Origin of the sequence: Streptomyces kronopolitis, from assembly GCF_050953795.1 — a bacterium.
Lineage (GTDB): Bacteria > Actinomycetota > Actinomycetes > Streptomycetales > Streptomycetaceae > Streptomyces > Streptomyces kronopolitis_A.
In genome coordinates, this window is sequence record NZ_CP191850.1 from 4792629 (window position 1) to 4902329 (window position 109701).

At 72.6% G+C, this 109701-nt stretch carries 109 protein-coding genes, 1 tRNA gene, 1 pseudogene and 1 riboswitch (2 of these 112 running past the window's edge); of the genes and pseudogenes, 57 read left to right on the top strand and 54 right to left on the bottom strand.

The features are described from left to right. Together tgmC and ACQP17_RS21240 are read left to right on the top strand one after the other, a co-directional pair. Positions 1–339, top strand: a pseudogene (gene tgmC, locus ACQP17_RS21235) (ATP-grasp peptide maturase system methyltransferase) (it extends 833 nt beyond the left edge of the window). 108 nt (positions 340–447) lie between these two features. Further along, complete coding sequence (locus ACQP17_RS21240; protein ID WP_433857690.1) at positions 448–774, top strand: histone-like nucleoid-structuring protein Lsr2; 327 nt, start codon at positions 448–450, stop codon at positions 772–774. Positions 775–1086: 312 nt separating this feature from the next. Here ACQP17_RS21240 and ACQP17_RS21245 read toward each other — a convergent pair whose 3' ends face one another. Further along, on the bottom strand, positions 1087–2094 hold the full coding sequence (locus ACQP17_RS21245; protein WP_433857691.1) for an aldo/keto reductase: 1008 nt from the start codon (positions 2092–2094) through the stop codon (positions 1087–1089). 208 nt (positions 2095–2302) lie between these two features. Between ACQP17_RS21245 and ACQP17_RS21250 the strand changes: the two genes are divergently transcribed. Then, positions 2303–3193: a helix-turn-helix domain-containing protein gene (locus ACQP17_RS21250; protein WP_433857692.1), complete on the top strand. Its 891-nt coding sequence runs from the start codon at positions 2303–2305 to the stop codon at positions 3191–3193. Positions 3194–3277: 84 nt separating this feature from the next. Here the strand turns inward: ACQP17_RS21250 and ACQP17_RS21255 are convergent, their stop codons facing one another. Further along, a complete protein-coding gene (locus ACQP17_RS21255) occupies positions 3278–4111 on the bottom strand; it encodes a class I SAM-dependent methyltransferase (protein ID WP_433857693.1) in 834 nt (277 codons plus the stop codon). A 234-nt stretch (positions 4112–4345) separates the two neighbouring features. Between ACQP17_RS21255 and mshA the strand changes: the two genes are divergently transcribed. From mshA to ACQP17_RS21280, 5 genes are all read left to right on the top strand, one after another. Beyond that, the gene (mshA, locus tag ACQP17_RS21260; protein ID WP_433857694.1) at positions 4346–5716 is read left to right on the top strand and encodes a D-inositol-3-phosphate glycosyltransferase; all 1371 of its coding nucleotides are present in this window, start codon (positions 4346–4348) and stop codon (positions 5714–5716) included. Beyond that, complete coding sequence (locus ACQP17_RS21265; RefSeq protein ID WP_433857695.1) at positions 5709–6212, top strand: YbjN domain-containing protein; 504 nt, start codon at positions 5709–5711, stop codon at positions 6210–6212. Before mshA ends, ACQP17_RS21265 begins: the two co-directional genes overlap by 8 nt. A 255-nt stretch (positions 6213–6467) precedes the next feature. Next, positions 6468–6758, top strand: coding sequence for a hypothetical protein (locus ACQP17_RS21270; protein ID WP_433857696.1), 291 nt, complete (start codon positions 6468–6470; stop codon positions 6756–6758). A 155-nt stretch (positions 6759–6913) separates the two neighbouring features. Continuing rightward, complete coding sequence (locus tag ACQP17_RS21275) at positions 6914–7675, top strand: phosphoglyceromutase (RefSeq protein WP_433857697.1); 762 nt, start codon at positions 6914–6916, stop codon at positions 7673–7675. A 179-nt stretch (positions 7676–7854) separates the two neighbouring features. Beyond that, on the top strand, positions 7855–8103 hold the full coding sequence (locus tag ACQP17_RS21280; RefSeq protein WP_433857698.1) for an SCO4226 family nickel-binding protein: 249 nt from the start codon (positions 7855–7857) through the stop codon (positions 8101–8103). Positions 8104–8235: 132 nt separating this feature from the next. Here the strand turns inward: ACQP17_RS21280 and ACQP17_RS21285 are convergent, their stop codons facing one another. Both ACQP17_RS21285 and phoU read right to left on the bottom strand, forming a co-directional pair. Beyond that, positions 8236–8394: a hypothetical protein gene (locus ACQP17_RS21285; RefSeq protein WP_364879533.1), complete on the bottom strand. Its 159-nt coding sequence runs from the start codon at positions 8392–8394 to the stop codon at positions 8236–8238. 135 nt (positions 8395–8529) lie between these two features. Continuing rightward, positions 8530–9210, bottom strand: a complete 681-nt coding sequence (gene phoU / locus ACQP17_RS21290; protein WP_364879369.1) for a phosphate signaling complex protein PhoU — start codon at positions 9208–9210, stop codon at positions 8530–8532. Positions 9211–9739: 529 nt separating this feature from the next. Here phoU and ACQP17_RS21295 point away from each other — a divergent pair. Both ACQP17_RS21295 and ACQP17_RS21300 read left to right on the top strand, forming a co-directional pair. Then, positions 9740–11062 (top strand): sensor histidine kinase, encoded by a 1323-nt coding sequence (locus ACQP17_RS21295; RefSeq protein WP_433857699.1) that lies wholly within the window; start codon positions 9740–9742, stop codon positions 11060–11062. Further along, positions 11059–11739 carry a response regulator transcription factor gene (locus tag ACQP17_RS21300; protein WP_006603892.1) on the top strand — a complete coding sequence of 227 codons (681 nt, stop codon included), beginning with the start codon at positions 11059–11061 and terminating at the stop codon, positions 11737–11739. Before ACQP17_RS21295 ends, ACQP17_RS21300 begins: the two co-directional genes overlap by 4 nt. A gap of 112 nt (positions 11740–11851) precedes the next feature. Here ACQP17_RS21300 and ACQP17_RS21305 read toward each other — a convergent pair whose 3' ends face one another. Beyond that, a complete protein-coding gene (locus ACQP17_RS21305; RefSeq protein ID WP_433857700.1) occupies positions 11852–12496 on the bottom strand; it encodes a DUF461 domain-containing protein in 645 nt (214 codons plus the stop codon). A gap of 850 nt (positions 12497–13346) precedes the next feature. Here ACQP17_RS21305 and ACQP17_RS21310 point away from each other — a divergent pair. From ACQP17_RS21310 to ACQP17_RS21340, 7 genes are all read left to right on the top strand, one after another. Further along, on the top strand, positions 13347–13829 hold the full coding sequence (locus tag ACQP17_RS21310; RefSeq protein ID WP_003953493.1) for a CarD family transcriptional regulator: 483 nt from the start codon (positions 13347–13349) through the stop codon (positions 13827–13829). A 442-nt stretch (positions 13830–14271) separates the two neighbouring features. Then, positions 14272–15018 (top strand): 2-C-methyl-D-erythritol 4-phosphate cytidylyltransferase, encoded by a 747-nt coding sequence (ispD, locus tag ACQP17_RS21315; RefSeq protein WP_364879363.1) that lies wholly within the window; start codon positions 14272–14274, stop codon positions 15016–15018. Then, the gene (gene ispF, locus ACQP17_RS21320) at positions 15005–15529 is read left to right on the top strand and encodes a 2-C-methyl-D-erythritol 2,4-cyclodiphosphate synthase (protein WP_433857701.1); all 525 of its coding nucleotides are present in this window, start codon (positions 15005–15007) and stop codon (positions 15527–15529) included. Before ispD ends, ispF begins: the two co-directional genes overlap by 14 nt. Before the next feature lie 137 nt (positions 15530–15666). Beyond that, on the top strand, positions 15667–16071 hold the full coding sequence (locus tag ACQP17_RS21325) for a PPOX class F420-dependent oxidoreductase (RefSeq protein ID WP_433857702.1): 405 nt from the start codon (positions 15667–15669) through the stop codon (positions 16069–16071). Positions 16072–16196: 125 nt separating this feature from the next. Next, positions 16197–17588: a cysteine--tRNA ligase gene (gene cysS / locus ACQP17_RS21330; protein ID WP_433857703.1), complete on the top strand. Its 1392-nt coding sequence runs from the start codon at positions 16197–16199 to the stop codon at positions 17586–17588. Between the two features lie 128 nt (positions 17589–17716). Next, on the top strand, positions 17717–18673 hold the full coding sequence (rlmB, locus tag ACQP17_RS21335) for a 23S rRNA (guanosine(2251)-2'-O)-methyltransferase RlmB (protein WP_433857704.1): 957 nt from the start codon (positions 17717–17719) through the stop codon (positions 18671–18673). A 156-nt stretch (positions 18674–18829) separates the two neighbouring features. Next, positions 18830–20449 (top strand): DoxX family membrane protein, encoded by a 1620-nt coding sequence (locus ACQP17_RS21340; RefSeq protein WP_433857705.1) that lies wholly within the window; start codon positions 18830–18832, stop codon positions 20447–20449. A gap of 378 nt (positions 20450–20827) precedes the next feature. Here ACQP17_RS21340 and ACQP17_RS21345 read toward each other — a convergent pair whose 3' ends face one another. The 3 genes from ACQP17_RS21345 to ACQP17_RS21355 all read right to left on the bottom strand — a co-directional run bounded on the left by ACQP17_RS21345 (position 20828) and on the right by ACQP17_RS21355 (position 23354). Beyond that, positions 20828–21556, bottom strand: coding sequence for a nucleotidyltransferase family protein (locus ACQP17_RS21345; protein ID WP_364879353.1), 729 nt, complete (start codon positions 21554–21556; stop codon positions 20828–20830). A gap of 30 nt (positions 21557–21586) precedes the next feature. Next, positions 21587–22000, bottom strand: coding sequence for a hypothetical protein (locus ACQP17_RS21350; protein WP_364879351.1), 414 nt, complete (start codon positions 21998–22000; stop codon positions 21587–21589). A gap of 217 nt (positions 22001–22217) precedes the next feature. Further along, the gene (locus ACQP17_RS21355; protein WP_433857706.1) at positions 22218–23354 is read right to left on the bottom strand and encodes an ABC transporter ATP-binding protein; all 1137 of its coding nucleotides are present in this window, start codon (positions 23352–23354) and stop codon (positions 22218–22220) included. A 178-nt stretch (positions 23355–23532) separates the two neighbouring features. Here ACQP17_RS21355 and ACQP17_RS21360 point away from each other — a divergent pair. Further along, positions 23533–23606, top strand: a tRNA-Thr gene (locus ACQP17_RS21360). A gap of 510 nt (positions 23607–24116) precedes the next feature. Here the strand turns inward: ACQP17_RS21360 and ACQP17_RS21365 are convergent. Then, the gene (locus tag ACQP17_RS21365) at positions 24117–24989 is read right to left on the bottom strand and encodes a nuclease-related domain-containing protein (RefSeq protein ID WP_433857707.1); all 873 of its coding nucleotides are present in this window, start codon (positions 24987–24989) and stop codon (positions 24117–24119) included. Positions 24990–25113: 124 nt separating this feature from the next. Here ACQP17_RS21365 and ACQP17_RS21370 point away from each other — a divergent pair, with 124 nt between their 5' ends. Both ACQP17_RS21370 and ACQP17_RS21375 read left to right on the top strand, forming a co-directional pair. Continuing rightward, positions 25114–26217 (top strand): M24 family metallopeptidase, encoded by a 1104-nt coding sequence (locus ACQP17_RS21370; RefSeq protein WP_433859962.1) that lies wholly within the window; start codon positions 25114–25116, stop codon positions 26215–26217. A gap of 176 nt (positions 26218–26393) precedes the next feature. Continuing rightward, positions 26394–27062, top strand: a complete 669-nt coding sequence (locus ACQP17_RS21375) for a pentapeptide repeat-containing protein (RefSeq protein WP_433857708.1) — start codon at positions 26394–26396, stop codon at positions 27060–27062. A gap of 44 nt (positions 27063–27106) precedes the next feature. On the opposite strand, the gene ACQP17_RS21380 is transcribed toward ACQP17_RS21375, so the two are convergent. After that, positions 27107–27604, bottom strand: coding sequence for a hypothetical protein (locus ACQP17_RS21380; protein WP_433857709.1), 498 nt, complete (start codon positions 27602–27604; stop codon positions 27107–27109). A 126-nt stretch (positions 27605–27730) separates the two neighbouring features. After that, positions 27731–28498, bottom strand: coding sequence for a type I methionyl aminopeptidase (gene map / locus ACQP17_RS21385; protein WP_433857710.1), 768 nt, complete (start codon positions 28496–28498; stop codon positions 27731–27733). Positions 28499–28586: 88 nt separating this feature from the next. Between map and ACQP17_RS21390 the strand changes: the two genes are divergently transcribed. Then, positions 28587–28859, top strand: a complete 273-nt coding sequence (locus ACQP17_RS21390; RefSeq protein WP_433857711.1) for a helix-turn-helix domain-containing protein — start codon at positions 28587–28589, stop codon at positions 28857–28859. Positions 28860–28972: 113 nt separating this feature from the next. Here ACQP17_RS21390 and ACQP17_RS21395 read toward each other — a convergent pair whose 3' ends face one another. Beyond that, positions 28973–29548: a TerD family protein gene (locus ACQP17_RS21395; protein ID WP_364879333.1), complete on the bottom strand. Its 576-nt coding sequence runs from the start codon at positions 29546–29548 to the stop codon at positions 28973–28975. 203 nt (positions 29549–29751) lie between these two features. On the opposite strand from ACQP17_RS21395, the gene arfB reads away from it, so the two are divergent. Next, the gene (arfB, locus tag ACQP17_RS21400; protein ID WP_189101219.1) at positions 29752–30180 is read left to right on the top strand and encodes an alternative ribosome rescue aminoacyl-tRNA hydrolase ArfB; all 429 of its coding nucleotides are present in this window, start codon (positions 29752–29754) and stop codon (positions 30178–30180) included. Between the two features lie 38 nt (positions 30181–30218). Here the strand turns inward: arfB and ACQP17_RS21405 are convergent, their stop codons facing one another. Next, on the bottom strand, positions 30219–30833 hold the full coding sequence (locus tag ACQP17_RS21405; RefSeq protein ID WP_433857712.1) for a flavin reductase family protein: 615 nt from the start codon (positions 30831–30833) through the stop codon (positions 30219–30221). Between the two features lie 312 nt (positions 30834–31145). Between ACQP17_RS21405 and cdgB the strand changes: the two genes are divergently transcribed. From cdgB to ACQP17_RS21420, 3 genes are all read left to right on the top strand, one after another. Continuing rightward, positions 31146–32813: a diguanylate cyclase CdgB gene (cdgB, locus tag ACQP17_RS21410; RefSeq protein ID WP_433857713.1), complete on the top strand. Its 1668-nt coding sequence runs from the start codon at positions 31146–31148 to the stop codon at positions 32811–32813. Positions 32814–33083: 270 nt separating this feature from the next. Further along, complete coding sequence (locus ACQP17_RS21415; protein ID WP_433857714.1) at positions 33084–34001, top strand: carbohydrate-binding protein; 918 nt, start codon at positions 33084–33086, stop codon at positions 33999–34001. Between the two features lie 122 nt (positions 34002–34123). Then, positions 34124–34459 carry a peptidase inhibitor family I36 protein gene (locus tag ACQP17_RS21420; protein ID WP_433857715.1) on the top strand — a complete coding sequence of 112 codons (336 nt, stop codon included), beginning with the start codon at positions 34124–34126 and terminating at the stop codon, positions 34457–34459. Positions 34460–34507: 48 nt separating this feature from the next. On the opposite strand, the gene ACQP17_RS21425 is transcribed toward ACQP17_RS21420, so the two are convergent. The 3 genes from ACQP17_RS21425 to ACQP17_RS21435 all read right to left on the bottom strand — a co-directional run bounded on the left by ACQP17_RS21425 (position 34508) and on the right by ACQP17_RS21435 (position 37814). Continuing rightward, positions 34508–35434, bottom strand: a complete 927-nt coding sequence (locus ACQP17_RS21425) for a 1-phosphofructokinase family hexose kinase (protein ID WP_433857716.1) — start codon at positions 35432–35434, stop codon at positions 34508–34510. A gap of 194 nt (positions 35435–35628) precedes the next feature. Continuing rightward, complete coding sequence (nagA, locus tag ACQP17_RS21430) at positions 35629–36849, bottom strand: N-acetylglucosamine-6-phosphate deacetylase (protein ID WP_364879321.1); 1221 nt, start codon at positions 36847–36849, stop codon at positions 35629–35631. Further along, positions 36849–37814: an ROK family protein gene (locus ACQP17_RS21435; RefSeq protein ID WP_433857717.1), complete on the bottom strand. Its 966-nt coding sequence runs from the start codon at positions 37812–37814 to the stop codon at positions 36849–36851. Before ACQP17_RS21435 ends, nagA begins: the two co-directional genes overlap by 1 nt. A gap of 227 nt (positions 37815–38041) precedes the next feature. Between ACQP17_RS21435 and ACQP17_RS21440 the strand changes: the two genes are divergently transcribed. The 3 genes from ACQP17_RS21440 to otsB all read left to right on the top strand — a co-directional run bounded on the left by ACQP17_RS21440 (position 38042) and on the right by otsB (position 40696). After that, positions 38042–39307 carry an extracellular solute-binding protein gene (locus ACQP17_RS21440; protein ID WP_433857718.1) on the top strand — a complete coding sequence of 422 codons (1266 nt, stop codon included), beginning with the start codon at positions 38042–38044 and terminating at the stop codon, positions 39305–39307. Between the two features lie 85 nt (positions 39308–39392). Next, entirely contained in the window at positions 39393–39695 is a 303-nt protein-coding gene (locus ACQP17_RS21445) for a DUF3263 domain-containing protein (protein ID WP_433859963.1), read from the top strand. Between the two features lie 83 nt (positions 39696–39778). Further along, on the top strand, positions 39779–40696 hold the full coding sequence (gene otsB, locus ACQP17_RS21450; RefSeq protein ID WP_433857719.1) for a trehalose-phosphatase: 918 nt from the start codon (positions 39779–39781) through the stop codon (positions 40694–40696). A gap of 43 nt (positions 40697–40739) precedes the next feature. Here the strand turns inward: otsB and ACQP17_RS21455 are convergent, their stop codons facing one another. From ACQP17_RS21455 to ACQP17_RS21465, 3 genes are all read right to left on the bottom strand, one after another. Beyond that, positions 40740–41798 (bottom strand): cytochrome c oxidase assembly protein, encoded by a 1059-nt coding sequence (locus ACQP17_RS21455; RefSeq protein WP_433859964.1) that lies wholly within the window; start codon positions 41796–41798, stop codon positions 40740–40742. Positions 41799–41894: 96 nt separating this feature from the next. Further along, complete coding sequence (locus ACQP17_RS21460; protein ID WP_433857720.1) at positions 41895–43439, bottom strand: alpha,alpha-trehalose-phosphate synthase (UDP-forming); 1545 nt, start codon at positions 43437–43439, stop codon at positions 41895–41897. A 63-nt stretch (positions 43440–43502) separates the two neighbouring features. After that, the gene (locus tag ACQP17_RS21465) at positions 43503–44465 is read right to left on the bottom strand and encodes a glucosyl-3-phosphoglycerate synthase (RefSeq protein ID WP_433857721.1); all 963 of its coding nucleotides are present in this window, start codon (positions 44463–44465) and stop codon (positions 43503–43505) included. Positions 44466–44634: 169 nt separating this feature from the next. Continuing rightward, positions 44635–44797: riboswitch (SAM riboswitch) on the top strand. A 17-nt stretch (positions 44798–44814) separates the two neighbouring features. On the opposite strand from ACQP17_RS21465, the gene thrC reads away from it, so the two are divergent. The 5 genes from thrC to ACQP17_RS21490 all read left to right on the top strand — a co-directional run bounded on the left by thrC (position 44815) and on the right by ACQP17_RS21490 (position 49346). Beyond that, positions 44815–46098 (top strand): threonine synthase, encoded by a 1284-nt coding sequence (gene thrC, locus ACQP17_RS21470; protein ID WP_433857722.1) that lies wholly within the window; start codon positions 44815–44817, stop codon positions 46096–46098. Positions 46099–46174: 76 nt separating this feature from the next. Beyond that, positions 46175–46453, top strand: a complete 279-nt coding sequence (locus ACQP17_RS21475; RefSeq protein WP_189101192.1) for a MoaD/ThiS family protein — start codon at positions 46175–46177, stop codon at positions 46451–46453. Positions 46454–46876: 423 nt separating this feature from the next. Then, positions 46877–47080 (top strand): cold-shock protein, encoded by a 204-nt coding sequence (locus tag ACQP17_RS21480; protein ID WP_003986833.1) that lies wholly within the window; start codon positions 46877–46879, stop codon positions 47078–47080. Between the two features lie 323 nt (positions 47081–47403). Continuing rightward, positions 47404–49029: a chaperonin GroEL gene (groL, locus tag ACQP17_RS21485; protein ID WP_006603858.1), complete on the top strand. Its 1626-nt coding sequence runs from the start codon at positions 47404–47406 to the stop codon at positions 49027–49029. A gap of 167 nt (positions 49030–49196) precedes the next feature. Then, complete coding sequence (locus ACQP17_RS21490; protein ID WP_433857723.1) at positions 49197–49346, top strand: hypothetical protein; 150 nt, start codon at positions 49197–49199, stop codon at positions 49344–49346. A gap of 2 nt (positions 49347–49348) precedes the next feature. Here ACQP17_RS21490 and ACQP17_RS21495 read toward each other — a convergent pair whose 3' ends face one another. The 4 genes from ACQP17_RS21495 to ACQP17_RS21510 form a co-directional block, all read right to left on the bottom strand. Continuing rightward, positions 49349–49645, bottom strand: a complete 297-nt coding sequence (locus tag ACQP17_RS21495; protein ID WP_433857724.1) for a hypothetical protein — start codon at positions 49643–49645, stop codon at positions 49349–49351. A gap of 22 nt (positions 49646–49667) precedes the next feature. Beyond that, positions 49668–50771, bottom strand: coding sequence for a hypothetical protein (locus ACQP17_RS21500; RefSeq protein ID WP_433857725.1), 1104 nt, complete (start codon positions 50769–50771; stop codon positions 49668–49670). A 259-nt stretch (positions 50772–51030) separates the two neighbouring features. After that, the gene (locus ACQP17_RS21505) at positions 51031–51357 is read right to left on the bottom strand and encodes a DUF397 domain-containing protein (protein ID WP_433857726.1); all 327 of its coding nucleotides are present in this window, start codon (positions 51355–51357) and stop codon (positions 51031–51033) included. Further along, entirely contained in the window at positions 51341–52180 is an 840-nt protein-coding gene (locus tag ACQP17_RS21510; RefSeq protein WP_433857727.1) for a helix-turn-helix domain-containing protein, read from the bottom strand. The genes ACQP17_RS21505 and ACQP17_RS21510 overlap by 17 nt, the downstream gene beginning before the upstream one ends. A 120-nt stretch (positions 52181–52300) precedes the next feature. On the opposite strand from ACQP17_RS21510, the gene ACQP17_RS21515 reads away from it, so the two are divergent. Both ACQP17_RS21515 and ACQP17_RS21520 read left to right on the top strand, forming a co-directional pair. Then, entirely contained in the window at positions 52301–52552 is a 252-nt protein-coding gene (locus ACQP17_RS21515; RefSeq protein ID WP_433857728.1) for a hypothetical protein, read from the top strand. Next, a complete protein-coding gene (locus ACQP17_RS21520; protein WP_433857729.1) occupies positions 52552–52758 on the top strand; it encodes a hypothetical protein in 207 nt (68 codons plus the stop codon). The genes ACQP17_RS21515 and ACQP17_RS21520 overlap by 1 nt, the downstream gene beginning before the upstream one ends. Here ACQP17_RS21520 and ACQP17_RS21525 read toward each other — a convergent pair. From ACQP17_RS21525 to ACQP17_RS21535, 3 genes are all read right to left on the bottom strand, one after another. Next, the gene (locus ACQP17_RS21525) at positions 52724–54493 is read right to left on the bottom strand and encodes a PTS transporter subunit EIIC (protein ID WP_433857730.1); all 1770 of its coding nucleotides are present in this window, start codon (positions 54491–54493) and stop codon (positions 52724–52726) included. The two genes, ACQP17_RS21520 and ACQP17_RS21525, sit on opposite strands and share 35 nt — an antisense overlap. A gap of 83 nt (positions 54494–54576) precedes the next feature. Next, positions 54577–55515, bottom strand: a complete 939-nt coding sequence (gene murQ, locus ACQP17_RS21530; RefSeq protein WP_433857731.1) for an N-acetylmuramic acid 6-phosphate etherase — start codon at positions 55513–55515, stop codon at positions 54577–54579. 87 nt (positions 55516–55602) lie between these two features. Beyond that, entirely contained in the window at positions 55603–56544 is a 942-nt protein-coding gene (locus ACQP17_RS21535; RefSeq protein WP_433857732.1) for a MurR/RpiR family transcriptional regulator, read from the bottom strand. Between the two features lie 128 nt (positions 56545–56672). Between ACQP17_RS21535 and ACQP17_RS21540 the strand changes: the two genes are divergently transcribed. The 3 genes from ACQP17_RS21540 to ACQP17_RS21550 all read left to right on the top strand — a co-directional run bounded on the left by ACQP17_RS21540 (position 56673) and on the right by ACQP17_RS21550 (position 58110). After that, complete coding sequence (locus ACQP17_RS21540; protein ID WP_364879282.1) at positions 56673–57035, top strand: hypothetical protein; 363 nt, start codon at positions 56673–56675, stop codon at positions 57033–57035. A 51-nt stretch (positions 57036–57086) separates the two neighbouring features. Further along, positions 57087–57362 carry a DUF4031 domain-containing protein gene (locus ACQP17_RS21545; RefSeq protein WP_433857733.1) on the top strand — a complete coding sequence of 92 codons (276 nt, stop codon included), beginning with the start codon at positions 57087–57089 and terminating at the stop codon, positions 57360–57362. Positions 57363–57567: 205 nt separating this feature from the next. After that, positions 57568–58110: a pyridoxamine 5'-phosphate oxidase family protein gene (locus ACQP17_RS21550; RefSeq protein ID WP_433857734.1), complete on the top strand. Its 543-nt coding sequence runs from the start codon at positions 57568–57570 to the stop codon at positions 58108–58110. 119 nt (positions 58111–58229) lie between these two features. Here the strand turns inward: ACQP17_RS21550 and ACQP17_RS21555 are convergent, their stop codons facing one another. Together ACQP17_RS21555 and ACQP17_RS21560 are read right to left on the bottom strand one after the other, a co-directional pair. Further along, a complete protein-coding gene (locus ACQP17_RS21555) occupies positions 58230–59552 on the bottom strand; it encodes a Cmx/CmrA family chloramphenicol efflux MFS transporter (RefSeq protein WP_433857735.1) in 1323 nt (440 codons plus the stop codon). Positions 59553–59602: 50 nt separating this feature from the next. Next, complete coding sequence (locus ACQP17_RS21560; protein ID WP_433857736.1) at positions 59603–60286, bottom strand: HD domain-containing protein; 684 nt, start codon at positions 60284–60286, stop codon at positions 59603–59605. Positions 60287–60509: 223 nt separating this feature from the next. Here ACQP17_RS21560 and ACQP17_RS21565 point away from each other — a divergent pair, with 223 nt between their 5' ends. After that, a complete protein-coding gene (locus ACQP17_RS21565; protein WP_433857737.1) occupies positions 60510–61226 on the top strand; it encodes a copper homeostasis protein CutC in 717 nt (238 codons plus the stop codon). A 79-nt stretch (positions 61227–61305) separates the two neighbouring features. After that, entirely contained in the window at positions 61306–62328 is a 1023-nt protein-coding gene (locus ACQP17_RS21570) for a hypothetical protein (protein ID WP_433857738.1), read from the top strand. 78 nt (positions 62329–62406) lie between these two features. Here ACQP17_RS21570 and ACQP17_RS21575 read toward each other — a convergent pair whose 3' ends face one another. Further along, entirely contained in the window at positions 62407–64563 is a 2157-nt protein-coding gene (locus tag ACQP17_RS21575) for a HelD family protein (RefSeq protein ID WP_433857739.1), read from the bottom strand. Positions 64564–64933: 370 nt separating this feature from the next. Here ACQP17_RS21575 and ACQP17_RS21580 point away from each other — a divergent pair, with 370 nt between their 5' ends. Together ACQP17_RS21580 and ACQP17_RS21585 are read left to right on the top strand one after the other, a co-directional pair. Further along, positions 64934–65140, top strand: coding sequence for a hypothetical protein (locus tag ACQP17_RS21580; RefSeq protein WP_433857740.1), 207 nt, complete (start codon positions 64934–64936; stop codon positions 65138–65140). 334 nt (positions 65141–65474) lie between these two features. Continuing rightward, the gene (locus ACQP17_RS21585; protein ID WP_433859965.1) at positions 65475–66671 is read left to right on the top strand and encodes a glycosyltransferase 87 family protein; all 1197 of its coding nucleotides are present in this window, start codon (positions 65475–65477) and stop codon (positions 66669–66671) included. 52 nt (positions 66672–66723) lie between these two features. On the opposite strand, the gene ACQP17_RS21590 is transcribed toward ACQP17_RS21585, so the two are convergent. Together ACQP17_RS21590 and ACQP17_RS21595 are read right to left on the bottom strand one after the other, a co-directional pair. Next, the gene (locus ACQP17_RS21590; RefSeq protein WP_433857741.1) at positions 66724–68376 is read right to left on the bottom strand and encodes a DNA repair helicase XPB; all 1653 of its coding nucleotides are present in this window, start codon (positions 68374–68376) and stop codon (positions 66724–66726) included. A 176-nt stretch (positions 68377–68552) separates the two neighbouring features. Then, entirely contained in the window at positions 68553–71072 is a 2520-nt protein-coding gene (locus tag ACQP17_RS21595; protein ID WP_433857742.1) for a helicase-associated domain-containing protein, read from the bottom strand. A gap of 176 nt (positions 71073–71248) precedes the next feature. Here ACQP17_RS21595 and ACQP17_RS21600 point away from each other — a divergent pair, with 176 nt between their 5' ends. Together ACQP17_RS21600 and ACQP17_RS21605 are read left to right on the top strand one after the other, a co-directional pair. Further along, entirely contained in the window at positions 71249–72442 is a 1194-nt protein-coding gene (locus ACQP17_RS21600) for a hypothetical protein (protein ID WP_433857743.1), read from the top strand. Between the two features lie 97 nt (positions 72443–72539). Beyond that, positions 72540–73205 carry an HAD family hydrolase gene (locus tag ACQP17_RS21605; protein WP_433857744.1) on the top strand — a complete coding sequence of 222 codons (666 nt, stop codon included), beginning with the start codon at positions 72540–72542 and terminating at the stop codon, positions 73203–73205. On the opposite strand, the gene ACQP17_RS21610 is transcribed toward ACQP17_RS21605, so the two are convergent. Beyond that, entirely contained in the window at positions 73142–73420 is a 279-nt protein-coding gene (locus ACQP17_RS21610) for a hypothetical protein (RefSeq protein ID WP_433857745.1), read from the bottom strand. The two genes, ACQP17_RS21605 and ACQP17_RS21610, sit on opposite strands and share 64 nt — an antisense overlap. A 180-nt stretch (positions 73421–73600) precedes the next feature. Here ACQP17_RS21610 and ACQP17_RS21615 point away from each other — a divergent pair, with 180 nt between their 5' ends. Then, positions 73601–73984 carry a cold-shock protein gene (locus ACQP17_RS21615; protein WP_382863287.1) on the top strand — a complete coding sequence of 128 codons (384 nt, stop codon included), beginning with the start codon at positions 73601–73603 and terminating at the stop codon, positions 73982–73984. Positions 73985–74021: 37 nt separating this feature from the next. Here the strand turns inward: ACQP17_RS21615 and ACQP17_RS21620 are convergent, their stop codons facing one another. From ACQP17_RS21620 to ACQP17_RS21635, 4 genes are all read right to left on the bottom strand, one after another. After that, entirely contained in the window at positions 74022–74873 is an 852-nt protein-coding gene (locus ACQP17_RS21620; protein ID WP_433857746.1) for a 1,4-dihydroxy-6-naphthoate synthase, read from the bottom strand. 10 nt (positions 74874–74883) lie between these two features. Then, positions 74884–75645: a futalosine hydrolase gene (locus ACQP17_RS21625; RefSeq protein WP_433859966.1), complete on the bottom strand. Its 762-nt coding sequence runs from the start codon at positions 75643–75645 to the stop codon at positions 74884–74886. A gap of 16 nt (positions 75646–75661) precedes the next feature. Beyond that, positions 75662–76165, bottom strand: a complete 504-nt coding sequence (locus tag ACQP17_RS21630) for a hypothetical protein (protein ID WP_433857747.1) — start codon at positions 76163–76165, stop codon at positions 75662–75664. Positions 76166–76234: 69 nt separating this feature from the next. Continuing rightward, on the bottom strand, positions 76235–77665 hold the full coding sequence (locus ACQP17_RS21635; RefSeq protein WP_433859967.1) for an MFS transporter: 1431 nt from the start codon (positions 77663–77665) through the stop codon (positions 76235–76237). A 395-nt stretch (positions 77666–78060) separates the two neighbouring features. Between ACQP17_RS21635 and ACQP17_RS21640 the strand changes: the two genes are divergently transcribed. Together ACQP17_RS21640 and ACQP17_RS21645 are read left to right on the top strand one after the other, a co-directional pair. Further along, complete coding sequence (locus tag ACQP17_RS21640; protein ID WP_433857748.1) at positions 78061–78966, top strand: DUF3027 domain-containing protein; 906 nt, start codon at positions 78061–78063, stop codon at positions 78964–78966. Positions 78967–79528: 562 nt separating this feature from the next. Next, positions 79529–82789: a sacsin N-terminal ATP-binding-like domain-containing protein gene (locus ACQP17_RS21645; protein ID WP_433857749.1), complete on the top strand. Its 3261-nt coding sequence runs from the start codon at positions 79529–79531 to the stop codon at positions 82787–82789. Positions 82790–83159: 370 nt separating this feature from the next. Here ACQP17_RS21645 and ACQP17_RS21650 read toward each other — a convergent pair whose 3' ends face one another. The 6 genes from ACQP17_RS21650 to ACQP17_RS21675 all read right to left on the bottom strand — a co-directional run bounded on the left by ACQP17_RS21650 (position 83160) and on the right by ACQP17_RS21675 (position 87815). Then, positions 83160–83498, bottom strand: a complete 339-nt coding sequence (locus tag ACQP17_RS21650) for a VOC family protein (RefSeq protein WP_433857750.1) — start codon at positions 83496–83498, stop codon at positions 83160–83162. 136 nt (positions 83499–83634) lie between these two features. Further along, positions 83635–84399, bottom strand: a complete 765-nt coding sequence (locus ACQP17_RS21655) for a MerR family transcriptional regulator (protein ID WP_433857751.1) — start codon at positions 84397–84399, stop codon at positions 83635–83637. Between the two features lie 111 nt (positions 84400–84510). Further along, entirely contained in the window at positions 84511–84699 is a 189-nt protein-coding gene (locus ACQP17_RS21660; protein WP_433857752.1) for a hypothetical protein, read from the bottom strand. Positions 84700–84777: 78 nt separating this feature from the next. After that, positions 84778–84993 (bottom strand): hypothetical protein, encoded by a 216-nt coding sequence (locus tag ACQP17_RS21665; protein ID WP_433857753.1) that lies wholly within the window; start codon positions 84991–84993, stop codon positions 84778–84780. A gap of 59 nt (positions 84994–85052) precedes the next feature. After that, entirely contained in the window at positions 85053–87467 is a 2415-nt protein-coding gene (locus tag ACQP17_RS21670; protein WP_433857754.1) for an HAD-IC family P-type ATPase, read from the bottom strand. Between the two features lie 84 nt (positions 87468–87551). Beyond that, the gene (locus ACQP17_RS21675; RefSeq protein ID WP_189102826.1) at positions 87552–87815 is read right to left on the bottom strand and encodes a DUF2530 domain-containing protein; all 264 of its coding nucleotides are present in this window, start codon (positions 87813–87815) and stop codon (positions 87552–87554) included. A 292-nt stretch (positions 87816–88107) separates the two neighbouring features. Between ACQP17_RS21675 and ACQP17_RS21680 the strand changes: the two genes are divergently transcribed. Beyond that, positions 88108–89580, top strand: a complete 1473-nt coding sequence (locus ACQP17_RS21680) for an NCS2 family permease (RefSeq protein WP_433857755.1) — start codon at positions 88108–88110, stop codon at positions 89578–89580. Here the strand turns inward: ACQP17_RS21680 and ACQP17_RS21685 are convergent, their stop codons facing one another. Then, positions 89581–89760 (bottom strand): ribbon-helix-helix protein, CopG family, encoded by a 180-nt coding sequence (locus tag ACQP17_RS21685; RefSeq protein WP_189102823.1) that lies wholly within the window; start codon positions 89758–89760, stop codon positions 89581–89583. Positions 89761–89884: 124 nt separating this feature from the next. Between ACQP17_RS21685 and ACQP17_RS21690 the strand changes: the two genes are divergently transcribed. The 3 genes from ACQP17_RS21690 (at position 89885) to thpR (ending at position 92523) form a co-directional block, all read left to right on the top strand. Beyond that, positions 89885–90349, top strand: a complete 465-nt coding sequence (locus ACQP17_RS21690; RefSeq protein WP_006603817.1) for a MarR family winged helix-turn-helix transcriptional regulator — start codon at positions 89885–89887, stop codon at positions 90347–90349. A 30-nt stretch (positions 90350–90379) separates the two neighbouring features. Continuing rightward, on the top strand, positions 90380–91810 hold the full coding sequence (locus ACQP17_RS21695; protein WP_433857756.1) for an MFS transporter: 1431 nt from the start codon (positions 90380–90382) through the stop codon (positions 91808–91810). A 143-nt stretch (positions 91811–91953) separates the two neighbouring features. After that, entirely contained in the window at positions 91954–92523 is a 570-nt protein-coding gene (thpR, locus tag ACQP17_RS21700; protein WP_433857757.1) for an RNA 2',3'-cyclic phosphodiesterase, read from the top strand. Between the two features lie 272 nt (positions 92524–92795). Here thpR and ACQP17_RS21705 read toward each other — a convergent pair whose 3' ends face one another. Beyond that, a complete protein-coding gene (locus tag ACQP17_RS21705; RefSeq protein WP_433857758.1) occupies positions 92796–93794 on the bottom strand; it encodes an aldo/keto reductase in 999 nt (332 codons plus the stop codon). 208 nt (positions 93795–94002) lie between these two features. On the opposite strand from ACQP17_RS21705, the gene ACQP17_RS21710 reads away from it, so the two are divergent. Then, on the top strand, positions 94003–94590 hold the full coding sequence (locus tag ACQP17_RS21710) for a TetR/AcrR family transcriptional regulator (RefSeq protein ID WP_433857759.1): 588 nt from the start codon (positions 94003–94005) through the stop codon (positions 94588–94590). 41 nt (positions 94591–94631) lie between these two features. Here ACQP17_RS21710 and ACQP17_RS21715 read toward each other — a convergent pair whose 3' ends face one another. Beyond that, positions 94632–95333 carry a GDSL-type esterase/lipase family protein gene (locus ACQP17_RS21715; RefSeq protein WP_433859968.1) on the bottom strand — a complete coding sequence of 234 codons (702 nt, stop codon included), beginning with the start codon at positions 95331–95333 and terminating at the stop codon, positions 94632–94634. Positions 95334–95464: 131 nt separating this feature from the next. On the opposite strand from ACQP17_RS21715, the gene ACQP17_RS21720 reads away from it, so the two are divergent. Beyond that, positions 95465–96469, top strand: coding sequence for a hypothetical protein (locus tag ACQP17_RS21720; RefSeq protein ID WP_433857760.1), 1005 nt, complete (start codon positions 95465–95467; stop codon positions 96467–96469). A gap of 113 nt (positions 96470–96582) precedes the next feature. On the opposite strand, the gene ACQP17_RS21725 is transcribed toward ACQP17_RS21720, so the two are convergent. After that, a complete protein-coding gene (locus tag ACQP17_RS21725) occupies positions 96583–97416 on the bottom strand; it encodes a hypothetical protein (RefSeq protein WP_433857761.1) in 834 nt (277 codons plus the stop codon). A 567-nt stretch (positions 97417–97983) separates the two neighbouring features. On the opposite strand from ACQP17_RS21725, the gene ACQP17_RS21730 reads away from it, so the two are divergent. Then, positions 97984–98379, top strand: coding sequence for a peptidase inhibitor family I36 protein (locus ACQP17_RS21730; protein WP_433857762.1), 396 nt, complete (start codon positions 97984–97986; stop codon positions 98377–98379). A gap of 66 nt (positions 98380–98445) precedes the next feature. Here ACQP17_RS21730 and ACQP17_RS21735 read toward each other — a convergent pair whose 3' ends face one another. Together ACQP17_RS21735 and serC are read right to left on the bottom strand one after the other, a co-directional pair. Continuing rightward, the gene (locus ACQP17_RS21735; RefSeq protein WP_364884671.1) at positions 98446–98865 is read right to left on the bottom strand and encodes a PPOX class F420-dependent oxidoreductase; all 420 of its coding nucleotides are present in this window, start codon (positions 98863–98865) and stop codon (positions 98446–98448) included. A gap of 223 nt (positions 98866–99088) precedes the next feature. Continuing rightward, positions 99089–100207 (bottom strand): phosphoserine transaminase, encoded by a 1119-nt coding sequence (serC, locus tag ACQP17_RS21740; RefSeq protein ID WP_433857763.1) that lies wholly within the window; start codon positions 100205–100207, stop codon positions 99089–99091. A gap of 485 nt (positions 100208–100692) precedes the next feature. Here serC and ACQP17_RS21745 point away from each other — a divergent pair, with 485 nt between their 5' ends. Continuing rightward, positions 100693–101040, top strand: a complete 348-nt coding sequence (locus ACQP17_RS21745; RefSeq protein WP_433857764.1) for a hypothetical protein — start codon at positions 100693–100695, stop codon at positions 101038–101040. Positions 101041–101056: 16 nt separating this feature from the next. Beyond that, positions 101057–103963, top strand: a complete 2907-nt coding sequence (locus ACQP17_RS21750; RefSeq protein ID WP_433857765.1) for an FAD-binding and (Fe-S)-binding domain-containing protein — start codon at positions 101057–101059, stop codon at positions 103961–103963. Positions 103964–104149: 186 nt separating this feature from the next. On the opposite strand, the gene ACQP17_RS21755 is transcribed toward ACQP17_RS21750, so the two are convergent. The 4 genes from ACQP17_RS21755 to ACQP17_RS21770 all read right to left on the bottom strand — a co-directional run bounded on the left by ACQP17_RS21755 (position 104150) and on the right by ACQP17_RS21770 (position 107121). Beyond that, complete coding sequence (locus tag ACQP17_RS21755) at positions 104150–104818, bottom strand: Scr1 family TA system antitoxin-like transcriptional regulator (RefSeq protein WP_433857766.1); 669 nt, start codon at positions 104816–104818, stop codon at positions 104150–104152. An 83-nt stretch (positions 104819–104901) separates the two neighbouring features. Then, a complete protein-coding gene (locus ACQP17_RS21760) occupies positions 104902–105441 on the bottom strand; it encodes a DUF6879 family protein (RefSeq protein ID WP_433857767.1) in 540 nt (179 codons plus the stop codon). A gap of 59 nt (positions 105442–105500) precedes the next feature. Next, on the bottom strand, positions 105501–106352 hold the full coding sequence (locus ACQP17_RS21765; RefSeq protein WP_433857768.1) for a helix-turn-helix domain-containing protein: 852 nt from the start codon (positions 106350–106352) through the stop codon (positions 105501–105503). Between the two features lie 10 nt (positions 106353–106362). Beyond that, on the bottom strand, positions 106363–107121 hold the full coding sequence (locus tag ACQP17_RS21770) for a DUF6879 family protein (RefSeq protein ID WP_433859969.1): 759 nt from the start codon (positions 107119–107121) through the stop codon (positions 106363–106365). A gap of 821 nt (positions 107122–107942) precedes the next feature. Here ACQP17_RS21770 and ACQP17_RS21775 point away from each other — a divergent pair. Further along, positions 107943–108374 (top strand): hypothetical protein, encoded by a 432-nt coding sequence (locus tag ACQP17_RS21775; RefSeq protein WP_433857769.1) that lies wholly within the window; start codon positions 107943–107945, stop codon positions 108372–108374. A gap of 75 nt (positions 108375–108449) precedes the next feature. Here the strand turns inward: ACQP17_RS21775 and ACQP17_RS21780 are convergent, their stop codons facing one another. Further along, positions 108450–109142: a hypothetical protein gene (locus tag ACQP17_RS21780; RefSeq protein WP_433857770.1), complete on the bottom strand. Its 693-nt coding sequence runs from the start codon at positions 109140–109142 to the stop codon at positions 108450–108452. A gap of 160 nt (positions 109143–109302) precedes the next feature. Continuing rightward, a protein-coding gene (locus ACQP17_RS21785; RefSeq protein ID WP_433857771.1) for a TetR/AcrR family transcriptional regulator crosses the window boundary here: on the bottom strand, positions 109303–109701 show its 3' portion. The gene runs 261 nt beyond the window's last position; only the last 399 of its 660 coding nucleotides appear in the window; its start codon lies beyond the right edge, outside the window; its stop codon occupies positions 109303–109305.

A 109701-nucleotide genomic window follows, 5' to 3' on the forward strand; every position in this document is an offset into this window, starting at 1 on the left:
CCCACCCTGCTGGAGGAGTGGATGCCCGCCTTTCTCACCCAACTCGTCGCGCCGGGCTCCCAGTTCGTCCGCGCGGCGACACGCGAAGGCGCCCCGCTCCGGTACGTCTTCGATCCGGGACGTGAATCCTTTGCCGAGTTCACCGCGGCCGGCGACGCCTGGACGGTCCGCCAGGGCGGCCCCGTGGCGTTGTGGGACGGCATCGAACGGACGCTGGCCACGTGGCAGGACGCGGGAAGCCCCGACATCTCCGCCGTCCGGCTCCATATCACCGACCGGTTCCACACGTACTGGGTCGAGGACCATCCGCTGCTCATCTGGCAACACCCTCTCGCCTGAGCGAGGGACGCCAATGCGCAAGGCCCGCAATATTCTGCCCGCGCAGCCGTCACCGGCCCGTCGGATCCGTGATGCGGTGATTTCGTGCAAGGGACGTAAAATCGCGTCATGGCACAGAAAGTAATCACCATCTACGCGGATGATCTCACGGGTGAAGAGACCGCCGAGGTCACCACCCACACCTTGTCTCTTGACGGCGTCACTTACGAGCTCGACCTGGGCCCGGACAGCTACGACAAGCTGCTGGAGGCCGTCGCGCCGTTCACGCGGGTGGGGCGCCGGACGCGGAAGTCCAGAAAGTCGCGGCAGCAGGCCACGGGCGGCGAGGACACCGCCGCCATCAGGGCGTGGGCGAAGTCGGAGGGGTACGAGATCAGCGAGCGCGGCCGGGTGCCCGCCTCCATTCGTGAGGCCTACGGGAAGGCCAAGAAATAGCCGGTAAAGCCGGAATGGCCGCCGGGACCCCCGTGGACGGGGGCCCCGGCGGACGTCTGTGGAAGGGTGCCGGCCGCTTCCCGGAAAAGGCGACGGTTCGGGCCGCGTTTGGGGAGGGGCGGGCGGGTCCGCGGGCGCGGCGGATTCGGGTCCGGTAATCACGTGGTATTTCGCCGGGACGGGGGTCCGGGGTGACCGTCGAATTAATGGGGACTATCGCGAAGCCGTCTTTCTCCGGGCGGGCAGGGAAGGCCGGCGGGGGCCCCGCCCGGGGGAGTGCGGTCCGGCCCCGCACCGCGTCCGTCGGGCCCCTCACCGCCTCCGCAGCGACGCGTCCCCGACGGCCGGCGGCGTGTAGTAGTTGTCGGCGCGGTTGAGGTCGGTGCCGGGCGGGACGATGGCGTCGATCCGGTCGAGGAGGTCCGCGTCGAGGGTGACGTCCGCGCCCGCCAGCATGCCGTCGAGCTGATCGAGGGTGCGCGGGCCGATGATCACGGACGTCACCGCGGGGTGGCTGCGCACGAACGCGGTCGCCAGGTGCGGCAGCGGCAGGCCCGCCTCGTCCGCGACCGCCGACAGCGCGCGCACCGCCTCCGCCTTCCGGGCGTTCTCCGGTACCGAGAGGTCGAACTTCCGGGTCTCCATCCCGGCCCGTGAACTCGCCGACAGCTCACGGCCGGACAGCCACCCGGCGCTGAGCGGACCCCAGGTCAGCACGCCGATGCCGTAGCGCTGCGCGGTCGGCAGCACCGCGTTCTCCACCCCGCGCGCCAGCATCGAGTACGGCGGCTGCTCGGTGCGGAAGCGCTGGTGGCCGCGGCGCTCGGCGGTCCACTGGGCCTCCACGAGCTGCTCGGCGGGGAACGTCGAGGTGCCGATCGCCCGTACCTTGCCGGACCGTACGAGGTCGGAGAGGGCGGACAGGGTCTCGTCGATGTCGGTGGCCGGGTCGGCCCGGTGCACCTGGTAGAGGTCGAGGTGGTCGGTGCCCAGCCGGCGCAGGCTGTCCTCCACCGCGCGGACGATCCAGCGCCGGGAGCTGCCGCCGTGGTTGGCGTCCGGACCCATCGGGTTGAAGAACTTGGTGGCCAGGACGACGTCGTCGCGGCGGCCCTGGAGCGCCTTGCCGACGATCTCCTCGGACTCGCCCGCGGCGTACACGTCCGCGGTGTCGACGAAGTTGATCCCGGCGTCCAGCGCGCGGTGCACCAGCCGCACGCACTCGTCGTGGTCGGTGTTGCCCCAGGCCCCGAGCATCATCGCGCCGAGCGCGTACTCGCTGACCGAGATGCCGGTGCCGCCGAGGATCCTGCGCCGCATGAGCCGCTCCTTGTGCCGGGTCGAAGGGGTCGCTCGGGGGCGCGCGCCGGGGCGGGCCGTCCCACGGCGTGCGCGGACCGGGCCGTCTCCGGGGCGCCCCCGAGGTGTGTGAGCACCACCTTGCGGTGCGTGCACGGAGCGGGCCAGGCCCGTCCGGACCCGGGTCCGGCGGAACCACCCGACCGGCCGCGCGACGCATACTGGACCGATGCTGTACGCGGAAATCGAGATCGGCTCGTTCCTCAAGGCGCGCCGCGCGGCGCTCGACCCGGCCGAGCTGGGCCTGCCCGACGGGGTGAACCGGCGCCGGGTGCGCGGGCTGCGGCGCGAGGAGGTCGCCCAGGTCGCCGGCATCAGCGTCGACTACTACACCCGGATCGAGCAGGGCCGCGCGCACGCCATCTCGGACTCGGTGCTGGACGCCATCGCCCGGGCGCTGCGGCTGACCGGCGGCGAGGTGACGTATCTGCGCAACGTGGCCCTGCCTCGGCGTCCGGGCACCGACGACCCCGGCCCCGCCGGCTCCGGGCAGGGCGTGCGCCCGGAGATCCAGCAGCTGCTGGACGCGATGGACACCACCGTCCCGGCCATGGTCGTCGGCCGCGGCCTGGACATCCTGGCCTGGAACGCGCTCGGCGGTGCCTTCGCCTTCGACCTGGCGGCCCTCGCCCCGGACCGGCGGAACACCGCGCTGCTGGTCTTCCTCGACCCGGTGGCGCGCGCCCTGCACCCGGACTGGGAGGCGAAGGCCCTGGAGGTGGTCGGCAATCTGCGGGCCGACAGCGGCCGGCACCCCGACGACCCGCGGATCTGCGCCGTGGTCAATGAACTCCTCGACCACAGCGCGGACTTCCGCCGGCTGTGGGAGACGCAGACGGTGTACGAGTGCCTGCGCGGCACCAAGCGCGTCCTGCATCCGCACGTCGGCGAGCTGCTGATCACCTTCGAGAGCTTCCGGCTGAGCACCGACCCCGACCAGGCCCTGGTGACGTACACCGCCCCGCGCGGATCGCGGACGGAGCAGCGGCTGCGGGAGCTGGGGGCGCGGGTGGCGGGGGAGCGGCGGACCGCGGCCACCGCGGGGGCGGACACCCTCTGAGGCACTCCCTGGGTCACGCCCCGGGGCACCCCCGTAGGTCGCGCCCGGGGCACCCCTGGGTCACGCTCCGGGAAAACGGCCGGCTCAGCCCCTGGGGGCCAGGGCCTCCCACCGCACCGTGACCTCCCCCTGGCGGCGGCGCCGGGGGTCACCGGCCAGCGGCCAGTCCGTGGCCAGCGCCTGGACGGCGGCGCGCCACCGCTGGCGTGCGCCGAGCGTGCCCAGCGGGGCCGCCGCGGCCCAGGCGCGGTCGAAGTCCCGGAGGAAGGAGTGCACCGCCTCGCCCGGGACATTGCGGTGGATCAGCGCCTTCGGCAGGCGTTCGGCCAGGTCGGAGGGGGTCCGCAGGGAGCCGAGCCGGGCCGCGAAGGTGACCGTGCGCGGCCCCTCGGGGCCCAGCGCCACCCATACGTGCCGCCGGCCGATCTCGTCACAGGTGCCCTCGACCAGCAGTCCGCCGGGCGCCAGCCGGGCGCACAGCCGCTGCCACACGGCCGCCACCTCGTCCTCGTCGTACTGCCGCAGCACGTTCGCCGCCCGGATGAGCACGGGCGCCCGGCCCCGCGGGCCGGGCAGCGGCACCTCGAAGCCGCCGTGGACGAAGTCCAGCCCGGGCCGCTCGCAGTACCGGGCGGCCTCGACCCGCGCCGGGTCGATCTCGACGCCGACGACCCGGGCGTCCGGCCGGACCGTGCGCAACCGCCCGAGCAGCTCGACCGCGGTCCAGGGCGCGGCGCCGTAGCCCAGGTCGACCGCCACGGGGTCGGCTGCGCGGCGCAGCACGGCAGCGTGTTCGGCCGCTATCCAGCGGTCCATGCGGCGCAGCCGGTTGGGGTTGGTGGTCCCGCGGGTGGCGTTTCCGACGGGTCGGGACGGTGCGGGCGCCGTGGCGGCGGAGACGGAGGGGCGGCGGGCCATGCCGTCGAGAGTATGGGGTGGCGGGGTGCCGCCCGCCCGCCGAGGTACCGGGGCCCGTCCGCCGAAGCCCCCCGGCCCCTCCGCCCGGCGGCTCCCCGGCGTCCTCCCGCTGCACACTTGGTCACGCTTTGGCAAAGTGCCGCCGGAGCGCCCGGGACGGGAAGGGATGGCCCGGGTCCGTTGTTGGACGGGGTCGGAGGCGCGCCGCCCGTCCCGCCTAGGAGGTAGCTCGACGTGAGCCCATACGTGTCCCGGCTCCGTGGCCGTCCCCATGGCCAGTTCGCCGGCCAGCCGCGGCTGCGCCTGCCGGGAGGGACCCGCCGCCCGCGCCGGGTGGCGATGCTCAGCGTCCACACCTCACCGCTGCACCAGCCCGGGACCGGCGACGCCGGCGGCATGAACGTCTACATCGTCGAGCTGGCCAGGAAGCTCGCCTCGATCAACATCGAGGTGGAGATCTTCACCCGCGCCACCACCGCCACCCTCCCGCCCACCGTCGAACTCGCCCCCGGCGTCCTCGTACGGCACGTGGACGCCGGCCCGTACGAGGGCCTGGCCAAGGAGGAGCTGCCCGCGCAGCTGTGTGCCTTCACCCACGGCGTGATGCAGGCCTGGGCCGGCCACCGCCCCGGCCACTACGACCTGGTCCACTCCCACTACTGGCTGTCCGGCCATGTCGGCTGGCTGGCCGCGGAGCGCTGGGGCGCCCCGCTGGTGCACGCCATGCACACCATGGCCAAGGTCAAGAACGCCGCGCTCGCCGCCGGTGACACCCCCGAACCGGCCGCGCGGGTCATCGGCGAGACGCAGATCGTGCGCGCCGCGGACCGGCTGATAGCCAACACCGCCGAGGAGTCCGACGAGCTGGTGCGGCACTACGAGGCCGAGCCCGGCAAGGTCGCGGTGGTCCACCCCGGCGTCAATCTCGACCGCTTCCGGCCCACCGGAGGCGCGGTCGCCGAGAGCCGGGCCGCCGCCCGGGCCCGCCTCGGCCTGCCGCAGGACGCGGTCATCCCGCTCTTCGCCGGCCGCATACAGCCGCTGAAGGCCCCCGACATCCTGCTGCGCGCGGTCGCCGCCCTGGTCGACGAGGACCCCTCGCTGCGCTCCCGGCTGGTGGTGCCCGTCGTCGGCGGCCCCAGCGGCAGCGGGCTGGCCAAGCCCGAGGGCCTGCAGAAGCTGGCCGCCCGGCTCGGCGTCGCCGATCTCGTGCAGTTCCGCCCGCCGGTCGGCCAGGAACAGCTCGCCGACTGGTACCGCGCCGCGTCCGTGCTGGTCATGCCGTCGTACAGCGAGTCCTTCGGCCTGGTGGCCATCGAGGCCCAGGCGTGCGGCACCCCGGTGGTCGCGGCCTCGGTCGGCGGCCTGCCGGTGGCCGTGCGCGACGGCGTCAGCGGCTTCCTCGTCGCCGGCCACGACCCCGCCGACTACGCCCGCACCCTGAGCCGATTCCTCGCGGACCCCGAGCTGCCCGCCCGCATGGGCACCGACGCCGCCCGCCATGCCCGGTCCTTCGGCTGGGACACGGCCGCCGCGGCGACCGCGGAGGTGTACACCGCCGCGATGCAGGAGCGACGCCGTCACCTACGATCACCGCATGGCTGATGACGCGCGCGTGGTGATCGAGGCGGCCCTGGACGACGCCGGCCTGGAATGGGAGAGCCCCACCGGCGGCACCTATGTCGTCACCCTCCCCGGCACCCGCAAGCTGTCCACGACCTGCTCGCTCATCGTCGGCAAGCACTCGCTCTCCCTCAACGCCTTCGTCGTCCGCCACCCCGACGAGAACCACGCCGCCGTCCACCGCTGGCTGCTGGAGCGCAACACCCGCCTGTACGGCGTCAGTTACGCCATCGACAAGCTCGGCGACATCTACCTCGTCGGCAAGCTCCCGCTGGCCGCGGTCACCCCCGACGCACTCGACCGCCTCCTGGGCACCGTCCTGGAGAACGCCGACGGCAGCTTCAACACCCTGCTCGAAATGGGCTTCGCCACCGCCATCCGCAAGGAATACGACTGGCGTGTCTCCCGCGGCGAATCCACCCGCAATCTGGACGCGTTCGCGCACCTGACCCGGGGACGCACACAGCCGGAGAGCTGAACGCGACGTACGGGCGGGCTCTTCGCCGCCCCGGCGTACGCCCCACGCACGGCCCAAACCTCATCCCGGCGCGCCGTTGGGCCTGATGGGTCAAATACGGGCGCACTCCACCCGGAAAGCTCAGCCCTCCGCTCGTGTGGCACGTGCCCGCGGGAGGAAACGTGGCATAAAGGCTGACTGTGGGTCATATCACTACTGTGATGCAGATGGCCGACGATGTGTCTCCCTTCGCAGTAGGCAGAAAGGAACTCTCCTATGCGCACTGCCCGTACCTTGTTCGCCTCAGCCGTGATCACCGCGGTGTTCGCGGTCACCGCTCCCACCGCACTCGCCTCGTCCGCGGCCGAGGGCCGTGACCTGGACGGTGGATACTCGGCGTCGAGCTACCGTCACGACGAGCACCGGAGAGGCGATGACGACCACCGCTGGGGTCGCCACCACCACAAGTGCCGGCACCACCACCACCGTCGCCACCACCACCGTCACTACCGTCCGATCGGTGGCATCCACACCGGCGGCGGAGCGATGGCGCACTCCTTCCGCTGAACCGACTCCCACCGCCTCGTGACCGACTGAGGCGATGAGCCGCGCGGTACGCCGCCGGGGCCCGGCAAAGGGTCCCGGCGGCGTTTCCGTTGCCGGAAAGCCCAGGTCCTGGACCCCCGCAGGGCCCCCGACGGGATTCGATTACGCTCGACGCCATGGCCGACGCACCGTACAAGCTGATCCTCCTCCGCCACGGCGAGAGCGAGTGGAACGCGAAGAACCTGTTCACCGGCTGGGTGGACGTCAACCTCAACGAGAAGGGCGAGAAGGAGGCAGTCCGCGGCGGAGAGCTGCTCAAGGACGCCGGCCTGCTCCCCGACGTGGTGCACACCTCGCTCCAGAAGCGCGCCATCCGCACCGCGCAGCTGTCCCTGGAGGCCGCCGACCGTCACTGGATCCCGGTCCACCGCAGCTGGCGCCTGAACGAGCGCCACTACGGCGCGCTCCAGGGCAAGGACAAGGCGCAGACCCTGGCCGAGTTCGGCGAGGAGCAGTTCATGCTCTGGCGCCGCTCGTACGACACGCCGCCGCCGGCGCTCGACCGTGACGCCGAGTACTCCCAGTTCTCCGACCCGCGCTACGCCGGCCTCCCGCCCGAGCTGCGCCCGCAGACGGAGTGCCTCAAGGACGTCGTCGTCCGCATGCTCCCGTACTGGTTCGACGGCATCGTCCCCGACCTCCGCGCCGGCAAGACGGTCCTCGTCGCCGCCCACGGCAACAGCCTGCGCGCCCTGGTCAAGCACCTCGACGGCATCTCCGACGAGGACATCGCCGGCCTGAACATCCCCACCGGCATCCCGCTCGCCTACGAGCTGGACGCCGACTTCCGCCCGGTCACCCCCGGCGGCACCTACCTCGACCCGGACGCCGCCAAGGCCGCCATCGAGGCAGTGAAGAACCAGGGCAAGAAGAAGTAGCCCGCCCCGCACCGCGTCACCCGAGCCCCCCATCGGTGGTCTTCCCGCTGGTGGGGGGCTCGGTGCTGGGCGGGGCGGGGTGGCTGTCGGGGGTGGCTGTTGCCGTGACCCGGCGTGCCGTGGCGTGCGGGGGCAGCATGGAAGGGGGGCACATGTCCGCAATCTGGAGGATGAGACAGATGCCCAAGTTCATGGACATCCACCGCGGTATGGAGGGCCTCACGGCCGAGCAGCTGACGGCGGCGCACCAGGCCGACCTCGCCATCGAGTCCCAGGAAGGCGTGCACTTCGAGCACGCCTGGGCCGATCCCGACTCCGGCGACGTCTTCTGCCTGTCGGACGCCCCCTCGGCGGACGCCGTCCAGCGCGTCCACGAGCGCGCCGGCCACAAGGCCGACGAGATCCATCCGGTGCCGCTCAGCCTGTGAAGAGGACCGACCGCTGCGACCGGTGAGCCCCGGCCGCCCCCGGGGCGGCACCACCACGGCGACGGCAAAAGCGGCGGCCCCGACCGGAGGATCAACCGGTCGGGGCCGCCGTCGCACTGTGCCGTCGGGTCGCTAGCAGCTGCCGCCGCACTGGCACGGGCCGCCCGACTGGCAGCCGCAGCTGCAGCCGGGGCCGCAGCCGCAGGCGCCGAGCAGCGGGAGCCGCGGGCGCTCGACGGCCGCCGGGGCGCCGTGGGGCACGGGGTTGGGGGAGTCCGCCATGGGTGCCATGCATTGCCTCCTAGGGGTCACCTGGTGCCCATTGCATGCCCGGGTGACCAGGCGCGTCAACGGCGCGTGGAGGCACACGTCCACCGCGCACGCCGGGGCGGGAAGCGGACCCGTTCCCTTCGCCCGCCGCCGCGGTCAGGCGCCCTCCACCGCCGCCGCCGACGAGGCGATCTCATCGGCGTGCTCGCCGGTCACGAGGTAGACGACGCGCTTGGCTACGGAGACCGCGTGGTCCGCGAAGCGCTCGTAGTAGCGGCCCAGCAGGGTCACGTCCACGGCCGTCTCGATGCCGTGCTGCCAGCGGTCGTCCATCAGGTGCTGGAAGAGGGTGCGGTGCAGCATGTCCATCGCGTCGTCGTCCTGCTCCAGCTGCAGCGCGAGGTCGACGTCCTTGGTGATGATGACCTCGGCAGCCTTGGCCATCAGGCGCTGCGCCAGCTGCCCCATCTCCAGGATGGTGGCGTGCAGGTCGCGCGGGACGGCCGTCTCCGGGAAGCGCAGCCGGGCCAGCTTGGCCACGTGCTGGGCCAGGTCGCCCGAGCGCTCCAGGTCGGCGCTCATCCGCAGCGAGGTGACGACGATCCGCAGGTCGGTGGCGACCGGCTGCTGCCGCGCCAGCAGGGCGATCGCCCGCGCCTCCAGATCCCGCTGGAGGTCGTCGACCTTCTCGTCGGCGGCGATGACGTTCTCGGCCAGCTTGAGGTCCGCGTCGAGAATCGCCGTGGTGGCGCGCCCGATCGCGGAGCCGACGAGCCGGGCCATCTCGACCAGGCCCTCGCCGATCGAATCAAGCTCCTCGTGGTACGCGTCCCGCATCTGTGACCTTCTCTCGGATCGAGTGGTGGTGTGGGAGGTGGACGGGTACGGATGAACCTCTGCCCACGCTCTCACGGTCTGTGCCCGCGCGAGCCGCATCCCAGAAGCCGATGCTCCACGGAGCGCCCGCTCCGCCGTCCCGGTGCGGCCGGTGGGGCCGTCGCGCCGCGGTCACTCCGGGTGTCCGGGCGCGCGGCGGTGCGGAAGGGATCCGGCACCCGCACCCTTACCCTGCGGGCGCCGCGCGACCTGCGGTGCCACCGGGAGTGAACCGGCACCGACGTGAAGGTGAATTCTGGGCGACGTATCCCCGGCCGCCGGGCCGGCCGCCCGGTTCACCTGGCCACACTCCGTCGGGGCGGGGCTCGCGTGCCGTATCCCCAAGGGACACCCGGCCGGCAGCCGCCCGCCCGACCACGGCCCCCGGAGTGAACCGGCGCGGACGCCACGGTGAACTCTGGGCGACGGGTGTCCGGGCAGCGCCCCGCACCCCTGGGGAAGTGTCCGACCCGGCGCATAACCTGGAGTCATGAACGTGGACGCGGCCGTCGCCGCAGTGGCAGCGATCGCCGGACTGTGCACCGGCGTCTTCGCCATGCTGGCGTTCCGCTGGAGCGAACGCGACCAGGCCAAACCCACCCGCACCTCCCTGCACACGGACGCCGTGCTGCCGCCCGGGGTCGACACCGTGCTGTCGGTGCTCCGCTCCTCCGCGGTGGTGCTCGACGAGGCCGACGCCGTCGTCAAGGCCAGCTCCGCCGCCTACGCCCTCGGGCTGGTCCGCGGCGGCAAGCTCGCCGTCGAGCCGATGATGCAGATGGCCCGCGACACCCGCAGGGACGGCGAGATACGCCAGGTCGAGCTGGATCTGCCGCGCCGCGGCACCGGCCGCGGCGAGGCGCTCGCGGTCTCCGCCAGAGTCGCCCCGCTCGGCTCCCGGCTGGTCCTGCTGCTGGTCGAGGACCTCACGGAGGCCCGCCGCATAGAAGCGGTCCGCCGCGACTTCGTCGCCAACGTCAGCCATGAGCTCAAGACGCCCGTCGGCGCGCTCTCGCTGCTCTCCGAGGCCGTGATGGACGCCAGCGACGACCCCGAGGCCGTCGAGCGCTTCGCCGGCCGGATGCAGAACGAGGCCACCCGCCTGACCAACCTCGTCCAGGAGCTCATCGACCTCTCCCGGGTGCAGAACGACGACCCGCTGGAGGACGCCGAGCCGGTCCGGGTCGACGAGCTGGTCGCCGAGGCGATCGACCGCTGCCGCCAGCAGGCCGGCGCCAAGCAGATCACCATGGCCACCTCGATCGGCGGTCCCGACGGATCCGCCGCCCGCGCCGGCGGCGGACGGCCCGGGGGCGCCACCGACGGGCTGAGCATCTGGGGCAACCGCGGCCAGCTCGCGGCGGCCCTCGGCAACCTCGTCGAGAACGCCGTCAACTACTCCCCGGCGCGCACCCGCGTCGGGATCGCCGGACGGCGGGTCTCCGCCCCCGGCGGCGACCTGATCGAGATCGCGGTGACCGACCAGGGCATCGGGATATCCGAGAGGGACCGGGACCGCATCTTCGAGCGGTTCTACCGCGTGGACCCGGCGCGCTCGCGCGCCACCGGCGGCACCGGCCTCGGTCTCGCCATCGTCAAGCATGTGGCCGCCTCGCACGGCGGGGAGGTCACGGTGTGGAGCGCTGAGGGACAAGGCTCGACCTTCACCCTCCGTCTCCCGGAAGCCGGGGCCGGCCGCGACCGCGACCGCCCCGCCGACCTCTCCGCGGAGGGCCTCGACGACGAGGACCGCCCGTACGAGACCTTCAACGATCCACTCCCTGCTCACCCAGCCCCGGAGGTCCTTCCGTGACCCGAGTGCTTGTCGTCGAGGACGAGGAATCGTTCAGCGACGCACTGTCCTACATGCTCCGCAAGGAGGGCTTCGAGGTCGCCATCGCGGCCACGGGCCCCGACGGACTGGACGAATTCGAGCGCAACGGCGCCGACCTCGTCCTGCTCGACCTGATGCTGCCGGGCCTGCCCGGCACCGAAGTGTGCCGCCAGCTGCGCGGCCGCTCCAACGTCCCGGTGATCATGGTGACCGCCAAGGACAGCGAGATCGACAAGGTCGTCGGTCTGGAGATAGGGGCCGACGACTACGTCACCAAGCCCTTCTCCTCCCGCGAACTCGTCGCCCGCATCCGCGCCGTGCTGCGCCGCCGCGGGGAGCCGGAGGAGGTCACCCCGCAGGCCCTGGAGGCCGGCCCGGTCCGGATGGACGTGGACCGCCATGTCGTCACGGTCTCCGGCGGCAAGGTCGACCTGCCGCTCAAGGAGTTCGACCTCCTGGAGATGCTGCTGCGCAACGCCGGCCGGGTGCTGACCCGTATGCAGCTCATCGACCGGGTCTGGGGCGCCGACTACGTGGGCGACACCAAGACCCTGGACGTGCACGTCAAGCGGCTGCGCGCCAAGATCGAGCCCGACCCGGGCGCACCGCGCTACCTCGTCACGGTCCGCGGCCTGGGCTACAAGTTCGAGCCGTAAAACGGCCTGAGCGGCCCGTGCGCCGGCCGCCCGGCGCACGGGCCGCCGCATACGCCAGGGGCGCCCCTCCGGTCCGGAGGGGCGCCCCTGGCGTCGTGCTGTGCAGGCGGTGTCAGTGACCGCTGCCCGCGGACTGCGAGGGCTTGCCGGACCCGGACGCGCCGGGCTCACCCGACGGCTTGCCCGACGCCGAGGGCTTGCCGGAGCCCGACGGGGACGGCGTACCGGACGGCTGCGGCAGCTGGGAGGGCCCGTAACCCGCGAAGTAGCTCTTCGCCGGGACGACATAGGCGTTGATCTTGACCTTGCCGGTGGAGCTCAGGGTGAACGTCAGCGGCTGGGCGTTCCCGTCCTTGACGGCCTCCCGGCCGCTGGCCAGGACGGCCGAGGCGTCGCCCTTGCCGCCGAGCACGATGGAGCCGCCGGCGGGCACGGTGACCGGGCCCTTGCCGGAACCGCCCGGCGAGAGCTTGGCCGACTGGCCGGTGCCGTCGACGGAGATCGCGGTCAGCTTCTGGTCCGTGGCACCGGTGTTGAACACCGTCGCGGAAATCGCGGCCGGACCCTTGGCGTTCACGTCCGGCTGCGTGATGACCGTCGCGTTCTGGATCTTGATGTCGCCGACGGAGGTCGCGGCGTTGTCCGGCTTGACCTCCAGCGTCTGGGCGTCGTTCCCGGCCCCGCACGCGGACAGCGTGGCGATCGAGAGCGAAAGGACGGTGGCGGCGAGGACGCCGCGTCGAAGGCTGCGGCTCACGGCGGCGGCATCTCCTTGACGAGCTACGGCGGCCGAACTTCGTGCCCGGTCGCGGATGGACGGCTGGGGCGGCACTGCGTACGCGTCATGGAGACGGGTGCGTAAAGCCGCCCTAAGGGTGTGTCAGCGCCGCTAGGTTACCGAGCCGTCCTCACGCCGCCGCACCCGACCCGCCCCCAGCGCGATCAGCGGCCCGCCGGCGCCGCCCGCGTCCGGTTTCCGCCCCCGGGATCCCGGGCGTATCGCCGGGCGTTGGCGGAAAGCCGACCACCGCATGCCGCCGCGGAACGGGACGCAGAACGGGCTCCGCGCAAAACACCCGTGCAACGGCACGCGCAACGGGCCGCGGAACGGCACGCCGAGGGCGCACGCGTCGGCGTAGGGATCCGGCCGCACCCCGAGAACGCACACCGAGAACGTGGCCGAAATTTCGACAAGCGGCCGTTCGGGTGGCGGCCCTCAGGTTCCCCGGCGAAAAGCAGTATTCGCAGGGAATGTGAAGGCCTCGCGGAATTGATCACACTCTTCGGCCGCCGCGTGGTGATCAATTCGAGAATCGCCCAGGAGAGGTCTCCGAGCAGCCGAACGGAGTAGCGGAACTCGCTCATGTGGATCTGCGCAAAACGGGACGTTCAGCCCCTCGAACGGTGCCCTCCCGTCGTGTGACGGACGTGTTTCGAGTCACCCGTGCAGCCCCTCCGACCTGCGAATACCTCTCTTCAGAGGCCCCTCGCAGCACGTTCCGGTTACTGTTGTCAAGCCCCGAGATATGCCCTGACCTGCGAAAACGCCATTCAGAACGGCCCGTTCCCGTGTTAGCATGGATAGCCACGGAAGGGGTACCTGTCACATGACGTTCAAGGTTGGCGACACCGTGGTCTATCCCCATCACGGGGCCGCGCTGATCGAGGCCATCGAAACTCGCCAGATCAAAGGCGTGGACAAGACCTACTTGGTGCTGAAGGTCGCCCAGGGCGACTTGACTGTTCGTGTGCCAGCGGACAATGCGGAGTTCGTCGGCGTACGCGACGTGGTTGGTCAGGACGGGCTGGACCGGGTCTTCGAGGTGCTCCGCGCACCGTATGCCGAAGAGCCGACGAACTGGTCCCGTCGCTACAAGGCAAATCTCGAGAAACTCGCTTCCGGCGATGTGATCAAGGTTGCCGAAGTGGTGCGCGACCTGTGGCGGCGTGAGCGTGAGCGCGGGCTTTCCGCCGGTGAGAAGCGCATGCTCGCGAAGGCACGCCAGATTCTGGTGAGCGAACTCGCTCTCGCGGAAAACACCAACGAGGACAAGGCCGAGGCCCTGCTCGACGAGGTGCTCGCGTCCTGACGACGCCGTGTGCCTGACGACGCTGTGTGTGGGTCAAGCGTGTGAGGTTCCTGCATGCGTGGGTCACGCGTCCGCCGGCGAAGTGGCCGACGCAGCGACGACATAGCAATGCCGACGTAGTAATGCCGCGGTGCCCGAGTAACGACCGCTTCCCCAGCGGGGTGGTCTGTTGCCGGGCGCTGCGGCATATCTGCTGTTGTCCGGTGAATCGGCGGTTCATGAACGCACTCACGAACCTCGCCGAGGACCGCCGACTCACTGTGGCGTGCCGGGCCCGGGCAGCTGTCTCGACCGTGTCACGGAAGGGTCCGATCGAGGCGTCGCGCCCGGCACTCCCCCGCGCTCCAGGAGCCGGGGGCACGCTCAGGCCATACCCACCCCGCCCGAGGAAACAAACCTGTCTGCGTCAATTCCGGGCTCGCCCCGGACTCCGGAGTCATCGATGTCAGATCCTTCCCGTCCGGTCCGCACCGCCGCGGTGATTCCCGCCGCCGGCCGCGGTGTCCGGCTCGGTCCCGGCACCCCCAAGGCGCTGCGCACCCTGGGCGGCACCCCCATGCTGGTGCACGCCGTGCGCGCGATGGCCGCCTCCCGTGCCGTCTCGCTCATCGTGGTGGTCGCCCCGCCCGACGGCGCCACCGAGGTCGGCCGCCTGCTGCACGAGCATCCGCTCGCCGAGCGCACCGACCTCGTGGTCGTCCCCGGCGGACAGACCCGCCAGGAATCCGTCCAGCTCGGTCTGGCGGCGCTCCCGGACACCATCGAGGTCGTGCTGGTGCACGACGCCGCGCGGCCGCTGGTGCCGGCCGAGACGGTCGACGCGGTGGTCGCCGCCGTACGGGCCGGTGCGCCCGCCGTCGTCCCCGCGCTGCCGCTGGCGGACACCGTCAAGCAGGTCGAGCCGCAGCCGGCGGGCACGCCCGAGCCCGTCGTCGGCACCCCGGAGCGGGCCCTGCTGCGGGCCGTGCAGACCCCGCAGGGCTTCGACCTCGCGACCCTGCGCAAGGCGCACGACACCGTCGTCGAGGGCGAGGGTGCCACGGACGACGCCGGGCTGGTCGAACGGCTCGGCTCGCCGGTCGTGGTCGTCCCCGGCCACGAGGAGGCGTTCAAGGTGACCCGGCCGCTGGACCTGGTCCTGGCCGAGGCCGTACTCGCCCGCAGGAGGGCCACCGATGGCTATGTCTGAGCAGAGCGCGACCCACCCCGCCCCCGTGCTGCCCCTCGTCGGCGTCGGCACGGACGTGCACGCCTTCGAGCAGGGGCGTGAGCTGTGGTGTGCCGGGCTGCTGTGGGACGCCGCGGAGAGCGACGGATACGGCCTGGCCGGCCACAGCGACGGTGACGTGGTCGCGCACGCCGCCTGTGACGCGCTGTTCTCGGCGGCCGGCGTCGGCGACCTGGGCGCCCACTTCGGCACCGGCCGCCCCGAGTGGTCCGGTGCCTCGGGGGTGACGCTGCTGGCCGAGGCCGCGCGGATCGTCCGGGCCGAGGGCTTCACCATCGGCAATGTCGCGGTGCAGGTCATCGGCGTGCGCCCGAAGGTCGGCAAGCGGCGGGACGAGGCGCAAAAGGCGCTCTCGGCGGCCGCCGGGGCGCCGGTCTCGGTCTCCGGGACGACCTCGGACGGGCTGGGGCTGACCGGCCGCGCCGAGGGCCTGGCCGCGATCGCCACGGCGCTGGTCTTCCGTACGGCCTGACGGCCCGGCGCGGCGCGAGGCGTGTGGCGGCGCCCGGAATTCCCCCGGATGGCGCGGGAATTCCGGGCGCCGCACGGCTGTTGGGGGAGGATCGGAGTGTTCGTGCCCACCGGAAGCGCCCGCAGGAAGGACCCCTCGTGACCGCCACCCTGTCCGACGACCTCAAGCAGCTCCTGGACTCCCCGGTCTTCGTGACCGTGGCCACGATCCAGCCCGACGGCAGTCCGCAGGTCTCCCCGGTCTGGGTGAAGCGGGACGGCGACGACCTGCTGTTCTCGACCACCCTCGGCCGCCGCAAGGAGGCCAACCTCCGGCGCGACCCCCGCGTCTCGGTCGTCATCCAGCCCTTCGACGCGCCGTACACCTACGCCGAGGTGCGCGGCGCCGCCTCGCTCAGCACCGAGGGCGGCCAGGACCTGATCGACGAGCTGTCGCGGAAGTACACCGGCAAGCCGTACGCGGACTTCAACCCCGCCTCGTCCGGTGACGCCCCGCGGGTCGTCGTCCGGGTCACCCCGCGCAAGGTGGTCGGCAGCATCTGACGGCGGCGCCGGTCCCGCCGCGCCGTGCCCGGATACTTCCGGCGAATCGGACGGCTGTCGCCGATCCCTTCCCCCGTGGCCCCGTGGGTCGCGGGGCACTGCCTCGTTCCGACTACCCTGGTTCCGTGACGATTCGCCTGTACGACACCAGCGCCCGGCAGATTCGCGACTTCACCCCGCTCGTGCCGGGCTGTGTCTCGATCTACCTGTGTGGTGCCACCGTGCAGGCCGCCCCGCACATCGGGCACATCAGGTCGGGCCTGAACTTCGACATCATGCGCCGCTGGTTCGCCTACCGCGGCTACGACGTGACGTTCGTGCGCAACATCACGGACATCGACGACAAGATCATCAAGAAGTCGGCCGAGCAGGGCCGCCCGTGGTGGGCGGTCGGCTACGAGAACGAGGTCGCCTTCAACGCGGCCTACGACGCCCTCGGCTGCCTGCGCCCGACCTACGAGCCACGCGCCACCGGCCACATCCCCGAGATGATCGAGATGATGCGCGGCCTGATCGAGCGGGGCCACGCCTACGCCGCCGACGGCAACGTTTACTTCGACGTGAAGTCCTTCCCGGGGTATCTCCAGCTCTCCAACCAGGAGTTGGACGACCTCCGCCAGCCGTCCGGCGAGGGCGAGACCGGCAAGCGGGACCCGCGCGACTTCGCGATGTGGAAGGCGGCCAAGGAGGGCGAGCCCAGCTGGGAGACCCCCTGGGGCCGCGGCCGTCCCGGCTGGCACCTGGAGTGCTCGGCGATGGCCCACAAGTACCTGGGCGAAGCCTTCGACATCCACGGCGGCGGCATCGACCTGATCTTCCCGCACCACGAGAACGAGATCGCCCAGGCCAAGGGCTTCGGCGACGACTTCGCCGCGTACTGGACCCACAACGCGTGGGTGACCATGAGCGGCGAGAAGATGTCCAAGTCGCTGGGCAACTCCCTGCTGGTCTCGGAGATGGCCAAGCGCTGGCGCCCGATCGTGCTGCGCTACTACCTGGGCACCCCGCACTACCGCTCGATGATCGAGTACAGCGAGGACGCGCTGCGCGAGGCCGAGTCCGCGTTCGCGCGGATCGAGGGATTCGTCCAGCGGGTCGTCGAGAAGGCCGGCCCCGTCGAGCCGGCGGCCGAGGTGCCGCAGGCCTTCGCCGAGGCGATGGACGACGACCTGGGCGTCCCGCAGGCGCTGGCGATCGTGCACACCACCGTCCGGCAGGGCAATTCCGCGCTGACCGCCGACGACAAGGAATCGGCGGTGGCCCGGCTGGCCGAGCTGCGCGCGATGCTCGGGGTGCTCGGCCTGGACCCGCTCGACGAGAGCTGGTCCGGCGGCGCGGACCGCGGCACGGACCTGCACGGCGTGGTCGACTCCCTGGTCCGCCTCGTCCTCGAACAGCGCCAGGCCGCCCGCTCCCGCAAGGACTACGCGACCGCCGACGCCATCCGCGACCAGCTCCAGCAGTCCGGACTCGCCATCGAGGACACCCCCTCCGGCCCCCGGTGGTCGCTGTCCTGACCCCCCTCCCGCCCTTCGCAGGCCACCCGGATTCGACCGTCCCGGTGGCCTCGGGCGACACTCATTCCATACGTACGTACCCACTCCACGTCGAGAGACGTCGAGAGCAGTGAAGAAACAGGTGACCCATGGCCGGCAACAGCCAGCGCAGGAACCGCCGCACGTCCAACAAGAAGGGCGCGCAGGTCGGCAGCGGCGGCAAGCGGCGCCGGAGCCTGGAGGGCAAGGGCCCGACCCCGCCCGCCTCCGCTCGTAAGGGACACGTCAAGAACCGCGTCGCCAACGCCCAGGCGAAGCAGGCCGCGGCGCGCCGCCCGGCGCCGCGCCGCGGTGGCGCCAAGGGCACCGCGGAGCTGGTCGTCGGCCGTAACCCGGTCTTCGAGGCGCTGCGCGACGGTGTGCCCGCGACCAACCTCTACGTCCAGCAGTTCATCGACAGCGACGAGCGGGTGCGCGCCGCACTCCAGCTCGCCTCCGAGCGCGGCGACATCAACCTGATGGAAGCGCCGCGCCCCGAGCTGGACCGGATGACCAACGGCCTCAACCACCAGGGCCTGGTCCTCCAGGTCCCGCCGTACGACTACGCGCACCCCGAGGACCTGGCCGCCGCCGCCTTCGACGACGGCGACGACCCGCTGATCGTCGCGCTCGACGGCGTCACCGACCCGCGCAACCTCGGTGCGGTCGTCCGCTCCGTGTGTGCCTTCGGCGGCCACGGCGTGGTCGTGCCGGAGCGCCGGGCGGCCGGTATGACGGCCGGTGCCTGGAAGACCTCGGCGGGCACCGCGGCCCGCACGCCGGTCGCCCGCGCCACCAACCTGACCCGGACCCTGGAGTCGTACCAGAAGGCCGGTCTGACGGTCGTCGGTCTGGCCGCGGACGGCGAGCTGGAGCTCCAGGACGTCGCGGCGCTGGACGGCCCCGTGGTCATCGTGGTCGGCAGCGAGGGCAAGGGCCTGTCGCGGCTGGTCGGCGAGACCTGTGACGTCCGGGTGCGGATCCCGATGCCGGGCGGCGCGGAGTCGCTGAACGCCGGTGTCGCGGCCGGTGTCGTCCTGTGGGAAGCGGCGCGCCGCCGCGGCTGAGTCGTGGTGCCCCGGGGTGGACGGTCCGTACCGGCACCCACCCTGGGGCAAGGCCTGACCCACGGTAGGTCTTTGCGGTATGTCGTGATCTTTTGACGGGTCTCGGACAGATCGACCCGGTCAAGGCAGTGTCTTAAGCGCGGGTCACTCGGTTAGATGAGCGTGGACACCAGAACACCCCGCACGCCTACGGGGGGACGCTCGCCGGGTTTCGATGACGAGCCGGGCCTGAGCTCGGTCAAGGTGCCGTGCGACCCCGCGCAGGTCATCGTCAACCACGCCAGTTTCCGCGTACAGCTCGCCGAGCCCGTGGCGCGCCACGCCGTGGACCCCGCGCGCATTCCCGCCCTCGGCAGCCAGGCCGCCGGAGCCCGACGCCGGGCACCCGTCGTGTGGAGCGGCCGCACCGCACCGGGCGGCACCGCCGGCGGCACCAGCCAGCTCCTGCACGCGGTGCGCGACGCGGGCATCGGCCTCGACGGCGGCCGGGCCGAGGACGTCGGCACGACCCAGGTCCTGCCCCGGATCCGCCTCGGCGACGGCGCCCCCGCCCAGACCGTGATCGGCCAGCGCGGCCCCGCCGACTCCGACTCCCTGCTGCGCGGCGTACGCCCCGTGGGCAGCGCATACGACAGCGACCACCCCCACCGGAACCCTCCCTACCGCGGTCGGTTCGACGACGGCTACGACGACGACCGCTTCGAGGCACCGGACGGCTACGACCCCGGCGCCAAGCGGCGCGGCGCCGAGTCCGTGCGGCACGCGTACTACCCGGGCCGCCGGATGAACCTCGGCGTCGTCCTGCTCCCGCTGCGGATCTTCCTCGGCCTGATCTCCGTCTACGCCGGCATGGGCAAGCTCTGCGACCCCGTCTACTTCGACGGCGGCGAGCGGGGCTCGATGGTCAAGTGGCTCCAGGCGCTCGACCCCTGGGCGCTGGCCGTGCCGCTGCGTGACTTCGCCGTCTCGCACCCGGTCGGCGCCGGTCTGACCGTCGCCTTCCTCCAGGTCGTCGTCGGCGTCCTGACCATCTGCGGGCTGTGGCAGCGCGTTGCCGCGTCCATCGGCGCCCTGCTGTCCGCGGCGCTGCTGATGACCGTCAGCTGGCGCACCATCCCCGCCTACGACGCCCCGCACATCATCTACCTCGCCGCCTGGAGCCCGTTGATCATCGCGGGCGCCCCGGTCTACTCCATGGACGGCCGGCTGGCCGGCGAGGCGTGGCGGCGGCTCGGCCCGCGCGTCGAGGTCGCCGACCTGCGGCGCCGGGTGCTGCGCCGCGGCGCCATGATGACCGCGATGGTGGCCGGGCTGACCCTGCTCATCGGCTCGCTGCTGGGCGGCGCCGTGCGGTCCGCCACGGTGGCGACCGTCCCGCGGCCCGGCGAGCCCGCGATCAACAACCTGCCCGGCTCCCCGCTGCCCCGCCCCAAGCACACCGCCCGGCCCGGCAAGCGGCACCCCGGCAGCGCGGTCCCGCGCCCCGGCACCCCGTCCGCGGACGCCTCGCGCAAGGCCCACAAGCCCGGCACCCCGTCCGCCTCGGCGCCCGGCACCGGCCGGTCGGCGGGCAGCACCAGCGGCCTCTCCCAGCAGCCGGGGGCGACCACCAGCGCGCCACAGCAGACCGTCCCCACCCGCCGCGCCCCGGCACCGAGCCGGGTGCCGACCAGCGCGGGCGGCACCGGCGGCGGCACCACCGGCACCGGCAGCTCCGGAAGCGGCTCCGGAGGCGAGTCCAGCCGCGGCGACACCCTCGGCGGCCTCCTGGGCTGACCGGCCGCCACCCCGCTCCAGCCCCCGCCCCCGATCGTCCCGCCCGCCCCGTACGGCCCGAATCCACCGGCCGGCACGGGGGGCGGGGTGGTCGGGGACGGGCGTGTGTGGGGGACGGGCACGTACGGGGGAGGGGACGGCTGCACGGGCCAGGGGGCGCGACGGGGCGGGACCCGTACGGGGGCGTGGGGACGGGGGAGCGGGCGCGAGAACGGCCGGGGCGCGGCTGCGGACGGGTGTGAGGGCGGACCACCGTTAGCCACCGGGCGCCGTTATCGGGCGGCGGCCGCGCTCAGCCGCCTCCGTGGCCTTCTGCGGCCCTCACGGCTCAACGGGGCGGGGAGCCGGGGCGGCCTCCACGGGCCGCCCCGGCGCCTCTCAACGCCCCTGCGCGCTCAGCTCCTTGGCGGCCTCGGTGAGGTCCTTGGCGGTGTCGATCGCGCGCCAGTAGGCGCCCTGCGGGAGCGGGAAACCGGCCAGCCGGCGTTCGCGGGCGAGGCGCGGGAAGGTGGTGCGCTCGTGGTCGCCGCGGGTGGGGAGCAGGTCGGTGAAGGCGGCGGAGAAGACGTACACGCCGGCGTTGATGAGATACGGCGACGGCGGCGACTCGATGAAGTCCAGGACGTGCCCGAACGCGTCGGTCTCCACGGCGCCCCACGGGATGTGGGGGCGGGCTAGCGCGAGGGTGGCCTCGGCGTCGCGCTCGTGGTGGAAGGCGGCCATCTCACGGAGCGGGAAGCGGGTCCAGATGTCGCCGTTGGTGGCGTACCAGGGCTCGTCCGGGCGGGGCAGCGAGCCGGCCGCGTACTTGAGCCCGCCGCCGCGGCCCAGGGGCTCGGTCTCGACAACGGTCGTGACGCGCACGGGAAGCCGGGCGTCGGCCAGCCAGTCCTGGAGGACGCCGGCGAGGTGCCCGCAGGAGATGACCACGTCCGTGACGCCTTCCTCGGCCAGCCAGTTCAGCTGGTGGCCGATGATCGGGGTCCCGGTACCGGGAATCTCGACCATCGGCTTGGGGCGGTCGTCGGTGTACGGGCGGAGACGTGAGCCCTGGCCGCCGGCCAGGACCACGGCCTGCGTGGGCTGCGGATGCTGGGCACCTGTCATGGTGCGCACCCTATGCGGTGCGCGAGGGGGTCACTGGGCGGCGGCGACGCCGGTGGCGAAGGAGGTGTCGCAGACCGGGCGGGAGAAGGCCTGGGCACGGTGCGCGGCGCCGTACTTGGCGACCGCGGCACGGCCGAGGTCACGGGCGATCGACGCGCAGTGCTTGGCCAGCGAGGGCCGCTTGGTGGTCGCCTCCTGGAGGTGGGTCAGGGCGGTGCCCGGATCCTTCTCCTGGAGCTCGACCAGCAGGCGCTGGCGCAGGGCTTCCTCGGGGGCGAGGTGCGCGGCCTTGGCGGCGCTTCCGGTGGACGCGGTCAGCACCTGTGAGTCGGTGGCCGTCGTGGCCCAGGGGACGCGGGTGACCGCGAGGGTCCCGGACAGCACGAGGACGACGGGGAGGACCAGGGCGAGAGTTCTGCCGATGCGGCGGGCTGCGGAGTTCACGGTCGAGATGGTAGCGAGGAGTGATGATTTGGCGACATTTGGTCACCGGATCGAGGGACGCAATGGCCCGTCAGTGCGGTACGGGTGTTGACGAACTGGTAGGAAAACCTCGGTTATGTCCGCATAGCGGCATGTCGCGCAGTCGGGCAGCACAGCGGCGGCGGTACCGAGTTCCTCCCCGGACCGCCGCCGCTCTCATCCGCTTCCCGATCCGTGCTCAGTCGGTGAGGCGCTCCCCGGACGACGTCGAGAAGACATGCGTCTCGCCGGGGCGCGGCACGACGTGCAGCCGGGCGCCCTTGTCCGGGACCTGGCGGCCGTTGACCCGTACGACCAGGTCCTTGACCTCGCCGCCGACCTCCGCGGCGCCGTACACGTAGCCGTCGGCGCCGAGTTCCTCGACGACGTTGACCGTGACGGGGAGGCCCGCCGGCGCGTCCGCGGTCTCCTTGGACAGCGACTTCGCGGCGTCGCCGTTCTGCTCGACGATGTCGAAGTGCTCGGGGCGCACGCCGACCGTCACCGTGCGGTCGCCCTTGTCGGCGGCCGCGGCCAGCGCCTCGCGGTTGACCGGCACGACGCTGTTGCCGAACTTCACGCCGCCGTCGGTGATCGGCACCTCGACCAGGTTCATCGCGGGCGACCCGATGAAGCCCGCCACGAACAGGTTCGCCGGCCGGTCGTACATGTTCCGCGGCGAATCGACCTGTTGCAGCAGACCGTCCTTGAGCACCGCGACCCGGTCGCCCATCGTCATGGCCTCGACCTGGTCGTGCGTGACGTACACCGTGGTGATGCCGAGCCGGCGCTGCAGCCCGGCGATCTGCGTACGGGTCTGCACCCGCAGCTTGGCGTCCAGGTTGGACAGCGGCTCGTCCATCAGGAAGACCTGCGGCTCACGGACGATCGCCCGGCCCATCGCGACGCGCTGCCGCTGACCGCCGGACAGCGCCTTGGGCTTGCGCCCCAGGTACTCGGTCAGGTCCAGGATCTTGGCCGCGTCCTCGACCTTCTGCCGGATCTCGGCCTTCGGCACCCCGGCGATCTTGAGCGCGAAGCCCATGTTGTCCGCCACCGTCATGTGCGGATAGAGCGCGTAGTTCTGGAACACCATGGCGATGTCCCGGTCCTTGGGCGGAAGGTGGGTGACATCGCGGTCCCCGATGCGGATGGCGCCTCCGTCGACGTCCTCCAGCCCCGCGAGCATCCGCAGAGAGGTGGACTTGCCGCATCCGGAGGGGCCGACCAGGACCAGAAACTCGCCGTCCTCGATGGCGATGTCCAGTTTGTCGACGGCGGGCTTGTCGGTACCCGGATAGATACGGGTTGCCTGGTCGTACGTGACCGTAGCCATGGTGATAAATCCCTTCACCGGCAGGAACGTGCCGGACGATCCGAGTAAAAGGAGTGGTGTAGTCCACTGATATGGACTCTCCGTGACGTTACCCGCGCCCGCTCCCCCTGTCAGTAGGCCTGCAGTCACGAATCGGGGAACGGACATCCGTCGACCCTGGGTACACTGCAACACGCACGCCTCCTTAGCTCAGCTGGCCAGAGCACCGCTCTTGTAAAGCGAAGGTCGTCGGTTCGAATCCGACAGGGGGCTCTTAGCTTGAGCAGGGAGGAAGCCCTGGGCCGGTGGTGGCCTGGGGCTTCTGACGTTCGCGGGTGACATCTGCGGCGATGCCTGTCGGGATCAGTACCGATTGAGCGGCCGTTTCAGGGGCTGGTTGCAGGAAGCCCGGAGTGGTTTCGCCCCGGCCCCGATCGGCTGCCTGCCTGCTGTCGCGATGTGGCCCAGCCGTGCAGCGGGGGGCGGAGTGGCGACACAGTGGGTGGGCTTGGAGGGGCGGTCTCGACGATCGAAGCTCACATCGGGGTGGACAGCGGGTCGTCGACCCGGCCGACTGGTGGAGACGCTTTGGCGGCACGCTGCGCACGTGAGGTGTGCTGCCGATGACAACTACGCACGTCGCACCCCTGCTTGAGCAGCGCGCGGGCGGTGGCGCGCGGTGGGCATCCAGAGCGGGCCAGTGGTGTGGGTCAGCGTAGGTGGGTGCCTCCGGCGGCGGCCGCTGGTTCGAGCGTGTCAGGGCGCCGGCAGTCTCATGTGTGGTCAGGATCCATCGGGCGTGGTCAGCCAGGTGTTTCCCGCTCTGGCGGCGGTGTGGATGCGTTGGATGTCGGAGGGGGTGAGGACGGGGGAGAGGGTGGAGAGGGCGTGGGCTGCGTGGGAGCCGTCTATCAGGTGGACGGAGGGGGTGGTGGTGCGGACGGTCAGGGTGGTGGCGCCGACCACGGCCAGTACGGGGTGGACGTCGACGGGGAAGCCGCAGGTGTGGGTGAGGAGGCGGGCGGCTCTGCGTGCTTCGAAGAGGCTGTTGCGGACGTAGGGGGTCGAGTGGCCGTTGACCATGGCGGTGTGGTCGCCGAGCCAGATTCTGCTGCCCTTGTGGTGCTTGGTGTTGATGGTGAAGACGCCGGGTGGGCCGATGGCCACGTGGTCGATGTCGGCGCCGCTCGGGAGTTCCACCGAGTGCAGGACGAACCAGCCGTCGCGGCGGAGCCGGTTCAGGCTCTGGCCCGCGATGCGCTCGCCCCGGAGGCCGGTTACCCAGGGGCGTAATGCGGCGTCGAGGCCGAACCATCGTTTGAGCGTGCGGAGGAGGGGGCTCGGTTCGAGCTCGTCGATCCGGCGCCGTAGTGAGGCTCCCGGTTTGTTCGCGGCCAGGTCCTGGCTCGGCGGCGGTGCGGTGGCCGGTGGGGGAGCGGGGCGGCTCGGTGGCTCCGTGGTGGGGGTGACGTCCGGATCGGAGGTCAGGAACGGGGCCAGGGCGGACAGGGCTTCGACGCGGTAGCTCTCGTCCAGGATGTTGATCTTGCCGGTTCTGCAGTCGTACCAGGCCACCGCGGCCGAATCCGCCGCGCGGTTCACGTAGACGCGGTCGTGTCCGTAGCGGCGCCACCGCTCCGTGCGTAAGTCCCCCACACCGCTCCCGCCCGTTGGTTCAACTCGCCTCCAGGGGAGCACAGTCGGTGCGGGGCGACAAGACGGCCCGGTCGGTGGGCCGGTGGGGGTGGGGCGGCGTAGGTTCGGCGGCATGGCGACTTCGATGACGTGTGAGGACTACGAGCGGCGGATGGAGCGGGCGGGTCGGGCCGCCGCCGACGCCGGGCTGGCCGGGCTGATCGTGACGCCGGGGCCGGATCTGACATGGCTGTGCGGCTACCGGCCGACGGCGGTCACCGAGCGGCTCACCGCGCTGGTGATCGAGCCGGGGCGGCGCTCGCGGCTGCTGGTGCCCGTATTGGAGCAGCCGGACGCGGAGCGTTCCACGGGAGCGGGGGCGCTGGAGGTGTCCGGGTGGGCCGATGGTGCGGACCCGTATGCCGAGGTGGCCAAGTGGGTGCACCCGCAGAGGCGTTACGGGGTGTCCGACTCGACGTGGGCGATGCATCTGCTGGGGTTCCAGCGGTCGCTGCCGGGCAGCGCGTACGCGGCGCTGTCGGAGGGGCTGCCGATGCTGCGGGCGGTCAAGGACGCCCATGAGGTGGCGCGGCTGGCCGCGGCCGGGGCCGCCGCGGACGCGACGTACGAGGAGATCGTGCGGCTGCCCTTCGGCGGGCGGCGGGAGTGCGACGTGGCGGCGGATCTGGCGCGGCTGCTGCGCGAGCACGGGCACAGCCAGGTGGACTTCACGATCGTCGGTTCGGGCCCGAACGGCGCCAATCCGCACCACGAGGCCGGCGAGCGGGTCATCGAGGAGGGCGACATGGTCGTGCTCGACTTCGGTGGCCTCAAGGACGGGTACGGCTCGGACACGACGCGGACGGTGCACGTCGGGCAGCCGGGTGCCGAGGAGCGCAAGGTGCACGACATCGTGCGGGAGGCGCAGCAGGCGGCGTTCGAGGCGGTGCGGCCGGGCGTCGCGTGCCAGGACGTCGACCGGGTGGCCCGGAAGGTGATCAAGGCGGCGGGGTACGGCGAGTACTTCATCCACCGGACCGGCCACGGCATCGGGGTGACCACCCACGAGCCGCCGTATCTGGTCGAGGGCGAGCATCTGACGCTGGTGCCCGGGATGTGCTTCTCGATCGAGCCGGGGATCTATCTGCCGGGGCGGTTCGGCGTGCGGATCGAGGACATCGTGACGTGCACCGAGTCGGGCGGGCGGCGGTTGAACGAGACGGGGCGGGAGCTGGCCGTCGTGCGCTAGGGGTGGCAGGGAGGGGAGTCTCCGGGGCCGGCCCTTCGGCGGTCGGCGTCGGGGGTTCGGGGGCTGCGTCGCAGGTCGGAGGGTGTTGTCAGTGGGGTGGTTCACGATGGGTCGTGCAGGTGGCGGAGGTCGTGGGCCGGCGAGGGCGGCGCGGCGGGACGGAAGGCGGTGAGCGCGTGGCAGGGCGCGACAAGGGAACGGTGCGGGCGGTGCGGCGTCCGGAGGTGCGGCTGCCGGAGCTGACCGCGTATGACGGCCGGGAGCTGGAGCCGGAGGGGGATTACGACGGACTGGAGTTCGCGGACGCCGACTGGGGCGGGCAGTCGGCGCGCGGTGCCCGGTTCATGGACTGCGCGATCAGGAGGTGCACGCTCGACGAGGCGGGGCTGAGCCGGGCGCGGTTCATCGACAGCGTGCTGAGCGGGGTGCGGGGAGTGGGTACGGATCTGTCCCAGGCCTCGCTGCGCGATGTGGAGGTGTCGGATCCCCGGCTGGGCGGGACGCAACTGCACGGCGCGGTGCTGGAGCGGGTGGTGGTGCGCGGCGGGAAGATCGACTTCCCGAATCTGCGCAGGGCCAAGCTGAAGGATGTCGCCTTCGAGGGGTGCGTGCTCATCGAGGCGGACTTCGCGGGGGCGCAGCTGGAGCGGGTGACGTTCGACGACTGCACCCTGGCGGGGGTGGACTTCTCCGAGGCGCGGATGAAGGACGTCGATCTGCGGGGTGCGGGCACGGTGGACATCGCGCGGGGCATTGACCGGCTGGCGGGCGCGGTGATCAGCGCGGCTCAACTGCTCGACCTCGCCCCGGCGTTCGCCGCACAGATAGGGGTCCGGGTGGAGTGAGGGGCTGACGGGGGAGGGGTGGCTATGGGGGGTGCACGTGGTGGTCAGACGCGGGGGAAGCGCGCCTGGAGGTCCCAGATGGCGGGGTTGTCGCCGAGGCCGTCGTGCATATCGGTGAGGTCGGCGATCAGGTCGTGCAGGAAGTCGCGGGCCTCGCGGCGCAGCGCGGAGTGGTTGAAGGTGAGCGGGGCCTCGTCGGCCGTCATCCAGTCGGCGTCGACGTCCACCCAGCCGAAGCGGCGCTCGAAGAAGATCCGGTCGGCGGATTCGGTGAAGTCCAGCTCGGCGTGGATCGGGCGGGCGGAGCGGTTGCCGCGGGGGTCGGTGTCGAGCTGTTCGACGATGTCGCACAGTGCCCAGGCGAAGTCGAGCACGGGCACCCAGCCCCAGGCGGTGGACAGCTCGCGGTCCGTCTTGGTGTCGGCAAGGTAGACGTCGCCGCAGAAGAGGTCGTGGCGCAGTGTGCGCACGTCCGCGGTCCGGTAGTCCGTCTGCGGCGGGTCCGGGAAGCGGCGGGAGAGGGAGTAGCCGACGTCGATCACGTGCTGATGGTGTCACGCCGGTGTGGCGGGTCACCGGGCGCGTCGGCTGTCGCGGGCGGCCGCCTCAGCCGATGACGGGAGAGCCTGCCGTTGGCGCGCTTGCCCCCCGCACACGCTCCCCCACCCCTACGCCCCCGTAAGCACCCGCGGCCCCTCCTCCGTCACGGCCACCGTGTGTTCGAAGTGGGCGGCGCGGGAGGTGTCCGTGGTGCGCAGGGTCCAGCCGTCGTCGTCGGCGTAGTAGGTGTCCTTGCCGCCGGCGAGGAACATCGGCTCGATGGCCAGGACCAGACCGGGGCGGAGGACGAGGCCGCGGCCCGGGCGGCCCTCGTTGGGGACCCCGGGGTCCTCGTGCATGCGGCGGCCGATGCCGTGTCCGCCGAAGTCCTCGGGGATGCCGTAGCCGGCGGCGCGTCCGACGGTGCCGACCGCGTGGGCGATGTCGCCGATCCGGGCGCCGGCGACGGCTGCCGCGATGCCCGCCTCCAGGGCCTGCCGGGTGGTGTCCATGAGCCGCTGGTCCTCGGGGCGGGCGGTGCCGACCGTGAAGCTGAGGGCCGCGTCGCCGGCCCAGCCGTCCAGGAGGGCGCCGCAGTCGACGCTCACCAGATCGCCGTCGCGCAGCCGGGAGCCGTCCGGGATGCCGTGCACGATCGCGTCGTTGACGGAGACGCACAGGACGCCGGGGAACGGGGTGGGGGCGAAGGACGGGCGGTAGCCGAGGAACGGTGAGTCGGCGCCGGCCTCGTGCAGGACCGCGTGGGCGACCTCGTCGAGGTCCAGCAGGCGCACGCCCGGCGCTGCCGCCGCGCGCACCGCCGCCAGCGCGTCGGCCACCACCCGGCCGGCCGCCCGCATCGCATCGATCTGGGCATCCGTCTTGAGTTCCACCATGCCTGTGACCTCCCGAGAACGCCGGTCGTGCTGCCGACAGGCGTTATTTCTTTACCGGTATTTCTTTACCGGTATTAGTATCACGGGCATGGTGCGGACTCCACTGACTCCCTGGGAACGTGAACGCGGCGAGCGGCTCGGTGCGCTGCTGCGTGCGGCGCGCGGCGGGCGCAGCATGGTCGACGTCGCCGCGGCGGCGGGGCTGTCCGCCGAGACGCTGCGGAAGATCGAGACCGGGCGGGCGCCGACACCGGCGTTCTTCACGGTGGCCGCGCTGGCCGGGACGCTGGGGCTGTCCCTGGACGAGGTGGCGACGCTGGCCACCCCGACCCCGGGGGAGGCGGCGGACGCGGTCGCCTGACGCGGCGGCGCGCGGCCGCCCGGCCGCGACCCCCGGAAACGCGCCGAGGGCCGGCTCCCCCAGGGGAACCGACCCTCCGATGCGCGCCGTGCGCCGGAAATCAGGCGGATGGCTCAGACGTTGACGCCGAAGTCCTGCGCGATGCCGACGAGGCCCGAGGCGTAACCCTGGCCCACGGCGCGGAACTTCCACTCGGCGCCGTTGCGGTAGAGCTCGCCGAAGACCATGGCGGTCTCGGTGGCGGCGTCCTCGCTGAGGTCGTAGCGGGCGACCTCGGCGCCGCCGGCCTGGTTGATGATGCGGATGAAGGCGTTGCGCACCTGGCCGAAGTTCTGACTGCGGTTCTCGGCGTCGTAGATGGAGACCGGGAAGACGATCTTGTCGATGTCGGCCGGCAGCGCCGCGAGGTTGATGTTGATCTGCTCGTCGTCGCCCTCGCCCTGGCCGGTGACGTTGTCACCGGTGTGCACGATCGACTGGTCCGGCGTGGCCTTGTTGTTGAAGAAGACGAAGTGCTGGTCCGAGTAGACCTTGCCGCTGCCGTTGACCGCGATGGCGCTCGCGTCGAGGTCGAAGTCCGTGCCGGTGGTGGTGCGGACGTCCCAGCCGAGGCCGACCGTGACGGCGGTCAGGCCCGGTGCCTCCTTGGTGAGGGAGACGTTGCCGCCCTTGGACAGGCTTACAGCCATGGGATGTCCCTTTCCTTGTCGACTCGTCGAAGCGTCGGGCTCCGTACTGCGCACGAAGCTACCGTCACCCACCACAACGCCATCAGGGGACCGGGAGGTTCCAGGTCTCTTTACTTTCTTTGCCGAATCCTGCGGGTGAATGTGGCGCGATGGACCGGGAAAAGCGGGTGACGGGTTCCGCGGCGCGCGGGATCATAGGACGCATGTCCGGGCCCTATGTCATCCGCGGTTCGGTCGCCCTTCCGGAGGCCGAGCTCGTCTGGCGCTTCTCGCGGTCCTCCGGCCCGGGCGGCCAGCACGTCAACACCAGCGACAGCCAGGTCGAGCTGCGCTTCGACCTCCACAGGACGCAGGCGCTGCCGCCGGTGTGGAAGGAGCGCGCCCTGGAGCGGCTGGCGGGCCGACTCGTCGACGGCGTGCTGTCCGTGCGCGCCTCGGAGCACCGCTCCCAATGGCGTAACCGCGAGACCGCCGCCGTGCGGCTGGCCGCGCTGCTCGCCGAGGCCACCGCGCCGCCGCCCAAGCCGCGCCGTAAGTCACGGATCCCGCGGGGCATCAACGAGCGCCGGCTGCGCGAGAAGAAGCAGCGCGGCGACACCAAGCGCGGCCGCTCGGGCCGCGACTGGACCTGACCGCCCGGCCCCGTCCCGCGGCGTTCGCCCCCGGTGCCTCACCCCAACTGGCGGTACTTCCCCCGGAAGTACGTCAGCGGCCCGTCGTCCTCGCTCGACACCGAACTCGCCAGGACGCGGGCGATGACGAGGGTGTGGTCGCCGGCCACGACTCGCTGCTCGGTGCGGCACTCCAGGGTCGCCAGCGCGCCCCCGATGAGCGGAGCGCCGGACGCTTCGCCCCGTATGAAGGGGATGTCGTTGAAGAGGAGTCTGTCGCTGATGCGGCCCTTCATCGCGAATCGTCCCGCAATCTGTCGCTGATGCCCCGACAGCACCGAAACGGCCCACAACGGCTGGAGCTCCAGCAGGTCGTCCATCCGTGAATCGTTGCGAACGCTCACCATCACCAGGGGCGGGGCGAGGGAGACGGACAGGAACGCGGAGGCGGTCATGCCCACGTCCTCGCCCTGCGGTCCGTCGTCCGGGTCATGGGCGGTGATCAGCACCACGCCGGCGGCGAGGCGGGACAGGGCGGCTCGGAACTCGTCGTCACTCACCCCCACAGAATGCGGGATCGGGGCGTCTCCCGGCACGGACGCGAGGGTGACGGTCGGGGCGGACGGGGCGGCGGGCCCGGTGGCCGTCGCATCGGCTGGGGTTTTCGTGAACACGCCATGAACGCTAACTTCGGTCGACCCCGGTGCGCATCGGGCCCCCGGACCACTCGCGTCCTAGGTCTGACGGCGGAATCCCGGAACGCTCGGAATTTGCGTTCAGGAAGTGTAGAAAGGGTGAAGGCGCGCTTCTGTTGCGGGTGATGTGGAAGATCGCCAACCGTCCCTCGCGGTTTGTGACTTGAGTCACAGCAGCCGCTAATTGTTGACCCTGTGTACCGAGTGAACAGCTCACTGTGATTCAGTGAGCGTGGAATCGGACGACAAGAATCGTGGAGTTTGCTGTCGAGGTCTCGGGGAGAGCGAACGATGGAGACCGAGTCGGAGCCATACGTCCGCCTTGCGACCCTGCGGCAGCTTCATCAAGTGGTCGCGGAGCTGAATACCGCACGTAGCCTTGCGGACACCCTGCAGACGGTCGCCGACGGCGCGATCACCGGACTCGGCTTCGAGCTGGCCGCGGTCAATCTCGTCCGTCCCGACGGCGATCTCGTGGTCGCCGCGGTCGCCGGCAGCGCGGGCGCCGAGGCGCTGATGGCCGGACGGGTCGGCTCCCGGGCGGCCTGGGACCGCCGGCTGTCCATGGGCGAGCGCTGGGGCGACCTCATCTTCATCCCGCACACCGAGGGCTGGGTGCTCGACGACGACGACGTACCCCAGTGGCACACGGCCGGGCCCGCGCCCCGCTTCCCCGACGAGTGGCACTCCATGGACCGCCTCCTGGCGCCCATGTACACCGCGGCCAACGGCGGTGGCGAGCTGCTCGGGGTGATCTCCGTCGACCGGCCGCGCAACGGCCGGCGCCCCGGCCCCTGGGGGCAGGAAGCCCTCCAGATGTACGCCTTCCAGTCCGCGATCGCGATCAGCAACGCCCGGCTGCGGGCGAACATGCAGCGCGCCCTGGTCCGGCTGGAGCGCGAGCAGCAGGCGCTGCGGGCCAGCGAGGAGAGCTTCCGGCAGGCGTTCGAGTACGCGCCGAGCGGGATGGCGGTCGCCGAAATGGGCGGTGACCAGCACGGACGGCTGCTGCGCACCAATGACGCGCTGTGCCGGCTGCTGGGTCGTCCGGCATCCGGGATGCGCCGCTACTCCTTCTCCGACCTCGTCCACCCCGAGGACATCGGCACCCTGCTGCGCACCTCCGCCGAGGGCGGCCGCGCCGAGCTGCGGCTGGCCCGCCGCGACGGCACGTATGTCTGGGTCTCGCTGCGCAACTCCGTCGTCGCCGACACCGCCGACGGTCCCCGGTTCCTGCTCACCCACGTCGAGGACATCGAGGAACGCAAGCGGCACGAGCTGCAGCTCGCCCACCGCGCCAGCCACGATTCGCTGACCGGGCTGCCCAACAGCGCCGAGCTGCGGGCCCGCCTCGGCGCCCGGCTGTGCTCGCTGCCGCCGGCGTCGATGGCGGACGCCTACGCCTCCTCGGGCGGCCTGGGCATCGATCCGCACGGCTTCCGGGTGGACGGCAAGGAGCCGTTCGAGGGCATCGACGGCTTCGAGGGCAACGCTCCGGCGCCGTTCGACCACCATGTGCATCTCGTCGCCCCCGCGGACGGGCCGGCCGACGACGGCTCCAAGGGGCTCGCGGTCCTCTTCTGCGACCTCGACGGCTTCAAATCGATCAACGACCGCTTCGGGCACAACACCGGCGACGCCGTGTTGATAGAGGTCGCCCGGCGGCTGACCAGCGGCGTCCGCGACGGCGACACGGTCGCCCGGCTCGGCGGCGACGAGTTCGTGGTGCTCGCCGACGGCCTCGGCACGGCCGACGCCCAGGACCTCGCGGTACGGCTGCGCAACGCGATCATCCCGCCGATCCGGGTGGAGGGCCGGGCGGTGCGGGTGGGCGCCAGCTTCGGCATCGGCTGGGCGAGCTGCGGGATGACGGCCGAGGAAGTGCTGGAGTCGGCCGACCAGCGGATGTACGTGGAAAAGCGGTCCCGCTCGAAGGCGAACCGGCGCGCCGCGGGCTGAGCGGCGCCCGTCGCGGGGCCCGCAGCGCGCCGCCGGTGCACGGTGCCGCGTATCTCACACCCGCCGTGCCATGGCCCCCGTACCAGCAGTTCACCGATCCGTAGCGATCTTGTGGCCCGCCGGGCTCGGTGTGCGGGCGTGTCGACGGGGTAGGCTGCGCCGATGCGGCGCGGCGCCGCCGGGGCCCGAAAGACAGTTCGCGCAGAAGATGCCTGCGAACGCGTAGAGACGCGTGACAGACGCGCACAGATCGCTTGGGAGTGACACGGAATGACGGCCGGCAACAACGGCGCGGACACGCCGGAGAACGACGACCCGTTCGCCTACCTCTACCGCTCGGAAGGCGGCGAGGGCGGCGCACCGGGCTCGGCGGGCGCCGGTGCGGGGACGCGGCAGCCGGGAATTCCGCGGACGTCCTACAACCAGGTGCGCGCGGTCGGCCAGCGCCAGTACGGCCAGCCGCCGCAGCAGCCGACGACGTACGGGCAGCAGAACGCCCACTACGCCGCGCCGGAGACGCTGCCCGGCGGCGACCGCACCCGCAGCGCCCCGGCCCCGGACGGCCCCGAGCCGCGCCGCAACCGCAACGGCCTGCTGATAGGCGCCGTCGCGGTGGTCGCGGTGGTCTGCATAGGCATCGGCGTCGCGATGCTCACCAACGGCAAGGACTCGAAGGGCGACGAGGCCGGCAAGTCGGGCCCGGCGGCCGGCGATTCGGTCGAGCCGGGCGGCAAGAAGCCGGGGAAGAAGAAGCCGGGGGAGCTGCCCAAGGAGGACGCGAGCGCGCTGCGTCTGGACGGCGGGACGGCGACCGCCAAGGATGTCAAGGGCTCCCACTCGGCGAGCGGTTCGTATGTCGCCGGCTTCAACCAGGTCGGAGCGAAGGTGCAGTGGACGGTGGACGCCCCGAAGGCGGGCGACTACCGGCTCTACGTGCGCTACGGCATCCCGGGCGAGGACGCCAACGCCACGCTGGCGGTGAACGACAAGCCCAATCCTCAGCCCCTCGGTCTGAAGAACTTCATCCACTCGGCGAAGGGCGACTGGGAGAAGGGCTGGCAGACCACCTGGGCCCCCGTCACCCTGAACAAGGGCACCAACACCATCGATATCTCCTGCGGGCAGGGCAACCAGTGCAACGCCAACCTGGACCAGGTGTGGCTGCAGCGGGGTGGCGCCAAGCAGTAGGCGGCGATGGTCGCCCCGGAGCCGGTGGTGTCGTCTCGTCCCCGCCCGGAAGTGGGTTGCCGTCGTTCTCTTGATCATGGTCGACTGATCGCAACAGTCCATCTGATCAAGGGAGATGACGTATGAAGATGCGTGCATTAGCGCTGACCGGTGCGGCACTGCTGGCCGCTCTGCCGGTCACCGTGGGAACCGCTGACGCGGCCGCCAAGTGCCCGAAGGGCAACATCTGCGGGTGGTCCCAGCCGAACTTCGGGGGGCACGCGTACTCCGTGGTCAGCCCCACGTCGGGGTGCAACGGATTCCACGGCGACGTCCGGTCGGTGTCCAACCAGAACAGGCACCGGGTGACCTTCTACAGCGACTCCGGATGCTACGGAAAGCGCTTCGACCTGACCAACGGCCACTACTCGGCCAAGACCCCGTGGCCGGTCAAGAGCATCGCCGTCTGGGGTCCGTGACACGGCTGTCGCGCTGCGGGGTGAGGAGGGGCGGCTGCCGGCCCTCCCTCACCCCGCCGTCGGATGGTCCGTCACCACCACGCGTGCCAGCATTTCCTCGTACGTGGCCGGGTCGAATTCGCCCGCTGCCGGGGCCCGTACGGTCGCGGCGGAGAGGGCGACCGCGCGGGTGAGGCGGTCGGGCCAGGAGAGGTCTTCCACCAGGCCCGACAGGAGGCCGGCGACCGCCGAGTCGCCGGCGCCGGTGGGGTTGCCGGTGAGGCGGCCGGGTGGGGTGGCCTGCCAGGCGCCGGCGGCGGTGACCGCGAGCATGCCGGCCGGGCCGAGTGAGGCGGCCACCGCGTGGGCGCCGCGGCGGCGGGCGTCGCGGGCGGCGCGCAGGGGTTCGGTGCTGCCGGTCAGGGCGGCGAGTTCCTCGGCGTTGGGCTTGGCGAGGTCGGGCCGGGCGGCCAGGCCCCGGCGCAGCGGTTCGCCGCTGGTGTCGAGCAGGACCGGGACGCCGGCGCTGCGCGCGGCCCGGGTGAGCCGGGCGTAGACGTCCACCGGGACGCCCGGCGGCAGGCTGCCGCACAGCGCCACCGCCCGTGCCCCGCCCAGCAGTTCGCGGTAGGTGCCGAGGAAGGTGTCCCATTCGGCGGGGGTGACGACCGGGCCCGGCTCGTTGAGCTGGGTGGTGTCCCCGGTGGCGGTGTCGGCGACCGCGACGGTGCGGCGGGTGGCGCCGCCGACCGGGACCAGGGCGTCGGTGACCTCGGTCTCCGCGAGCAGCGCGCGCAGCGCCTCGCCGGTGCCGCCGCCCGCGAAGCCGGTGGCGACCGTGCGGTGGCCGAGCGCGGCCAGCACCCGGGCGACGTTCAGGCCCTTGCCGCCGGGGCGTTCGGACACCTCGGTGACCCGGTGCGTGGTGTGCGGGCTGAGTCGGGGGACGCGGTAGGTGATGTCCAGGGCGGCGTTCAGCGTGACCGTGAGGATCATGGTCGCCCCTCCGGGCAGTCATGGCCGGGCGGCCGGGCGTCGGGTGACCGCGCGCGGCGGTGCATACGGACAAGTGCGCGAGCGATCATGCCATCGCGGGCGGCCGTTGGCCCAGACCCGGTCCGGCCGACCTGGTCGGCGGCGGTTCCGGGTAGCCGGACGCCCGCCCGCCCCGTCGCCCGGAGGCCCGGTCGTCAGCCCTTCCTCGGGTGCACCAGCCACTCGCCCCGGCGCATGACCCCCACCACGGCGTAGGCGTCGTCCAGCACCACCAGGTCGGCGTCCTTGCCGTCGCTCAGGGAGCCGGTGCGGCCGTCGATGCCCAGGAGGCGGGCGGGGGTGGCCGAAAGTGCCTGTACGGCCTGGTCGACCGTCAGGCCGTCGACGGTGACGGCACGCCGGAAGGCGCGGTCCAGGGTGAGGGTGGAGCCGGCGATCGAACCGGCCGTGGGTCCCTCGCTGATGCGCGCGACGCCGTCCTTGACCTCGACCCGCATCGGGCCCAGCGGATACATCCCGTCGCTCATCCCGGCCGCGCCCATCGCGTCGGTGATGAACGCGACCCGCCCGTCGCCCGCCTGCCGGACCGCCAGCTGGAGGACCGAGGGGTGCAGATGGGTGCCGTCGTTGATCAGCTCGACGGTGATCCGCTCGTCCTCCAGGAGCGCGGCGACCGGGCCGGGCGTGCGATGGCCCAGCGTGGGCATCGCGTTGAAGAGGTGGGTGGCGACGGTGGCGCCCGCCTCGATGGCCCGGCGGGTGGCGTCGTAGCCGGAGTCGGTGTGGCCGACGGCGGCGATCACCCCGGCGTCGGCCAGCAGGCGGACCGAGTCCAGGCCGCCGGGGAGTTCGGGGGCGAGGGTCATCATCGACGCGGTGCCGCGCGCGGCGTCGAGGAGCCGGCGGACCTCGGCCGGGTCCGGGTCGCGCAGCAGCTCCGGCTGGTGGGCGCCGCAGCGGTGCGGGGAGATGAACGGGCCCTCGAAGTGGATGCCGGCCAGCTCGCCCTGCTGGACCAGCTCGGCGAGCACCGCGGCCTGCCGGGCCAGGTCGGTCAGTTCGCCGGTGACGGTGGAGGCGACCATCGAGGTGGTGCCGTGCCGGCGGTGGGTGGCGATCGCGGTCAGGCACTCCTCCGGGTCGGCCGAGGAGAAGGAACCGCCGCCTCCGCCGTGGACGTGCATGTCCACGAAGCCGGGGACGATCAGATGGCCCGACAGGTCCATGACGTCGGCCGCCGGCGCGTCCCCGTTCCGGCCGAGGTCGGCGTCACGGCTGTGGACGGCGGCGATCCGGCCGCCCTCGACGGCGATCCGGCCGCGTTCGACGACACCGGACGGCCGGGCGATCCGGGCGCCGGCCAGGACGGTGCGCCCGGGGCCCGAGGGCCGCGGCACGGACTGTTGCTGAGCCATCAGGCGGTTACCTCCGTGGAGAGAAGATCCCGGGCGAGAAGCCCTGCGCCCAGGCACCCGGCGGCGTCCCCCAGGGCCGCCGGAACGATCGAGGGGAGCCGCTGGAACGTCAGGCGCCGGCGGACGGCCTCCCGCAGCGGGGTGAACAGCGTGTCGCCGGCCTCGGCGAGTCCGCCGCCGATGATCAGCATCTGCGGGTCGAGCAGGGTGAGCGCGGTCACCAGGCCGTCGGCGAGGGCGTCGACGGCCCGCTGCCACACGGCACGGGCCCGCTCGTCGCCGGACGCCACCGCCATGGCCGCGTCCGCCGCACCCGCCAGCGGGTCCCCGCAGGCGGCCGCCCAGTCCCGGCCCACCGCCGCGGCCGAGGCCACCGCCTCCAGACAGCCGCGCCGGCCGCAGCCGCACTCGGGCCCGCCGGGCCGGACGACGAGGTGGCCGATCTCGCCCGCGCCGCCGTGCGCTCCGGCCTCGATCCGCCCGCCGATGCCGATGGCGCCGGCGATCCCCGTGCCCAGCGGGACGAACAGGAAGCGGTCGGCGTCCCGTCCGGCCCCGATGCGGCCCTCGGCCAGTCCGCCGGTGCGCACGTCGTGGCCCAGGGCGACCGGCACCCCGCCGAGCCGCTCGGACAGCAGCGCCCGCAGCGGGACGTCCCGCCATCCGAGGTTCGCGGCGTAGACGGCCCGGCCGGCCCGTTCGTCGACGATGCCGGGTACGGCGACGCCGGCGGCCGCGGCCGGGGCGCCGTAGCGGGCCGCGCCGAGCGCGCGGAGGTCGGCGGCGAAGCCGAGGACGGTCTCGACGACGGCGTCCGGCCCGCGCTCGCGGCCGGTGGGACGCCGCGCCTCGTGGAGCAGTACGGGCGCACCGGCGGCGGCCTGACCGCCGGTCGCGGTGTCCACCCCGACGAGGGCGGCTTTCATGCCGGTGCCGCCCACATCAAGGGCGATGACGTGTCTCACGGGAACAGTTTCGCGCGATCCGGCCTGAAAGGTCTAGTCCACTCGCCGGACGGATCGCGTCCGGCGGGCCACCCGGAAGCCGGGGCGCGGGAGGAACGAGGGGGGTGGTGTAGACCTCCGAAAGGGCTCGGGAGAGACTCGTACTTCATGCCGCGTGAGGGGAGACCCCGCGGCGACGGGCCGCGGCCCGGCAAGCGCGGAAACACAGAACAAAAGGCGGAACAGCAGTGCAGCGGCGGTACTTGGGCCTGACGGCAGCGGCAATCGCCACCACGATGACGGTGACTCTCACCGGCTGCGGCAGCGGCTCCGGCGGCGACGTCACGCTCCAGCTGGTCGCGGCGGACTACGGCAGCGGCAAGGCCAACGACTCCCGGCACTACTGGGACGAGCTCGCCCGCGGCTTCGAGAAGAAGCACCCCGGCATCACGGTCGATGTCCACGTCTACAGCTGGACGGACGTCGACAAGAAGGTCGCGGACATGGTCGACGCCGGCCACGCCCCGGACCTCGCACAGATCGGCGCGTACGCCGACTACGCCGCCAAGGGCAAGCTCTACAGCGCCGACCAGCTGCTCTCCATCCCCACCCAGGCCAACTTCACGCCCTCCCTGGAGGAGGCCGGTGAATACAAGCGCGTCCAGTACGGACTGCCCTTCGGCGCCAGCACCCGGCGGCTCTTCTACAACAAGAAGCTGTTCGCCCAGGCCGGCATCAGCGGCCCGCCGCAGACCTGGGACGACATCGCCCACGACGCCCAGCTGCTGAAGGCACACGGCGTCAAGCTGCCGTTCGCGCTGCCGCTCGGCCCCGAGGAAACCCAGGCCGAGACGCTGATGTGGCTGCTCAGCGGCGGTGGCGGCTACACCGACAGCATCGGCAAGTACACGATCGATTCGCCGGAGAACGTCCGGACCTTCACCTGGCTCAAGGACGACCTCGTCGGCAAGGGCCTGACCGGCACCGACCCGGCCAAGCTCAACCGCGGGGCGGCGTTCAAGGCCTTCGCGGACGGCGACGTCGGCATGCTCAACGGCCATCCCACCCTGATGAAGCAGGCCGAGGCCAAGGGCGTCGACTACGGCACCGTCGAACTGCCCGGCCCCAAGGGCAAGGCCAAGGCCACGATGGGCGTCGCCGACTGGATGATGGCGTTCAAGCAGAACGGCCACCGCGCGCAGGCCGGCAAGTTCCTCGACTACGTCTACAGCGACCGCAACGTCGAGAAGTTCTCCGGCGAATACGGCCTGCTGCCCGTCACCACCTCCGCCTCCCAGTCGATGCAGGCGGACGATGCGTTCGCCAAGATGCACGGCTTCCTCCAGCAGCTCGCCGCCGCCGAGTTCTACCCGGCCGACAAGACCTCCTGGCCGCTGGTCTCCAAGACCGTCAAGGCGAAGATGGGCGCCGCGGTCCATCCGAACGGCAACCCGTCCGGGGTACTCACCGAGATCCAGAACACCGCCGACGCGGCCGACAACGCCGCGGAATGACCAGGGGCGGACAGCGGCGCCGGCGGCCGCCCGCCGCGGCGGCGGGCCGGGCGCTGTCGGACGGTGCGCTTATCGTGGAAGCGTGATGACGGACGCCGCGGCGGAGACGGGCGGCCCGGGCGACGAGCAGCGGCTCGGCGGGCCCGGGCCCGATGAGGGCTCCCCGGGGCTCACCGCCCGGGACGAGGCGGTGCTCGCCGTCGAGCGCCGCTCCTGGCCGGGTCCCGGCCCCAAGGAGCGCGCCATCCGCGAACAGCTCGGCATCTCCCCGACCCGCTATTACCAGCTCCTCAACGCCCTGCTGGACGACCCCCGGGCGCTCCGCCACGACCCCGGCACGATCCACCGCCTGCGCCGGATACGCGCCGCCCGCCGCGCCCGCCGCTGACGGCGCCGCCCGGCCCGCCCGGGCGGGCGCCCCTCCGGCCGAGCCGCCCCCGGCCGCCCGCCGCCCGCCGGTAGGGTCGGCGCATGGGCAGCCCCCCGAACGCCGCGCCGCAGTCCTCGCCGGACCCCGACCCCGAGCCGGTGCCGAGGCCGCACACCCCCGCCGGCCGCGACGGCCTCGCCGCGCTGCTGGCCCACCCGGAACGCGCCGTGATCGCCCTCGACTTCGACGGCACCCTCGCCGGGATCGTCCCCGACCCGGAGCGGGCCCGGGCCCATGACGGCGCCGTCGCGGCGCTGGGCCGCCTGGTGCCCCGGCTGCGCGCGGCCGCCGTGATCACCGGCCGCCCGGCCGCGGTCGCGGTCCGCCTCGGCGGCTTCGCGGACGTCCCCGGCCTGGACCACCTCACCGTCCTCGGCCACTACGGCGCCGAGCGCTGGGAGGCGTCCACCGGGGCCCTGAACGCCCCGCCGCCGCACCCCGGCGTCGCCGCGCTGGAGGCCGAACTCCCCGGCGTCCTGGAGTCCTCGGACCTCTGGCACGGCAGCTGGACCGCGACCGCCGTCGAGCGCAAGGGCGGCCGCGCCCTCGCCGTCCACACCCGCCGCGCCCCCGACCCGCAGGGCACCTTCGACCGGCTGCGCGCCCCGCTCGCCGCCCTCGCCGCCCGCCACGGCTTGATCGTCGAGCCCGGCCGGCTGGTCCTGGAACTCCGCCCGCCGGGCATGGACAAGGGCGTCGCGCTCGCCGACTGGGTCCGCGAGACCGGCGCCACCACCGTCCTCTACGCCGGCGACGACCTCGGCGACCTCGCCGCCTTCGACGCCGTCGAGCGGCTCCGGGCCGGCGGGTCGGCCGGCGTGCTGGTGTGCAGCGGCAGCGCCGAGGTGACCGAACTGGCCGACCGCGCGGACCTGGTGGTCGACGGCCCGGCCGGAGTCGTCGGCCTGCTCGGCGCCCTCGCGGACCGGCTGGACGAGCGCGGGGCCGGCACGCCGTAGTGGCGGGCCGCCTCCGCGACCGCCCTTTGGCGGCGTGCGGGGGCTAACGCCCGCCGCCCTGCCGGAAGCGCTCGCCCACCGTGCCCTGGTCCGTCTCCCACCAGGGGCGCGTCAGCTCGGGCTGCGGGGCGGCCGGAGCCTGCGGCGCGCCCGGCACCTGTGCTCCGTCCGACCGCTCGGGGCGCGCGGCGGGATCCGCCGCGGCCGCCCCGCCCACCACCGTCAGCTCGCGGTCCAGCCGGGCGTCCAGCGCCGCCGTCCGCCCGCGCTCGGAGCGCACCCACTCCGCGAACACCGCGATCAGGAACGGCAGTCCGACCAACTCGGCGAGGGTCAGCATCAGCCCGCCGCCGATCATCTGGTCCTGCTGCGGACTGGGGTCCCAGGGCCGGTGCTGCGACGCGTACCAACCGCCCGCGATCAGGGTGCCGCTGGTCATCACGACGATGCCGGGCACGGCGTCCACGAGCCCGTCGAGCAGGACCAGCAGCGCCCGCACCGGGTGGCTGCACCAGGCGGGCAGCAGCTGCGCGCGGGTGAGCATCGGCAGCACGAAGAGGCTTCCGGTGACCAGCAGTTGCAGATACATGATCTCGTGCAGCGAGCCGTGCCGCAGCGCCGTCGGGAAGTACGGAGTGAAGTAGATCGCCAGCTCGGACGACAGCACCAGTACCGTGCTGACCAGCGGGAACGTCAGCAGCCGCAGCACGCGCCCGGAGAGCGCCGCGCGCAGCCGCCGGGCGGCCGGCCGATGATCCGGCAGCGCGCGCAGCGCCAGCGCCAGCGGGTCGCCCAGCGCCAGGCCCAGCGGGGCGATCAGATCGAGCACGACGTTCTGCACGGCGGCGGTCCAGAACAGCTCGCGGTCGTAGACCGCCAGCCCGGACATCGTCGCCACCACGATCGCGCCCAGCCCGATCCCCGCGAACGCCGCGATCCGGACGACCGGCCACCGCTCACCGCGCCGCGCGAGCCGCATCACGCCCCACGCGTAGAGGCCGCCCAGTACGAGCACCAGCACCAGCGCGTACGGATCGAGCTGCCAGCTGTCGGCCAGCCGCCCCGCGGTGGCCCGGGGCAAACCCGCCGAAAGGGTTGTCACTGTCACGGGCCACCACGCTAGACCTGCCCCGGCGCACGCCGCGGGCAGGGGCCTCCGGACCGCGCAGGCCCGGGACGGCTCGTCCGGAACCGCGGCTCAGCCGCCCAGCTCCCGCAACTGGTCCAGGAACCACCGGGCGGGCGGCAGCGCGGTCGCCGCCGCGGCCAGCCGTTCGCTGCGCGCCGCCCGCTCGCCCTCGTCCATCGACAGCGCCTCGTGCAGCGCCTCGGCGGTCCCCGTGACGTCGTACGGATTGACGGTCAGCGCGTGGGCGCCCAGCTCCTCGTGCGCGCCCGCCTCCCGCGACAGCACCAGCGCACAGCCGGCGTCCGACACCACCGGGACCTCCTTGGCGACCAGGTTCATCCCGTCCCTGATCGGGTTGACGAGCGCCACGTCCGCGAGCCGGTAGGCGGCCAGCGAGCGGGCGAAGTCGTCCTTGACGTGCAGGACGACGGGCTGCCACCCGGCCGTCCCGTACGCGGCGTTGATCTCCCCGGCCACCCGCTCGACCTCCGCGGTGTAGTCCCGGTAGACGGCGAGGTCCTGACGGGAGGGGTAGGCGAAGGCGAGGTGCACGACCCGCTCGCGCCACTCGGGGCGGTCGGCGAGCAGCTGCCGGTAGGCGAGCAGCCCCCGCACGATGTTCTTGGAGAGTTCGGTGCGGTCCACGCGGACGATGGTTTTGCGGTCCGGCCCGCCGATCTGCGCGCGCAGCGCCGTCATCCGCTCCTCGACGTCGGGGCGGTGCGCCCGCTCGCGAAGGAACGCGGCGTCGGCGCCGAGCCCGTGCACGCCGATCCAGGTCGTGTGCGCCTTGCGCTCCGGGACGAGCGCGACGATGCCGGGCGACCCGTCCTCGGGCCGCACCCGCTCGCACTGCCCGCCGAGCCCCGTCTCCGCGCAGGCCAGGAAGTTCTCGGCCCACCGCCGGGTGAGGAAGTTCGCCCGGTCCGCGCCGAGAATCCCCAGCGCCAGCTGCCGCTGGACGTCGTCGGGCAGCATCGCGAAGTATTCGGCGGGGGCCCACGGCGTGTGCGAGAAATGCGCGATCCGCAGGTCGGGACGGCGCTCACGGAGCATGCCGGGCACCAGCGCCAGGTGGTAGTCCTGCACGAGCACGGCCGCGCCCTCGGCTGCACTCTCGGCCAGCGCGTCGGCGAAGGCCGCGTTGTACGTCTCGTACGCCGCCCACTGGGCCCGGAACTCCGCGCCGAAAACGGGTTCCAGCGGCGTCTGGTACAGCATGTGATGGACGAACCACAGCACCGAGTTCGCGACCCCGTTGTAGGCGGCGGCGTACACCTCGGCCGGAATGTCCAGCATCCGGACCCGCTGTCCACCGGTGTCCTCCGCCGCCAGCACCCCACCCGTCCGCCGCACGGCCTCCCGGTCACCCTCCCCGAGCGCGGCACACACCCACACCGCATCCGCCCGCCCGTCTCCCGACCGCCGCCCCTCATCGAGGCGCTCCGCGCCGCGTGTCGATTGCCCGATCGCCGACAACCCGGACACCAGCCCGCCCCCGCCCCGCTTGGCGGTGAGCGTCCCGTCCTCCCCGAGGCCGTACGACACCGGCCCACGATTCGATGCGACAAGAACCTCGGCACCTGCTTGCACTGCACTGCGCTCGGACACCATGTCGCGACAAGTAACCCGCCACAGAACCACCCAAACGTACGGAAGCGGCCAAGGGCGTGACCCTCACGCCGCCCGGCGGGAGGTGTACTCCGGGATGTCGGTCATCGGGGGGCGCTCCTCGGTGTCCACATCCGTGGTGCGGGGGACGAAGCCGTGTTCGCCGCGGTCGAACTGGGTAAGGCGGGGGCGGACCAAGTGGCCGCGGGTCAGGCGGAGTTGGGCGGTGCGGTAGATGGCGGCGGCCATTCGGCCGAGGGCCTGGCCGTCCTGGTGGCGGTGTTTGCGGACGCCGACGTCGACCTGGGCCAGGGCGTCGAGGCCGACGGTGTGCAGGGCGTCGACGAGCAGGCCGAGCTCCACGCCGTAGCCGACGGGGAAGGGGAGGCGTTCCAGGAGGGAGCGGCGGGCCGCGTACTCGCCGCCCAGGGGCTGGACGAAGCCGGCCAGCTGGGGCCAGTGGAGGTTGAGGAGCGGGCGGGCGACCAGCTCGGTGACCCGGCCGCCCTGGCCCGCGGCGGTGCGGTCGGGGCCGGTCTCCAGCGGGCGGTCGTACATCGCCTTGACGAACTGGACGTCCGGGTCGGTCAGCAACGGGCCGACGATCCCGGAGACGAAGGTGGCGGAGAATTCGCGCAGGTCGGCGTCGATGAAGCAGATGATGTCGCCGGTGGTGGCCAGCAGGGAGCGCCACAGCACCTCGCCCTTGCCGGGGAGGGAGGGCAGCCGCGGCAGGACGCTGTCACGGTGCACGACCCGGGCGCCGGCCGCCGCCGCGACCTCGGCGGTGCGGTCGGTGGAGCCGGAGTCCAGCACCACCAGCTCGTCGACCAGCGGCAGCGGGCCCGTCATCAGGGCGTCACGGATCGTCGTCACGATCGCGCCGACGGTGGCCTCCTCGTCGAGCGCGGGCAGCACGACACTGACCGTCCGGCCCGTCTGGCGCTTGGCCTCCAGCAGCTGCTCCAGCGGGCGGTCCGCGGCGGACCAGGACCGGGCGCCCAGCCAGCGCTGCACCTCTTCCAGCACGTCTACGACTCCTCGGTCGCCGCCGGAGGGCGGCCTGTGTGATCCATCTCGCGGTTCGGACGACTATCTCAACAGTCAGCGCCGTCGGTTACAGTCTTGAACAACGCGGATGACCGTCGCATGTCGGGGTCCACGCCACAAACGCCTGGGTTTCGGCCCAGCGCCATACCGCTCATCCAGAGGGGCAGAGGGATACGGCCCGTTGAAGCCCCGGCAACCCTCCAGCCGGTCTTGCCGCAAGGACGCCAGATGGCGTCCCGCGCGCGAGGCTCCCGGCTAGGGAAGGTGCCAAATCCGTCTCGTGGCGAGATTCGCCACGAGGAAGATGAGGAGAAAGGGCCTCGCCTCCATGGCTGTGCAAGTCACCGAAAACACCCCCACCGTCGCTCTGGGCCCCGCCGCGGCACTGTCCTGCCGCGAGTGCGGACAGCGTTTCGCACTCGGACCGATCTTCGCGTGCCAGGAATGTTTCGGGCCGCTCGAGGTCGCCTACGACCTGCCGAGCGGTGACCCCGAGGGCCTGAAGAAGCAGATCGAGGCCGGGCCGGACAACATCTGGCGCTACGCCCCGCTGCTGCCCGTCCCCACCGACGTGGCCGACAAGCCCAACCTGAACCCCGGCTTCACCAAGCTCGTCAAGGCCGACCGGCTCGCCGCCGAGCTGGGCGTCACCGGCGGGCTGTACGTCAAGGACGACTCCGGCAACCCGACGCACTCCTTCAAGGACCGCGTCGTGGCGATCGCCGTCGAGGCCGCCCGTGCCTTCGGCTTCACGACCCTGTCCTGCTCCTCGACCGGCAACCTCGCCGGGGCGGTCGGCGCCGCGGCCCGCCGCGCCGGTTTCAAGTCCTGCGTCTTCATCCCGCACGACCTGGAGGCCGGCAAGGTCGTCATGGCCGCGGTCTACGGCGGCGACCTGGTCGGCATCGAGGGCAACTACGACGACGTCAACCGCTTCTGCTCGGAGCTCATCGGCGACCCGCTGGGCGAGGGCTGGGGCTTCGTCAACGTCAATCTGCGCCCCTACTACGGCGAGGGTTCCAAGACCCTCGCGTACGAGATCTGCGAGCAGCTCGGCTGGCGGCTCCCGGACCAGATCGTCATCCCGATCGCGTCCGGCTCGCAGCTGACGAAGATCGACAAGGGGCTGAAGGAGCTGATCGCCCTCGGCCTGGTCGAGGACAGGCCCTACAAGATCTTCGGCGCCCAGGCGGAGGGCTGCTCGCCGGTGTCCACGGCCTTCAAGGCCGGGCACGACGTGGTGCGCCCGCAGAAGCCGAAGACCATCGCCAAGTCGCTGGCGATCGGCAACCCGGCGGACGGCCCGTATGTCCTCGACATCGCCCGGCGCACCGGCGGCGCGGTCGACGACGTCAACGACGAGCAGGTCGTGGACGCGATCAAGCTGCTGGCCCGCACGGAGGGGATCTTCGCGGAGACCGCGGGCGGCGTGACCGTCGGCGTGACCAAGAAGTTGATCGAGGAGGGGCTGCTCGACCCGTCCCTGACCACCGTCGTCCTCAACACCGGTGACGGCCTCAAGACCCTGGACGCGGTGGCGCCCACCTCCGGGCCCACGGCCACGATCCGCCCGGACCTGGACGCGTTCCGCGCGGCCGGCCTGGCCGGCTGAGGCCGCCGCACCGTCCCCGGACGGGCGCCGCGCCCCGGCCCCGCATTCGTACTCCGCACCACCGGAAGGCAGAACCATGAGCGTCAAGGTCCGCATCCCCACCATCCTCCGCACCTACACCGGCGGCCAGGCCGAGGTGCCCGCCGAGGGCGCGACCCTCTCCGAGGTGATCAGCGACCTGGAGCGGAACCACCAGGGCATCGCGGCCCGTGTGCTGGACGACGCCGGCAAGCTGCGCCGCTTCGTGAACGTCTACGTCAACGACGACGACGTGCGCTTCGAGCAGGGCCTGGAGACGCCGACCCCGGACGGCGCGGGCATCTCGATCATTCCCGCGGTCGCCGGCGGCTGCTGATTTGCGCCAACTCTTCCCCTGCTTGACCGGAATTGCCCCGTCCACCAGAAAGCGGACGGGGCAATTCCATGTTGTGAAAGGGGATACCATTGGGGTGATCCCCTTCCGGATATCACCGTGCGCGTGTCGAACGCAGAGGAATCAGCGACCAGTTGTGCTCAAAGTGTGAGCAGCTTTTGTCGCTTATGTGTGCTACGCCCGGCCCGACTTGCCCCGAAGAACTGGGATTTCACCTTAAATTGCCGATTCCCCGGCCCCAGATTTCTCGTCCGATTGACCTGTTGCTCTGGGCATCTGTGCAGATACATTCAGCGGCGGTCGACGCGTTCCGGCGCACACCCCACGGGCCTTTCGCGGGGTGAGGTCTGACCCGGGTCCGCGAAGTGCGGTCCTGCGCAAGGGCCAGTAATAGGGGAGTTAGGCATGGCTCAGGGCACCGTCAAGTGGTTCAACGCGGAGAAGGGGTACGGCTTCATCGCGGTCGACGGTGGTGCGGATGTTTTCGTCCACTACAGCGCGATCCAGATGGACGGCTACCGCACCCTTGAGGAGGGCCAGCGGGTCGAGTTCGAGATCTCGCAGGGCCAGAAGGGGCCGCAGGCGGACATGGTCCGGGTGGCCGGCTGAGGCGCCGACCGACTGCAGCGTGAAGAAGGCCCGTGCCCCTTGGGGGTGCGGGCCTTCTGCCGTCCGCCCCGTAGGGGGGCACCTCTCGACGGGCGCTTGCACTCGCACCCCGCGAGTGCTAATCATTGGCGTTAGCACTCTCCGAGTGAGAGTGCTACGAAGGACCGGGTCGGTGAGGCCCGCAGGCCGGGTGGGGCAGGGAACCACCAGGCTTCTGCAGGCCGTCCGTCGCGGGCGCCAGCGCGGTCCGGAGCAATCCTTCCCCACGCTCTCAACTGCGTTCGAGCAGGGGAGACCCCATTAGTCCGGGAGGACCACTTCACATGGCCAAGATCATCGCGTTCGACGAGGAGGCGCGGCGCGGTCTCGAGCGCGGGATGAACCAGCTCGCCGACGCCGTCAAGGTCACCCTCGGCCCCAAGGGCCGCAACGTCGTCCTCGAGAAGAAGTGGGGCGCCCCCACGATCACCAACGATGGTGTGTCCATCGCCAAGGAGATCGAGCTCGAGGACCCGTACGAGAAGATCGGCGCCGAGCTGGTCAAGGAGGTCGCGAAGAAGACGGACGACGTCGCCGGTGACGGCACGACGACCGCGACCGTCCTGGCCCAGGCCCTGGTCCGCGAGGGCCTGCGCAACGTCGCCGCCGGCGCCAACCCGATGGCCCTCAAGCGCGGTATCGAGAAGGCCGTCGAGGCCGTCTCCGCCGCCCTGCTGGAGCAGGCCAAGGACGTGGAGACCAAGGAGCAGATCGCTTCGACCGCCTCCATCTCCGCCGCCGACACCCAGATCGGCGAGCTGATCGCCGAGGCCATGGACAAGGTCGGCAAGGAAGGCGTCATCACCGTCGAGGAGTCCCAGACCTTCGGTCTGGAGCTGGAGCTCACCGAGGGTATGCGCTTCGACAAGGGCTACATCTCGGCGTACTTCGCGACCGACATGGAGCGCATGGAAGCCGCGCTCGACGACCCGTACATCCTGATCGTCAACTCCAAGATCAGCAGCGTGAAGGACCTGCTGCCGCTCCTGGAGAAGGTCATGCAGTCCGGCAAGCCGCTGCTGATCATCGCCGAGGACGTCGAGGGCGAGGCCCTGTCGACCCTGGTCGTCAACAAGATCCGTGGCACCTTCAAGTCCGTCGCCGTCAAGGCCCCGGGCTTCGGTGACCGCCGCAAGGCCATGCTCGGCGACATCGCCATCCTCACCGGTGGCACCGTCATCTCCGAGGAGGTCGGCCTCAAGCTGGAGAACGCCGGTCTCGAACTGCTCGGCCGCGCCCGCAAGGTCGTCATCACCAAGGACGAGACCACCATCGTCGACGGTGCCGGTGACAGCGAGCAGGTCCAGGGCCGCGTGAACCAGATCCGCGCCGAGATCGAGAACAGCGACTCGGACTACGACCGAGAGAAGCTCCAGGAGCGTCTGGCGAAGCTGGCCGGCGGCGTGGCCGTCATCAAGGCCGGTGCCGCCACCGAGGTCGAGCTCAAGGAGCGCAAGCACCGCATCGAGGACGCCGTTCGCAACGCGAAGGCGGCCGTCGAGGAGGGCATCGTCGCCGGCGGTGGCGTCGCCCTGCTCCAGGCTTCCTCGGTCTTCGAGAAGCTGGACCTCGACGGTGACGAGGCGACCGGCGCCAACGCCGTGAAGCTCGCGCTGGAGGCCCCGCTCAAGCAGATCTCCGTCAACGGCGGCCTTGAGGGCGGCGTCGTGGTGGAGAAGGTGCGCAACCTGGCCGTCGGCCACGGCCTGAACGCCGCGACCGGTGAGTACGTCGACATGATCGCCGAGGGCATCATCGACCCCGCCAAGGTCACGCGCTCCGCGCTGCAGAACGCCGCCTCCATCGCGGCGCTGTTCCTCACCACCGAGGCCGTCATCGCCGACAAGCCGGAGAAGGCCGCCGCGGCGGGCGCTCCGGGCGGCATGCCGGGCGGTGACATGGACTTCTGATCCTCGCGGATCAGACGCCGGTCCTCCCGGACCGCACGTCCAGACGTACGTCGGGGCGGCACCCTCCTCCCAGGGGGTGCCGCCCCGGCGGCGTTTACGGGACGCGGCAACGGTGCGGACACCGCCCTGCGCGATGCCGACCTGCTGGCTCGCTGGCTCGCTGCCTCATGGAGGCCGCCGAGGGCCGTCAAGATCTTCTCGCCACGGTCGACGGTTACGAGCGGCAGATGTTCGCGTACGGGGGCGAGGCCGTGCGCCACAGCCTCGCCGCGCTACCCGCCTTCGTCCCGAACCCGGAGCGCCCCGAGCCGGCCTAGGTTCACGCGGCGGGCCGCTGGCGGCGCCGGACGATGAGGCAGCCCGCGAGGCCCAGCGCCCCCGCCGTGGACAGCAGAACGGCGCCGCAGAGGGTGGCCGGGGCGGGTGGGGCGCCGGCGTCGAGGGTGCTTTCGAAGACGGCGTGGACCACCAGGACATGGCCGTGCGTCGTGGGCGGCGGCAGCGGGGGCGGTGTCTCGCCCCACAGGATCAGCGCCACACCGCCCGTGGTCAGCACGAGAACGGTGAGCGCCACGAGCAGCCTGGCGCGCCAGGGGCGGCGTAATCGGATCAGCATGGCGCCGCCGACGACGATCGAATCAGCATGACCCCGACGATACGGCCGCGCGCAGGCGGTCCACACGGGCATGGACCCGGTCGGCGCGGGCCCGGTCGGCACGGGCCTGGGCGTCGGCACGGGCCCGGTCGGCGGTCGGCTCCCCGGGGCGACGGCGCCGGTCCGGTGGGGCCTCGCCCCGGCACGGGCCGCAGACCCCGCCGGGGAGCGCCTCGGGACGGCCGGGGGCGCGGCAGACGGTGCACTCCATGATCCGCAGGGCTCGGGACGACGGTCCCCGGGCCGGGTCCGGACCGGCGGCCGCCGCCTCGGGCGCGGAGCCGAGTGCGGGCGGCATCTTGTTGAGCAGCCGGGAGCGGGCGAGCCGGCCCGGGTGATGGATGTGCGGTGGCAGCCCGGAAGTCAGGGCGGACAGCAGTTGTTCCCGGGTCGCGCCGTGCGCCAGCCACTCCTCGGCGAACACTTCGAGGGACGCGCAGTCGGCGGCGGACAGCGTCATACGGGGTTCGGCGCGGCCGAGCGCGGCGAGGGCGGCGTAGCCGGGGGAGTGTGGCGGGCGGGTGTGGGAGTGGGGCTGGGGGTGGGGGTGGGTGTGTGGCGCCGGTGGGGGAGGGGCGGTGGGAGGTGCGGCGGCATCGTCCGGCTCCCCGTCGCCGTCACGGGCGCCGCCGGTGCCGGTGGTGAGGCCGACGACGCCGGCCTCCTCGTCCGTCATCGGGACGTTCCCGGCGCATAAGGCCATCCACCAGGAGTTTTCCCGGGTCGTACGCGAGAAGTAGGTGCGCGTCACCCAGAGCGGGCTGCCGTTGTCGCTGGTGTGTGTCTCGGCGACCCGCCGCAGATGGCCGGCCTCCGAGAGGCGGCGGAGCGCGGTCCGCAGGGCGCACTGCCCGTAGTCCGGCAACACCCTGGCCAGCGTCTTCACGGAGATGTCGGCACCCTCGGGCAGCCGGTCCAGGTAGGCGGCGATGGATGCCTCACGGCGGGGGAGATGCGCGAAGTCGCCGGGGCGGGAGGGGCGTTGGTCGGGTGCGGCGCGTTTGCCGTAGCCGGGGCGGGCGGCCGGGTGATCGCCGTGGGGGAGTGCGGGGGCGCACGGGGCGGCGTTAAAGTTGTCGCTAGCCATGAGATCGCCGGTCTTTCGATCTTGATGGTCAGACCCCGGTCGGTGTTGGTAGCACCTGCCGGGGTTGTTTGTTGCTGCGCACGCTAGACCGGAGCGACGTGATGTCGCAAGCCGGTCACGGAATGTCATCCGCGCTGGTGTGCACGGGAGTTGGCGGCTCGGGGGGAGGGTGGGTGGGTTACTTCCGCCCACCCGTTCCTTGGAAAGAGGGCTCGGGGTCCGCGGCTTGAGCCCCGGACCCCGAGTGTTGCCAGACGCCCTACAGGGAGCGGGACTTGATGCCCTCGATGAACGCCGCCCACGCCGGCACCCGGAACGCGAGCGCCGGACCGTCCGGATCCTTGGAGTCCCGGACGGGCACGATGCCGGGGTGGTCGTCGGAGACTTCGAGGCAGTTGCCGCCGCTGCCGTCGCTGTGGGTGGACTTGCGCCAGGTAGCAACCTCCAGGCAGTCGCCACCGTCGCCGCCGCTGTACGTGGACTTGTACCAGGTGGCGATTTCGAGGCAGTTTCCACCCTCGCCGCCGCTGTAGCTGGACTTGTGCCAGACGGCGGTGCTCAGGTCGTACTCAGGGCTGATCTTCATGCACGTAATCCTCCGCCACTGATTCGATCAGGGCCAGGGAATCTCGCGGCGACAGCGCGCTGGCCCCAAGCAGATCGTAAGTCAGGTTGTGGCGGGCGACTGTCGCTGGGTCGTCCTCCAACTTGCTTGCGTTCAGTACTTCGAGGTGGGCGAGCGTGGGCGCGTCCTCGAAGCTCATCAACTTGAGCGCGCCATTCAACGACGCATGGGCACCTGCCGAGAACGGCAACACCTGCAAGACGACTCGGTGCTTCCGGGCCAGCTCGGCCACATGCCCCAGCGCCTCCGCCATCACCGCCGGGCCGCCTGTCTTGCGCCGGAGCACCGCCTCGTCCAGCACCACCCACAACAGCGGCGTTGTTGGATGGTCGAGAAGCTGGGCGCGTTCGAGTCGAGCCGTGACCGTCTCCTCGATCACGCCCTCGGGTGCCGTCGGCTGGTACGCACGGCAGACCGCCCACGCATACGCCTTTGTCTGCAGCAGCCCAGGAATCAGCTGCGGCGCGTACTCCCTGATCGCCGTGGCGACGGCCTCCGCCTCCGCTGCCTCCGCGAAGTGGTCCGGGTATTTGGACTTCGTCGCGGCCTCGCAGTTGCGGGCGAAGTAGCCGTCCGTTCCGAGGATCTCGTCGATCTTCACGGCGTATTCCAGCTGCATCCGCCGGGTCCCGGCCTCCAGCTGGCCGATGAACGACCCGCTGACGAAGAGCGGGCGGCCGAGTTCTTCCTGGGTGAGACCGGCCTCTTCGCGCTTGTGGCGTAACTCCGCGCCGAGCATCGCGCGGGGTGACGAGGACGGGTCGAGGGGCTTCGGTCCGGGCATCGCAGCAACTCCCTGTTACACACGACTGGTTGTTGGGTCTGCGCCTCTATGCAGGCTAGACCCCCGGTCGCCACGCTGTGTGCGCAATGGCAACACTCAGTGGGGAAGGTGATGAGGCGAATGCTGACGGCGCGTGAGCGGATGCGGCAGGCGGAGGGCGTCACGGCGGAACTGCAGACGGCGCTCCGGGCGGTGGGGGTCACCCTGCCGTCCCTGGGCGTCGACCCGGTGTCGTGCGCGAGCAGCCATATGGCGCCGCTGGTCGAGTTGGGGCGCTGCAATCTGGACATGGCCCGGCGGCTCGCCGGCGTACTGGCGGACTACGCCCGGACCGCCGCACCGGGACACAGTGAGGAGGAGCGACGGCCGTGATGCCGCTGCCCGGAAGCTACGCGGTGGACGGGCGGGACGGCCGTATCGGCTTGGTCGTCGGCCATGAGGGGCCGTGCGTCCAGCTCCGGCCGCCCGGCGGTGGTGTGCCGTGGCACTGCCCACCGCAGATGCTGGAGGCCGCGCCGCCGTCCGCCGTGCTGGCCGCCCGCGTCAGAGAGCTGAACTGGCAGAGCCGGATGCCGTGACCGTGGTGGCCGGCGGGTCGTCGGTGTCATGGGTGGTGGGGCCGTTCGGGGTGTGGGGGATGTTGAGGGAGCCGGGGGCGTCCGGGCTGTCGTGGGCGTGGGCGTGGGCGTGGGCGTGGGCGGTGGCGGTGGCGCGGTCGGTGTCGGGGGAGGCGTTCAGTTCGGCCAGCATCTGTCTGCTGAAGCCGAAGAAGTACGTGGCGAGGAAGCCGGTGAGGTAGCCGACGGCGAGCCCCAGGGCGTAGACGACGAGGGTGGTGGTGAGGCCCTGGTTGCCCTTGACCAGGGGGAACAGGGCCCAGCCGGAGGGGCCGATGGCGGTGGAGCCGACGGCGTCGCCGAGTTGGTTGCACAGGCCGACGAAGCCGCCGCCGAACGCGCCGCCGACGCAGGCGGTGATGAAGGGGCGGCCCAGCGGCAGCGAGACACCGTAGATCAGGGGTTCGCCGACGCCCAGGAAGCCTGCGGGGAGGGCGGACTTGATGGTCGTACGGATCGAGCGGTTGTGGGGGAGGCGGAAGTAGACGGCGATGGCCGCGCCGACCTGGCCCGCCCCGGCCATGGCGAGGATCGGGAGCAGGACCGTGTAGCCCTGCTGCTCGATGAGGGTGGTGTGGATCGGGATGAGGGCTTGGTGGAGGCCCAGCATCACGAGGGGGAGGAAGAGGCCGCCCAGGAGGAAGCCGGCGAGCGCGCCGCCGTGGGCCAGCAGCCAGGTGGCGGCGGTGCCGATGGCGGTGGCGACCTCGCCCGCCGCGTACATCAGGCCGAAGAGCGTGACCAGGCCCGTGAGCAGCACCGTCAGGGTGGGCGTGACCAGGACGTCCAGCGCTTCGGGCACTCTTCTTCGGCACCACTTCTCCACCTGGACGGCGAGCAGCGCCGCGCCCAGCGCGCCGAGGACCCCGCCCTGGCCGGGGGAGAGCTTCTGGCCGAAGGCGGTGATCTGTGCGACGCCCGGGAAGACGATGATCGCGGCGACCGCGCCGCCCAGGATCGGGGTGCCGCCGAACTCCTTGGCGGTGTTGTAGCCGACGAAGACGGCGAGGAGCGACATGAAGCCGGAGGCCATGGCGGCGAGCGCGGGGACGACCGATGGCAGCCAGCCGAGGTTGGTCAGCAGACCGTTGAGGCCGGCGATGATGCCGCAGCCGATCAGGGCCGGGATCAGCGGGACGAAGATGTTGGCGATCCGGCGCAGGAACAGCTTCACCGGGGTGGCGTTCCGGGACTTCTGCCGGGCCTTGAGCGCGGCGCCCTGGGCGGCCAGCCCGTCCGCGGTGGTGGCGGTGGTGGCGTTGGTGGCGGGGGTGGTGGGGCGCGGGGTGGCCCCGGCGGGTGCGGTCGGCTCGGTGGCCGGCTCATGGTTCACCCGTTCATCGGTGACCGGCTCATCGGTGACCCGTTCATCGGTCACCCGTTTATCAGTGACCCGTTCATCGGCGGCCGGCTGTTCGGCGGCCTGCTCCGCGGGGTCGGCCTCGGCCACGAGGCGGGCGAACTCGGGGGTGACCCGGGCGACCGTCCCCGGGCCCAGCACGATCTGGTAGGTGTCGTCCTCGACCAGGCCCAGGACGGCCGGGAGTGCCCGGAGGGCCTCGTCCTGGACGAGGGTGAGGTCCCGGAGGCCGAGCCGGAGCCGGGTCATGCAGTGGTCGACGGAGGTGACGTTTCCGGCGCCGCCGACGAGCGGGAGGAGCGCGGCGGCGGTGGCACGGTTCTTGTCTTCGGACATAGGTGGCGCCTTGCTGTGGTGACAAATCCGGAAGGGGGTAGGGGGCGGGGTGCGGCAGGGCGGGTGATGCGGGTGTGCGGGTCTCAGTGCGGCCGGGCGGCCTGGAGGGCCGCACGGAGGTGGCCGTCGGCGGCGTCGAGCAGCCGGGCGGCGGTGGGGGCGTCGACCTCGCCGAGGAGGGTGAGGATGGCGTTCTTCACCTCGCCGTCCGTGCTGCGGAGCGCGGCCTCGATCTCCCCGTCGCCGGCGCCGGTGGCGAGCGCGACGATCCGGCGCGAGCGGGCCCGCAGCTTTTCGTTGGAGGCGCGGACGTCGACCATCAGATTCCCGTAGGTCTTGCCCAGCCGGATCATGGTGAGGGTCGAGATCATGTTGAGCACCAGCTTCTGGGCGGTGCCCGCCTTGAGCCGGGTGGAGCCGGTCAGCAGCTCCGGGCCGACCACGATCTCGATGCCGTGCTCGGCGGCCGCGGCCAGGGCCGAACCGGCGTTGCAGGACAGGCCGATGGTCAGCGCGCCCAGCGAACGGGCGTGCTCGACGGCCCCGATGGCGTAGGGGGTGCGGCCGGAGGCGGAGACGCCGACGACGGTGTCCATGTCGGTCACCTTGACCGCGGTGAGGTCCTCGGCCGCGAGTTCCTTGCTGTCCTCGGCGCCCTCGACGGCGGTGACCATCGCGGCGGGGCCACCGGCGATCAGCCCCAGCACGTCGGACGGGTCGGTGTTGAACGTCGGCGGGCATTCGCTGGCGTCCAGCACGCCGAGGCGGCCGGCGGTGCCCGCGCCCGCGTAGAGCAGCCGGCCGCCGTGGGCCATCCGGGCGGCGGCGTCGTCGATGGCGGCGGCGATCTCCGGGAGCCGCTCGGCGACGGCGGCGGGGACGGTGGCGTCCTCGGCGTTCATCGTGCGGGCGATGTCGAGGGTGGAGCGGCGGTCGATGTCGGCGAGCTCGGGCCGGAACGCCTCGGTGGTGAGGGTGTCCAGCTCGGCGCGCAGATCCGCGTGGTCGGCGGGGGAGGTCATGGCGTTGGTGGCTCTTTCCGGGCGGGAGGTACGAGGGCGGTGGCGGCGGCCGGCCGGTGGCCTGCCGGCCTCTGGGGACGAGCGGCGTCAGCGCTGGTGGGTGCGGGGGGAGTGGCGGTGGGCGAGGGCTTCGTAGGAGGCGGAGAGCGCCGGGGCAGCCGTCTCGTACGTACGCTGCGCGACGCCTATGAACAGGCAGTCCACGACCAGCAGCTGGCTGGTCCTGGACGACATCGCGGCCGGCCGCAGCTCGCTCTCGCGGGCGCTGGACGTGGTCAGGATGTGGTCGGCGTAGGAGGCGATCTCGCCGTCGGGGCGGCCGGTGATGGCGATCGTGGTCGCGCCGTGGTCGAAGGCCACCCGCAGGGGCTCTATGACATCGGTGGTCCGCCCGGAGTGGGTGATGGCCAGGGCGACATCACCGGTCCGCAGCTGCACGGCGTTCGTCACGGCCAGATGCGGGTCCGCGTGCGCATGCGCGATCAGTCCGATGCGCAGCAGTTTCTGGGCGAGGTCCTGGCCGACGACATGGGACGCCCCGATGCCGTACACATCGATACGGCGGGCACCGACGAGCGCACTGACGGCGGCTTCGAGCTGGGTGACATCCAGCCCGGCCGCGGTGTCGGCCAGGCACTGCTGCTCTTCCTGCGCCAGCTTCGCCACGACATCGGCGAGGGAGTCGTCGACCGCTATGTCCGCGGTCACCGCGGGGGCGGCGCCGGCCGCCTGCTGGGCCGCGAGCGCGGCGAGGGCGAGCCGCAGATCCCGGTAGCCGGGGTAGCCGAGCAGCCGGGAGGTCCGCACGACCGTGGCCTCGCTGGTGCCCGTGCGCTCCGCGAGGCCGGTGACGGTGAGGGCGGCGCAGCCGGCCGGATCGCTCGCCACGGTCTCGGCGACCCGCTGCATGGAGCGGGTCATCGTCGGGGCGAGGGTGCGGACCTTGGCGGCCAGCGCCGCGGGGGCGGGTGGGGCCGGCCGGGACTCGGCGGGCGCGCCCTTGAAAGTTTCCTTCACGCTGCTGCTCACTCTTGAAAAGTAATTTCATCGAGCGCGGGCGTCAATACCCTCGGTGAGTGCTGTGGACGGAGCGCAGGATGCGCCGGAGGCTGTGGACAACTCCGCTCGCCGGCGGAGCGTCGGGAGACAATGGGGCCATGGAGCTGGAACAGGCATTGCACGCCGCGCGGGCGCTGGTGCTCGCCGACCTGATGGCGGACAAGGTGGCCGACGCCGACATCGTCTCGCTCGTGGAGGACGCGGTCGTCCACCGCCGCTGGTGGGTCGAGCAGTGGCCGCAGGGCGTGGAATTCGTCGCGGGACTGATAGCGCAGGACGTCCAGGACTCCCTCCTGGACCGGTACGGCCGCTGGCCGTTGTGCCCCGTGTGCACGGAGGCGGGCGATCCCCATGCGCTCGATGTCGAGCCGGAGTTGGGGCCCGATCCGCACTGGGTCTGCCCCAAGACGGCCGTCGCGGTGGCCCGGGTCGGGCGTCTCGGCGCTCCTCTGGAGAGTTGAGGTGACCGCGGGTGCGGCGGGCTGACACGGCGATCCGGGCGGAGAACTGACGTGGCGATCTATATCGATCCGCCCACCTGGCCGGGGCACGGCAGGATGTGGTCGCACCTGGTCAGCGACCACTCCTTCGACGAATTGCACGCGTTCGCGGCGGGGATCGGTGCGCCCCGGCGGGCCTTCGAGCGCGACCACTACGACCTGCCGGCGGAGCGGTATGCCCAGGCGCTGCGGGCCGGAGCGGTGGCGGTCGGCAGCAAGGAGCTGCTGCGCCGGCTGACGGACGCGGGGCTGCGCCGCCCCAAGCACCGGCCGGCGCCCCCGCGGTAGGACACGGCCCCGACCGCCCGGATGGGGCCGACCGCACCGGCCGCCGGACCGGGCTGACCGCACCGGCCGCGTCGCGTTCGCCCCCGGCCTGCCCGGCGCTCGTCCGGTGTCCGTCCGGCTCCCGTCGCGGCGCGTCGCAGCGGCGGCGTGGCCCGGGGCCCGCGCACGATGGGCTGAGCGCGCGTCGTACCGAAAGGGGACAGCCATGCCAGCCGTCGCACCGGGGAACGAGCCGGTCACCGATCTCGCCGCCGACTACAGCAGTGAGGGAGCCACGGCGACCGGCTGGTCCGCGGCCGTCGGCGGCATGACCGAGGCGGAGATCTTCTGGCTCACCACCGTCCGTCCCGACGGCCGCCCGCACGTCACTCCGCTGCTGGCCGTCTGGTCGGACGGCGCGCTGCACTTCTGCACCGGCCCCGGCGAGCGCAAGGCCAAGAACCTGGAGGCCAATGCGCACTGTGTGCTGACGACCTCGACCGCCGGTGGCAACGATCTCCATGCGGGCCTCGACGTGGTCGTCGAGGGGGAGGCGGTGCCGCTCCGGGACGAGGCGGTGCTGCACCGGCTGGCCGCGCTGTACGTCGAGAAGTACGGCAGCGACTGGCACTTCGACGTCCGCGACGGGGCCTTCCACGGGCAGGGCGGCCGGGCTCTGGTCTTCCGGGTCGAGCCGGTCACGGCCTTCGGGTTCGGCCGGGGCGAGACCTACAGTCAGACCCGCTGGCGCTTCGACGGCGGATCCTGACCGGCCGAAGCGGACCGGCCGTGGCGCAAACGGCCCCGCCCCGCCCGGCCCGGCTCAGCCCCGCCCGCCCGTCCAGGCCCTCTCCGCGGCCTCCGCTGCCTCCGCGGCCTCCGCGGACTTCACGCCTCCGCCCTCTCCACCGCCTCCGCGGCCCCGGCAGTCCCGATCCCCTTCTCGGTCCCGGCCTCCGCGCCCCACGTCGCGCCCTGGGCCGGCTGCGGCCCGTGCGCCCCCGCCGAGGAGGCGATCAGCCGGGAGGTGTTCGTCGCGCGGTGCAGCCGGAAGGCGAAGGCGGTCAGGAGGACGGCGCCCGCCGCCAGCGCGGCGCCGGTCCAGGCCACGGACGGGTAGCCCCAGCCCGCCCCGATGGTCAGCCCGCCGAGCCAGGGGCCGAGGGTGTTGCCGATGTTGAAGGCGGCGGTGGTGGTCGCCCCGGCCAGCGTCGGCGCGGCGTTCGCGACGTTGAACATCCGGGCGTTCAGGGCCGGGGCCGTGGTGAACGCGGTCACCCCCAGCAGCAGCGAGAGCGCGACCGCGGCGACCGGGCTGTGCGCGGTCAGCGCCAATACGGCCAGCACGACGGTGGAGGCGGCTATCCCGCCGAAGAGGGTGCCGAAGAGATGGGCGTCGGCGATCCGGCCGCCGAGGAACGTACCGATCAGCGCGCCGACGCCGAAGAGCGCCAGCACCGTCGGCACCCAGCTCTCGGCGAGGCCGGCGGTGTCGGTCAGCAGCGGCGAGAGGTAGGAGAAGAGCGCGAAGACCGCGGCGCCGTTCAGCGCCGTGGCGGCCAGCGCCAGCCAGACCTGCTTGTCCTTGTAGATGGTCAGCTCACGGCGCAGCTGCGGGCGGTCCTCGCCGGTCGGCACGGCCGTACGCGGCACCGCCGCGATCACGCCGAGCAGGCCGAGCGCGGCCAGCGCTGCCACGGCCCAGAAGGCGGCGCGCCAGCCGGCGTGCTCACCGAGCAGTGCGCCGGCCGGGACGCCCACGATGTTGGCGATGCTCAGGCCACCGACCATCACGGCCATCGCACGGGCCCGCGCGGTGACCGGCACCAGCGAGACCGCGACCGCCGCGCCGACCGCCCAGAAGCCGGCACAGGCCAGCGCGCTCAGCACCCGTGAGACGAACAGCACCTCGTAGGAGGGGGACAGTGCGCCGGCCACCTGTCCCAGGCCGAAGAGGGCGAGCAGCGTGATCAGCGTCGTGCGGCGCGGGAGGCGGAGGGTGGCCGCGGCGAGTACCGGGGCGCCGACCACCATGCCGATCGCGAAGGCAGAGACCAGCAACCCGGCCTGCGGTATGGAGACCCGAAGATCGCGGGCGAGCGGCTGGAGGATGCCGGAGAGCATGAATTCGGACGTGCCCAGGGCGAAGACGGACAGACCGAGGACGTAGACGGCGAGAGGCAGGCGGGAGCGGTCGGGCGGTGCGGACATATCAGCTACTAACCACGGTAGGACGACGTGCATTCCGGGAGCGGGGCCCCCTAGCTGCCGCGCAGCAGATCCAGCTCCGTGGTGAGGTTGCGGCGGGCCGGGTGCTCCCAGAGGTCGTAGCCGCGGGGGGTGCGGAACAGGCGGGGCAGGGCGAGGAGTTGGCTCAGGACGGCGGAGCGGCCGGCGGTGAAGTCGGCGTCGGGGACGAAGCCGTACTCCTCGCGGACGGCGGCGGCGTACGCGGCGTACCGCTCGGGGGAGCCGGCCAGCACGGCGAGGTCGGCATCGCACAGCACCTCGCCGTCGGGATCGTCGGGTGCCGGGTCGTGGGTGACGGTCAGCCGCACCAGGCGGGCGACCTCGGCCGTGCGGGCCGCCCCGACGCCCAGCTCGGGCAGCGCGCGCTCGGCGAGGGACGCGCTGCGCTCCTCGTTCTCGGAGCGGTCCGGGCGGTAGACCGCGTCGTGGAACCACGCCGCCAGCTGCACGACGGCCAGGTCATCGGCGTACTCGGCCAGTTCGTCGATGCGGTAGAGGACCTCGGCCAGATGCTCGACGGTGTGGTAGCGGCGCTGGGGTTCGCTCCAGCGGGACAGCAGGTTGTCGGCGTACGGGGCGGGGTCGGGGGCCGTGGGGTGCTTGCGGCCGCGGGCGTCGGCGAGGGTCAGTGACCAGCGCTGCCGCAGCTCCGGCGTCGGGTCGGTGGTGTCTGCCGTACGGGACACGGGAGTCATGCGAGCCATTGTGCCCCGGTGCGGGGCGGCCCGGAGCGCGGGTCGGGATGTGGACGGTCCGGCCGGGCGGTCGGCGTTCGGGGGATTCCGGTCGCGCCGGTGGCGAACCGGTCCCGGGCGGGCCCGGAGGCCCGTACCCTGGGATATTGGACTAGACCTCTTGACCTCTTCTTGGCCTCATGGGGTTCCGTCCCGTCATGCCGTCGTCGGAGGATGGGGTCATATGAGCAAGCGCGCGCTGCTGGAGGTGATCGCGCTCGACCCGCGGGACGCGGTCGCCGCCCAGGCCGGCGGAGCCGATCGCCTGGAACTGGTCACGGACATGGCGGCCGACGGGCTCACCCCGCCCCGGGCCGTCTTCGCCGCGGTCCGGGCGGCCGTCGGCCTTCCGCTGCGGGTGATGCTGCGCGCCACGGACGGCTTCGCGGCCGGCGCGGTGGGGGCGCTGTGCGAGGAGGCCGGGGCGCTGCGGGCGGAGGGCGCCGAGGAGTTCGTCCTCGGGTTCCTGACGCCGGACGGCCGGCCGGACCTCGCGGCGGTGGCGGCGCTGGCCGAGGTGATCGACGGCTGCCGGTGGACCTTCCACCGGGCCATCGACCGGGCCGCCGACCGGGACGCGCTGCGCAAGGAGCTGTCCACGGCCGCCGGGACCACGGGCCTCGACACCTATCTGACGGCTGGCTCCGCCCGGGGCGTGGCCGAGGGGCTGCCCACGCTGCTGGCCGAGCAGGCGCGCACGGCGGCGGGCGAGCCCGGGTACGCACCGCGGATCCTGGTCGGCGGCGGCCTCGGCCTCGACCACCTGCCGGCCCTGTGCGCGGCCGGCCTGGACGCTTTCCACATCGGCGGCGCCGCCCGCCCGGCCGGCTGGACCGCACCGGTGGACGCGGCGGCGGTGGAGAACTGGCGGACGGCGCTGGACCGCGCGGTGGGCTGCTAGGGGCTGTCCGCACCGCCCACCCCCGCGCGTCGTGAGGTTCTTACATCCTTCTCACAACCGCACCTCACTGTGGGGTTCCATGAGGACCAAACGCATTGCTGTCGGTGTCGGAATTGCCGTGACGATGGGGCTGACGGGCGCGGCCGTGGCCTCCGGGGCTCCCGCTCCGGCGTCCGGCAAGGCCCCCGCCGCCGCGACCGGCAAGAAGACGGCCACGAACTACCTGTACTCCTCCATCGGGGACTTCGACGCCAACGTCAAGCCGCTGCTCGACCGCCCGGACGTCGCCGGGGTGCAGCTGGTGGTGCCGTGGAAGGCGATGGAGCGGAAGAAGGACCAGTACGACTTCTCCGAGATCGACCGGGTGCTGAAGTATGTGCAGGATCGCCACAAGAAGCTGTTCATCCAGGTGCAGGACCGGTTCTTCGAAGCGCCGTCCCGGCTCCCGGACTATCTGAAGGACCCGAAGTACAAGGGCGGCGCGGCGCCGACCAAGAACGACAACGGCCTGGGCCCCGGTAAGCCCGGGACGGTCGCGGCGCAGTGGAATCCGCAGGTGCGGGGCCGTTTCCAGCAGCTGCTGAAGGCGATGGCGCAGCGGTTCGACGGCCGTCTCGCCGGGGTGAACCTGCCGGAGACCGCCACCGAGGTGGACACCAAGAAGGACCACACCGGCTACAGCGACGACGCCTACTTCAAGGCGGAACTCGACAACATGGCCTACGGCAAGAAGGTCTTCCGCAAGACGGCGTTCATCCAGTACGTCAACTTCTGGCCCGGCGAGTGGAACAACAGCCGGAAGTACATGAGCCGCACCTTCGAATTCGCCAAGAAGCACGGCATCGGCCTGGGCGGGCCCGACGTCCTGCCGGGTGCCAAGGCGCAGCTGGAGAACTCGTACCCCTTCTTCAAGAAGTACCGGGGCCAGCTCCCCATGGTGGCCATGGCCGTCCAGGAGCCCGACTTCCAGTACAAGAACCCCAAGACGAAGAAGCCGTACACCCGGCAGGAGTTCATCGACTTCGGCTCGGACACCCTCGGCGCCGACGGCCTCTTCTGGGCCACCAGCGCCCCCTGGCTCCACCAGCCGGCGAAGCGGTAACGCCCCCCGGGAGCCGCCCCGCCGACCCGCCCCGCCGACCCGTTCCCCCGTCCCCCTCGGCCCCCGGCGGCCCCGGCCTCAGCCGTCCGTCAGCCGGTCCGGCAGGGCCGCCGCATGGACCACCGTCAGGCCCGACACCGGCCGGGTCAGGCACACGTACAGCCGGCGCAGCCCGGTCCGGTCGTCCGGTTCGCCGTCGACGATCGCGGCCGGCTCGTCCAGGACCACGTAGTCGTACTCCAGGCCCTTGGCGAGCGTGGCCGGCACCAGTGTCAGGCGGGCGGCGGCCGAGGTCTCCTCGCCCGGTGCCAGGCAGGTCACGCCGGCCTCCTCCAGGGCGGCACGCAGCGGCGGAATGCGGGCCTCCGCCGCGATCAGGCCGATCGAGCCCTCCTTGCGCAGTGCGTCGTCGCAGGCCGCGAGGGTGGCGGCGGTCAGGTCGGCCGGTTCGACGGTGCGGATCTCGAAGTCGCCCGCCGACTCGCGGATCGAGGTCGCCTCCGTCAGGTCGGGGGCGATGGCGGGCAGCAGCCGGGACGCGTAGGAGATGACCGCGCGCGGCACGCGGAAGCCCTGGGTGAGCTCCTCGACGGCCGCACCGGGCTTGCCCAGATGCCGCAGCGCCTCCTGCCAGGTGTCGGTCGCCCACGGGGTGGTGCCCTGGGCGATGTCCCCCAGGATCGTGGCCGAACCCGTCGTGCAGCGGCGCCCGACCGCGCGGTACTGCATGGGCGAGAGGTCCTGTGCCTCGTCCAGCACCACATGGCCCAGCGAGTGGGTGCGCGTGACCACGTCCATCGCCTCGTCGATCAGCACCGCGTCCGCGGAGGACCACTTGGCGCTCTTCACGCTGCGGGCCGGCTTGGCCCACAGGATCGTCTTCTGCTCCTCGGGCGTGAGGATCCCCTCGGCCTGCCCGGCCAGGAACTCCGCGTCGCCCAGCAGCCGCAGCACCAGCTTCGCCGGATCGACCGGCGGCCAGACGGCCTTGACCGTGGCCTTCACCGCGGGGTTGCGGGCCACCGCGTCCTGCACCCGGTCGTCGGGGGCCTCGCCGGCCTGCTCCATGCGGACGAGCACGGCGTGCGCGATCCGCTGCGGCAGCGCGTCGCGGGCCGCACCATAACGGATGTCGCGGTCCCTCAACTCCTGCACGATCTCTTCCAGTTCGTAGGCCGGTACCCGCCAGCGGCGCGAGCCGCGCACGACCACACAGGGCTCCTGGGGCGGCGTGATGTGCGAACGGACCGCCCGCCGCAGCACCTCGGCCATCCGCGCGTCACCCTTGACCGTGGCCGCGGCCGCCCCGTCCGTGCCGCGCACCTCCACATCCCCCACCAGGTCGTCGACGGTGGCCTGCTTGACCTCCAACTCGCCCAGGGCCGGCAGCACCTGCTCGATGTAGTGGAGGAACGAGCGGTTCGGGCCGATGACCAGGGTGCCGGAGCGGGCCAGCCGCTCGCGGTGCGCGTACAGCAGATAGGCGACCCGGTGCAGGCCGACCGCCGTCTTTCCGGTGCCCGGCGCGCCCTGGACGCAGACCGAGCCGGCGAGGCCCGCGCGCACGATCTCGTCCTGCTCCGGCTGGATGGTGGCGACGATGTCCCGCATGGGGCCCACGCGCGGGCGCTCGATCTCCGACTGGAGGAGCCGGCTGGACTGCTCGGCCTCGGCCGGGTCGGTGAGGTGCTCGTCCTCGTAGGCGGTCAACTCGCCCGCCGTGTAACCGAAGCGGCGGCGCAGCCGCAGATCCATCGGGTCCTTCTTGGAGGCCCGGTAGAACGGCTGGGAGACGGGGGCGCGCCAGTCGATGACCATGGGGTCGCCGTCGGCGTCGTGGACGTGGCGCCGGCCGATGTAGAAGTTCTCGCCCTCCCGTCGCCCGCCGCCGTCCTTGCCGGAGGCACTCTGTGCCACCCCTTCCGGCGCCCCTTCCGCGAGGTCGAGCCCGGGCGCGTGGAGGTAGTCGAGGCGGCCGAAGAACAGCGGGGTGTGGGCCAGGTCGGCGAGCGCCTTGATGCGGGCGTCGATCTCGCCCTGGAGCACCTCGGCGTTGACCCAGTTCGCGGTCACGTCGGCGATGTTCAGGGCCTCGGCGTCCTCGCGCATGGCGCGCAGCGCGGAGCGGGAGGCGGCGAGGTGGTCCTTCTCGCGCAGGAGCGGGTCCTCGGGCGCCGGGGCGGGGCGCCCGGCGTGCGGCGGTTGGGGTGCGGAACGGTGGGCGTGCGAGGGCACGGCGTTGCCTCCGGTGGCGGTACGTCGGCGGGCGCGTCACGGTGGTCGGGCGCGGCGGGCCGGTGGCGGTGCGTAGCGCAGGTCCTGCGGTGCGCGGGTCAGCGGCGTGAAGCGAAGAGCCGGCCGGTTTCCGACCGGGCGGCGGCACTCCTCGGCGGAGGCAGGCAGACGCGCGAGTGTAGTGGGCGGCCCGGGACGGCGCCAACGGATTAAAACGGCGGTCACCGCGGCGGGGGAGCGGGGACGGCGGGGCCGGGGCGCCGTAAATCTCCCGTAGGGGGTCGGATAGGCCTGGAGGCTGACTTCCGGCCCTGCAGGGATGGACCTATGGACCGATGTGCTGCAATCGCGTGAATTTCATCATGGAGGTATGAGCAGCGCAGCGATTCCCCCAGCCTCCGTCCACCCGTCCCTCCACCCGGCCAAGGGCGCCACGGCCCTCGGCGGCGACCCCGGGCCCGATGCGGCGCCCGCCCCCGCGCACCGCCATGTCGTGGGCAACGTCCTCCGCGCGATCAAGGTTTTCGCCGCGGCCGCCTTCGGCGTCGCCGTCATGGGTGAATACGCCGACGACTGATGACTGACGACTGACCCCGCGGCCGCCGCATGGTGCCGAACGCGTCACCATTCCGTCAGCAAGCCGGCAAACCCCGCACAATCGCGGTCGGAAGCCGCCGCCCCCACCGGCACGGGACGGGGCGCGGTCGCCAGTGAGCAGCCGACCCGCGTCGACATCCAGATGACCGGAAACCGTTACGGCCGGTCGGCCTCGATCCACTAGCGTCGCCGGCGAGGGCGCGCTCAGCGCAACGGGGAGGGGTCAAGGGGTGTCTGCCGCCGACGGGCCGGGGAAGCCGAGACGGGTCTGGGCGCGGAGCATCGCCCGCCCCCGCTTGCTGCTCGCAGCGGCGTTGCTCATGGTGTCGCTCGCCGGATTCGGGGCGCTGCACCTGATCCAGCAGATGCCGATGTCGGACATCGTGGTCTACCGCGCCGAGGGCCAGGCCGCCGCGGCCGGTGGTGATCTCTACGGCTTCACGGTCGGCAAGTGGAATCTTCCGGCCACCTATCCGCCGTTCGCCGCGGTGCTGTTCATACCGACGACCTGGCTCCCGCTCGGCGTCCTCAAGATCTTCGGCGTGCTGCTCAACACGGTCCTGCTCGGGCTGCTCGTCCACCTCTCCTGCAAGGCCGCCGGCCTGCGCCGGGCCGCGGCCGACGTGCCCTTCCTGCTCGCCGCCACCGCCCTCGGCCTCTGGCTGGAGCCGGTCTTCCAGACCTTCGTCTTCGGCCAGGTCAACCTCGCGCTGGCCTGCCTGGTCCTGTGGGACCTCTCCCGGCCCGACGGCGCCCGCCTCAAGGGGTTCGCCACCGGTCTCGCGGCCGGCATCAAGCTCACCCCCGCGCTCTTCGCCGTCTACCTCCTGATCACCGGTCGGGTGAAGGCCGCCTGCACCACCCTCGCCGGGTTCCTGTGCTCGGTGCTGCTGGGGTGGCTGGCCCTGCCCGACGCCAGCGTCGAGTACTGGACCCGCCGGATGTTCGAGACCGGCCGGGTCGGCAAGGCCTGGATCGTCGACAACCAGTCCCTCCAGGGCCTGATCACCCGGGTGCTGCACGATCCCGCGCCCGGCCTGCTGTGGGCGGTGCCCGCCGCACTGACCGCCGCGGCCGGGCTGTACGCCGCCCGCCGGGTGTACGTGCGGCGCGGTCTGGACCACTGGGGCGTGCTGTGCACGGCCGTGACGGCGCTGCTGGTCTCGCCGATCAGCTGGTCCCACCACTGGGTGTGGTGCGTGCCGCTGCTCGTCGCGCTCGCCGCGCACACCCGGCGCGTCCCGTGGCGCAGGGCGCTGCTGGCCGCCACCACTCTCGCCTTCGCCGCCCGGACGATGTGGATCACTCCGCACGCCGGCTCGCTCGATCTGCATCTGCCCTGGTGGCAGCAGCCGTTCGCGGCCCCGTACCCGGTGCTGGGGCTCGGCCTGCTGGCGGCGGTGATCTGGTGGACGCGCCGCCCGTCCGGCGTTCCCGTCCTCGCCGGCGGCGGCAGGCTGCCCGCGCCGCGCGCCGAGCGGCAGCTGTCCGGCCGCTCCCCGGCGGTGTGAGCCCCGGCGCCAGGGCTGGCCCCGCCCGGCGGGACGCCCGGCCGCCGGTGGCTCAGACGTCCTCGTCCGCCGCCAGCAGCTCGTCCGCGTCCACGATCCGGTAGGCGTAGCCCTGCTCGGCCAGGAAGCGCTGGCGGTGCGCGGCGAAGTCCTGGTCGATGGTGTCGCGGGCGACGACCGAGTAGAAGCGTGCCTCGTGCCCGTCCGCCTTGGGGCGCAGCACCCGGCCCAGGCGCTGGGCCTCCTCCTGGCGGGAGCCGAAGGTGCCGGACACCTGGATCGCGACGGTCGCCTCGGGCAGGTCGATGGAGAAGTTCGCGACCTTGGAGACGACCAGGACCGACAGCTCGCCCTGCCGGAACGCGTCGAAGAGCTTCTCGCGCTGGGCGTTGGTGGTCTCCCCCTTGATCACCGGTGCGTCCAGATGCTCGCCCAGCTCGTCCAGCTGGTCGATGTACTGCCCGATGACCAGGGTCTGCTCGCCCTGGTGCCGGCGGACCAGCGCCTCGGTGACGTACTGCTTGCTCGCGGTCGTCGCGCAGTAGCGGTACTTCTCCTCGGTCTCGGCCGTCGCGTACGCCAGCCGCTCGGTCTCGGTCAGAGTGACCCGCACCTCGACGCAGTCGGCCGGGGCGATGTACCCCTGCGCCTCGATCTCCTTCCACGGGGCGTCGAACCGCTTCGGGCCGATGAGCGAGAAGACGTCCGACTCCCGGCCGTCCTCGCGCACCAGCGTCGCGGTGAGCCCCAGCCGCCGCCTGGCCTGCAGGTCGGCGGTGAACTTGAAGACCGGCGCGGGCAGCAGATGCACCTCGTCGTAGATCACCAGGCCCCAGTCCCGGGAGTCGAAGAGTTCCAGATGCGGGTAGACGCCCTTCCGCTTGGTCGTCAGCACCTGGTACGTGGCGATGGTGACCGGCCGGATCTCCTTCTTCGTCCCGCTGTACTCGCCGATCTCGTCCTCGGTCAGCGAGGTCCGCTTCACCAGCTCGTGCTTCCACTGCCGGGCCGAGACGGTGTTCGTCACCAGGATCAGCGTGGTCGCCTTGGCCTGGGCCATGGCACCGGCCCCCACCAGCGTCTTTCCCGCGCCGCAGGGCAGCACGACGACACCCGAGCCGCCGTGCCAGAAGCCCTCGACGGCCTGCTGCTGATAGGGCCGCAGCGCCCAGCCGTCCTCGCGCAGCTCGATCGGGTGCGCCTCACCGTCGACGTAGCCGGCCAGGTCCTCGGCCGGCCAGCCCAGCTTGAGCAGCGTCTGCTTGATCTGCCCGCGCTCGGAGGGGTGGACGACGACGGTGTCGGGGTCCAGCCGCGCCCCGACCAGCGGCTGCACCTTCTTCGACCGCAGGATCTCCTCCAGCACCGGGCGGTCCGTGCAGGTCAGCACGAGCCCGTGGGCCGGGTGCTTGGCCAGCGTGAGCCGCCCGTAGCGGGACATCGTCTCCGCGATGTCGACCAGCAGGGCGTGCGGGACCGGATACCGCGAGAACTGCACCAGCGCGTCGACGACCTGCTCGGCGTCGTGCCCGGCGGCGCGTGCGTTCCACAGCCCCAGCGGTGTGACCCGGTAGGTGTGGATGTGCTCGGGCGCCCGCTCCAGCTCGGCGAAGGGGGCGATGGCCCGGCGGCAGGCGTCCGCCAGCTCGTGGTCCACCTCCAGCAGCAGCGTCTTGTCGCTCTGGACGATGAGAGGTCCGTTCACGCGCCTCGCCTTTCGCTTCCCGGCCGTCGGCCGCCTGCGCCCGGCCGGTGGATCACCACCGCGGACATCGGCCACGGATGCGGCCAAACGTCCAGTGTGCCGCATCGGCGCGGCGGGCGTCAGGGAGGACGGCGGGCCCCTTGTGCGGCAAGGGGACCGGGGCGCGACGGCCCGGCTCAGACCGAGTCGTCGGCCAGTTCGGCCACGCCCGTGATCCGGTGCAGCGGGTACGTGCGGACCTCGTCGGCGGTGTGGTCGAAGGCCGTCACGAAGCCGCCCTCGACGCGTACGGGGGCGATCACGCGCTGGCTGGCGGCGCCGTCGGCGTTGACGTAGCCGATCCAGAGCGCGGAGTGGGTCAGCACCGCGGCCTGCATGGTGGCGAGGGTCTCGGCGGAGGTGGTGCGGGGCAGCGAGCCGGTGGCCGGCGCGGGGGCGTGCACCGGCTTGCGCTCCGCGGTGGCGGCGAGATCGCCGGCGCGGATGGCGCGCACCGCCGCCGCGAGCAGGGTGGGGTCGGGCGACGGCGGGCCGTCGGGGACCGGGGTGGGGGCGGTGCGCGGCGGGGTGCGGTACGAGTCGGCGCGGGCGATCAGTACGTCGCCGGCGGCGGACTCGGCGGCCGGGGCGTAGCCCATCGCCCGCAGGCCGTCGAGGAGTTGGTCGGGTGAGGTCTGGGCGGCGAGCACGGTCGGGGCGAGCCGGCGCAGCCGCAGGGGCGCGGCACGGCGGTCGGCGAGGATCTCGGACAGCAGCGCGTCGTCGTCGCAGCGGACGTAGGCGGCGGCCGCGCCGATCCGCAGCTGGCCGTGCCGGCGGGCCACATCGTCGATGAGGTAGGCGAGCGGCTGGGGGACCGGGGTGCGGGAGTGGCGGGTGAGGAACTCCTGCAGTTCGGCGGCGGAGCGGCCGGCGTCCAGGGCCCGGCGTACCGAGCCGGGGGTGAAGCGGTAGACCGTCGCGCCGCCCTTGGACTCGATGTCGGCGAGGACGCCCAGCGCCTCGGCGAGCGGGCGCTCCAGCGGCCCCGGGGCGACGGCGGTCAGGTCCGCCTGGAGCAGGACGTGGTCGAGCGGCTCGGGCAGGAGGGGCGCGAGCCGGGTGGCCGCGCGGGCCGCCGCGGCGGCGGTGTCGTCGGGGGTGGGCTCGGCGCCGTCCGGCGGGGTGTCGACCAGGCCGCGGCCGTGGGCGGCGAGTGCGCCGCGCCCGGTCACCCCGAGCAACTCGGCCTCGGTCAGCGCCCATTGGGCCAGCCGCGAGCGGAGGTCGTCGGCGGGTGCGGGGGCGGTCCCGGCCGGGGCCGTGACCTCGCCGGCGCCGTCCGCGGCCGCCGGGCCCGCGGCCGGCCGGCCGCCGCGCAGCGGACGCTCCCACCGCATCCGGGCGAGCACGGCGGAGGCCGGTACGGACGTCCCGGGCGGCAGGGAGGCGAGCAGGGCCAGGGCGCGACGGCGGACCTCGGGGGCGGGGGAGCGGTCGAGGTGCGGGCCGAGGACGGCCAGGGCACGGCCCTTGGCGTCGGCGGTGCCGACGACGCCCGGGGTACGGGTCGCGGCGAGCCAGCCTGCGACGAGGACGGCCCAGCGCTCGGGGTCGGGCAGCTGGAGCCACTCCCCGGCGGCCGGGGTGGCCGCGAACCGCTCGTCGGCCTCGCCGTCGGAGGCGATCAGCCCGGCCCCGTAGGCGAGTTCGAGCCAGAAGGCGGCGAGCTGCTCGGTGGTGTCCAGGGCGGTGGCGGTCCGCTTGAGGTCGCGGACGCTCATCCCGCCGGCGCGCAGCACGGCCGGGCCGCCCAGGTCCCACTCCTTGAGCAGCTCCTCGACGGTCGCCAGCGCGGTGAACGCCTGGCTCGCGGCGGCGTTGTCCATAAGCTGCGGATCACGTTCCGTGGCGGGCGAGAGGGCGGGGGCGGCCGGTTCGGTGGTGTGGTGGGCGCGCCCGCCGCGCAGATGCAGCGCCACCTCCCGGGGCAGCACGACATTGCGGGCACCCGCCGGGAGCAGCAGGCCCCGGTCCAGCAGCCATCGCAGATGCGGGGCGGGCCGGTCGGTGACCCCGCCGTACGGCGGGCCCCACAGCAGCTTGTCGAGGACGGCGACCGATTCGGCGGGCGCGGTGTCCAGCAGCGCCGCCATCCGCGCGCGGTCGCCGAAGAGCGCGCCGAGCGCGGCGGCCGCGGTGACCGGGTCGTGGGTGGTGGGCAGCCCGGCCGCGGCGATGATCTCCTGCAGCAGCCCCGGCGACATCCCCGCCACGGCCTCGGCGACGGTCGGGCCCAGGCCGGTCGGCGAAGGGTGCACGGCGCTGGGCGTCAGCAGCTCACGGGCCGTGCGCACCAGTCGCAGCCGGTCGTCCGGGCCCCACACCAGCGCCTGCGCCCGCAGCTCCGCGACCGCCCCGGGCAGCGCCGCGGCGACCGCCGGATCCCCCGCGTCCCCGCCCATCAGCGCGCCCAGCGTCGCGTACGGACACGGGTCGGGCGCCACCGCCAGCGCCTCCGCGGTCTGCAGGACGAAGCGGTCCAGCCGCTCCACCGCGCGCACCACCGACGCCCGCGTCCCGGCCCGGGTCGCGAGCTGGGTGACATCGCCCGGCACCGGGCTGAGCAGATCGGGCCGGGCCCGCAGCAGCCCGACGAGCCCGCCGTCCGGGCGGGTCCTGAGCTCCTCGGCGAGGGTGCGGGGTGTACCGGTCATTCGTCCTACGTTAGCGGGGCGGCGGAGGAGGGGGGACCCGGTGGCGGCGCGGTTTCGTGTGCCACCGCCCCCGCGGTGCCGCCGCGCCGCCGTGCCGGGCGCCGTGCCCTCCGGCCCGGCCGCCGGCCGAAGGGGTACCGTCGGGGGAGCAACCAGCGGACGCCGCAGGGGATTTCGTGGGGATCGAGAGTGATCAGCTCGTCTTTGACTATCTGAGCCGGGTCGGTGACCTGGCTCAGCAGCGGGGCCTGCCGTCCGGCACCCGGATGCGGCTGGTGAGCGGGCTGCGGGCCGAGATAGACGGACAGCGGGCCGACTCGGTGCCCGGTGTGCAGCGGATCCTGGCCCGGCTGGGGACCCCGGAAGCGGTGGTCGCGGCCGCGGGCGGCGCGACGGACACCCCCCGCGGCGGCTTTTCCGGGACGGCGCGAGGTCCACAGGCCGGTCCCGCCCCGCGCGGCGGCGGCCCCGCCGTACCGTTCGGCCCGCTGCCCGGCGGGCCGTCGCGGCCGGAGTCGCCGCGGCCCACCGCCCGCGAGCGGCTGACCGGCCTGGCCCGGCGCAGCGGGCTGACGGGCCGCACCCCCCTCAACGGCACGGCGTCCGCCGACGGCCAGGCCTCCGGGAGCGGCACGGTGCCCGGCCCGCGGGGCGGGGCGGGCGACGCCGCACCGTCCGTCGGCCTGCCGCCGCATCTGGCCGGGGCGGACGAGCTGGGTGACGGCGCGGCGCCCGACTGGTGGCGGGTGCAGCCCGGCCCGTTCGGCCCCGGGGAGACCGTGCCGGGGTTCGTCGGCGGGATCGAGATCCCCGAGATGTGGGACCGCCCGGAGAGCGAACGCCCGCTGTCGCTGCGCAAGGACGGCGGGCCGGAAGCCGACGGGGACGGGACGGCGGCGGACGGCGACGGCGCGGGGCCGCGGGGACGCCCGCTGCCCCGGCTGCTGCGGCGGGCGCTCGGCCGCCCGCCCGCCCCGGTGTCCGCACCGGCCGCGGACGGCGAGGAGGAGGCGGTGGCGCTCCCCGCGCGCCCGCCGCTCAGCCCGGCCCTGACGCTGGCGGTGCTGCTGCTGGTGGCCGGCGCGGCGCTGGGCTCGTGGCTGGCGCTGGCGGGCGGCTGGGGGCTGGCCTACGCCTCGCGGCGGCTGACCCGTCCCGAGGCCAAGTTCGCGGCGCTCGGCGTGCCGGGCGTCGTCGTGGGCGGCCTGGTGGTGTGGCTGTGGGGCCGCTTCGCGGGGCGGTGGGGCGCGCCGATCGCGCACGGCCGGCTGGGGCCGGAGATGCTCGACGGGCTGCCGGGGACGGTCCGGGTGGCCGCCGTCGCCTCGGCCCTGTTCCTGGTGTGGCGGATGCGCCGGGTGCCGCGCTGAGCCGCGTCCCCGGCCCGGAGGCGGCCGCGGGCCGGGCCGGACGGGCCGCCCCGAGCCGCCCCGGGGCCCGGTTGCCGCCGCGGGCACAATGGCAGGCATGGCTGCGCACCCCCTGACGGTCGGATTCGACCTCGACATGACGCTGATCGACTCCCGCCCCGGCATCAAGGCCGCCTATCAGGAGCTGTCCGCCCGGACCGGCACCTTCGTCGACGCCGAGGCCGCGGTGACCCGGCTGGGCCCGCCGCTGGAGCAGGAGGTCCGCCGGTGGTTCCCCGAGGAGCGGGTCGCGGAGATCAGCGCGCTCTACCGGGAGCTCTACCCGCAGCACGCGATCGAGGCCACCACGGCCCTGCCCGGCGCCCGCGAGGCGCTCGCCGCGGTCCGTGCGGCAGGGGGACGGGCGATCGTGGTGACCGCCAAATTCGAACCCAACGCCCGGCTGCACCTGTCGCACCTCGGCCTCGCGCCGGACGCCGTCATCGGCTCCCTGTGGGCGGAGGCCAAGGCCGAGGCGCTGCGCGCCCACGGGGCGCAGATCTACGTCGGCGACCACACCGGGGACGTCCGGGGCGCGCACACCGCGGGCGCGCTGTCCGTGGCCGTCGCCACCGGCCCGTGCGACGCGCAGGAGCTGCGGGCGGCCGGCGCGGAAGTGCTGCTCGGCGATCTGACGGAATTCCCGTCGTGGCTGGATCGCTACGTCACGGAAGGGGTCGATGGGGCGGGCGGGGCGGATGCGTCGGCGGAGGCCTGCGCCTGACGGCGCTGCGCGACCGCGGAGCGGACCACTCCGGCCGCGGCGACCAGAAAGCCGACGCCCATCACCATGCATAGCCAGTAGAAAACGGACGGCAGCGGGTCGGTTCCGAGGAACAGCGGCATCACCGTGGCGAGAGTGGCCACTGCGCCAACTAGGAACATGATCGCGCCGATTCGGACCAGCAGATCCCCGGCCTGGGGAGTTTCGTCAGACACCTGACCAGGGTAAGTCCGGGCCAGCAGCACCGAGGGTCCACCCGGCGGCGTCTTGTCACCGGCCCGGGGACCATTAGCCTTGGTGGTGGCGGGTCCTGCGGCCCGCTGCAGTGCTATCCGGACCCCTTTTTTGCCTTTTTCCCCTATTTTTTTCCCACGAGTACGAGGACGAGGACAGACGTGCCTACCGGCAAGGTCAAGTGGTTCAACAGTGAGAAGGGCTTCGGCTTTCTCTCCCGCGATGACGGCGGTGACGTCTTCGTCCACTCGTCGGTCCTGCCCGACGGCGTGGACGTACTCAAGCCCGGCCAGCGCGTTGAATTCGGCGTCGTCGCCGGCCAGCGCGGCGACCAGGCGCTGACCGTGACCCTCCTCGACCCCGCACCCTCCGTGGCCGCGGCCCAGCGCCGCAAGCCCGATGAGCTCGCCTCGATCGTCCAGGACCTCACCACCCTGCTGGAGAACGTCACCCAGCAGCTGGAGCGCGGGCGTTACCCCGACAAGGTCCACGGCGCCAAGATCGCCGGCATGCTGCGCGCCGTCGCCGACCAGCTGGACGTCTGAGCCCGGCGCCCCGCGCCGCCGGCCCGTCCGGCAGCCGTCACACGAAGCTCAGCGCATCGCGGCCGAGGGGAGGTACGAGCCCCTCGGCCGCGGCGCGGGTGAGCAGCCCGCGCACCGCGGCGTAGCCGTCCTCGCCGAGACCGGCGGTGAACTCGTTGACGTACAGCCCGATGTGCTGGTCGGCGACCTTCGGATCCATCTCCTGGGCGTGCTCCAGGACGTACGGCCGGGAGGCCTCGGGGTCGTCCCAGGCCATCCGGACCGAGCTGCGGATCGCCGCGGCCAGGTCGCGCAGCGCCGCCCCGCCCAGCGACCGCTTGGCGATGATCGCGCCGAGCGGGATCGGCAGGCCGGTGGTGAGCTCCCAGTGCTCGCCCATGTCGGCCAGGCTGACCAGCCCGTAGTCCCGGTAGGTGAAGCGCGCCTCGTGGATGACCAGGCCCGCGTCGACCTTGCCGTCGCGCACCGCCGGCATGATCTCGTGGAACGGCAGCACCACGATCTCCCCGACGCCGCCCGGTACCTCGGCCGCCGCCCACAGCCGGAACAGCAGATACGCCGTCGAGCGCTCGCTGGGCACCGCGACCGTCTTGCCGGCCAGGTCCGCGGCCGCGCCCCGCTCCCGGGTCAGCACCAGCGGCCCGCAGCCGCGCCCCAGCGCCCCGCCGCAGGGCAGCAGCGCGTAGTCCTCCAGCACCCACGGCAGCACCGCGTACGACACCTTCAGCACATCGAACTCGCCGCGCTCGGCCATGCCGTTGGTGCGGTCGATGTCGGCGAAGGTGACCGCCAGCTCCGGCGCGTCGGGGACGCGGCCGTGCGCCAGCGCGTCGAAGACGAAGGTGTCGTTCGGGCAGGGTGAGTACGCGATGTTCAGCGGCCGGCTCACGGGGTCCTCCTCAGCTGGGATGGTGCGACCCCCCGGCCGCTTCGGCGGCGGCCGTCAGGGCTCCGGGAAGCGTACGGAAGGCCTCGGTCAGGGCGGCCAGGGCGGCGCCGATGCGCCAGGCGCCGCGGTCCCGGGGGCCGACGGCGTTGGAGATCGTACGGATCTCCAGCACCGGCACCCCGTGCGCGGCGGCCGCCTCGGCGACCCCGAACCCCTCCATCGCCTCGGCCAGCACGCCCGGGTGACGCGCCGCCAGCTCCGCGGTGCGGGCCGCGCTGCCGGTGACCGTCGAGACGGTGACCACGGGGCCGGTGGCGGCGCCGGCCGCCGCGGCGACGGCCCGCACCAGCGCCGGCTCGGGACGGTGCAGCACCGTGCCGAAGCCCAGCTCGGTGACCGGGGCGAAGCCGTCGGGGGTCTCGGCGCCCAGATCGGCCGCCACGATCGCGTCCGCGACCACCACCGACCCCACGGGCGCGCCGGACGAGGGTGCCTGCGGCGCGGCACCGGGCGGGAAGCCGCCGCCGATCCCGGCCGAGACGACCAGGTCGTAGGGGGCTTCGGCGAGCGCGGCGGCGGTCAGCGCGGTGGCGGTGCCGGCGGCCGCGGCGGCCGGACCGACACCGGCGGCCAGCGCTTCGATCGTCACCGGCGCGCCGGGCAGCCGCCGCAGCGGGTAGCCGCCCGGCAGCGTCGCCTCCGTGCAGGACTGCGCCGCGGCGCACACCGCGTCGCGTTCGGCGGCGACCGCCGTGACGACCAGGACCCGCATCATCCGGCCCTCCGGCTCAGTTCTCCTGCTTCAGGGTGAAGTGCCACATGGCCTTGGGGCCTTCGCCCGAGTTCAGCTCGGCGACCTGGAGGGTCACGTCCTTGCTGTACGTGGTCTGGCCGGTCTGCGGGTTCTGCTGCATGAAGAGCGTGTCCGCGTCGAAGCTGCGGTAGGTCTGCTTGCTGGGCTCGCGCATGACGGGGCCGGCGCCGATGACGATCCAGCCGGACTTCGCGACCTCCGGGTCGACGCCGACGCGCACCTTCTCACCCGGGTGCACGGTGATCGTCTTGTCGCCCTTCTTGGTCAGGCAGGCCGAGATCTCCTTCTTGGAGAGGACCTTGCCGTCCCCGTCGCAGCCGGGGGTGGCTTCGGCCTGCACCGTCGTCGATCCGACGGTCACGGTCGAGAGCGCGGTCGGCTTCTCGCAGGCGGAGAGGGTGATGAGACCCAGGGACACGGCACCGATGGCGGCAGCGGCACGGCGGCCCTTGCCCCAGGAGATCAACGCAGCGGTCATACGGGCAGGCTATCGGGCGCCCCGGCACACGCCACGCCCGGGTACGGCGCGGCGCGCGCCCGCGGGAGGTCAGGCCACCCGGGGGGTCGTCGCGCCGCCGCGCCGGGCCGCGCTCAGCAGCCCCCGCACGGCCAGCGCCACCCCCAGCAGCACCAGCCCCGCGGCCACCGCCATCCCCAGCGTCCCGATCAGCGGGAGCGAGATCCCGATGGCGCCGCCCACCACCCACGACATCTGCAGCGCCGTCTCGGACCGGGCGAACGCGGAGGTCCGCACCCCCTCCGGCACATCGCGCTGGATCATCGCGTCCAGCGACAGCTTCGCCAGCGCCTGGCACAGCCCCGCGACGGCCGCCGCGGCGGTCACCACGACCACCGCCACCACCTGGTAGAACACCGCCGCCAGCACCGTCGCGCAGAGCGCCAGCCCCAGCACCGCCGCGATGATCGCCTCCGGCCCGCGGGCCTTCAGCCAGGCACCGACGGCCGTCCCCAGCGCGTTGCCCGCGCCGGCCGCCACCGCCACCAGCCCCAGCGAGGCCGCCGCCCCCAGCCCGCCCAGCGGACGCTCCCGCAGCAGGAACGCCAGGAAGAACGTCAGGAAACCCGAGAGCGCCCGCAGACAGGCGTTGGCCTGCAGCCCGTGCAGCACCGACGGCCCGACGGTGCGCAGCCCGGGCTTGCGGCCGCTGCGCGCCGCGGCCCGCACGGACGCCTCCCGGGACGTCAGCCGGGCCCGGACCTCGCCCTTCGCCGAGTCGACCTTGTGCGGCAGCGAGAACGACAGGAACGTGCCGGCCGCGAACACCACGCACGCCCCGTACAGCGGCCAGCCGGGCCCGATCAGATGCAGCCCGGCGCCGATCGGCGCCGCCGCCCCGGTCGCCAGCAGGCCCGCCAGCGTCACCCGCGAATTGGCCTTGACCAGCGAAATCCGTGGTGGCAGCAGCCGCGGCACCACCGCGCTGCGGATCACGCCGTACGCCTTCGAGGACACCAGCACCCCCAGCGCCGCCGGGTAGAGCTGGAGACCGCCGGTCGCCACCGCGCCCGACATCGTCAGCGCCAGCAGCGCCCGCGCCAGCATCGAGCCCGCCATCGCCGCCCGCCGGCCGTGCGGCACCCGGTCCAGCAGCGGCCCGATCACCGGCGCCAGCAGCGCGAACGGCGCCATGGTGACCGCCAGATACAGCGCCACCCGGCCCCGTGCCTCGTTCGTCGGCACCGAGAAGAACACCGTCGAGGCCAGCGCGACCGTGATCATCATGTCGCCGGCGGAATTCACCGCGTGCAGCTCGATCAGCTTGCCCAGACCCGATTCGCCCGCGCCCTGCGCATGCGTGGCGCGCCGCAGTCCGCGCGCCGCGCCGGTGAACGGGCGGTGCAGCGCCCGGCCCAGAGCGCGCCCCGCCCGGCGCGCCCGGCCGCCCCCGTATCCGCTCCGCGTAGAGGCGCGCGACCCCCCGGACGGCGTCCGTGCCGACGTCCGGGAGGTCCGCAACACCTTCGACACCCTTACGGAAGCCACCCGGCCATACTGCCCCAACTCGCCCACGAGAGGGCACTTTCTCCGCGCTGGCGCGCGAGGCGCACCGCCCCGCGACCGCTCCCGCGGACATTTGCCACTCCCGCCGAGGGGTCGTACACCGCTGAAGGGGTAGCGTGTGTAGCGCGCCACCGGCGGTCGTTTTTGGCCGCGTGCCTCCTCGCGATCCCGCAGAATGGGACGTGAGAGGCGCGCTCGACCGAAACGACCGGGCGCGGACGTCGACGCGGTCCCCAGGTCCGCTCCGCCCGCCCCGGTACCGCCGGTCGTCCGGACAGGACAAGGACAGCTCCGGCTGGCGCGCTCGTGAGACGGCGTAGAAGAGAGAATCGATTCTTGTGAGTGCTGCGATGCGAAGCCGTACCCCTGACCGCCTGTGCGCCGAGGCGGTCGACCTCGCCCGGGAGGCGGCGAAGGAGGCCGCGCTGCCCGGCATGGTCGGCGACCACATCGATGCCGTCGCCGACGGGGACCGCGTCGTCACCCACCTCTTCGCCTGCAACGAGCCCGGCTACCGCGGCTGGCGCTGGGCCGTGACGGTCGCCCGGGCCTCCCGCGCCAAGGTCGTCACGCTCGACGAGACGGTGCTGCTGCCCGGCCCGGACGCGCTGCTCGCGCCGGAGTGGGTCCCGTGGAGCGAGCGGCTGCGCCCCGGCGACATGGGCCCCGGCGACCTGCTGCCCACCGAGGCCGACGACCTGCGGCTGGAGCCCGGCTTCACCGGCGACGACGTCCCGCCGCCGAACTCCGTCGTCGCGGAGGGTATGGCCGCCGAGGTCGCGGACACCGAGGAGGCGACCGTCCTGCCCGGCTCGCCCGCGATCCAGCCCGCCCCCGACCGCGGCGGCATCGCGGCCGTCGCCGAGGAACTGGGCATGCGCCGCGCCCGGGTCCTGTCCCGCTACGGCCTGCACACCGCGGCCGACCGCTGGGAAGACGCCTACGGGTCGAAGTCCCCGATGGCCCAGGCGGCCCCCGCCACGTGTGTGACCTGCGGCTTCCTCACCCCGCTCACCGGCTCCCTGCGCCAGGCCTTCGGGGTCTGCGCCAATGAGTTCGCCCCCGCCGACGGCCGGGTCGTCTCCCTCGCCTACGGCTGCGGGGCGCACTCCGAGGCCGCCGTCATGCCGAAGCCGCCGCGGCCGGCCGCGCCGGTGGTGGACGAGACCGTCGTCGAACCGCTGGCGTTGCGTCCCGAGCGGGACGGGGGCTCGGTGGAGGAGTCGGGGCCGGCGGAGGAGCTTGGCCACAGCTGAGTGTGGCGGCCCTTCCCACGTATTTGGCTGCGGCGCCGTTCGCCTTCGGCGGGGGGTGCCGTTTCGCCTTCGGCGGGGTGGGGTGTGGTTGGGCGGGGGCGCCTGTGGTGTGTGGTGGTGGCGGTGGAGGTCCTGCGGGGCCTGTGTTGTGGACTGCTTCGCTTTACGTCCACAACACAGGCCCCTCCGGCCCGCCCCCTCCCGTCCGGATCGGCGCCCCCGTCCGGTGGGGGGAGTGGTCAAAAGCCAGAAGCTCGGCCTCCTCGTGGATGGGCCGAGCTTCTGGTTTTTGTCTTTGACTCATCCCCCACCGGGGTGGGGCCCTACAACTACGGGAGGGGGCAGGGGCGGAGGGGTGGGTGTGTGGACGTAAAGCGAAGCAGTCCACACACCCACCCCGGAGCCCCTGCCCCCGCCACCCCCACACAGCGACCGGGGTCCCACCCCACAACCACCCCGCTCCCGCCGAAGGCGGGAAGAACCCACGGAAGAACCACGGCGCGGGACCCGGCAACGTGGGGCGATACCGTCATGGCACGCGAACAGACGAGGGAGACGGACAGTGACAGCTACGTCCTGGGTGCGAGGCGCGGCCGGAGATCCGTTCGGGACGGGGCGGCTCCGGCGGGGCGTGCTGGATGCGTGGGCCGCGTCGCCGGCACGGTTCCGGGAGGACGCCAACGCCGAGGAGGACCTCGCGCTCGGCGGCTACCGTGACCGGCTCGTCGTGGAGCTGGCGCAGAACGCGGCGGACTCGGCGGCCCGCGCGGGCGTCGCCGGGCGGCTCCGGCTGACCCTGCACGCGGCCGACCGCGACGCGCCCGCCGTGCTCGTCGCGTCCAACACCGGTGCCCCGCTGGACGCCACCGGTGTCGAGTCGCTGTCGACGCTGCGGGCCTCCGCGAAGCGGGAGCCGAGTGCGGCGGCCGGGGCGGTCGGCCGGTTCGGTGTGGGGTTCGCCGCGGTGCTGTCCGTGAGCGACGAGCCGGCGCTGGTGGGCCGTACCGGCGGCGTGCGCTGGTCGCTGGCCGAGGCCCGGGCGATGGCGGAGGAGGTGGCGGCGCACAGCCCCGGCCTGGGCGGGGAACTGCGCCGCCGGGACGGGCACGTTCCGCTGCTGCGGCTGCCGCTGCCCGCGGAGGGCGGCGCGCCCGAGGGGTACGACACCGCCGTCGTGCTGCCGCTGCGGGACGTCGCGGCGCAGGATCTCGCCGGGCGGCTGCTGGCCGACATCGACGCGGCGCTGCTGCTGACGCTGCCGGGGCTGGCCGAGGTCGTGGTCGAGACGCCCGAGGGCGTACGGGAGTTGCGGCGCCGGCAGGACGGTGCGTACGTCCTGATCGAGGACAGCGAGCGGGGCGCCACCCGGTGGCGGGTGGCGAGCGACAGCGGGCCGCTGGACGCCGCGCTGCTGGCGGACCGGCCGGTCGAGGAGCGGCTGCGGCCGGTCTGGTCGGTGACCTGGGCGGTGCCGGTGGACGGCGAGGGGGCGCCGGCCCGGCCGGGGACGGCGCCGGTCGTGCACGCGCCGACACCGACCGATGAGCCGCTGGGCCTGCCCGCGCTGCTGATCGCCTCCTTCCCGTTGGAGCCGACCCGGCGGCACGTCGCCCCGGGGCCGCTGGCCGACTTCCTGGTGGGCCGGGCGGCCGCGGTCTACACCGCGCTGCTGGGCGCGTGGCAGCCGGTGTCGACCGGCACCCTCGACCTGGTGCCGGGGCCGCTGGGCAAGGGCGGCCTCGACGGTGAGCTGCGCCGCCAGGTGCTGGAACTGCTGCCGCGGGTGCGGTTCCTGCCGAGTGCGGGCGCGCCGCGGGACGGTGCGGAGGCCGAGCCCGAGGCGGCGGGCGAGTGGGACGCGGACGACGGCGGCGTGGACCGCTATGTGCTGCGGCCGGTGGACGCCGAGCTGGTGGAGGGCGCGGGCGCGGCGACGGTCGGGGTGCTGGCCGAGCTGTTCCCGAGCCTGCTGCCGGCCGGCCTCGAACGCCGTCCGGAGCTGCGGGCGTTGGGCGTGGCCCGGGTGCCGCTCGGGGAGATGGTCGACCGGCTGGCGGGCGTCGAGCGGTCGCCCGGCTGGTGGTGGCGGCTCTACGACGCGCTGGCCGGCACCGACCCGGACCTGCTCAGCGGGCTGCCGGTGCCGCTGGCGGGGACGGCGGGCCAGGGCCCCGGCGGGGCGCACGCCGTACGGACCACGATCGGGCCGCGTCAGGTGCTGCTGCCGCCGCCCGGCTCCGGCGAGGACGCCGCGGCGCGGCACCGCACGCTGGCCCGGCTCGGCCTGAAGGTCGCCCACCCCGACGCGGTGCACCCGCTGCTGGAGAAGCTGGGCGCCACCCCGGCCGCCCCGCGCGCGGTGCTGACCACGCCCCAGGTGCGGGCTGCCGTGGCGAACTCCCTGGACGCGGACGAGGACGCCTACGACGTCTTCGCCGACGAGACGGGCGGCGCCCCGCTGGGGGCCGAGGAGCTGGCCGAAACGGTGCTCGGCCTGGTCCGGGACGCCCGCCTCGCGCCGGGTGACGAGCCCTGGCTCGGGGCCCTCGCGCTGCCCGACGAGGACGGTGAGCCGGCGCCCGCCGGCGAGCTGGTGTACCCGGGCAGCGCCTTCGAGCAGGTCATCCGGGAGGGGGAACTCGCCGCCTGTGACGGCGAGTTGGTGGACCGGTGGGGTGAGCAGCCGCTGACGGCCGTGGGCGTCATGGCCGCCTTCGCGCTGGTCCGGGCCACCGATGTCGTGCTCGACCCGGACGAGATGGAGCCGCGGGACGGGGACTTCGCCGAGCCGGACGACGTGGGCCTGCTGGACGCGGTGGACGTGTGGTGCGAGGACGTCCTCGACACGCTGCCGCAGACCCCCGTACCGCCGGTGGTGACCGAACTCGTCGCGGTCCGCGACCTCGACCTGGTCGACGACGACGCCTGGCCCCAGGTGCTGGCGATGCTGTCCCAACCGCCGCTGCGGGACGCCCTGACCGCGCCCGTGCGGGTCCTGCTCCCCGACGGCACCACCGAGTCGGTCCGCCCGTACACCGCCTGGTGGCTGCGTGGACATCCGGTGCTGGACGGGCGCCGGCCGGCGGGTCTGCGGTCCGCCGGCGGGGACGCGCTGCTGGCCGGGCTGTACGAGTCCGCGGACGCCGGGGAGGTCGACGCGCAGGTACTGCGGGCGCTCGGGGTGCGCACCTCGGTGGCCGCGCTCCTGGACGAGCCGGGCGGCGCGGCGGAGCTGCTCTCCCGGCTCGCCGACCCGGACCTGCCCGTCGGCGCGGCCCAACTGCACGCCCTCTACGGCATGCTGGCCGGTCTCGACCCCGACCGGGTGACCCTGCCGGACGAGCTGCGGGCCGTGGTCGACCGGGAGGTCCGGGTGGTGGACGCGGCCGACGCGGTGGCCGCCGACGCGCCGGACCTGATGCCGCTGGCCGGCGACCTGGCCCTGCTGCCGGTGCGCCCGGCGCGCGCCGCCGCGCTGGCGGAGCTGCTCCAGGTGCCGCGGCTGAGCGAGGCGCTCGGCGCCGCGGTCCGCTCCGAGGGGGTGCGCCACGAGGTGCCGCAGGCCGTACGGGCCCTCCTCGGCGCCGCCACCCCCGAGGCGTACCTGGAGCACGAGGAGTTGCTCGTCGACGGCCCCGGCGGCGCCGCCGAGCTGGACTGGCGCCGGACCCCGGACGGCACGGTGCACGCGGCGACCCTGGAGGGCGTGGCGGCGGGGCTGGCCTGGGCGGCCGGTCAGTGGCCGCGCCGCTTCGAGGTCGCGGCCCTGCTGGAGGACGCGGAACGGGGGGAGGAGCTGGCGCGGGCGCGCTGGTTCGACTGAGCGGAGGCCGGGCGCGCAGCGCTCCCGCCGCCCTCCTCCGGGCGGCGGGATGATGCCGCCATGCCTCTCGCGATCCCGCCCGCCCTCCCGCAGGAGCCCTCTCGTCCGCCCCGCAGCCCGTTCTCCCCGTGTCCGGGGGCGAGTTGCTGTGACGTCCCCGGGAGGCGGCCGACGCGCCCGTCCTCCAGGCCGCCTTCCGGGGCGGGGCGATCCGGCGCCGGCGCATGCGCCCTGTGACATCCCCGGCCGAAGCGCGGGAGCGGATCGCGGCCGCGCACCGTTCCTGGCGGGAGGAGCGGGAGGAGCGGGAGGAGCGGGAAGCGGAATGGGCCCTCGACTGAGGAACGGTGTGCGGGCCGGGCCGCGGCGGTCAGTCGGCGGGCTGCCACACCGCCAGTTCACTGCCGCCCGGCTCGCGGAAGTGGAAGCGCCGCCCTCCGGGGAAGGCGAACGGCTCCAGGGTGATCGCACCGCCGGCCGTCTCGACGGCGGTCCGGGCCGCCTCCAGGTCGTCGGTGCGGATGGCCACCAGCGGCGCGGCGGTCTGATCCTTCGGATCGGCCTGGAACCCCAGTCCGACGCCGGCGCCGCCGATGTCGGAGTAGGTGGGGCCGTATTCGGTGGGTGTCCAGCCGAACGCCTCCTGGAAGAAACGGCCCGAGGCGGCGGTCGAGTCGGAGGGGAATTCCACGAAGTCCACTACGTACATGGCCGCACCCTACGACGCTCCCGGGCCGCCTGTCCCGTGTGAGGAGAACGGGTCCCGAGGTGCGGGTGTGAACGCAGGGCGGGGGAGAGCCGGCTGTCGCCGGGGGTCTGCAGCACCCCGGCGGATGAGCCGTCGGTCAGCTCAGGCGGGCGTCGGCGTAGACGTCCATCGCGTCGCGCTGGTAGGCGGCCAGCCCCTCGGCGATCTTGTCGAAGTTCGTGCGGAACTGCGGGTCGTCGACGTAGGTCCGGGCCAGGCCCTTGTACCCGCACGCGGTCGGGGTCCAGAAGCGGCGGACGCCCTGGTAGTGGGTGTCGATCTCGGCCTGCACCGCGGGGTCGGTGACCGGCGTGCCGGCCACCATGTGCTCCGCGAGGCGGATCATCTGCGCCGTCACCTCGCGCTGCCACCGCTCGGTGTCCTCCGCGGTCATCGTCCCGGCGGCCCGCCGGGACTCCGCCCACTGCGCGGGCCACCGTTCGCGGACCTCGGCCTCCTGCTCGGGCCGGGGCTCGAACCCCTCGAACAGGTTCTCCGGCCTGTTGATCTTCGTCATGCGGTTGCCGTCCTTGTCTTCCTCCAGTTCGGCGAGGGTCCGGCCGACCGTACGGGCCAGCGTCTCCAGCCGGTCCCGCTCCGCCAGCAGCCGCTGGTGGTGCTCGCGGAGCACGGCCACCCGGTCGAGCCTGCTGTCCAGGACCGCCTGGATCTCGCGCAGCCCCAGGTCCAACTCCCGCATCAGCAGAATCTGTTGCAGCCGCAGCAGATCGGCTTCCTCGTAGTAGCGGTGCCCGTTGCTCCCGATCCACGCGGGCGGCAGCAGACCGATCTCGTCGTAATGCCGCAGCGTCCGGGACGTCACCCCGGACATCCGGGTCACCTCCGAGATCGACCAGGCCATGTCGCGTCTCCCTCGCCGGGCCGGTTTCTCCGGCCACGGGAACGACCGTAGGAGTTGACGTAACGGAAGCCGCAAGCCCGTTGACGCCGTGCCGCGCCCGGCGGCGCGGGGTCAGTTCGAGCGGAGGCGCTTGACGAGGCTCCAGATGACGACGAGCGCGGAGAGGGTGAGGAGCGGCCACACCCACCAGTCGAGGGTGCCGTCACCGGTGCCGCCGTAGGAGCCGCCGGTGTGGCGGTGGTAGTGGTGATGCGAGCTTGCCAGCACCCTGTACGCCAGGTCCCCCGAGTGGAGTGTCATGGGGCCGGAGTGTAGTGGGGCGGCCGGACGCGGGGCACCGGGTGGGCAACCCCGGACCGGGCCGGGATCCGGGCCGCCTCAGCGGGCGCGCAACCGCCGTTTGACGAGGGCCCAGCCGACGCCGAGGACGGTGCCGACCGCGAGCAGCGCCCAGCCGCCGGCGTCGATACCGGCGGCGGAGCCGTGGCCGGTGGAGTAGTGGCTGTGACGGCTGTAACTGGAGTGGCTGGAGTGGCTGGAGTGGTGCGAGCGCGCCAGCAGCTCGTACCCGCGGTCCCCCGTCTGGAATGTCATGTGCACGGACTCTAGGGGAGGCGGGGCGGATGCCGGCGGGCGGGGCCCGGGCCCCGTGCTCAGGCCGGGAAGCGCCGGCCCACCCACCGCCAGGCGATCTCCAGCAGCACCGCCGCCGCCACCGCGATCGCGACGGCTGCCCAGGGCATCGTCGTGCCGACCAGGCGCAGGGCGAAGAAGCGCTGGAGCCAGGGGGTGACCAGGACGAGGACGAAGCCCAGGCCCATCGCCAGGACCAGCGCGATCCGCCACCAGGTGTACGGGCGGGCGATGATCGCCAGGACCCACAGGGCGGCGAGGAAGAGGGTCAGGGTGGCGGCACTGGTCTCGGCCGAGAGGGAGCCGGGGCCGGTGTAGTAGCCGCGGGCCAGCAGGTAGGTGACGAAGGCGGCGGCGCCCGTGATCAGGCCGGAGGGGATGGCGTACCGCATGACCCGGCGGACGAAGTGCGGGCGGGCGCGCTCCTTGTTGGGGGCCAGCGCCAGGAAGAACGCGGGGATGCCGATGGTCAGGGTGGACAGCAGGGTCAGATGCCTCGGCAGGTACGGATAGGGGATCTGCCAGCAGGCCACCAGGATCGCCAGGAGGACCGAGTAGACGGTCTTGGTGAGGAAGAGGGTGGCGACCCGGGTGATGTTGCCGATCACCCGGCGGCCCTCGGCGACGACCGACGGCAGCGTGGCGAAGCTGTTGTCGAGCAGCACGATCTGGGCGACGGCGCGGGTCGCCTCGGAGCCGGAGCCCATCGCGACGCCGATGTCGGCGTCCTTGAGGGCGAGGACGTCGTTGACGCCGTCCCCGGTCATCGCGACCGTGTGGCCGCGCGACTGGAGGGCGGCGACCATGTCCCGCTTCTGCTGCGGGGTGACGCGCCCGAAGACCGCGGCCTCGTCGAGCGCGGCCGCCATCGCGACCCGGTCGGACGGCAGTTCGCGCGCGTCCACCGGGGCGTCGGCACCGGGCAGTCCCAGGTGGGCGGCCACCGCGCCGACCGACACGGCGTTGTCACCGGAGATGACCTTCGCCCGGACGTCCTGCTCCGCGAAGTAGCGCAGCGTGCCGGGGGCGTCCGGGCGCAGCCGCTGCTCCAGCACGACCAGCGCGACGGGCCGCACGTCCCGGGCGACCTCGGGATCGTCCAGCGCGCGTGCGGCCCGGGCCAGCAGCAGCACCCGCAGGCCCCGCGCGTTGAGGTCGTCGACGTCGGCGAGGCGGTGGTCGCCCGGCGGCAGCAGCACATCGGGGGCGCCGAGCAGCCAGGCGGTGGGCGCGCCGTCCGGGCCGCCGAGGGTCGCGCCGCTGTATTTGCGGGCGGAGGAGAACGGCAGCGACCCGGTGCAGTGCCAGGAGCCGTCCGCCGCATAGGAGTCGATGATGGCCTGGAGGGAGGCGTTGGGCCGTGGGTCGGAGGCGCCCAGCGCGCCCAGGACCTGTGCGGCGTACGCCTCGTCGCCGTCGAGGACCCGCAGCGCCCGGACGTCCATCCCGCCCTCGGTGAGCGTGCCGGTCTTGTCCAGGCAGACCACGTCGACCCGGGCCAGCCCCTCGATCGCGGGCAATTCCTGGACCAGGCACTTCTTACGCCCGAGCCGGATGACGCCGATCGCGAAGGCGACGGAGGTGAGCAGCACCAGGCCCTCGGGGATCATCGGCACGATCCCGGCGACCATCCGCCGGATCGCCTCGTCGCCCGGCAGCCCGAGGGTCAGCAGATGGCTCAGGACGAGGCCGATCGCGGTCGGGATCATCATCCAGGTCACGTACTTGAGGATCTGGCTGATGCCGGTGCGCAGTTCGGAGTGGACCAGGGTGAAGCGGCTGGCCTCCTCGGCGAGCTGGGCCGCGTACGCCTCCCGGCCCACCTTGGTCGCGGTGAACGCGCCGGAGCCCGCCACCACGAAGCTGCCCGACATCACCGGCCGGCCCGGCTTCTTCAGGACCGGGTCGGCCTCGCCGGTCAGCAGCGATTCGTCGATCTCCAGCCCGTCGGACTCCAGCACCTCGCCGTCGACGATGACCTTGTCGCCGGGGCCGAGGACCAGGACGTCGCCGAGGACGACCTCGGCGGTGGGGATCCGCACGTCGTCACCGTCGCGCCGCACGGTCGGCCGGGCCTCGCTGATCACCGCCAGGTTGTCCAGCGTCCGCTTGGCCCGGAGCTCCTGGACGATGCCGATGCCGGTGTTGGCGACGATCACGAAGCCGAACAGGCCGTCCTGGAGCGGCCCGACGATCAGGATGATCACGAACAGCACGCCGATGATCGCGTTGAAGCGGGTGAAGACGTTGGCGCGGACGATCTCGGCGGTCGAGCGGGAGGACCGTACGGGAACGTCGTTGACCTCGCCCCGGGAGACCCGCTCCGCGACCTCGGCGGCGCTCAGCCCGGGGTGGACCGGCTCCCGGACGGGCCGGCGAGCCGGCTCGCCGCCGGGCCCGTGATGCTCGGTGTCGGCCCTCGCCCGCTCCGTCATGCCCTCGACGTTACGGGCGCGATGTCCACTTCACCCGCTGGACGGGCGGGTGCGGGCGCGGTCCGCTACGGGCGGGTGCCGCGCTCAGGAGGCGGCGTCGGCGGCCGCCGCGGCCCGCTTGATGGCGGCGTCGCGCCTGCGGACGTACCAGATGCCCACCAGGCCCAGGCCGCCGCCGGCCAGGCAGGTCCACACCCACCAGGCGTGGCCGTGGTCGGCGTACCAGCCGTAGAAGGGGAGCTGGCCGAGGAAGAGCACGAACCAGATGATGGTGCCGCCGGTGACCGTGCCGACGACGGGGCCCTCCAGAGGCGCCGGGGCCTCGCGCAGTTCGGACTTCTTCCACATGGCGCCCAGCTTACGGGGGCCGGGAGCGGGGACCGCGGGCGGCGTGGGGGAGGCGGCCGCGGGGGCTGCGAGGGACGGACGGCACGCGGGACGACGCGCGCCCCAAGGGTCTACGCGCGGAGATAGCGATCAACGAATTGTTTATTCATACTGAACCTTTCTGGATCTGACTGGATGGGATCGTCGATTCATCCAATCTGATCCCTCTTCTCCTGCTTCTGTTTCCGTACCTGTCTGTGTTCCGGGCCCTCGGGCCCCCACGCCTGCCCAGGCCCGTCCCTCTGAGGTCCGCATGTCCCCCTCGGCCACCCCGCCGGTCGACACCCTCACGAACCCCGGCCCGAAGCCGCCTGCCAGCGCCTTCGACCGCTTCTTCAAGATCTCCGAGCGGGGGTCGACGATCGGCCGCGAACTGCGCGGCGGACTCGCGACGTTCTTCGCGATGGCCTACATCATCGTGCTGAACCCGATCATCCTCGGCTCCGGCGTCGACAAATTCGGCCACCACCTCGACAACGCCCAGCTGGTCACCGCCACCGCGCTGATGGCCGGTCTGAGCACGGTCCTGATGGGCGTCATCGGCAACGTCCCGATCGCCGTCGCCGCGGGCCTGGGCATCAACGCCGTGGTGTCGCTGCAGCTCGCGCCCAAGATGAGCTGGCCGGACGCGATGGGCATGGTCGTGCTCGCCGGTCTGGTGCTGATGATCCTGGTCGCCTCGGGTCTGCGGCAGCGGGTGATGGACGCGATCCCCAACGGGCTGCGGCGCGCCATCGCCATCGGCATCGGTCTGTTCATCTCGCTGATCGGCCTGGTCGACGCGGGCTTCGTGACGCGTAACCCGGACGCCGCGCACACCACCGTCCCGCTGGGCCTCGGTCAGGGCGGGCAGCTCCAGGGCTGGCCGGTGCTGGTCTTCGTGGCCGGTCTGGTGCTGATGTTCGTGCTGGTCGTGCGCAAGACCAAGGGCGCGATCCTGATCGGCATGGTCAGCATGGCCGTCGTCGCGATCGTCATCAACGCGCTGGTGACCATCCCGGACGCGGCCTGGGGGCTGGCGGTCCCGAACGTGCCGAGCAAGATCATCGACACCCCGGACTTCGGGCTGATCGGGCAGATCAGCCTGTTCGGCGGCTTCAAGGACGTCGGTGTGCTCACCGGCTGCCTGTTCGTCTTCACCGTGCTGCTGTCCGGCTTCTTCGACGCGATGGGCACCATCATCGGCGTCGGCGAGGAGGCCGGTCTGCTGGACAACGAGACCGGCCAGCTGCCGAACATGGGCCGGATCCTCATGGTCGACGGCATCGCCGTCGCGGGCGGCGGCTTCGGCTCCGCCTCGGCCAACACCTGCTTCGTGGAGTCCACCGCCGGCGTCGGTGAGGGCGCCCGCACGGGCCTGGCGAACCTGATGACCGGCGGCCTCTTCCTGCTGGCGCTGGTCTTCACGCCGCTGGCGACCGTGGTCCCCGCGCAGGCCGCGACGCCCGCGCTGGTGGTCGTCGGCTTCCTGATCATGGCCTCGAACGTGAAGGCCATCGACTGGAACGACTTCACCGTGGGCATCCCGGCGTTCCTGACGATGGTCGCGATGCCGTTCACCTACAGCATCACCAACGGCATCGGCCTCGGTGTCCTGGCCTTCATCCTGCTGCGCACGGCGACCGGGCGCTTCAAGGAGATCCCCTGGCTGCTGAACGTCGTCGGATTCTTCTTCCTGGTCTACTTCCTGCTCCACCCGATCGAGGTCGCCCTCGGGGTCAAGTAGCTACTGGAACCCCAGCTTTTCCGACTTGTCGAGCGAGGACTGGAACCGCTCGTCGAAGTCCTCGCGGATGAGCGTCCGGACCACATAGTCCTGGACGCTCATTCCGCGTTTTGCGGCATGCTGCCGGATGCGCTCCAGCAGTTCCCCGTCCACCCGCACGCTGAGCACCTGCGTTCCCATGCGCACACGGTCCCGTCCCCCTGCCGTCAGGCGCGTCACTTTCCTACGCGCCCTCACTCGTTCGGGTGAATCACAGGGGGACCCGCGCTCTCCTTAGCTAAGGTAATGAGTTACGCTAAGGAACATGCCGGAACTGTCCCGCCCCGAGCCTGACGGCCGTGAGGTGCCCCCAGACGACGCCGCCGCGGTGAACGCGCTGCGGTCCGCCGTGATGCGCCTGTCGCGCCGTCTCAAGCACCAGCGGGTCGACGAATCGCTGAGCCCCACCGAGATGTCGGTGCTCGGCACCCTGTTCCGCTGCGGCCACGCCACCCCCGGGGAGCTGGCTCGCAAGGAGCACGTGCAGCCGCCGTCGATGACGCGCATCGTGGCCATGCTGGAGGCCAAGGGACTGGTCCGGCTCGAACCGCACCCCGACGACCGCCGTCAGAAGGTCGTCACCCAGACCGAACAGGCCGAGGCGATGCTCGAGGAGAGCCGTCGCAAGCGCAACGCCTGGCTCGCCGAGCTGGCCTCCGGGCTGGACGAGGACGAGTGGGCGAAGGTGCGGGCCGCCGCGCCCGTGCTGGAGAAGCTCGCACAGTTGTAGAACCCCCGAAGCCGAGGAGGCGAACCCACTTTGAGTACGGGATCCGGAGCACACTCCGCCCCCGCACCGAACTCCCACGACGACACGGTCTCCGACGACGCGACCGCGACCGCCCCGGGCCCCGCCCCGGCGCTCGCCGCCGGCCCCGCCGCCACACCGCGCAAGGGCACGTTCAGCTCGCTCCGCATACGTAACTACCGCCTCTTCGCCACCGGCCAGATGGTGTCCAACACGGGCACCTGGATGCAGCGCATCGCCCAGGACTGGCTGGTGCTCAGCCTCACCGGCTCCTCCACCGCGGTCGGCATCACCACCGCGCTGCAGTTCCTGCCGATGCTGCTCTTCGGCCTCTACGGCGGCGTCATCGCCGACCGCTTCGCCAAGCGGACCCTGTTGTTCCTGACCCAGTCAGCCATGGGCCTGACCGGCCTGGCCCTCGCCGTGCTCACGCTCAGCGGGCAGGTGCAGGTCTGGCACGTCTACCTGGTCGCCTTCGCCCTCGGCATGGTCACCGTCGTCGACAACCCCTGCCGGCAGGCGTTCGTCTCCGAGATGGTCGGCCAGGACGAGCTGCGCAACGCCGTCAGCCTCAACTCCGCCAACTTCCAGTCGGCGCGGCTGGTCGGGCCGGCCGTCGCCGGTGTGCTGATCACCGCGTTCGGCAGCGGCTGGGCCTTCTTGTTCAACGGTCTGTCGTTCCTCGCCCCGATCGCCGGACTGCTGATGATGCGGACGTCCGAGCTGCACGAGGTGGTGCGGGTGCCGCGCAGCAAGGGGCAGCTGCGGGAGGGCCTGCGGTATGTCTCCGGGCGGCCCGACCTGATCTGGCCCATCGTGCTGGTCGGCTTCATCGGGACCTTCGGCTTCAACTTCCCGATCTGGCTGACCGCGTTCGCCCATCACGTCTACCACCAGGGCGCCGGCACCTACTCCCTGTTCAACGGGCTGATGGCGGCCGGTTCGCTGATCGGCGCGCTGCTCGCGGCCCGCCGGGCCCGCTCCCGGCTGCGACTGCTGGTCGGTGCCGCGCTGGTCTTCGGCGCCCTGGAGATCGCCGCCGCGCTCGCCCCCTCGTTCTGGGTCTTCGCTGCGCTGCTCGCCCCGATCGGCATGGTCGGGCTGACGATCAACGTCACCGCCAATTCGAGTATCCAGATGGCCACCGATCCGCTGATGCGGGGCCGGGTGATGAGCCTGTTCATGATGGTCTTCGTGGGCGGCACGCCGCTCGGCGCCCCCCTCGTCGGCTGGGTCACCGACACTTTCGGCGCCCGGACCGGCTTCGTGGTGGGCGGCGCGATCTCCATGGGTGCCGCGGTCGTCATCGGGCTGATCCTCGCGCGGGTGGGCGGTCTGCGCCTCCAGGTCGACCTGCGCCGCGGCCGCCGGCACCTCGCCGTCGTCCCCCGGGACTGTGGGCGCGCCGCGTCCACGGAGAAGGATCTGACGCCGGCCGCCTAGAGGGGGTGTCGTTCGGATCACTTCCTGGGACGGGGCCGCGCGGGGCCCGTACAAGCCCGCGCGGCCGGGCCCCGGCCGGGGCCGGTTCCGGCCGCACCCCCGGATTCCCCCGGACCCCGGGTGCGCTGCGCCACACTGGCCGCATGAGACTCTTCGCCGCCGTCCTGCCCTCCGCTCACGCGCTGGAGGAACTGGCCGCCGAGGTCGCGCGGTTGAGGGCGCTCCCGGCCGCCGACCGGCTGCGGTGGACCGGCCGCGAGGGCTGGCACTTCACCCTGGCCTTCTACGGCGAGGTGCCCGAGGACGTCGTGCCGCAGCTCCGGGAGCGACTGGCCCGCGCCGCCCACCGCCGTGACCCCTACGCGCTGCGGATCGCCGGCGGCGGCCGCTTCTCGGACCGGGTGGTGTGGGCCGGGGCGGACGGCGACCGCCCCGCCATGCGCCGGCTCGCCGACTCGGCGTCGGCGGCGGGCCGCCGGGCCGGGCTCGCCATGGACGACGAGCACCGCCCGTACACCCCGCACCTCACGCTGGCCCGGAACCGGGTCCCGCACCTGGACCTGCGTCCCTACGCGGACGCCCTCAAGGAGTTCGCCGGCACCCCCTGGACCGTCGACACCCTCGCCCTGATGCACAGCCGGCTGCCCGGCTCGGGCGAGGCGGGCCACCACCCCCGGTACGAGGCGGTGGGATCCTGGCCCCTGAGCCACTGAGCCGCCGGGCTCCCGGCCGCCCCTCCATGGGCCGATGAAACGTTCGGATCTGCCCCGGTTACGCTCAGAGGGTGGATCCCAAGACCCGTAACCGGATCATGTCCGGACTTCTCGCCGTGCTGCTCGTCGTCGTGGTCGTGGCGGCGGCGCTGCGCTGAGCACACCCGTGGCGCCACCGGCACCGGCACCGGCAGCGAACGAGGCGGCCACCACCGCGGCCGCCGACGGACGCCCGGTATCCGGCCGTCGCCGGCTCCGGGCGCCCGGACCGTTCACCAGGCGAAGGCCTCCGGGCTCGGCCCCGGCCCGGGGAAGATCTCGTCGAGCGAGGCGAGGAGCTCGTCCGTGAGGGTCAGCTCGACGGCGCGCAGCGCGGAGGAGAGCTGCTCCTCGGTGCGCGGGCCGACGATCGGGCCGGTGACGCCGGGACGGGAGAGCAGCCAGGCCAGCGCGGTCTCGCCGGGCGCCAGGCCGTGCTTGTCGAGCAGGTCCTCGTAGGACTGGATCCGGGCGCGGACCGTGGAGTTGGCGAGGGCCTCGGCCGAGCGCCCGACGGCCGAGCGGGCCCCGCCGCCCTCGCGCTCCTTGCGCAGCGCGCCGCCCAGCAGCCCGCCGTGCAGCGGCGACCAGGGGATCACGCCCAGGCCGTAGCCCTCGGCGGCCGGAATGACCTCCATCTCGGCGCGCCGCTCGGCGAGGTTGTACAGGCACTGCTCGCTGACCAGGCCGTATGTCCCGCGACGGGCGGCGGTCTCGTTGGCGCGCGCGAGGTGCCAGCCGGCGTGGTTGGAGGAGCCGACGTAGAGGACCTTGCCCTGCTGGACCAGGACGTCCATCGCCTGCCAGATCTCGTCCCAGGGCGTGTCCCGGTCGACGTGGTGGAACTGGTAGAGGTCGATGTGGTCGGTGCGCAGGCGCTTGAGGCTGGCGTCGACCGAGCGGCGGATGTTGAGCGCGGAGAGCTTGTCGTGGTTGGGCCAGACCGGGCCGCCCTCCGGCGCCATGTTGGCGTAGCCCTTGGTGGCCAGCACGGTCTTGTCCCGCCGGTCGCCGCCCTTGGCGAACCAGGAGCCGACGATCTCCTCCGTGCGGCCCTTGTCGGCGCCGAAACCGTAGACGTTGGCGGTGTCGAAGAAGTTGACGCCCGCGCTCTGCGCCGCGTCCATGAGGGTGTGGCTCTGGGCCTCGTCCGTCTGGGGTCCGAAGTTCATCGTGCCGAGGACGAGTCGGCTGACCTTGAGTCCGGTGCGTCCGAGCTGCGTGTACTTCATGGTTCCTCAGCCAACGCCCTGGAGTGCGCTCGAAGCAAGGACCTGTGGACGGTGCCGCGGGACGGCGCCGGTGTCGCCCGTGTGCCTGACGAGAAGTCAAGTCGCCGACGTTCATTAGGGTGGGTGGCGGGTCCGCGCAGGTCCCGCGCGGCTCGCGGCGCCCGGAGCCCCGTTCGCCCAGCGATCCCGCCCCCGAGGAGTCCGACCGATGGCCAGGCCCCGCGACCCCCACCGCCGCACCGAGATCCTCGACGCGGCCCTCGGCCACCTCGCCGAGACCGGACTCGTCAATCTCTCGCTGCGCCCGCTGGCCCGGGCGCTCGGGCACAGCACCCGGGTGCTCACCCACCACTTCGCGGACAAGGACGACCTCCTCACGGCCGTTCTCGCGCGGCTGGACGAGCTCCAGCACGCCCAGCTGCGTGCCACCGAGGGCTGGGACGACGTCTCGCGCGGCATCGGCGGGCTCGTCCGGGACTCCTGGCGGCGCCAACTGGAGCCCGCACACCTCGGCGCCACCCGCCTCCTCCACGAGATCGAGGGGCTGGCGGCGGCCGGCCGGCTCGGCGGCCGGGTCCCGAAGTTCCTCGCGGACCGCGCCGAGTTCGTCGCCGGCGCCTTCCGCGCCCGCGGCCTCGCCGCCGGCCCCGCGCAGGTCAGCGCCACGTTTCTGAACAGCGCCTACGCGGGCCTGCGGACCGACTTCCTGGTCACCGGCGACCGCGCTCGCACGGAAGCCGCGCTGGCCGACCTCTGCGCGCTGGCCGACTCATGGACGGCGCCGCTACCTTCCTGAGCACGTCACGAGCGGCCGGCCGGTACCGCAGGCCGCTCCACTCACGGCGTCGGCACGGCCTCCCGCACCTCGGTTGCGGCATACCGCCCGCCGACGCCCCACGCCTGGTGCATCGCGCCGGCGAACGCCCCCGCCAGCAGCCGCTCGCCCCGCTGCGAGGGGTGTGTCCCGTCATGGGTGGCGCCCTCGATGTCCCACCCCTCCGGCTCGGAGGCCAGCAGCAACGGCGAGCCGGGGACGGACAGCTCGGCGACGGCCTTGGCCAGCAGCTCGTTGAAGCGCGCGCACTGGGCCCCGAACGCGGTGTCCGTCGCGGCCCGCACATTGGGGATCACCGGCATCAGCACCGCCCGGAGGTGCGGCGCGGCCTCCCGGGCGTTCGCCACGAAGAGCCGGACGTTCTGCGCGGTCTGCTCGGCGTTCGTGTAGAAGCCGAGGTCTATCAGGCCGAGCGAGACCAGCAGGGTGTCGGCCCCGTGGCGGCGCACCGCGTCGCCGATCACCGGCGCCATGTGGAGCCAGCCCTCGCCCCAGCCGGCGAGATGGCCGCGTGCCTCCTCGGGGAAGCCGGGGTCGGCGTAGGCGGAGGAGTCGGCGGTGCCGGTGACGGGGTCATGGAGCGTACGGCGCGGGCCGACGATGCGGTACGGGTCGGCGGCCGTCGCGTTCAGGTGCTGCCACATCCGGTAGCGCCAGGTGAAATCGCCGGTGCTTCCTATCGTCATCGAGTCACCGACGAACATGATCCTCATCCGGTCATGATGGCCGAGAACCCCTACTGCCCGGTACGTGACGCTGGCCACGCCCCGTCCGCCGGGCGTCGTGAGGCCCGCGGGCTGCCCCGTGCCGGCGCCCGGGATGGCACTGTATGCCCATGCGTTCGCTTCTGTGCGCGGCCGGTGCCGCGGGAATCCTGTGGTCGGCGTCCGTGGTGCCCGCCGCCGCCGACGAGCCCGACGGCTTCACCATCGGCGACTCCCGGATCACCGAGTCCAGCGGTCTGGCCGCCAGCCGGGCGCACCCCGGGATCTACTGGACCCACAACGACAGCGACGACGGCCCCTACGTCTACGCCGTCGACTCCCGGTCGGGCCGTACGGTCGCCCGGATCACCCTGCGCGGCATCGGCGCGCCCCGCGACGTCGAGGCGATCTCGCTCGGCCCGGACGGCAACCTCTACCTCGGCGACATCGGCGACAACCTCGGCGGCACGTGGGACCACGTCTGGATCTACCGCTTCCCCGAACCCAAGACGCTGCGCGATGCGACCGTCACCGCCACCCAGTTCACCGTGAAGTACGCGGACGGGCCGCGTGACGCGGAGGCGCTGATGGTCCACCCCAAGACGGGCCGCGTCTATATCGCCAGCAAGAAGCAGGACGGCGGCGGCGCGCTCTACGCGGGCCCGCAGCGGCTGACCGCCGGCGCCACCAACACCTTCCGCAAGGTCGCGCCGGTCGATCTGTGGGTGACCGACGGCGCGTTCTCCCCGGACGGCACCCGGCTGGTGCTGCGCAGCTACTTCGGCGCCCGGATCTTCCGCTGGCAGGACGGCCGCCCCAAGGACCTCGGCAGCGTGGGCGTACCGATCCAGCAGCAGGGCGAGTCGGTCACCTTCACCCCCGACGGCCGCACCCTGATGTACGGCTCCGAGGGCGCGGACAGCGACGTCAAGCCGGTCGGCCTCAGCGACGGCCAACTGCCCGACACCGCCAGGTCCGACCCCGAGAACGGCGACCCGGCGCACCACCCTTCCGGAAAGGGCACGTCGGACACCGACCTGGACCCGTCCTTCGTCAAGGGCGCCATGGTCCTCGCCGCCGCCACCGCCCTGGTCGTCGGCCTGCGCAGACTGCTGCGCCGCGGACCGAAGCGGTGACCGGCCGCACTTCCCCGGCGCCGCGGACGACGGCCGCGCCCGCCGGTGTCGTCCGGGACACCGGCGGGCGCGGCCGCACCGGCGAGCTCGTGGCGCCCGCCGGGCCCGTCTGATCAGGAACCGTTGTCCCAGGCCAGCTTGGCCGTGGTCGCGTTCGGCGCGAACCTCAGCAGCGGTTCGCCGCCGGGCTGGTGGGACTTCACGATCTTTTCGAAGATGACGTGGTCGAAGGACGACTGCGGATCCCAGAAGCGGTGGGCGCCGTGGGCCACGGCCATGTTCTGCCGCTTCATCTGCGCGATGATTTCGTCGTGCAGTTCGGGGGCGACCTTCTTGCCGTCGGCGGTGTGGATGTTGTAGAGGTCGTGGTCGCCGGTCAGCTCCCATACCTGGCCGTCCTCGTCGACCTTCCAGATCAGCTTGTTGTCATGGATGAACTTCCCCTTCTTCGACAAGCTCTCGATCTTCGGGGCCAGCGTCTTGAATTCATGGAGCCGCTGCCGGTAGCGCTCCTCGATCGCGTTTCTCTTGGCGGGGAGCGTGTACCAGGGGACGTTCGGCTTCTGCGGCTTGAAGTACCCCACGAGGCCGATCTGCCACTCCTCGGCGCCGAGGTAGCAATCGAGATCGTTCACCGTCTTGGACTTGATGTCCTCCGGCTTCGGCTTGGCGCCCTTGTCCAGCCAGTTCGGGGCGGAGGTATTCGACGGGCGGACGTCGATCACCACGTCGTACTTGTTGGCGAAATCCCGGAACTTCTCGTAGTTGCCCTCGGGTATGCCGTACTTGTGGCGTGCGGTCTGCGCATTCACCGAGACGGAGCCGCCGGTTGATTTCTCGTCGCCGTCCCCGCCCTGTGCCTGGGCGGTGCCGCCTGCCGTCACCGAGAGGCCGGACGTGCACGCCGCCACCAGCATCGCGGCGGAAATGGCCCTCTTCACCTGCATGTTCTCTCCGTAAGGGGGTTTCGGGGAAAGGAATCTGACGAGTCGTCAGGTCCAGGTGGAAGGGAACGTACAGAGCGGGTGCGGGGGTGTCAAAAGCGGGTGGGCGGCGGCTGCGTCGAAATCCTGCGACGGCTCGGGGCCCGTTCCTCTCGTGCGGACCTTCCCCGGCCGGATCCTGTGCTGCCGCTTCTGCATAGGGGTCGTGCGGGAACTCCGGATGTCTCCCGCGCCGGGGAAATTCTTTTTCCGCGGAAGGCCCGGGCGCCGGGCGGAAGGGGGTGCCGCCTTGGCGGCGGGCGGGGGAGGGATTCGGTCATCGTCGGCGTGGGCGCGGCGGTGAGGGGGGAAATGTGGCGCCTGCGGGGGAGTGGGTTCGCCACAAAGAACGGAGTGCGGGGCGAGCGCAACCGGACAAAAATGTGATGTCCGCTAATGGGATGTCGTGAGGCGCAATCGGGTCCCTCGGGTTCGGTGCGGCCGGAACCCGTGGCACAGTGAGTCCGGTCGGAATTTAGGGAATTCCGCAGTTCTGCCCACGTCGTCCCCCGAAGAATTCGGAGTAGACCAATGGTCCGCAAGCGTGCGTTAGCCCTCGCCGGCTCGGCCCTCACCCTCGTGCTCGGTGCGGTCGGATTCACCGCTCCGGCGCAGGCGGCCCCGAGCTGTCCGGCGGGGAGTCTGTGTACCTACAGCGGGACCGGGCTGTCGGGTGCCGTCACGGTGATTCCCGCGTCGGACATGGAGAAGGCGGGGGCCAACGGCGTGAAGTTGCCCGCGTCGGCGCGGTCGTTCGCCAACGGGACGCACTTCACCCTGCGGTACGGCCCCGCGCGGAAGGTGACCTGCGTCCGCTTCCCGTGCTACCAGTACGCCACCGTCGGGAAGATCGCCCCCGGTGCCCAGCTGCGGTCCCTCCCGTCCTCCGGCGGCACCGTCACCGTCGGGCAGGACCTCGGCGACTGAGCGGAGCGGGGCGCCACCCGGGGCGCCCGGCCGGCAAGAGCGGGCGCGGGCCGTTCCCGTCGCGCCTCACGCTCCGGCGCCCGGGGCGTCCTCGGTCAGTCGCAGCTCGTAGTGGAGGGTCCGTTCCTTCTTGAGGCGGTGGGCCAGGGGGACCAGCAGCCCGTGGAGCAGCGGGTACTTGCGGGTCAGCGAGCGCTCCGCGCGCCGGTACTCACGGGTCTGCGGGTCCAGCAGCCGCACCCGCGCCCGGACGGCGGGTCCGGTGGGCCGCCCCCGCCAGGTGGAGGCGCAGATCTCCACCTCCGGGAAGTTCCGCATCCGCTTGACCTTCCAGGCGCTGCCGTACGTCCGCAGGTACGCGTGGTCGCCGTCGACGGCGAGATGGACCGGGGTGCCGACGCCGTCGCCGTCGCGCTTGTACGTGGTCAGCAAGATCGTCGCTTGCCGTTCGAAGGGCGCGAGGCCGGGCACCGGGGGATTCGTCATGGCATCCATCCAGGCATATCCGCCCGTTCGGCCACAATGCGGTACGTCCGTTCGGGGGAGTCCGCCGTTCGCCGACCGCCCCGTGGCGGCGCGAGCCCCGGTGCCCCGAACGGCCCGCGCCCGGTGGTGCGACGGTCCGGGCCCGAGGAACCAACGGCACAGGCCCCGGCGGAGCTCCGCCGGGGCCTGTGCCGCGAGGTGCGGACGGGCGGGACCCGCCGCGCTACAGCTTGCCGATCACGTGGTCGATGCAGGCCGTCAGGGCCTCGACGTCCGCCGGGTCGATCGCCGGGAACATCGCGATCCGCAGCTGGTTGCGGCCGAGCTTGCGGTAGGGCTCGGTGTCGACGATGCCGTTGGCGCGCAGGGCCTTGGCGACGGCGGCGGCGTCCACGCCCTCGTCGAAGTCGATGGTGCCGATGACCTGCGAGCGCTTGGCCGGGTCGGTGACGAACGGGGTGGCGTACTTGGAGTCCTCGGCCCAGCCGTAGAGGGTGCCCGAGGAGGTGGCCGTGCGGCGCACCGCCCAGTCCAGCCCGCCCTGGCCGTTCATCCACTCCAGCTGCTCGTTGAGCAGGAAGAGGGTGGACAGCGCCGGGGTGTTGTACGTCTGGTTCTTCAGGGAGTTGTCGATCGCCGTGGGCAGCGAGAAGAACTCCGGGATGTGGCGGCCCGAGGCGTGCACGGCGCGGGCGCGCTCCAGGGCGGCGGGGGAGAAGGCCGCCAGCCACAGGCCGCCGTCGGAGGCGAAGGACTTCTGCGGGGCGAAGTAGTAGACGTCCGTCTCGGTGATGTCCACGGGCAGGCCGCCGGCGCCGGAGGTGGCGTCGACCAGGACCAGCGCACCCTCGTCCGCGCCCGCGACCCGCTCGATGGGGGCCGCGACGCCGGTCGAGGTCTCGTTGTGGGTGAGGCCGTAGACGTCGACACCCGCCTCGGCCTGCGGCTCCGGGTGGCTGCCCGGGTCGGCGGACCGGACGGTGGGCTCGTCCAGCCACGGGGCCAGCTTGGCGGCCTTGGCGAACTTCGAGGAGAACTCGCCGAAGGACAGGTGCTGGGACTTGCGCTCGATCAGGCCGTGCGTCGCGATGTCCCAGAACGCGGTGGAGCCGCCGTTGCCGAGGATGACCTCGTACCCCTCGGGCAGCTGGAAGAGGTCGCGTACGCCGTCGCGCACCGAGCCGACCAGGTTCTTGACCGGGGCCTGGCGGTGGGAGGTGCCGAGAAGGGAGCTGCCGGTCGCGGCCAGGGCGCCGAGCGCCTCCGTTCGCACCTTGGAAGGGCCCGCGCCGAAGCGTCCGTCGGCGGGCTTGATGTCAGCGGGAATCTGGATATCAGCCACGGGGGAAGCCTAATCCGTCGTGCTGCGGCTTTCTGCGGCGCGTCCAGCGGGTGAGATGCCGGACGCCCGCACGGTGGACGGCCGGGCCGCGGCTCACGGGGCGGATCGCCGGCCGCGTGGACGGCGGTGACCGCGGCCGCCGCCTCGGCCGTCACCCGGCGGGCCCCGGGCGGGCCGAGGACCTCCAGGGAGTCGCCGGACCGCAGCAGCTGACGGACGGCCCGGACGACCGGGTACGCCGGCTCGATCATGGCCCAGCCGGGTTCGTTTCCGGGGTCGGCCCCGGGAGCCGCGCCGTCCCCGCCGCCCGGCGTCCTCCCGTCCTCACCCGTACGGGGCAGCCCCGTCAGGGCTCCGGCCGGCTCCCCGGCCGGCACCCGGCCGCGGGTCTGCAGCAGCAGGAGGACCGAGAGCCGGCGGTCCGATGTCATCCGGGCCGCTGTCCATGACGGCGGGTGTCACGCCTTCGCGTCGGAGTGCCCGGCATGACGCACGACGACCTGGCACGACTGCCCGCCCCCGGTACGGCAGGCACCGACGCCCCCGCCCCTGACGCCGCCGAGGTGGCCCGCAGCCTGCACGACGCAGCCGAGCACGCGCACCCGGCCGCGCGCAGGGCCGTCCACGACCCGCAGAACCTCTTCCCCTTCCACCCGGCGGGAGCCGGCGAGGAGGCCGGGGCCGCGGATGAGCCCCTGGACGGCGGATCAGGACGCGTACGAGGGGCCCGGTGCGGACGCGTACGGGGAACCGGCCACCGTCCCCGCCCCGGATCCACCCTCCCGCCCTCCGCAAAACAACGGCCCCGCCGACGGGCCATGACCCCGCCGTAGTGGGCAGGCTGGGGACATGGCTGAGCGCACGGAGACGGAGCAGCGGAATCTGGCGGAGGAGTTGGCGGCCGCGGTGCGGGGGGAGGTCTCGTTCGCCGCGGCCGACCGGGCACTGATGACGATGGACGCGTCGAACTACCGGCGGGTGCCGCTGGCGGTCGTCGCGCCCCGGGACGCCGAGGACGTGGCGGCGGCGCTGCGGGTGTGCCGGGAGCACGCGGTGCCGGTGGTGCCGCGCGGCGGCGGCACCAGCATCGCCGGGCAGGCGACCGGGGTGGGCGTGGTGCTGGACTTCACCCGGCACCTGGACCGGATCGTGTCGCTGGACCCCGCGGCCCGCACCGCCGTCGTCCAGCCCGGCGTCATCCTGGACGACCTGCGGGCGGCGGCCGGGGCCCACGGGCTGACCTTCGGCCCCGACCCCTCCACCCACAGCCGCTGCACCCTCGGCGGCATGATCGGCAACAATTCCTGCGGCTCGCACTCGGTGGCCTGGGGTACCACCGCCGACAGTGTCCGTGAGCTGGAGCTGCTGACGTACGGCGGCGAGCAGGTGCGGGCCGGCCGCGGCACGGACCGCACCGGCGCCCCCACCGGCCTCCCGCCGCGGCTGCGGGACGGAGTGAAGGCGCTGGTGGACGCCGAGTTGGCGCTGCTGCGCACCGGCTACCCCGACCTCCCCCGCCGGATCTCCGGCTACGCCCTGGACGCGCTGCTCCCGGAGGCCGGCACCGACCTCGCCCGCGCCCTCACCGGCAGCGAGGGCACCCTCGGGGTGCTGACCGAGGCGACCGTGCGGCTCGTGGAGACCCCCGCCGCCCGGGCCCTCGCCGTCCTCGGCTACCCCGACGAGAGCGCCGCGGCCGAGGCCGCGCACACCCTTCTCCCGCACAAGCCGATGACCGTCGAGGGGATGGCCGCCGACCTGGTGGGCGACGCGGCCGGGCTGCCCAAGGGCGGCGCCTGGCTGTTCGTCGAGATGGGCGGCGCGAGCCCCGGCGAGGCGGCGGCCCGCGCCGAGGCGCTGTGCCGGGCGGCCGCGGACGGCACCACCGACCACACCCTCGTCACCGACCCGGCCGGCCAGCGCGCCCTGTGGCGCATCCGCGAGGACGCCTCCGGCACCGCCACCCGGATGCCCGACGGCTCGGAGGCCTGGCCCGGATGGGAGGACTGCGCCGTCCCCCCGGCCCGACTCGGGCCGTATCTGCGGGACTTCCGCGCCCTGCTGGCCCAGCACGGCCTGCGCGGCACCCCCTACGGCCACTTCGGCGACGGCTGCATCCACATCCGTATCGACTTCGACCTGCTGACCGCCCCCGGCATCCGCCGCTTCCGGGAGTTCTCCTGCGACCTGGGCGAGCTGGTCGTCGCGCACGGCGGCTCGCTCTCCGGAGAACACGGCGACGGCCAGGCCCGCGCCGAACTCCTGCCGAAGATGTACGGCCCCGAACTCGTCGGCGTCTTCGAGCGGTTCAAGTCGCTCTGGGACCCGGCCGCCGGGCTCAACCCCGGCATGCTGGTCCGTCCCGCCCGGCTCGACGAGAACCTCCGCTTCGCGCCGCTGCCCAAGACCCCGGTCCCGGTCGAGTTCGGCTACCCGCATGACAACGGCGACTTCTCCGCCGCCGTCCGCCGCTGCGTCGGCGTCGCCAAATGCCGCAACACCACCACCGCCCCGGGCTCGGCGGACGTCATGTGCCCGTCCTTCCGCGCCACCGGCGAGGAGCAGCACTCCACCCGGGGCCGGGCCCGGCTGCTGCACGAGATGCTCTCCGGCGAGGTGATCACGGACGGCTGGCAGTCGCCGGAGGTACGCGACGCCCTCGACCTCTGCCTCTCCTGCAAGGGCTGCCGCAGCGACTGCCCCGTGGGCGTCGACATGGCCACCTACAAGGCCGAGTTCCTCCACCACCACTACGCGGGCCGGCTGCGGCCCGCCGCCCACTACTCCATGGGCCGCCTGCCCGAGTGGCTGCACGCCGCCGCCCCCGCGGCCCCCGCCCTCAACGCGCTGGCCCGTACACCCCTGGCCGCCGTCGGCAAACGCCTCGGCGGCATCGCCCCCGAGCGTCCGATCCCCGCACTGGCCACCGAGACCTTCACCCGCTGGTGGTGGCACCGCCGCCGGACCACCGGTGCTCCTCGTGGCACCTCCGGCCGCACCGTCGTCCTCTGGCCCGACACCTTCACCAACCACCTCTCCCCCCAGGTCGGCCGGGCCGCCGTCCGCGTCCTGGAGGCCGCCGGCCTGCGCCCCCTCCTCCCCCCGACCGCACCCCCGCGCACGGGCATGTCGAGCCTCCTCCCGCGCCGCCACCGCCCCCTGTGCTGCGGTCTGACCTATGTCTCCACCGGACAGCTCGACCGGGCCCGCGCCGTCATGCGCCGCACGGTGGACGTGCTCGCCCCCCTCCTGCGGGACGGCCGCCCCCTGGTCGTCCTCGAACCGAGCTGCGCCGCCGCCCTCCGCACCGACCTGCCCGAACTCCTCCCCGACGACCCCCGGGCGGCCCGCCTGGCCCGCTCCGTACGGACCTTCGCCCAGGCCCTGGAGGAACTGGCCCCCGACTGGCGCCCCCCGCGCGTCGACCGCCCCGTCGCCGGCCAGACCCACTGCCACCAGCACGCCGTCCTGGGCGACGCCGCCGACCGCCGGCTGCGCGAACGCGCGGGCCTCACCGGCCCGTTGACCGGCGGCTGCTGCGGCCTGGCCGGCAACTTCGGCTTCGAACGCGGCCACTACGACGTCTCGCTCGCCTGCGCCGAGGACCAACTCCTGCCCGCCGTACGCGAAGCCCCCGCCGACACCGAAATCCTCGCCGACGGCTTCTCCTGCCGCACGCAGCTGGAACAACTGAGCGACCGGCCGGGCCGCCACCTGGCAGAGGTACTGGCGGAGGCGCTGGGGGAGGGCCACTGACTCATCGCCCGCTCCCCTTACGGGACGCTGTCACCCGCCCTCAGGGCTGCCCCGAAGCCCCTCGGCCGATCGGCCCGGCGCGGACCAGGGCTGCCGGGCGAGCCCTCGACGAGAGGCAGGAAGAGCACCGGCCCGGCCGACCACTCCACCCAGGCCCCGGCGCAGTCGAGCGCCAGACCACACGACTCACCCCGCTGGAGCGCGGCCATCGCCCCTACCGGCCCTGGACGCGCCAACTCCGATCGCACGCGCCGCCGTTCCTCCTCCGGGAGGCCGGCAATCACCCTTCTCGCGTCCGCGCCCATCAGCCGCACCGCGCGCACGGGGCAGTGCATGGCCAGGGCCGTCCACGAGCCCAGACGATCCGCCTGCACGCGCTGAGGCTGTCTGGCTACGGCAAGTGCCCCTGGCGTGTGGGCGGCCGCCAGCCTCGCGAGTGGCCAGCGGAAGGACTCCGAGCGAAACCGCAGGTAGCGCGCCGGCGGTCGCCAGAGCTTCCAGCTGGGCAGCCATCGCCTCCGGATTCGGAATCTGGTGATACAGCACAGATTCCTCGATGAGCAGATCGAATTCGTGGCCTGGTTGGTGGAGGACCCTGGACCGCTCGACCCTGGCCTGAGCGGCTTCCGCGCTGTCGTCGAAGGGAAGGTCAGAAAACTGAGCGACGCTGCGCAGCACTGCGGCCGCGTAGCCCTCCGTCTGCACCAGACCCGGCATGAGAGTGGAGGAGTAGACGCGGAACATCTGAGTGCCTTGGAATAACGGGTCCAAGCTCTCCTGGAGGGGCTTTAGTCCGTCGCCCATCTGGTGACACCACTCGGTGTACGTGAATTCGGAGTTCAATGATTGCGGCATTGGGCGCTCCCTCTGTGACGGATAGTGGATTGGGCGGAGCAGAGGTAACTCTGGGAGCTCCGGCCGTGCTCGACTGCCATTGCTCAGTTCTGAGTTGCGGCTACCAGTACCACGAATTGCTCCAAGGGCTTGGAGTGGTGAAGGGCGGCGTCACGGGCCTGGGCGTACCGCATCACTTCCGCCGGCTCCGTGATCAATTCGATGTGGAGAAGTACGTCTGCTTCGTCGAAGTGCAAGAGCGCGATGAACCGCGAGTCGAAGATCCAGAAGTCCTCGGCGGGTAGGTGCAGACGCTCGGCCTCAGCGCGCCATAGGTTGCGCATGTCCTCGCCAGTGGCTGAGTTCCGCTTTGCGTTGGTGAGCAGGTACAGCTGGCCTGTGGTGGGCGGGTCGTCGACGATACGCACCCGACCGACGCGTTTTCCCGCCGCAGTCTGTGCCTGCATGTTCCTGCACCACTCATTGTCAAGATTCCACGTCACTGTGCCCGTCTCGACGAACTCGCGGTAGGTCGTGGTCTCGCGATCGGAGGCGTAGCCGCGGCGGGTCTCCAGGCGCCACGCAGAGTGTTCGAAGGTCTTGAAGATCTCTTGGAACTCTTTTAAGTCGACGAGAGTGGACACGCGGCGGCCTCCCTGGGCTTAGTCCAACCTTTAGATGATTTTTCTGAGTTGCAATAAAGTCAGTGTGTGCCAAGGGCTCGTCGGGCCCTGTTTATGACGTTCTGCGCTGTGGGGCCGTAGACCGCGGACTTCTGCAGCGTGTTCCATACCTTCATATATGTGGTGATGCTCGGTGCGTCGTCGAGCCAGAGCTCCGCGTGCCAGTCTTCAACGATCGCGACTCGCCTATCCAGTACCCAAAATCCATTGGCCGGCGGGATCTTCAGCGGCGCGCTGAAGGGCACAATCCCCAATTCGATTGTGTCGAGGCCGATGACTCCCGCAAGGCGGTCGAGTTGAGCGGCGAGCACGGGAGGCGGGCAAACCAGAGCGTGCAGTACCGCCTCCCACATGATGATCCGGTACTTCTTCCCCGCCTTGTACAGACCCTCTTGCCTTTGCATGCGTGCTCGGACCGCGTCGTCCGTGTCGCGGGGCGATTCGTGCAGGGCGGCATAGCGCGTGAGGATGTGACGTGCGTAGTCAGCCGTCTGAAGTTGCCCCACGACCATGGCTCCTTGCCATGCGTGAAAGACGGAGGTCCGCACGTGCTCCGCATTGTGCGTGTCCTGTACGGCTCTGTGCCCCGAGGCGAGCTGTCGGCGCCATGAGCGCACCTGGGACTCCAGGGCGGCCGCCCGGGAAGTCAATTCGCCTGCCGTTTCTGGCTGGCCGGTGGCTTCTGCCCAGGCTTGCAGGTCATCAGCGGTGGCGGTCTGGCGCCCGTTTTCCAGTTTGCTGATCTTGGAGTGTGGCCAGTGAAGCCGTTCGGCAAGTTGGGCTCCGGTGAGCCGACCTTCAGGGCAGGAGTGGCGCAGTTCCCTGAGTCGGTCGCCCAGGGCTTCTCGTGCCTGCTGGAAGTCAGTACTCACCGGGCCATTGTCACCCTTGCGGTGCGGCTGCTGTTTCCGCGAACTGCTGGTACGGGGTGGCGTAGTGCCAGGCTGCGTCGCGTACCTGGGCGTACCGATTGACGGCAACCGGTTCGGTGATCAGCTCGACGTCGATCAGGTTGTCCGCGTGGTCGAAGTTGAGCAGGGCGACGAAGCGAGAGTCGAAGATCCAGAAGTCCTCTTCGGGCAACTGGAGTTGCTCGGCGTCAGCGCGCGAGAGGTTGCGAATGTCCTCGCCTACAGCGCTGTTCCGCTTGGCGTTGTCGATCAGGTAGAGCTGCCCGGTGGTCGGAGGGGTGTCGATGATGCGGACTCCCTCGAAGCGCTTACCGAGCGCGGACTGTTCCCGCCGCTTGGTGCACCATTCCGCATCGACGCCGTCCCAGGTCACGGGCTCGCCTCGGGTGAACTGTGCGTAGGTTTCGGTGTCTTCATCGCTCGCATATCGGCGTCGTGTCTCCAGCCGCCATGCCGTGTGCTTGAAGGCGGTGAAGAGTCGGCCGAATTCGTCCAGGTCGATGATGCGTGGCACGCGAGTTGCCTCCTTTGGGCCGAAGTCAACCAGCAGCGTTCGTGGTAAGACGATCGCCGTCTCGTCCTCGGACAGGTGCTGGAGCTGGGCGATGTCGGCGCGGTCGGTGAGTGGCGGGCCGTGCACGACGATCTCACCCGTGTCCAGATCCTCATGGACGGACGGGCATCCGTCGCCGCCACTTCCGGTACCGCTGAAGCGCAGTCGCCTCGTGATCGTTTCCCTTCGTTCGGACTGACGTGTCCAGCATTCAGGGGCCCGTAGTTCGGCGGTACAGACTCCGCTCGCCTACGCGTGAAGAGTAGAGAAAGTCTCGTCATAGCACGAGAAACTTCGCGAAACTTTCCTCGCGGTGCCCACCTGCCGCTCTCTAGCGTCCCGTTCATGACCTCATCCGAGAAGCAGCACCGGGCTGACCCCAGTGGAGGGGCTGGGCCTTCGCGCGATGCCTTCGTCGCTGGCGGTATCGCGTCGCTGTCGCCCCATGGCGCCGATGTGCCATCCGGTCTGCGCTCCCTGGAGCCGGAACGAGTCCCCGCAGAGCATCGCTGTCCCGTTTGCCAAGACCTGGAGCGCGGCCGCAAACAGGCCGTCGCCGCCCGGGACCCCAGCAAGGTGACCGACTTCCACGTGCTGATCGCGCGGCATCGTGCGCGACACGGGGCGGAGTCGTGAGCGGGAGCGGGTGGTCGTGAAAGCTCCCGTCCCGGCCGTCATTCCCTGGCAGGGCACGGCCGGGACGGGTGGGCCCACCCAAGGACGGAGGGCCCTCGTACGTGCACGACGGCGCGCGGACCGACCACGCGGCGACAGCGCACCCGAGGAGATCACCATGCGATACCGCCTCGCCCCGGTCAAGTACGGCGACGAGGACGACAACCAGGGAGGTGACCCCAGCGGAGGCTGCGGGGATGGGCAGGGCTGCGGTCGTCAGTAGCCCGGGGGCGGGCGGCTCTTGTCCCTTGACGGGGGCGGGGGCCGCCCGCGCGGCGTTCGGATCAGAGAGATCAGAGAGATCGGGGAGATCGGGGAGTGCGATGGCCGCACCTCATCACCACGCCTACGTCTGGCTCGGCAGCGGGGACGTTCTCGTCAAGCCGGGGGATGCGCACCGGCGGCCGGATCACCCGGAGTTCCGGTCCGCTCAGATGATGCCGCTGGTGTGCGCGGATTGGCTGTTGAAGCCGGCCGCCCGGATTGAGGCGACGTTTGAGGAGGCGGAGAAGGCGGCTGACTGGCTTGCCGGTCAACTCGTCGAGTATGCAGGGCTGTTCGTCGGGTCGTGTGTGCCGGAGCCGTCGTACGAGGAGACCGTGCGGGTCCTGACCGCGGGCGAGGACCGGGTCGGGGGGTGGTGGGTGAGCGGCGGGCGGTTTCTTTCGCTGAACCTGATCGCCTGTGGTCCGCACCGAGCGCGGCCGGAGCGGGTGTGTCCGCTGAGGTGGCCCGCGGGAGGTGATCCGAGGTGAGTCGAGGCGATCCGTAGCTGTCCAGGGAGGGGCCGGGTCCGATGAGCGGCCGGTGGCCGGTGAGCGCCGCCCGGATCAGCCCGGCACGTCTGCCGCCCTGTCGTTCGTCGGCGCCGGGTGGGTGAGCAGGAAGCGCCGGTGGACCCTGGGGCCCATGGCGGCGGTGGCGAGGAAGAGGGCTGCGGCGACGGCGTAGGTGGCGTTGGGCAGGTAGGGGGTGAGGAGGAGTTGGGCCACCAGGGCGGCGGTGATGAGGGTGAGTTTTGCGGCGATCAGGCGTGGGGCGGAGAGGGCGGGTTGCGTCGCGGGGTGGGTGGTGCCGGTCCGGGTGCGGTGGGCGTGGCGGATCTGTGCGGGGATGCTGGCGAGGAGGAGCAGGAAGCCGAGGGCCGGCAGGACCGGGGAGCGGCCGGCCTGGGGGTCCAGCAGGTGGCCGAGTAGGAATCCGGCGCCGAAGGCGACCGTGACGGCGGCGATCCGTGCCGTGATCAGCTGGGCGATGACCCGGCCGGGGCGGGCGCTCTCGTAGAGCTTGTGGGTGAGGTGGCGGTTGGCCCGCAGGAGGAGGGGCGGCAGGATCAGCAGGATGACGAGGGTGCGCAGGGCGTGTTCCCAGGCCGGTGCGTTGCCCTCGCCGCACCAGGTGAACGCCATCCACAGGCCGATGGCCGCATAGCGCAGACGGAGTTTGCGGGCGGCGGTGGCGGTGGTGGTGGTGGCTGAGGTGGCGGTGTCGTCGGGGGCCGGGGCGGTGCGGGGAGCGTTCATGAAGGTGGTTCCTTCGGGAGGGGCAGGAGGGGTGTGCTCACGGGGCGCCGCGGCGCGCACGTGGTCGTGCCGCTACGCCCCCGCAGCCGGCTCGGCAGCCGGCCGGTCTTGCTGTCCGGCGGCCCGCTCCTGCGGGGGGCGGGCCGCTCGGGGGGTGTGATCAGACGGTGTCCGACGGGGCCGGCGCGCCCGCGCGGATGCCGGTGAACAGCCACTGCAGGGCGTGGCCGAAGAGCTCCTCGGGCACGCCGGCGGGGTCGATGCGCCGCTGGCGCACCAGGCCGCCGAAGAGGGCCGCCACCACCGTCGCCACGGCCTCGGCGGAGACCCCGGTGGGGGCGTCCTGCCGGGTCAGGGACGTGCTGATCACCTGTTCCAGTGCGTGGCGGGGGGCCCGCAGGTTGGCCGCCATGGTGTCAAGGACCTCGGGGTTGCGGACCGCGTAGAGCCAGAACTCGGCCTGCAGCGGCGCGAAGTCGGTGTCCTTGTCGGCGACGGCGATCAGCAGTCGGCTGAGTTCGGCGGCGGCTTCCCCGGTGCCCGCCGGGTGGCGCTCCAG

Bases quoted from the DNA above. Each gene is read 5' to 3' on its own strand.
- ACQP17_RS21515 (WP_433857728.1), top strand. From the start codon at position 52,301: ATGCTGACGGCGCGTGAGCGGATGCGGCAGGCGGAGGGCGTCACGGCG.
- ACQP17_RS21735 (WP_364884671.1), bottom strand. From the start codon at position 98,865: ATGACGAATCCCCCGGTGCCCGGCCTCGCGCCCTTCGAACGGCAAGCG.
- ACQP17_RS21710 (WP_433857759.1), top strand. From the start codon at position 94,003: ATGGCCAGGCCCCGCGACCCCCACCGCCGCACCGAGATCCTCGACGCG.
- ACQP17_RS21280 (WP_433857698.1), top strand. From the start codon at position 7,855: ATGCCCAAGTTCATGGACATCCACCGCGGTATGGAGGGCCTCACGGCC.
- thpR (WP_433857757.1), top strand. From the start codon at position 91,954: ATGAGACTCTTCGCCGCCGTCCTGCCCTCCGCTCACGCGCTGGAGGAA.
- ACQP17_RS21240 (WP_433857690.1), top strand. From the start codon at position 448: ATGGCACAGAAAGTAATCACCATCTACGCGGATGATCTCACGGGTGAA.
- ACQP17_RS21640 (WP_433857748.1), top strand. From the start codon at position 78,061: ATGCGAAGCCGTACCCCTGACCGCCTGTGCGCCGAGGCGGTCGACCTC.
- ACQP17_RS21370 (WP_433859962.1), top strand. From the start codon at position 25,114: ATGACGTGTGAGGACTACGAGCGGCGGATGGAGCGGGCGGGTCGGGCC.
- rlmB (WP_433857704.1), top strand. From the start codon at position 17,717: ATGGCCGGCAACAGCCAGCGCAGGAACCGCCGCACGTCCAACAAGAAG.
- murQ (WP_433857731.1), bottom strand. From the start codon at position 55,515: ATGACCTCCCCCGCCGACCACGCGGATCTGCGCGCCGAGCTGGACACC.
- ACQP17_RS21565 (WP_433857737.1), top strand. From the start codon at position 60,510: ATGAGCAAGCGCGCGCTGCTGGAGGTGATCGCGCTCGACCCGCGGGAC.
- ACQP17_RS21550 (WP_433857734.1), top strand. From the start codon at position 57,568: ATGCCAGCCGTCGCACCGGGGAACGAGCCGGTCACCGATCTCGCCGCC.
- map (WP_433857710.1), bottom strand. From the start codon at position 28,498: ATGGTGGAACTCAAGACGGATGCCCAGATCGATGCGATGCGGGCGGCC.
- ACQP17_RS21605 (WP_433857744.1), top strand. From the start codon at position 72,540: ATGGCTGCGCACCCCCTGACGGTCGGATTCGACCTCGACATGACGCTG.
- ACQP17_RS21745 (WP_433857764.1), top strand. From the start codon at position 100,693: ATGACGCACGACGACCTGGCACGACTGCCCGCCCCCGGTACGGCAGGC.
- ACQP17_RS21390 (WP_433857711.1), top strand. From the start codon at position 28,587: ATGGTGCGGACTCCACTGACTCCCTGGGAACGTGAACGCGGCGAGCGG.
- ACQP17_RS21650 (WP_433857750.1), bottom strand. From the start codon at position 83,498: ATGTACGTAGTGGACTTCGTGGAATTCCCCTCCGACTCGACCGCCGCC.
- ACQP17_RS21285 (WP_364879533.1), bottom strand. From the start codon at position 8,394: ATGGCACCCATGGCGGACTCCCCCAACCCCGTGCCCCACGGCGCCCCG.
- ACQP17_RS21495 (WP_433857724.1), bottom strand. From the start codon at position 49,645: ATGCTGATCCGATTACGCCGCCCCTGGCGCGCCAGGCTGCTCGTGGCG.
- ACQP17_RS21540 (WP_364879282.1), top strand. From the start codon at position 56,673: ATGGAGCTGGAACAGGCATTGCACGCCGCGCGGGCGCTGGTGCTCGCC.
- ACQP17_RS21395 (WP_364879333.1), bottom strand. From the start codon at position 29,548: ATGGCTGTAAGCCTGTCCAAGGGCGGCAACGTCTCCCTCACCAAGGAG.
- ACQP17_RS21685 (WP_189102823.1), bottom strand. From the start codon at position 89,760: ATGGGAACGCAGGTGCTCAGCGTGCGGGTGGACGGGGAACTGCTGGAG.
- ACQP17_RS21660 (WP_433857752.1), bottom strand. From the start codon at position 84,699: ATGACACTCCACTCGGGGGACCTGGCGTACAGGGTGCTGGCAAGCTCG.
- ACQP17_RS21475 (WP_189101192.1), top strand. From the start codon at position 46,175: ATGAGCGTCAAGGTCCGCATCCCCACCATCCTCCGCACCTACACCGGC.
- arfB (WP_189101219.1), top strand. From the start codon at position 29,752: ATGTCCGGGCCCTATGTCATCCGCGGTTCGGTCGCCCTTCCGGAGGCC.
- ACQP17_RS21245 (WP_433857691.1), bottom strand. From the start codon at position 2,094: ATGCGGCGCAGGATCCTCGGCGGCACCGGCATCTCGGTCAGCGAGTAC.
- ACQP17_RS21680 (WP_433857755.1), top strand. From the start codon at position 88,108: ATGTCCCCCTCGGCCACCCCGCCGGTCGACACCCTCACGAACCCCGGC.
- ACQP17_RS21460 (WP_433857720.1), bottom strand. From the start codon at position 43,439: ATGGTGTCCGAGCGCAGTGCAGTGCAAGCAGGTGCCGAGGTTCTTGTC.
- ACQP17_RS21270 (WP_433857696.1), top strand. From the start codon at position 6,468: ATGCGCACTGCCCGTACCTTGTTCGCCTCAGCCGTGATCACCGCGGTG.
- ACQP17_RS21715 (WP_433859968.1), bottom strand. From the start codon at position 95,333: ATGTTCGTCGGTGACTCGATGACGATAGGAAGCACCGGCGATTTCACC.
- ACQP17_RS21250 (WP_433857692.1), top strand. From the start codon at position 2,303: ATGCTGTACGCGGAAATCGAGATCGGCTCGTTCCTCAAGGCGCGCCGC.
- nagA (WP_364879321.1), bottom strand. From the start codon at position 36,849: ATGGCTCAGCAACAGTCCGTGCCGCGGCCCTCGGGCCCCGGGCGCACC.
- ACQP17_RS21445 (WP_433859963.1), top strand. From the start codon at position 39,393: ATGACGGACGCCGCGGCGGAGACGGGCGGCCCGGGCGACGAGCAGCGG.
- ispD (WP_364879363.1), top strand. From the start codon at position 14,272: ATGTCAGATCCTTCCCGTCCGGTCCGCACCGCCGCGGTGATTCCCGCC.
- ACQP17_RS21705 (WP_433857758.1), bottom strand. From the start codon at position 93,794: ATGAAGTACACGCAGCTCGGACGCACCGGACTCAAGGTCAGCCGACTC.
- ACQP17_RS21755 (WP_433857766.1), bottom strand. From the start codon at position 104,818: ATGCCGCAATCATTGAACTCCGAATTCACGTACACCGAGTGGTGTCAC.
- ACQP17_RS21555 (WP_433857735.1), bottom strand. From the start codon at position 59,552: ATGTCCGCACCGCCCGACCGCTCCCGCCTGCCTCTCGCCGTCTACGTC.
- ACQP17_RS21630 (WP_433857747.1), bottom strand. From the start codon at position 76,165: ATGACCGCTGCGTTGATCTCCTGGGGCAAGGGCCGCCGTGCCGCTGCC.
- thrC (WP_433857722.1), top strand. From the start codon at position 44,815: ATGGCTGTGCAAGTCACCGAAAACACCCCCACCGTCGCTCTGGGCCCC.
- ACQP17_RS21340 (WP_433857705.1), top strand. From the start codon at position 18,830: ATGAGCGTGGACACCAGAACACCCCGCACGCCTACGGGGGGACGCTCG.
- ACQP17_RS21775 (WP_433857769.1), top strand. From the start codon at position 107,943: ATGGCCGCACCTCATCACCACGCCTACGTCTGGCTCGGCAGCGGGGAC.
- ACQP17_RS21780 (WP_433857770.1), bottom strand. From the start codon at position 109,142: ATGAACGCTCCCCGCACCGCCCCGGCCCCCGACGACACCGCCACCTCA.
- cdgB (WP_433857713.1), top strand. From the start codon at position 31,146: ATGGAGACCGAGTCGGAGCCATACGTCCGCCTTGCGACCCTGCGGCAG.
- ACQP17_RS21520 (WP_433857729.1), top strand. From the start codon at position 52,552: ATGCCGCTGCCCGGAAGCTACGCGGTGGACGGGCGGGACGGCCGTATC.
- ACQP17_RS21500 (WP_433857725.1), bottom strand. From the start codon at position 50,771: ATGGCTAGCGACAACTTTAACGCCGCCCCGTGCGCCCCCGCACTCCCC.
- ACQP17_RS21355 (WP_433857706.1), bottom strand. From the start codon at position 23,354: ATGGCTACGGTCACGTACGACCAGGCAACCCGTATCTATCCGGGTACC.
- ACQP17_RS21295 (WP_433857699.1), top strand. From the start codon at position 9,740: ATGAACGTGGACGCGGCCGTCGCCGCAGTGGCAGCGATCGCCGGACTG.
- ACQP17_RS21255 (WP_433857693.1), bottom strand. From the start codon at position 4,111: ATGGCCCGCCGCCCCTCCGTCTCCGCCGCCACGGCGCCCGCACCGTCC.
- ACQP17_RS21510 (WP_433857727.1), bottom strand. From the start codon at position 52,180: ATGCCCGGACCGAAGCCCCTCGACCCGTCCTCGTCACCCCGCGCGATG.
- ACQP17_RS21725 (WP_433857761.1), bottom strand. From the start codon at position 97,416: ATGCAGGTGAAGAGGGCCATTTCCGCCGCGATGCTGGTGGCGGCGTGC.
- groL (WP_006603858.1), top strand. From the start codon at position 47,404: ATGGCCAAGATCATCGCGTTCGACGAGGAGGCGCGGCGCGGTCTCGAG.
- ACQP17_RS21345 (WP_364879353.1), bottom strand. From the start codon at position 21,556: ATGACAGGTGCCCAGCATCCGCAGCCCACGCAGGCCGTGGTCCTGGCC.
- ACQP17_RS21480 (WP_003986833.1), top strand. From the start codon at position 46,877: ATGGCTCAGGGCACCGTCAAGTGGTTCAACGCGGAGAAGGGGTACGGC.
- ACQP17_RS21625 (WP_433859966.1), bottom strand. From the start codon at position 75,645: ATGCGGGTCCTGGTCGTCACGGCGGTCGCCGCCGAACGCGACGCGGTG.
- ACQP17_RS21525 (WP_433857730.1), bottom strand. From the start codon at position 54,493: ATGTCCGAAGACAAGAACCGTGCCACCGCCGCCGCGCTCCTCCCGCTC.
- ACQP17_RS21655 (WP_433857751.1), bottom strand. From the start codon at position 84,399: ATGGCCTGGTCGATCTCGGAGGTGACCCGGATGTCCGGGGTGACGTCC.
- ACQP17_RS21490 (WP_433857723.1), top strand. From the start codon at position 49,197: ATGGAGGCCGCCGAGGGCCGTCAAGATCTTCTCGCCACGGTCGACGGT.
- ispF (WP_433857701.1), top strand. From the start codon at position 15,005: ATGGCTATGTCTGAGCAGAGCGCGACCCACCCCGCCCCCGTGCTGCCC.
- ACQP17_RS21560 (WP_433857736.1), bottom strand. From the start codon at position 60,286: ATGACTCCCGTGTCCCGTACGGCAGACACCACCGACCCGACGCCGGAG.
- phoU (WP_364879369.1), bottom strand. From the start codon at position 9,210: ATGCGGGACGCGTACCACGAGGAGCTTGATTCGATCGGCGAGGGCCTG.
- ACQP17_RS21595 (WP_433857742.1), bottom strand. From the start codon at position 71,072: ATGACCGGTACACCCCGCACCCTCGCCGAGGAGCTCAGGACCCGCCCG.
- ACQP17_RS21415 (WP_433857714.1), top strand. From the start codon at position 33,084: ATGACGGCCGGCAACAACGGCGCGGACACGCCGGAGAACGACGACCCG.
- ACQP17_RS21310 (WP_003953493.1), top strand. From the start codon at position 13,347: ATGACGTTCAAGGTTGGCGACACCGTGGTCTATCCCCATCACGGGGCC.
- ACQP17_RS21730 (WP_433857762.1), top strand. From the start codon at position 97,984: ATGGTCCGCAAGCGTGCGTTAGCCCTCGCCGGCTCGGCCCTCACCCTC.
- ACQP17_RS21505 (WP_433857726.1), bottom strand. From the start codon at position 51,357: ATGAAGATCAGCCCTGAGTACGACCTGAGCACCGCCGTCTGGCACAAG.
- ACQP17_RS21265 (WP_433857695.1), top strand. From the start codon at position 5,709: ATGGCTGATGACGCGCGCGTGGTGATCGAGGCGGCCCTGGACGACGCC.
- ACQP17_RS21275 (WP_433857697.1), top strand. From the start codon at position 6,914: ATGGCCGACGCACCGTACAAGCTGATCCTCCTCCGCCACGGCGAGAGC.
- ACQP17_RS21670 (WP_433857754.1), bottom strand. From the start codon at position 87,467: ATGACGGAGCGGGCGAGGGCCGACACCGAGCATCACGGGCCCGGCGGC.
- ACQP17_RS21580 (WP_433857740.1), top strand. From the start codon at position 64,934: ATGAGCAGCGCAGCGATTCCCCCAGCCTCCGTCCACCCGTCCCTCCAC.
- ACQP17_RS21420 (WP_433857715.1), top strand. From the start codon at position 34,124: ATGAAGATGCGTGCATTAGCGCTGACCGGTGCGGCACTGCTGGCCGCT.
- ACQP17_RS21720 (WP_433857760.1), top strand. From the start codon at position 95,465: ATGCGTTCGCTTCTGTGCGCGGCCGGTGCCGCGGGAATCCTGTGGTCG.
- ACQP17_RS21425 (WP_433857716.1), bottom strand. From the start codon at position 35,434: ATGATCCTCACGGTCACGCTGAACGCCGCCCTGGACATCACCTACCGC.
- ACQP17_RS21570 (WP_433857738.1), top strand. From the start codon at position 61,306: ATGAGGACCAAACGCATTGCTGTCGGTGTCGGAATTGCCGTGACGATG.
- otsB (WP_433857719.1), top strand. From the start codon at position 39,779: ATGGGCAGCCCCCCGAACGCCGCGCCGCAGTCCTCGCCGGACCCCGAC.
- ACQP17_RS21750 (WP_433857765.1), top strand. From the start codon at position 101,057: ATGGCTGAGCGCACGGAGACGGAGCAGCGGAATCTGGCGGAGGAGTTG.
- ACQP17_RS21690 (WP_006603817.1), top strand. From the start codon at position 89,885: ATGCCGGAACTGTCCCGCCCCGAGCCTGACGGCCGTGAGGTGCCCCCA.
- ACQP17_RS21665 (WP_433857753.1), bottom strand. From the start codon at position 84,993: ATGACATTCCAGACGGGGGACCGCGGGTACGAGCTGCTGGCGCGCTCG.
- ACQP17_RS21675 (WP_189102826.1), bottom strand. From the start codon at position 87,815: ATGTGGAAGAAGTCCGAACTGCGCGAGGCCCCGGCGCCTCTGGAGGGC.